This window comes from Bifidobacterium sp. UMB1197 (assembly GCF_030217745.1).
Taxonomy (GTDB): Bacteria; Actinomycetota; Actinomycetes; order Actinomycetales; family Bifidobacteriaceae; genus Bifidobacterium; species Bifidobacterium vaginale_B.
This window is the reverse complement of record NZ_JASOOL010000001.1, coordinates 1-115,343: the sequence shown is the minus strand read 5'-3', so window position 1 is coordinate 115,343 and position 115,343 is coordinate 1. Positions and strand designations below refer to the sequence as shown.

The following is a 115,343-nucleotide window of genomic DNA, read 5'->3' as shown; positions in this document are numbered from 1 at the left end:
TGCGCTGAACAATGAGGAGGAATAGGAGCATATGGCTGAAAATCAGACCACAGCACCTCCAGAAGATGCAAAGGAAGACGACCCAACGGCTGGTCGCGTAACCCGTGTTCAGGGTTCCGTGATTGACGTTGAGTTCCCAGTTGGCTATCTTCCAGATATTTACAATGCTCTCAAGGTGGATATCAACACCGTTGGAAACACGGAGGGAGATACCGTCCACGAGATTACTCTGGAAGTTGAGCAGCACCTTGGGGATTCAACCGTGCGAGCAGTGGCGCTTAAGCCTACGGACGGTTTGGTTCGTGGCGCTTTAGTTAGAGACACTGGCGGTCCAATTTCGGTACCTGTTGGAGATGTTACTAAAGGTCACGTTTTTGACGTTACCGGCAATATTTTAAACGCCAAACCAGGTGAGCATATTGAGGTGACTGAGCGCTGGCCAATCCACCGCAATCCACCTGCTTTCGATCAGCTTGAGTCTAAGACTCAGATGTTTGAAACGGGCATTAAGGTTATCGATTTGCTTACCCCTTATGTTCAGGGCGGAAAGATTGGTCTGTTCGGCGGCGCAGGCGTTGGTAAAACCGTGTTGATTCAGGAAATGATTCAGCGCGTTGCACAGAACCACGGTGGTGTGTCTGTGTTTGCTGGCGTTGGCGAACGTACCCGTGAAGGTAACGATTTGATTGGCGAAATGGCAGAAGCTGGCGTTTTGGAGAAGACGGCGCTTGTCTTTGGCCAGATGGATGAGCCTCCTGGGACTCGTCTTCGTGTGCCTCTTACCGCTTTGACTATGGCTGAGTACTTCCGCGATGTGCAGAATCAAGATGTGTTGCTGTTTATAGACAACATCTTCCGCTTTACTCAGGCTGGTTCCGAGGTTTCTACGTTGCTTGGTCGTATGCCTTCTGCAGTTGGTTATCAGCCAAACTTGGCAGATGAGATGGGTGCGTTGCAGGAGCGAATCACTTCTACTCGCGGCCATTCCATTACCTCGCTTCAGGCTATTTACGTGCCTGCAGATGATTACACCGACCCTGCGCCTGCAACAACATTTACGCATTTGGATGCAACTACCGAGCTTTCGCGTGACATTGCAGCTAAGGGTATTTACCCAGCTGTGGATCCTTTGGCTTCTACTTCTAGAATTTTGGATCCTCGTTATGTTGGCCAGGCTCACTACGATTGCGCTAATCGCGTAAAGGCCATTTTGCAGCGTAATAAGGAGCTTCAAGATATCATCGCTTTGATTGGTATTGATGAGCTTGGTGAAGAAGATAAGACCACTGTGAGCCGCGCTCGTAAGATTGAGCAGTTCCTTGGTCAGAACTTCTACGTGGCAGAAAAGTTTACTGGTCGTCCAGGTTCGTATGTTCCAGCTGATGAGACGATTGAGGCGTTTACGCGCATTTGCGATGGCGTTTACGACGAGATCCCTGAGCAGGCGTTCTCTGGCATTGGTGGCATTGACGATCTTGAGCGTCGTTGGCACGATATGCAGCAAGAGTTTGGTGCGTGATTATGGCAGAAAAGCAAGTGAAAACGCTGCACGTTAGCGTGGTTGCAGCCAGGCATCCTGTTTGGGAAGGTGCTGCTAAGTTTGTTGTTATTCCTTCTGTGAATGGCACAATGGGCGTGCTTCCTGGGCATGAGGCTGTGCTTGCGTTGATTGATCACGGATTTGTAAAGGTTGACGATTTGCAAGGCGTTCGTCACGTTTTTAAGGTGACTGATGGCTTCTATTCCGTTGACAACGATCACATTACGATTGCTGTTGAGCACAGTTGCAACGTTGATAAAGACGGCAACGTGCTGCCTAACGCAAAGGTAATTTAGGGCTGATTCTTATGGTTTTGTAAGCCTAAGCTTAATCGGCTTGTATATTGCAGGAGTTTGCGATTATTTATCGCAGCTCCTGCTTTTGTTTTATCTGTGTTTTGTTTATGTCTTATTTTTGTTTAATTGGTCTGTTTTATCTGTTATGGAAAGGTTATAACAATACGTTACGGGGGTAGGGTATCTGTATACTTTGTAATGATTTAATTTAAGCCTAAATTGAATCACTTATTGTGCTGTTTTTAGCAAATAGGCTCTTCGCACGATGATTCGTGATGAGAGGAAAGGAAAAGTATGTTAAGTAAAAAAGCAGTCGCCACTTTTGCGGCGATGGCAACTTTTGTTTCGGGAATTGCGTTTGCCATGCCAGCGTTGGCTAGTAGTGAGACTCCAGTTCAAACGAATAGCGGTGGAGCACCTGCTAAACTCTCCCCTCTAGAGGCACTTAAAAAACGCGTAAAAAACTCTGGTATTCTTAACGGCGAAATTGATGAGCTTGTAAAATATCTCGACAATAACGCTTCGAAAGTTACTGGTTATGGTAGCCAGAATGATGCTGTTCTTAAATACGTAAACGACAAGATTGTTAAATATCGTGCTATGCATCTTGACGTTATTGGTTTGCATGATCTTGCTAATGAGCTGCGTAAAGCAGGAGACTTTAAGTCGGCGAATAAGATTTTCTACGGTGATGATACTACCAAAACTGAACTTGCAAAAAAGCGCAATGAGGCTCAAAGTGCATACGTTAAAGGCAAAGCTGCTTTAGTTAAAAAAGCTAAAGAAGCTGGGCTTGATTCTCTTGCTAAGAAGATTGAAGAGTCTAATTATAATACCTTGCATTATCTCAATTCCATGTTTAAATATGAAGATCGAATAAATAAGGAAGCTTTGGCTAAGCAGGCGCAAGAAAAGGAAGCTTTGGCCAAGCAGGCGCAAGAAAAGGAAGCTTTGGCCAAGCAGGCAGAAGCAAAAGGACTACGTTTTACCGCTAAAATAATTCGCGATTCTAAGAAGTCTAATTTGAATCTTTTAAAGAATCTTCTTGCAGAAGCGGAAAAGATTAAGAAGAGTGAGTCTGAAAAGGCTCAGACCCCAGAAGTTCCTGGTGCTGCCCGCCAAGATTCGCCAGAAGTGTCTCCAGAAGCATCTCCAGAAGCATTGCCAGAAGATAAGTCTGTAGAAGCTCCAGAAGCTCCAGAAGCTCCAGACGCTCCTGCTGTTCCTTCTGTTCCTGGTGCTGCTGCTAAGTCTGAGTCCGCCAAGTCTGAGTCTGCTGCAAAGCCATCTCAAGCTAAAGCTGTGGTTCCTTCGGCTCCTGCTAGCGTTGATCAGCTTAAGCCAGAATTAAAGGGCATGCTAACGGTTGGTTCCAACAACATTGCTGTTGCAGGTTCTGCGAACAAGGTTTCTGTGAACGTTAACAACAAGGCGTTCCTTAATCGCTTGCGTAGCGAGGGTTCTGCGAAGGCTTACGCGTTCATTTATTCCACTCCTAAGCTTTTGCGCGGCGTGGATGGCAGTGATTTTGTGACTGTTAAGCTTGGCCCTGATGGCGTTCCTTATTTTGATGCGCAATTCCCTGCTGGCTATTCTGGCAAGCATACTGTTGTGCTTGTGGATGAGCAGGGTAATCAGCTTGGTTGGACGGATATTACTGTTGAAAACAATACAGCTGGCCAGGGTGATGGTAAGGGTGTTTTGCCTGCTACTGGTGTTGGTGGCGCATTTGTGGCTTTGGCTGCTTTGATGTTTGCTGCTTCTGGTGCATTGTTGCGTAAGGTGCGTAGCTAAGTTTTGCTTGCTACGTGTTAGCGCTAGTGTTTTAGGGCTTTCGTTTGTGTTCGCTTGCGTTCACTCTCGAAGGCCCTTTTGTATTCTGCTTGCTGCGTTCTGGAATTTGACTTAGTTTGCGTTAAGTAGCCATTGCGCTATGTCTATTACGCGTATTCCTTCAATGTCGTAGGAATCGTGGCGAGTGTTTGCAAGTAGGATTTTAGTGTAAGCGTCTTTTATTGCTTTTAGCGGCGAAAGTTCGCGTTCCAATGTTGCATCGTCGCTAATATTGTCTGAAACTTGAATATAAAGTTTTTCACTCGCTTTTATTGCCACAAAATCTACTTCTTTTTGGTAAAGTTTACCAACATAAATCGTGTAGCCTCTACGCATAAGCTCAAGTGCCACAATATTCTCGTACGCTCTACCGTAATCCATGTTGCGTGTTCCTAGAATTGCGTAGCGTAGCGCGGTGTCTGCTAAATAGTATTTTTCGTTTGTTTCTAAATATTTTTTACCGCGAATATCGTAACGTTTTACTTTATAAAACATGAATGCATTGCATAAATATTTTAGATAATTGCCAACTGTTATGTGCGTTGTTTCAATATGATTTTTCTTAAGTATTGAGCTTATATTGTTTGCGGTTGTTAGATTTGCAATATTATCCATTAAAAATTCGCATATTGAGTCAAGAAGTGACACTTCCGATATTGCGTATTTATCTACTAAATCGCGTTTAACAAGAGTTGTATACACGTTTTTTATGTACGCTTGCGCATCGTCTTGATTGGCATAAACGTATGAGCCTGCAAGCCCGCCCTGTTGTAAATACTTTTGCAAAGCATCGTTAAAGTTGCTTGTTATTTCAAAGTATTCGCAATATTCCGCAAAACTAAACGGGAATACTGGTATTTCAATAAATCTTCCACTAAACAGTGTTGCAAGATCCGAGCTAAGTAAGAATGCATTGGATCCCGTTAAGTAAATATCGTATTTATTGCTATTGTGAAGGCTGTTAATCGCAAGCTCAAATTTTGGGCATAATTGCACTTCGTCAATCATAAGAACGTTGTACGCTTCGGGCATGTAACGGCTTTCAACGTATTCAAAAAGGCTTTTGTAATTTTTTAGATTTTCGTAATTTAGGTTATTGAAGTCAATGCTGATTATGTTAAGTTCTTGGTTGTTTGAGTTATCTTGTTGTTGTAGCTTGTTTGGCTGCTGTGCATGTTTGGCTGATGCGTAAAGTTTGCTATTTTGATCGCTATAAGTGTTTTCTAAATATTTGCTATAAGCTCGCAACAACTCTGATTTTCCACTGCGTCGAATACCAGTAATGATTTTTATATCTGGAGTGCCTTTAAGTCGCTTTAGGCGATTTAAGTAATCTGTTCTCTCAATGAGTTTCATTGCAATCACCTTTTGTATTCAAAATCGTAGTATTTTTCACTTTTGAAAGCAAACACGTATTTCTACTTTCAAAACTTTAATTTTATTTTACTTTTGAAAGTATTATATCATTTTCACTTTCAAAACTGTAATATTTTTTCACTTTTGAAAGTGGATTGTCTTGTGTAAAATCCGAAGTTTAGGTTATTTATGCCGAAACGAGTTGCTGTATGTTGCCGATGCTGGATTCGTCAAATCGCAAAATATGATGCAACAAAAATGTGTTGTAAGCAGAATATGCAGTAATCAAAAATGCATTGCGCATAAATGCATTGCGAATAGTAAAATAGTGTGTAGTTATTTTTGATTTGAGAGAGGGTGTTGGCAGGGAGTAGAAATGATTGATAAAGAAACGCAACGTAAACGTCAAGAAAATTTGGGTCTTGCAATAGCTTCAGGCAGACTTGAAGGCAATTCACCTTCAAAAGAGTTTCTTTATGACGCAAATCAATATGCTAAAGGTTTTATAACCAGTGACGAATTTGTTGCTAGAATGCGTTCTAGATATGGTGTAACGGATTAGGTTATTGGGTTGTGTGCGCCGTGGAAACAGTTTTTGATCCGTATCTTATTCCTCACACAAGGGTATTAAAGAACAAGTCTAATATAGATAATCAGATCGAATTAGATAAATATGAGAACGATGCTGTTCTTACAAGATGCTCTATTTTGTACGAAAACTTGCCACATGCAGAAGGAACTGTTAAGCAATTGCAGTGGATTCATCATTATCTTTTTCAAGATGTTTACGATTGGGCTGGTCAGATTCGCACTATTGACATGTCTAAAGGCGGCGGCGAGCCGTTTCATCCGCTTGAATACATGGGCGTTGGAATTCACTACTGTGAGCAAACGCTTAAAAATGATAATTTATTGCAGGGCTTATCTATTGATGAGTTTATTAGTAAGCTAAGCGTAAATTACAATAATTTTAATGTTTTGCATCCATTTCGTGAGGGTAATGGTAGAACGCAGCGCGTTTTTTGGGATATAGTTGCGCGAGATGCTGGGTACCATTTTGATTGGGGATTAATAACGCAGCGCATTAACGATAAGGCTTCAATCCAGGCTAAAGATGCTAACGATACGAAGCTTCTTGAGGATATGTTCCGCATTATTACAAAGCCTTTGCAAGTTGATCTTTTGGCTCAGCAGCAGTTTGCGCATCTTGTTGAAGAAGAATACGAATACGAGCCGAATGTGGCTAGTGTTTTGCAAGATAAGGATTACGCGGCGTATAAAATGCGTTACGGCATGGCTTGAATTTAGATTGAATTTAGCGCTTGAGCATACTAGCACTGGTGGCTTGATTATTTTTTGATACATATTTTCTTTTGCAAATCTTTACTTTTATGTGCGTCAAATCGCAATTATCTTTACTTTTTATGTTGATTATGGGAAATCAAGGAATTGTTTGACGGCAGTTATCGCATAGTGGGTTATTCATACAAATGAAGAATAATCTACATTCGATATGCTACGAGCCTTACTGCTATAAGGGTTATGAGCTGATTTTTTACACACTTTTTGTCCAGGTGGCGAATGTGCAGAAAACAGATTCGATTACCGTAAAACGCTTGTATTGCAATACGTGAGACATGATTTTTTACACACTTTTTGGCCTATAACCCAAAAATTTTCAAATTTGCGAAGTGGGATTTGCTTAGTTTTAAAGCGCGTAAATCGTGTTACGCCGAAACGAGCGGCGTTATGTTGCCAATGCTGGATTCGTCAAATCGCAAAATGTCGTAGTCGCGTTGAAGGTTGAGCCAAAAATCTGGAGTTGTTCTAAAAGCTTTAGATAGCTTGTACGCCATTGCTACGCTGATTGCACGTTTACCGCTGAGAATCTCTCCAATAGCTGTTTGCGATGTGCCAATAGTGTGAGCAAGCTTGTATGAGCTTATTTTAAGAGGTTCCATAAATTCTTCGCGCAAGATTTCGCCTGGAGTGCTCAAATAGTTATCTGTGGTAGTCGTCGAAGTAGACATCGTAAGCTTCTTTCGTATTATCGTTCCATTTGAAAATTAGTCTGTACTGTTTATTTACTCTTATGCTCCAATATCCAAGTAAATTGCCTTTGAGTGGCTCAAGCTGATTGCCTGGCGGCGCTTTAAGATCTTGCAAACTGTGTGCAGCCTTTAGTATTTGTAGCTTTCTCTTTAGGATTTTTTCTAATCCTGTGGGGTAACCTTTGGGGTATGCTCCGCCGTATAGGTAATCATTAAGTTCCTTTTCTCTTGTTTCCATAAAACTATGCTAATGCATTGCGTTACTAACGTCAAGCGTTAGTGTTGTTTGTGTTAAAGTGGCGTTATGTTGCCGATGCTGGATTCGTCAAATCGCAATTATCTTTACTTTTTATGTTGATTATGGGAAAATAAGTAAAGATTTTAGTGTGTGAGTATATAAATTCGCAATAATTCATCTCAATAAAGCAAGGCAGCAGAAGAAAGAGAAGCGTTAAAAATGTATGATTACACGGGATTGAACAACATGCTACAAGAAAAAGGCGTTAAAAAATCGCAGTTAGCAGCCGAGTTGCATATTTCTTCTCGTACGATTGCAAAAATCTCAAAAGGTGAAAAACTATCAAACTTAGTAATCGCAAAAATCAGCAACTATTTACAATGTAAGCCGAGTGAATTGTATTGCTTAATCTCAGGTAATGCTATTTTGCAAAGGCTTAGGGAAGAAAAAGCGCATCGTATTCCAGGCGGAATTTATCACGAGCTTCAAATTCGCATGACGTACAACTCGAATCATATTGAAGGAAGCCAGCTAAGTGAAGATCAAACTAGGCGAATTTTTGAAACTAACACTATTGGTACCGAAGAAAATATGTACGGCGATAGTGCGAACAAAAGTGAAAACAAAGGTACAGTTGTTGGTGCAAATGCTAGTACAGCTATTAGGGTTGATGACATTGTTGAAACAGTGAATCATTTTCGTGCGATTGATTACTGCATTGATGTTGCTGAGGAGTCTCTTAGCGAAGACATGATTAAGCATTTACATTTGCTGCTTAAACGCGGAACAAGTGACGAGCTTCTACCTTGGTTTAGTGTGGGAGATTACAAGTTGCGCGCGAATGTTGTGGGCGGTGTGCAAACTTGCGAGCCTAAAAAAGTGCATGAGGAGATTAGCAAGTTGCTGGCAGAATACCTTGCTAAAACTGATTTGCAGCTAGAAGATATAGTTGATTTTCATTACAGGTTTGAGCAAATGCATCCATTTCAGGATGGTAATGGCAGGGTTGGGCGTTTGATTGCTTTTAAGGAATGTTTAAAGCATAATATTGTGCCGTTTATTATTGAGGATCGAAAGAAATATTACTATTATCGCGGTCTCAAAGAATACAGCAATGAGCGAGGATTCTTAGTTGAAACTTGCTGTGACGGTCAAGATACGTTCCGCGCGTTGTTAAAGCTTTTTGGGTTGTGACACGTTCTGTTTATTATGTTTTGCGGCTTGTGTGAATATTGGTTCACTTCGCAAAATTAAAAAATTTTCAAATTTGCGAAGTGGGATTTGCTCTATTTTAGTTATAATAGAAACATCGGGAGGTGTGCTATGAAGCTAATTGACAGGGATTTTTACTTAAATAGGCTGCAGGAACTTAAAGATGTGCCAGATATAAAGGTCATTACGGGAATTCGTCGAAGCGGTAAATCTAAACTGTTAGATGCTTTTAGTTCACGTATTCAACAAGATGCTAATGCGAATGTAATTCGAATAAATCTAAATCAAAAAAAGTATCAAAAACTTTTAGAAGAAGATGCTTTATATAATTACATTGAAGAACATTGTGTGGATGGTAAATCGAATTATCTTTTTGTAGACGAGATTCAACTTTGCAATGGCTTCGAACGTGTGATTAATAGTATTCATGATGAAGAATTATGCGACATATATGTTACTGGTTCTAACGCTTTTTTGCTTTCAAGTGATCTTGCTACGTTGTTTGGCGGTAGAGTGTTTGAAATTAGCATGTACCCATTTTCTTTTGCTGAATTTTGTAAATATTATTCAAAAACAGATAATGATGAAAGTTATATTGATAAGAGTGATATAGATAAGTATTTCGATGAATACTATGTACGTGGTGGAATGCCTGGATCTTATTTGTATAGAAAAGATTATGATGCGCGAAAGTATGTTGAAGGAATATATCGCACAACTATAGTGAAAGATATTGTACAAAAATATGGCATAGAAAACGAAGATTTACTTGTTATGATTGCGAATTTCCTTATGGACAATGTTGGTAATTGTACTTCGATTCGCAATGTTGCTTCTGCGTTAACATCAAAAACTTATAAAACTAATGACAAAACAGTTGGTGCTCATATTAGTTATTTATGTAAATCATTCATGTTCTACCCAATACAACGTTATGATATTAAAGGCAAGAAGTATCTTGAGTCAGATAAAAAGTATTATCTCGCTGATTTATCATTTAGGTTTTCGGAATTAGGTACTAGATATTCTGATGTTGGTCACTTGTATGAGAATCTGGTGGCTATTGAACTTTTAAGACGCGGATATGAAGTGTATGTTGGCAAGCTTTACACTAAGGAAATCGATTTTGTTGCAAAGAAGGACGGTAAGCTAACTTATATTCAAGTTTCTGACGATATTTCGCGCGAGGAGACTTTTGAACGAGAAATTAGTCCACTGTTATCTATAAAAGACGCTTACCCAAAGATGATTATTGCTCGTACTCGTCATGATGAGATGGAACAAGACGGTGTAAGAATAGTTGATATAGCGCGATGGCTATATGGGCGATGATTAGGATTGAATGCGCTTAATAAGGGTATTTTGTTTTTCTACTATTCTTCTCTTTCGCATATGGTTTAGCTTATTGATTGTGAAGGTTTACTTCGCAAAATTAAAAAATTTTCAAATTTGCGAAGTGAGATTTGATTGGTTTTGCGAAGTGTGATTTGCTCGGCATTAAAGCGCGTAAATCATGTTACGCTGAAACGAGTGGCGTTATGTTGCCGGCACTACTGATGCTTCTATAGTGCTGTTTTGCGAAAATGTCGGTATAGATGAGTATTTTTTGTGCGTTATGCCTTCATTTTGGCAAAATGTAGGTATAGAATATATTTTTACGTTAGCTATGCAATCATTTTGTGATAAATGCGTTATTTGCGTATAAGCAAAAATATCGCAAGCAAAATATTGCAAGACATTACTACAAAATCCTTAATAACGTAAACGCAATAACGTAAACGGAGTCGCATTATGGATTACAAAACAATACGCACAATAGTTGCAATGTCTAAAAGTAATGCAAAACCTTGTGATATTGCGGAAGAAGAATATCGATTGCGCATTGATAATCCTGCAACCTATCGTTCCGGAATCGTATTTGATGCGCATGAAATTTTTGCAACGTGCGTAACGGATCTTGTAACGCACATGAATGATATTGCGAATGCTGAAAAAACAGTTGAAAAAGCGTGGAACGAGTTACCACGGTTTGCTCAGCGCGAGTATTTAATGCAACTTATTGCAAAAGAAGTGCAAAATACCAACATTATTGAAGGCGTTCATAGTACTAGAAAAGAGCTTTCCAAAGCTCTTGATGCTGCAAACGAGCAGAATAAGCATACGCGTTTTAGTGAATTTACTAAGCTTTTTCTTGAGCTTGTAGATTCCGACGAGAATGTCACTTCGATTCCGCAAACTTTGCAAGATATACGAAAAATCTACGATCGAATTATGCAAGGCGAATTAGCGGCAAAAGACATTCCGGATGGAGAAATCTTTAGAAGTGGAAAAGTAAGTATTCGTGATGCTGCGGATAATGCAGTGCACGATGGCGATGCAACGGAAGCAGAAATTCAAGATCATTTAACGCAGATGTTGAGTTTGATGAATAGCAACGAAGTTCCAACGCTTATTAAGGCGTGCATGTGCCACTATGCTTTTGAGAGCGTGCACCCGTTTTACGATGGAAACGGCAGAACTGGGCGGTTTTTGCTTGCTTTGCAATTACACGAGCAGCTTTCGATGCCAACAATTTTGAGCTTAAGCTCTATAATTTATGCAGAAAAATCTGGATATTATGCTGCCTTTTCCAAATCGCAAGAACTGTTTAATTGCAATGATTTAACTATGTTTTGCTGCACAATGTTGGAATATGTTGAAAAAGCACAGAGCGAAGTATTAAACAATATTAGTGTGCAGTTAAAACAGATTGTTTACTGCTTGAATAAGATATTCGAGTTTTCCAAAAAAACAGCGATTTCTAAAGTGCAGCACGAAGTTCTTTCTATTTTGTTGCAAAATAAGCTTTTTTCGTATAATCCAACTCCAATGACTCGCAAGCAACTAAGCGAATACGTTGGTAATGCAATTGGTGAGCAGGTTGGTGAGAGAAAGATTGTGAGCGCGCTTAACGGTTTGATTGAGCTTGGAATGGTTGATTCTATTGGTGAGCGCCCTCTTCGGTATGAGCTTTCTAAAAAAGCGAATGAAATGTTTGCGTGAGGAAAGCGATGTTTAGAAACGTTGTGGCGATTGAGCATGCGCTTGGCACTGGGATTATTATCTCTAGCAGCGTGCCGATTTCGCAGCGCGTGCAGAAGCGGATTCGCGATTTTGTTGAAGAGTATGAATCGGTGCTTTCTAGGTTTCGTGCAGATTCGCTAGTTTCGCGCATGGCTTGTGCTTCTGCTGGCGGCGATTTTGAGTTTCCAACGTGGGCTGGGCCGCTTTTTGCGCTCTATAGCGAGTTTTACGCTGCTACTCACGGAGCTTTCGACGCTTGTATTGGTGCGGATCTGCTTGCGCTTGGCTACAACAATTCTGTGAAATTCGTTCCGGAATCTACTGTTAGCGCGAGTGAGAATAGTGGCAGTGTCAGTGGCGGCTGGGCTAATTATCGCCGTGCTTTGCCAGTTACGTGGGCAGATATTTCGCAAGATGGCGGCAGCACAACGCTCCACACAAATCAGCCAGTGCAGCTTGATTTTGGTGCAGCTGGAAAGGGCTATTTTGCAGATCTTGTAACACAGATTATTAAAGAGGAGCTTAGCGGCGATTTGCCTTCGGATTGTGATTCGCCTGCGGATTTTGATTTTTTGGTTAACGCTGGCGGAGATATGCGCGCTTGTTTTAGCGAAGAGAATAATCAAATAAAAGTGGCTCTGGAAAATCCGTTTGACACGACTCAAGCAGTTGCAGTGGCATCAATCGCAAGCGGAGCGTTGTGTGCTTCGTCTGCTGCAAGAAGGCGTTGGAAAGTAAAAAATGCAAGTGGCTTTGAGTCTAATTTAATTGCGACTCATTTGATTAATGCGCTTGACGGCATTCCTGCTTGCGATTTATGCGCAAGCTGGGCGTATGTGCCTAGCAAAACTTGCGATTTTCCAACAGCTTATGCCGATGCGCTCGCAACTGCGTTGTTTGTATCGAAAGAAAGCGATTTGCAAAAAATCCTGCAAACTACCAGTGCTGAGTTTGCTGTAATGCTGCCGAATAAAACACTTCGCAAAACGGCCGCCTTCCCAGCGCACTTTTTGCTGACTAATACCCAATAATGACTATGCGAGCTATCTTGCTTGCAAGAATCGAAGCTAGGCTAAGCAATACGGTAGCGTTGCTGCTGATTGTGCGCGTTTACAGTAGAATATTAAAGAACGCTTATTTAATTATTGCGTAATATTGCGTAATATTGCGCTTATTTAATTAGCTCATATATTGCGCATGCGCTTGCGCGAATTGCACGAATAGGGAGCAGTAAAATGGACACTCGCAAAGAAGAAGAACGCGCGGAATTGCATCGCACGATTTGGAAGATTGCCGACGATTTGCGAGGTTCCGTTGATGGTTGGGATTTTAAAGCATACGTATTGTGCACTATGTTTTATCGCTATATTTCCGAGAATTTATGCGATTATATTAATAAAAACGAGCACGAATCTAAAGACGGCGATCCAAACTTTGATTATGCGAAAATAAGCAATGAAGATGCCGAGCCTCTTCGCAGTGAGATGATTAGTGAAAAAGGCTTCTTTATACTTCCTAGCGAACTGTTTTGCAATGTGCTTAAGAATGCTCCTCAAGATAGTAATTTAAACGAAACATTGAGCCGCGTGTTCCGCAATATTGAAGCTTCTTCTCAAGGAACTGATTCGTCTGGCGATTTTAAGGGATTATTCTCTGATTATGATGTGAATAACATTAAGCTTGCAGACACTGTTGAAGGCCGCAATAAGCGTTTTGTTAAGTTATTACAAGTGATTAGTGAGATGAGGCTTGGCAGTGTAAGCAACAATGTGATTGAGGCTTTTGGTGATGCTTACGAATATTTGATGGGCTTGTATGCTTCTAACGCTGGCAAGTCTGGCGGCGAATACTTTACGCCTGCAGAAGTCTCAATGTTGCTCACGCGCCTTGGAACAGTTGGAAAATCAAGCATTTCAGACGTATACGACCCAGCATGCGGATCCGGGTCGCTTCTTCTAAAAGCCAAAAAAGTACTCGGCATTGAAAACATTAACGGTAGTTTCTACGGTCAAGAAAAGAACGTTACTAGCTACAACTTGTGCCGCATGAACATGTTTTTGCACGATGTGAATTTTAAGAAGTTTGAGATTACGTGCGGCGATACTCTTATAAAACCGATAATCAAGGATAATAAAAAGTTTGAGCTAGTGGTTTCTAATCCGCCTTATTCCACAAGTTGGGAGGGGGATTCTAATCCGTGTATGATTAATGATCCTCGTTTTGCTCCAGCTGGCGTGCTTGCTCCAAAAAGCAAGGCAGATATGGCGTTTGTTTTGCACTGCTTGGCGTATTTGTCAGAAAATGGTGCTGCTGCAATTGTTTGCTTCCCAGGAATTATGTACCGAGGCGGAGCTGAGCAAAAAATTCGCCAATATTTAATTGAGCATAATGCTGTTGATTGCGTGATTCAACTTCCGAGCAACTTGTTCTTTGGCACTTCGATTGCTACGTGCATTATGGTTTTGCGCAAAAACAAGCGGAATGATACTTCTGTACTGTTTGTTGATGCTAGCCGAGAGTTTGTAAAGTCAACGAATAGTAACAAGCTTTCGGACGGGAACATTGAGCAGATTGTTAAGTGGTACACTTCTAGGCAAGATGTGGAGCATATTGCGCACGTGGCATCTTTGGAAGAAGTGGAATCCAATAAATACAATCTTTCCGTTTCTACGTACGTTGAAGCGGAAGATACTCGCGAAAAGATTGATATCGTAAAGCTAAATGCTGAAATCAAGGAAATAGTTGCCCGTGAAGAAATCTTAAGAAAAGCAATTGATGAGATTATTGCAGAAATTGAGGTGCAGTAATGAGTAGGTTAGATGAACTGATTCAGAAATTGTGTCCGAATGGGGTGGAATACAAAACTATAGGTACTATTTGTGAAACATTAAAAAAAGCCACTTTGAAGAAGGGCGAACTAAAATCCGAAGGATACCCAGTCATAAATTCGGGACGTACATTATACGGTTATTACGATAAATATAATAATGAAGGCCCTGCTTTTACTGTGGCTGCACGTGGGGAATATGCAGCTTTTGTCAATTATTTTGACAAAAGGTTTTGGGCTGGAGGATTGTGTTACCCATATAAGTCAAAATATGAGAGTAAAACCTCGACAAAATTCATATACTATAGTTTAAAAAATATTCAGCAGAGAATCAGGGATGGAATAGTAGCTGAAGGCAGTATTCCTGCACTAAATAAAAGTGATTTCGAGAATATCAAGCTACCCGTCCCTCCTCTGGAGGTACAACGTGAAATTGTCCGCATATTGGATAATTTCACAGAGCTTACAGCAGAGCTTACAGAGAATCTTACAGCAGAGCTTACAGATCGTAAAAAGCAATACGAATATTACCGCGATACTTTGCTTACATTTGACGACAACAATCCTCTTCACTCGCTTATCTCACACTACTGCCCGAATGGTGTGGAGTATAAGAAGATTGGTGATATTGCTACGGATGTATTCAGAGGTTATGGAATTAAAAAAGATCAGGTGACTTCTACTGGAATACCGTGCGTTAGATATGGGGAAATTTATACTAAATATAATTTATGGTTTGATTCTTGCTTTTCTCATACAGATGAATCTTTAATTACAAATAAAAAGTATTTTGAACATGGGGATATTCTATTTGCAATTACTGGTGAGAGTGTTGAAGACATTGCTAAATCATGCGCTTATGTTGGTAATGAAAAATGTTTAGCTGGCGGAGATATTGTTGTCGTAAAACATAATCAAAATCCTAAGTATTTGAGCTATGCATTATCAACTACTGATGCTCGTTTGCAAAAAAGTTCTGGAAAAGTTAAAAGCAAGGTCGTTCATGCTAGCACAGAATCAATTAAAGGAATAATTCTTCCCGTTCCGCCTCTAGAAGTACAGAATCAAATCGTACAAATTCTGGATCGCTTTGACGCATTGTGCAATGATTTAACTCAAGGCTTGCCTGCAGAAATCGAAGCTAGACGCAAGCAATACGAGTATTATCGCAATCTTCTTCTAGCCTTCAAGCGTGCGTAATGTAGTTATGCACAATTTATGTCAAGCAAACTATAAAAGCGTATTTAGTATTACAATTTACATAAAGTTACATTTCTAGTGAGACTCGCCGAAGCGATTGAGGAGGTAAGAAATGTCTGCTAAACTCAACAGTAATAGCAGCCCCCTAAGCCTACTAACAGTGCTCAAACCTGGGGGTTCTTCTTTGCCTCTTACCCAAATTGTGAAAAAGATATGATGTGAGTAAGAAGGAAGCAAAATGAAAATCGTGTTAGAGAATCAAGATAGCACTGTAATGTCTACGTTTGCGCCAAGTGTGCGCAACGACAGCAGCTATCAAAGCGAAGCACAACTCGAAGAAGAGTTCATTAACATTTTGCAATCCCAAGGCTACGAGTACGCTCATATTCACAGCGAGAAAGATCTTATAGCAAACCTTCGCGTGCAAATCGAAAAGCTCAACGATTACCATTTTTCAAATGATGAGTGGGAAAGATTTTTCAAAGAAAATATTGCAAACAGCACTGACGATATAGTTAAGAAAACAGATACTATTCAGCGAGATAACGTTAAAATACTCAAAAAAGATGACGGCACAGATAAGAACATTACTATTATTGACAAAGAAAATATTCACAAGAATATTGTGCAAGTAATCAACCAGTATGCTGTTAACGCAAACGATAATGCAAACAATAATTATGCAAATGGCCCTGCGCGTAGTAATCGTTACGATGTGACTGTTCTAGTAAACGGCTTGCCAATGGTTCATATTGAGCTAAAGCGCAGAGGTGTGCCTATTAGAGAAGCGTTCAATCAGATTAACCGTTATGCTCGGGACTCATTTTGGGCTGGAAGCGGACTATTTGGATACGTGCAAATTTTTGTAATCTCAAACGGCACTGAGACAAAGTATTACTCCAACTCAACTCGCAATAATGCTTACAACGAGCAGAAAAGTAAAGGATCTAGCAACACAACAACAAGTAACAGTTTTGAATTTACAAACTATTGGTCCGATGCTCAAAACACTATAATCTCCGACTTATGCGATTTTGCTAAAACATTCTTTGCAAAGCACGTGATTCTTAACATTCTTACAAAATATTGTGTTTTTAATGCAGAAGATTGCTTGATGGTTATGCGTCCATACCAGATTACTGCAGCAGAAAACATAGTGAATCGCGTAAAATACATGTTTGCTAATGCGAGCAAAGCGCCAGCATCAGAGCGTCAAAAGGGTGGTTATGTTTGGCATACTACTGGATCTGGCAAAACGCTAACCAGCTTCAAAACATCGCAGCTAGTAAAAGCTTTGAAAGACGCAGAAGGCAATAATCTTGTTGACAAAGTTTTGTTTGTTGTAGACCGTAAAGATCTTGACTATCAAACAATGAGAGAATACGACAGGTTTGAAAAAGGAGCCGCAAATAGTAACACTTCAACATCTGTGCTTACAAAACAGCTAGAAGACAATACGGAAGAATGCAGGCTTATTATAACCACTATTCAAAAGCTTAGTAGATTTATAAGCAGCAACCCGAGTCATGAAATTTACAAAAAGCGCATAGTGTTTATTTTTGACGAATGCCACAGAAGCCAGTTTGGAGGCATGCATGCAGATATTGTAAAACACTTTAAAAATGCTCTGCTTTTTGGGTTTACTGGCACGCCAATTTTTGAAGCGAACGCTGCTGGCTCCGACGCTACGCATCTTTCTACAACCGAGCAAACTTTCGGGCCTTGCTTGCACACGTATACAATCATTAACGCGATTAACGATAAAAACGTGTTGCCATTCCGCGTGGAATACGTTGCTACTGTAAAAACATCGAGCGAGCTGGAAAAAGCAACCGACGAATTGGTTAAAGATATTAATCGACCCGATGTAATTAGGCACAAAGATCGCGTGCATAATGTTGTTCAATACATTATTGAGCATTTTACTCAAAAAACGTATAGAAATGAGAAAACTTACAAGTACAAGCGCATTCTTAACGTTAAAGAACTTGCTGCAGATAAGCACAATACTTTAGAGGCTAAAAAATCTTCTGAAGCAGTTGACGTAAACGGCTTTAATTCAATCTTTGCTGTTGCAGACATTCCTCTTGCAAAATTGTATTACAACGAGTTCAAAAAACAACAGCAAAATCTGCCTCCAAGAGAACGCTTAAAAGTAGCAACTATTTTCAGCTATGCAGTAAACGAGGGTGAGTCAGATTCTTCGGAGTACGCCAACGGCATGGGTGCTCTTGGAGAAGAAAATTCCGAAAGCACGGCAAATCTAGATGCAAATTCGCAAGAATTCTTGGAAAGCGCAATAAAAGACTATAACGAAATGTTTAATACTGCGTATGATGCGTCAAATAACAAATTCCAAAACTATTACAAAGACGTTTCAATTCGCATGAAGAATAAGGAAATTGACGTTTTGATTGTAGTCAACATGTTCCTAACTGGCTTTGATGCAACAACTTTGAACACGCTTTGGGTAGATAAAAATCTTCGCATGCATGGGCTTATTCAAGCGTTTTCGCGCACAAATCGAATCTTGAACTCCGTTAAAACATTCGGAAACATTGTGTGCTTTAGGGATTTGAGCTATCAAGTTGACAAAGCGGTAGCTCTTTTTGGAGATAAAGATGCGCAAGGTATTGTGCTTTGCCCTACGTTTGAGCAGATTTTTAACGGTTACGTTGACGCTAAAGGAATTGAGCGCTGTGGATACAGTGATTTAGTAAATGAGCTTATGGAAAAGTATCCGCTGCAAGGATTGAACATTGTTGGAGAAGAGAATCAGAAAAAGTTTATATCGCTTTTTAGCAATATTTTGCGCTTGCGTAACATGCTGAAAGCTTTCGATCAATTTGAAGGCAACGAAATAATCAAAGAGCGCGATATGCAAGATTACTTGGGGCATTACCAAGATTTGCATGAAGAATGGAAGCGCAAAGAGCAAAAAGGCGATATTGCAAACATTACGGACGATGTTGTGTTTGAGATGGAGCTTGTGCGCCAAGTAGAAGTAAATATTGACTACATTTTGATGTTAGTAGAACATTACCATAGCAAGCATTGTAAAGATAAAAATGTTCTTGCTTCTATTAAGGTGGCGATTGACGCTAGCCCGCAGTTGCGTAGTAAAAAGAAGCTTATTGAAGGGTTTATTGCGCAGCTTAACGAGAATGAGCTTGAGAAGCTTGTGAATTATGGTGATACAACTACTGTTTACGATTCGAACGGCAACAAGGTGAGTATTGTTGATTGCTGGAGCGAGTATGTTGAGCAAAAGTATAATCATGATTTGGCGCAACTTGTGCAAAGCGAAGGATTAAACGATTCTTTGACTCGCAAGTTTATGGAGAAATCTTTTAGCGCTGGCGAAGTAAGTGAGCTTGGTACAGACATTAATGATTTAATGCCTAGAATGAGCAGATTTGGCTCTGCAGCTAAGGCGCGCGCTGAAAAGAAAAGTCGCATTGTGGAAAGCATGAGAAAACTGTTTGATGAGTTTGTTGGACTTGTTGGTTTTTCTCAATATGATTCCCAGTACGAAAGATAATTCTCATTATCAATATCATTTTTGTAATATTTGCGAGTTTTTTGCGCTGAACTATATCAATCTACCTGATATATCGATATTATGTTGATGGGGTTACTTGCGAGGTGACTTTAAATAGAACAAAACGGAACAAAGTCCAAATAAAACGGAACAAGCCGCGATAAAGTCGCCAAAAAATTTAAACGATTAAAACTAAAAATAAAACTAAAACTAAAAAATAGGACGAAAACAGAAGAAGTTGGGTGCGCTCAATGGGGATTAGAGCCAAAGGAGATATGGAGACATTATGCACGCGTGTGCAAAAGCGCGCCAAAAAACGTCGCGCTTAGTAGCGCTTTTAGCATCAGTATGCGTTTTTGTATGCTGCGCAACGGGTTTTGCAGGGCTTGCAGGGCTCGCTGGTTTTGCTGGTCTAATCGCAGCTCCAACGCCTGCTTATGCTACGGATGCCAATAAAACATACAACACTTGGTCGGAAGTTTCGTCAGCTGTTGCAAGTCAGCTAGAACAAGGCAAAAGCGAGTATGCAAACGCAAATATGGCAGGAGCAGCAACCAGGTTTCAAGCCGCATACAACTCTGTCTATGTAGCTTCAAACATGATTACTGTTGTGCGAGATACTATTGGCCAGAATAAAGTTCAATCGCAGCAAGATCAGTTCCAACAATTACAAACGCTGGTCTATCAGCAAAATCAGGCCGCGCAAATTAGCGAAGTCGTATCTGCTCTAGAAGAAGACGTTGCGCAAACTGCGGCTCAGCTAGACGCAAACGCAAATCTAGATAAGCCAAATGTTTATGCATCCAAATTGCGCGCGCAAATCGCAAAAGAACGCAAAAAGCTCGATGCTGCAAAAAAGAAGAATCTTGGGCGAAACGGCAGAACTTGGAGCCAAGTAGCGCGAGAAATGAACGTTATACTCGATAAGTCTGCATCAACGTACAAAGCAGCAAAAGCAAATAAGCAAGAAGTTGCCAAAGCCGTTGATTTAGTAAACGAAGCCTACTATCAGTATTACGAAAAGCTCGGCTTTGAAAAGAACGTTATGAACGCAATAAGCGGAAGCCGAGTAAGCACTGTTGAATATCAATTCAAAGAGTGCAGGCAGGCTATGAACAATGGCAAATCATTTGCGCAAACAAAAAAGCTGTTTACAGATCTTAAGTCAATGCTTATTGAAGATGCATCCAAGCTAGACGGCGGAGCGGCGGCTAATGCCAATGTGTTTATGCAATTTATAACAAGCTCTTTTGGCCAGGCTTTTATAATCTTGTTGCGCGAAGGGTTGGAAGCTCTGCTGGTTGTGGCTGCAATAATCGCGTATCTTATTAAATCTGGGCACAAGCACATGGTTAAGTACATTTACATGGGTCTTGTTGCTGGAATTGCGGCGTCGCTTGTTGTTGCTGCGCTATTTGGATTGTTGTTCAATGGCTCTGGACCGCAGCAAGAGATTACGGAAGGCGTTGTGGCGCTGTTTGCAATGCTCATGCTGCTTTATACAAGCAATTGGATGATTTCAAGGTCTTCCGTGCAAGCGTGGAATGCGTATATTCGCAATCAAACAACGGCAGCTGTTTCTAAAGGCAGCCTGATTTCTCTAGCGTTGCTGAGCTTCCTAGCTGTGTTTAGAGAAGGCGCAGAAACTGTGATTTTCTACCAGGCGATTTTTGCCGTTTCAAGCGGAGCTGACTCCATGATTTGGGGCGGATTTGCAGCAGCGGCCGCCGTGCTGGTTGTAATCTTCTTGCTGATCCGCTTTGCGTCTGTTCGCATACCAATTCGCCCGTTCTTTGCAGGAACCAGTGCGCTTATGTGCATTTTAGTGGTGATTTTTGCTGGCGGAGGTGTGCATGCGCTTATAGAGGGCGATGCGCTCGCTGGCGCGTATATTCAAGGCTTGCCAACTAACGATTGGCTTGGATTCTATCCGTACGTTGAAACGATTGCGGCGCAAGTCGTAGCTGCAATCGTAGTTGTGGCACTGCTGTGCGCGAGTTTTGTGCGCGCGCGAAAGCACAAAGCAACCGTTAGCAACAGTTAGCAACAGTTAACGGATAAGTCAAAACTAAAAATCAAAACTAAAAATCAAGCAATAATAAACAATAACTAATAGAAAAGGTTAGATATGAAGAATAAAAAGATGATGGCAATTGCAGCCTTAGCGCTTGCAGGAATGCTAACACTCACTGGCTGTGGCGCAAACGGAAACGCAGCAAAGTCTGCTGCTAAGCCACAATCATCTGAGCAGAAGGCCGACGATAAGGGTGGAGACAAGGGCTTTGAAGAGGTTCCAGTTGGACCTCACCAAGACCAGAACATTGGCCCGCTTACGATTGGCGCTGTGTACTTCCAGCCAGTCGACATGGTTCCAGCAGGCATGGGCTTAAAGGCAAGCGAGGCAAGCTTCCACCTTGAGGCAGATATTCACGCAAACAAGAAAGGTACACAGCTTGGCTACGGCAAGGGTGAGTTTATTCCAGATTTGACTGTGAATTATCAAATTGTTGATAAGGCGAGCGGTGAAGCCGTTGTAAAGGGTACGTTTATGCAAATGAACGCTTCCGACGGCCCACACTACGGCGCAAATGTTAAGCTCGATAAGGCTGGAAACTACAAGTTAGTGCTTTCGGTTGAATCGCCAGAAAAGAAGGGTTGGATGCTTCACGTAGATCCTGCTACGGGTGTGGATGGCCGATTCTGGACTGAGCCAATTACCGCCACCTTTGACGATTGGAAGTACACTCCACGTCAGTGGTAGTTTGCCAGTGGTAGTTTTTACGAATAAAAACAACAAATAAATAATGCATAATGCATAAATAATGCATAATGCATAAATAAAAAACAAAAATCATGTAAACAGCAAAGGAGGGAACATGCTCAGGATGTTCGTTACAGTACTTCCAGGGCTGCTCCCTCTTGCGCTGCTTACAATGGGATTAAGCGCAACGCTAAGCGTTGGCGAGGGGCGAGATAAACCAATCAGTTCCCGCTGGCGATTTTTTGGCTTGATTTTTGGAACAGTTGCGGCTCTTGTTTTTGCATTTTTGCGCGCAAGCGTGGTGATTAATCAGCGCAATTTTGTGAATCTTCCAGCGCTTTGCATTGCTGTTCCGCTAGATGTTGCAACAATCGCTTGTATTGCAGTATCTGGAAAAACTGTTGCAAAATGGCGCAAAAATCCGCTGCTCTTGCACATAAGCAATGCAATTGGCGCGCTCTGCCTAGCGTTTACAGTGTTTTACGCGCTCCCAGACGTGATTTTGCAGCTTACGATTTTCGTTGACTCCAGCACGCCTCCGTTTACTTCTAGTATGCTTCTTCGCGCTCTAGGATTTATTCTTGGCGCGGCTGCTGCGATTTGCATAAGTCTTATGGTGCGCTCTTTGCGCACAACCGCGAGTATTGGCGCCTTTAAAATCGCAATTATTCTAAGCTTAATAATTTTGCTAATTCAGCATTTAACGTCTTTGCTGCAAATTATGCAAGGAAGTATTTTGCTGTATATAGACGATTTTTCGTTTAGCATTCTTGTTTGGCTTATAAACAATGCTCCGCTTATAATAATCGCCCAAATATGTGTTTTTTTGATTCCAGCTGTATCTTCTATAATCCGCGGTGCTAGAACAAAAGTTGTGGGAGAAAATCCTGCACAAATCCGCGCAAAGCGAGCGTTTAAGCGCAAGTCTAGAAGGTCCGCGCTCGCGGCGCTAATGGCTGCAATCGTAGTAATACTTACGCTTACCGCTGGCGTGTCTCTTATGAATATTAAGCCAACGCTTACGCCTCCAGAACCGTACGAGTTGCATGATGGCGTAGCAACAATCAACTTTGTGCAAATTAGCGATGGCCACTTGCATAGATTCCAATACAAAGCTAAAGATGGCACTATTATGCGCTTTATAATCATCAAGAAAAATGGTGGAGCGTATGGTGTGGGCTTGGATGCTTGCGAAAATTGTGGCGATGCAGGCTACTACGAAAAAGACGGCAAGATAATCTGCAGAAAATGCGATGTTGCAATAAATTTGGCGACTATTGGATTTAAGGGCGGATGCAACCCGATTCCATTCCCGTACAAGGCTGGTGGCGGCAAAATTACCATTCACACAGCCGATTTAGACGTGCTTAGCTCGCACTTTAAGTAGAGGTGCCTGCAAATGTTTATGATTCGAATGGTTGCGCGCTCCCTTGCTAGGCAGATTAAAAAGCGAGTTCTTATAGCTGTTGTTGTGTGCTTGAGTGCGTGTGTAAGCGTTGCAATGCTTAGCGTTGTGTACGACGTTGGAGACAAAATTAACGCGGAGCTTAGCTCTTACGGATCCAATATTATTGTTCAGCCTAAGTCGAATGCCGTTGTAAACGACTTGTATGCGTCTCGCACAAAGTCAGCTTATAGTAACTCGCAAACTTCGCAAACTTCGCAATCTTCGCAAACTTTGGCGGATGCGGAAAGCGAAGAATCTACCGCTTTTTTGAAGGAATCGGATGCTGCAAAAATCAAAATGATTTTTTGGGCGTTTAATATAACGAATTTTGCGCCAAAACTAACGATTTACGCAAATCTTAAAGCAAATTCTTCTGCCGAATCTGCTAAATCCGCCAATTCTGCTAAATCCACTAATTCAGTAGTCCCGATTGTTGGCACGTGGTTTAATCGCAAGCTTGCGCTCGCTTCTGGAGAAACAACAGTTGTTGGCGTGCAAGGAATGCGGTCTTGGTGGAAGATGCTTGAAGGCAGATTCCCGCGCGATTTTAAGCACGAAGCCGCTGTTGGCACAAATCTTGCTAAAAGTCATAATCTAAAAGTTGGTCAGCTAATAAAACTAACTCGTTCTGGCAGGCAAATCTTACTTAAAATTGTTGGCATCTACGATTCTGGAGATAGCGACAATAACGCGATTTACGCGGATTCCAGCCAGGCACAGCATCTTGCAAATAAGCCAAATATGGTTGAGGCGATTGAAGTTAAAGCATTGACTACGCCAGAAAACGATTTAGCTCGTAAAGCGGCGAAGAATCCAGCGGCTCTTAGCCAAGAAGAGTGGGAGACGTGGTATTGCACAGCATACCCAAGCTCGATTACTTACCAAATTGAAGAAGTGATTCCAGGAGCTGTTGCAAAGCAAGTGCGGCAAGTTTCGGCTATGCAAGGCAGTGTACTTAACAAGACGCGTGCTGTGATGGTACTTATGACGGCGCTTAGCTTGATTGCGGCGGCTGTTGCGGTTGCAAATCTTATGGCGGCTGCGATTTCGGAGCGCTCGGGGGAGCTTGCGCTGCTTAAGGCGCTGGGTGCGCGCGATGGCGCTGTTGCGCGGCTAATGCTTATGGAAACAGCGGTTATTGCGTGCGTTGGTGCGTTTATTGGCATGATTGCAGGCTTTGGAGTTGCGCAAGTGATTGGATTTGGCGTATTTGGTTCCGCGATTTCGCTTCGACCAATGGTGTTTGTGCTGGTGTTTGTGCTTCTTGCGATTACTGTTCTTGCTGCCGCTGGCTCTTCTATTCGCTCTATTTTGCATGTGCGTCCTGCGGAGGTGCTTCATGGGCGTTAAATCTGGTTCGGGTATGACTTCTAATAGCGCAATGTTTGCGACTATGCTTTTTGGCGCTGTTTTTCGCCGAAAGTCGCGTGCGCTTATGGCAGTAGTTGCCACTCTTGTTGGTGCCGCTACGCTGTTTTGCTTGGCTGCAATTTGCATTGTTGTTCCTCAACAAATGAGTGACGAAATGCGCACGTACGGGGCGAATATTATTGTGACGCCGCTTGCAGGCGAGTGGAAAAATGGCATTGATCGCGCAATGGTTTTGCACACTAACGACATGGTTCTTGCAAAAGGTGCTATGCGATCTGCTACCTACCGTTACGAAAATGTGCGCATTAATACGGCTCCGTATGTGCTCGCTGGAGTGGATGTTTCCGCTGTTAAGTCGCTTAATAAGCATTGGAACGTGGATGGCGCCTGGCCTAGCAGTGGTAACGTTATGGTTGGGCGAGATGTTGCTTCGGCTATGGGATTGAAGATTGGTTCGCGCATTGCAATCGCGTATCGCGCTGGCGATAATTCCCCAGATTCGCACAAGCCCGCGCAAAAATCGCAAGGTAATCAAGCAGAAAATCAAGCAGATAAATCTTCCTCAAAAAAGCTTGTTGAAGGCAGAGTTTCCACAGATATTATGGATACTCACGGCACAACTTTCCGCGTTTGCGGCATTTTAGATACGGGAGACGCCGAAGATTCCATGCTTTACGCAACTAACGCGGATTTGCGTGCGCTTACAGGCGTTAAGCGCGGTGCGGACGTGATTGCTTACTCATCTTCTGCGCCGAACGTAGATGCTGTTGTGCGCAGCATTAACGATATGACTTCTATGCGTGTTCGCGCGCAACAAGTTACTAAAGTTACGGCGGCAGATACTGGCATTATTGCTATGCTTCGCAGCCTATTTTGGATTGTTTCGCTGGTTGTTCTTGCGTTGATGATGGTTGGCGTAAGCACTACGATTTCTTCGATTGTGCAGCAGCGCCGAAATGAGATTGGCTTGCGCAAAGCTTTGGGTGCAAGCGCTAAGAGCATTGGCATTGAGTTCACTGCGGAATCTGGGCTTTATGGCTTTATTGGCGGAATCGCTGGTACAGCAGTAGGGTATGGATTTGCGCGATTGCTTGCGTCAATGGTGTTTGCGCGAGATTTGAGCGTGAATTGGTGGCTGGTGGCGTTTTCTATTGTGTTTAGCGTTGCAGCGTCTTGCGTTGCTGCGTTGCCGCCTGTTTTGCGAGCCTCAAAAATCGACCCTGCGATTGTGCTTCGAGAAGAATAGCTTTTATAGTGTTTTTAGAATGTTTTTAGAATGTTTAGTTAAGGATTTTTAAGGATTTAATATGACAGAGAATGTAGAAAATAGGCAGGAAAATACAGATTCCAAGCCAGAAATGCTGTTGACTTTGGACCATGTTTCCAAGATTTACGGTTCTCTTCGCGCTGTTGACGATTTGTCGCTTACTGTGCCGCAAGGCGAGTGGCTTTCGATTGTTGGCTCGAGCGGCTCTGGCAAAACTACGCTAATGAACATTATTGGGTGCATGGATTCGCCGTCTAAAGGCTCCGTTGCTTTGCAAGGCCGCAAACTCGAGGATTTGAACGCGGGCCAGCTTGCAGACGTTCGCAAAAACGTAATCGGTCTTGTGTTTCAAAAGTTTTATCTTGTGCCGCATTTAACAGCCGTAGAAAACGTGATGGTTGCGCAATATTATCATTCAGTTGTAGATGAATCGCAAGCAATGGAAGCCTTGGAACGCGTGGGATTAAAGGACCGCGCACATCATTTACCGAGCCAGCTTTCTGGCGGTGAGCAGCAGCGTGTGTGCGTTGCGCGTGCTCTTATTAACTGCCCGAAGTTGCTTCTTGCGGATGAGCCGACTGGTAATTTGGACGAAAAGAATGAGCAGATTGTACTCGACTTGTTTAAGCAGCTTCATTCCCAGGGCACTACGATTATTGTTGTAACGCACGATTCTTTGGTAGCTCAATGCGCGGATCGTGAAATTATGCTCAACCACGGTGTGCTTGTTGGGGAGCGTTGGAATAATGAGGATGCGCGCAAAGCGTACGAGGCGATTGGTGGCAAGCCTGCGTTTACGAGTGCGCATGTTGATGAAAGCGTTGCGCAATCTTTGCAAAATCATGAGCCTACTAAGTCGCCTAAATTAGCGAATTTAGATGATTAGTTTTTAGATGATTAGTTGCGTATAGTTTTAATTTAAGATTTAAAGGCGATGATTTTATGGTTTCAGATAATATGTTTCACAATGTTTCACGCTGCAATAATTTGCGTGATGATTTGAAGTCTAAAAAAATTGCAAAAACGGTTGCTGCGATTGCGGTTTTGGCTAGCTCAAGTGCGTTTCTTGCATCTTGCGGCGAGCCGAGTGCTGTGCCGATGAATGATGAGTTTGCTGGTAATTCTGGTCAAAGCGAAAACGATAGTGGCAATGCTTCGAAGTCTTACGATTCTGGCGCGCAACAATCGCATGCTTCAGCGCAAAGTGAGGATTCACAAAATCAGCAAAATCAGCAAAATTCGCCTAAAACAGACACTGGCAATTACAAAGATGGCGATTACAAAATCAAAGCTACATATGGGCCAGTTGCAGAAGATAGCATTGACGTGAATTTAAGCGTTGCAAATGGCAATGTGAGCAGTGTTGAAATCACGCCTCACCCGTTTACGCCAATCTCCAAAAAACACATGAGCGCTTTCAGCGAGGCTATCCCAGGAAAAATCGTTGGAAAACCGCTAAAAGATTTGCATATTTCGGTTGTTGCTGGAGCAAGTTGGACTAGTGATGCCTTCAACAAAGCGCTTGATGTTGCTCGCCAAGAGGCTTCAATCGCATCCGCGCAATAATCTTAACTACCTTAATCTTTGACTTCAAGAATAGTGCCTTCGTCGCGAATCATCGCTGCTGCCATAGCTCCAGTTGCTGCCATAAATGGAATAATCGCATTTCTGTATTCGTTCATGAACTGTGCAAAATCATGATTCCAAGATATAAGCGCAACGTACAAAAGAAGGAATTCGATTGCTGTAAATATTGCCCACTTAAGAATCCAAATAAGCGTTTTTTTAATAAGTTTTATAGAGTCCTTGCTCATGAGTTGCCTTCTTTCTAATTTGCTGTTTTGTTTGTGAGCATTGTAGCTAATTCATGTACATTGCTTATCGTTCGTATGCATTTTGTATTTCTAGTATAAATGCTGCAAGTCTTCGAGAAATACTATGTACTCAGAACTTAGTACTCAAGATTGCACGGAAAATGTTTGTAATTAGACTTAAAGCAACGCACAAATATGTTGCGCAAATACGTTACAGATACAAGGAGATGCAAACATGAACAGCGCAAATATGGGTAGTGTAAGCATGAGTGATTTTGGCATAAACTCTTGGCAGCCAAAAGATAACGTAAACAAAATAGGAAAAGTTTGCGAAAATAGCATTAATCAAATTCAAAAGCAGGAAGATAACCTTGCGGAAAATAGTAGCGAAGAGCTTTCACAATATGAAATTGATGAATTAGCTAAGCAATTAGAAGAATTCTTTACAAAATATATTGTGCTAGAAAATGGCTCTTTTGTTGTAAAAGAGGATGCTATTATTGCAGACGGCTATGGCGATTACATAGAATATTTTCGCAATGCTGCAAAAGGATTAAATCTTTCAATGGAAGATCAACAATAAGCTTAGATCCTTAAAAGCTTAAATCCTTAAAGTCTAAATCCTTAAAAATCGCTTTCATCAATAGGGTGACCTTGTGGGCGCTTTATTACTCGCCACAGAATCACCAATGTTACAACGCCATTTGCAATTCCATAGTAATAAATCCAAGGAACGTGAATAAGCCCACAAATAAAGCATGTAATAATATTTATTAAATTATTTAGATAATTGCTACATATTTGCTTATTTTGTGATTCGACTTTTTTGCGCTCTTGCTCAAGAGTAATTATGTAATCTTTGTTGCTTTCTATATTCTCAACATCATTACTTGTTCTGTTAGCGCCTGCGCCATCAATCTTAGATATATTATTTGCGATATACGCATTTTTTTCTTTAATAACGATTTTTCGCAAGAAAAAATATGCATAAGAATACAATGCAACAGAAAGAAGTCCTGGAACAAGCCACAAAACGAAGAAGCCAAAGCTACGCATAAAAGCAGCTGTTGAGGCAAGTGCCACCGCAGCTACCTCTGCGGAGTGCAATACTACTAATCGTTTTGTCATATAATCCTGCTGCAATCATTATTAAAGATGAATTTTCAGCGCAACCAAAAGCTGCATATTGTTACTTATTATAATCACATATGATTTACGCGCAGTACTTGTAATCATTTATTACTACACAATTTGCCCTACTTTGCGCGCGTTTATAAAGTAGAATATAAGAAAAGTAGCGTGTGATTGCAAGAAAGCCATTATGCCAAAAACGTATGCAATAGTAGATAACGACCCACTAGTTTTAGCGGTTATGCGAAACGTACTCAGCAAGCTTTTGCCAAGCGAGTACGTGTGCAAATGGTGCGTAAAATCAGGCGTGCAAGCTTTGAAATATTGCCAAGTAGCAAAAACTACTCCAGATTATATTCTGATAGATATGTCAATGAAAGACATGTCTGGAGTAGACGTAATACGCGCAATTCGCGAGAAAAACAACAGCATTATTTTAATTGGTATGACTTCTTACGATTGTAGATCCTACGCTTCGATGGTTTCGCAAGTTGGCGGGCAAGCGATGGTTGCTAAAGACAATTTCAAAGGACTAGCAGAAGCTTTGCAATATTGTAATAATCAGCAGGTGTATGGCTGCCGTTGTGTTAAAGATGTTGTTTACGATTTTGCTACACCGCAAGAATCTTTTATTAGGCTTTCTAAAGCAAGATCGCGCAGCGTTTTGCCGCCTCAAGAACTAAAAATTATGGATCTGCTCGCTAAAGGTTACACAACGAATCAGATTGCGTCTCAACTTGGTCTTATGCCAAACACTATTAACACGCATATTCATAGAATTTACAAAAAATTGCATGTTTCTAATCGCGTGCAAGCAATATCCGCATTTGCTGCAATGCAAAATCGTGAGCAAAATAGCAATATGCAATATTTTAATGATTCGCTGCAAAATCATCAGAATCTTTTGCAAGAAACGGATAGCGCATGTTAATGAAAACATTTTCGCGCGTTATTGAGTTGGTTAAAAGCTGGAAAATTCAGCGAACTTTATTCATAATATTGGCGATTCTTGTAGTGTCAATGGATGTGCAATCTTGCAATACAGCTGGTTTGTGGCATAACCCGCAGCAATCTGTGTGCCAATACGTTTGGATGTTTGCAATATTTCTTTTGATTGCTTTTCCTCGTCAAATATCCCTCGTAACTCCGATTTTGTATTGCGTAACGTTAGCAGTACCAGGTGTAAATGCAACTTGCTTTCTTTTTTCATTGATCGCTAGCATGTTTGTTGCAGGCTTTTACGATTCGTGGAAGTATTTGCTTTGTGCGTACATAGTTTCGCTGAATATTATGTATTTTGCAAAAATGGCGTACATTCCGCTTACTTTCCCTTGTTTTATTCTTATTTCCATGATTTGCGGTTACGCTTTGCGCAAGTATTTGAACATGTTGGAGGAAAATAATCGCGCAAAAATGGATATTGTGCGCAGTGAGTTCCAGTCTTATATTGCGTCTGTTGCATTGCAATTGCATGACGATGTGAACAATGAGATTACGGATATTACATTGCTTGCGACTGATGCTTTGTATGCCGAGAAAAGTGATCATACAAAAGAGTCGCTAGAGCAGATTGTTGAGCATTCTCGTAATGCTCTTTCTAAAACGCGACTTGTTATTAATCTACTTGAGCAAGCTGAGCATAAGTATGATGATTCTTTAGATTCAAATATTGCTAGTATTGCTGGCACGCAGTTTATTTATGGTTCTAATGGTAATAATTGCATGACTTTGGCTGATTTTCTATGCAATATTTGCGCGCGCTTACAGTCTGAACGTAAGATTTGTGAGCAGCTTGGGTATTATGGCTCTATAACAGTAAATGATGAAAGTTCGGGAAGTAACGATTTTACTGCATCTGCAACTGTTAGTACTGAAAAGGCTCAATGTGCTATTCGCATGTGCAGCGAGTTGCTTACTAATATTCGTAAGCATTGCAATACTAGCGTTGATTTTTCTATGAATGTTACGGTTGATGAGCGCGAATGCAGAATAATGTGTATGAATTCGATTTCAATGTTGAACAAGTTTGGCGAAAGGCTTGTTTTTGGTAAAGGACTACTGTTCCACAAAAAATCCGTGGAACGCTTAGGCGGATCTTTAAGCGCGCAAAAAGATGATGACACTTGGCTGGTCAATGTTGTTGTTCCGTTAAACTAACATCACTCAAATCGCGCATTATCGTGGCAGTTTTTGCTAGCTAGAATAAGTCGTCGTGAGATCCTAAGCGTAGGAATATGATGCAATCTTCTTTAACTTGATACAACAGTAGAACATCTGCAGACACATGCAATTCATGCACGCCTTTGTATGAGCCTTTAAGAATATGATCTCTATAAGTTGCAAGCTCGCGAGAGTCTGCACCATTGCAAATAAGTCTCACAATATTGATTACCTGTTCAATATCGTAATGCTTCTGCTTATATTTCTTAACATCTCGCAGATAGATTGGACTATAAAATGGCGGTTTAGGCATTGCGCATCAGCTCAGCAAAATCGTCTACAGTGCCTGGAGCTATTGGTTTTTCTTTCATAGCTTCATCAATAGAGTGCTCATATGGAGAACTTTCAAGTGAAAATGGGAAACGTTGCGTATTTACAATCTGATACAAAAATAGGTTGACTGCTGAACTCATATCAAGACCATAATGTTCAAGAACTTGCGATGCGCTATCTCGTATTTCTGGATTAACTCTTACACTTAATCTGCTTGTTTTGGCTGTTTTTGTAGAAGTCATGTTGTTTCCTTTAAGCTTAAAATCATAAATTTGTTATTCATGCTTTGCTTTATTGTAGCAGACATGTAGCACCCAACGTAATGCCAAAGTAGCACCATTGTGCACACAATTATTACTAAATCGTGCGTTATCGTGGCAAAAATTGCAAAATTAGCAAAAACTGCCACGATAACGTGTGTAACATAGCAACGAAACACCATTCTGCATTGCAGATTAACTTCTTATTTGCGTTTGCTACGCAAAGGTTCGTCCAAATACTCGATTGAAATAGATCCAAGTACTCGATTAAAGCGCAAGAAAGCATAATAATTTATTCTTGCACAATGGCTATTTCTCTACATGAAGCGGAACGTGTACATTAATAATCCACGAATCTCCATCTTCAATAACTTTAAAAGTTCCGCCAACTCGTTCCGCAAGCATCTTATGGAAACGCAGTCCATATCCTAATTGCAAGTTAGCAAGAATACCGCGTTGCGCACTATTTATACACGTAATATGACATTCATTGTCATTAAGCATTACATTCATAGCGTATTCTTTAGGCTTTGCAGCATGCTTTTTTACGTTCGCAAGCAGTTCTCGGCAAATATATTCAATTTGAGCACATTCTTCAAAAGGCAAATGCGCGGATCTCGAATCTTCAGCAGCTAAATCACTACTAAAGTCAATGGAACCAATATAGCCAAGCTTTTCAAATGACTTTTGTTCACAGTCAAATAGAGCGCGTAAGCCTGTGCAAAAATCTTTATAACATGTAGTCGATTGCATAACATCACTAGTGCTTGCAGTTGTAGCATTGTCAAGAAGAGAAATGATATTGCGTGCTTTATGAATAGTTGTAGTAGCACATTGAAGAATCTCTCGCGAATTTTCGTGCTCTTGGTCATGAGTTGTTTGAGGTTCAATAGATTGTTGGGCCATCATCATAATGCTGGAAAGCTCATTAGTTACTTCATCGTGCATGCGAATTGCTGCAATAGTGGCATATTTTTGAAAAACGTTGTAACGCTGTGCAAATAACTGTTCCTGTTGCTGGCGAATAGTAGAAATATAGTATTTTACGATTGCGCTAGAAATAAGAGTGATAAGAAGCCACCACGCCAACACATAAGCGTTTTGAAAATCGCATATAACAAAGAACCATAAAGATACTCCGCAAGAAGAAAGCACGGTGTACCAAGGTTGAGTAATTACAGCAATTGCCAAACAAATCAATATGGTAAGCATCATAGATGAATAATTGATATTTGGCGCAACAATTACCAACGGCATCCAAATGAGCACAATAAAAGATGCCTTACGCGGCCATATTGCAATGCATAAGCAGATTACAATCCATACTATTTCAACCGTAATTGCATGCCAATTAGAGTAGTAATGAAGATTATTATAGGAACAAATTTCAAGAATCAAAGTACAACTTATGATTGCACCAATTCCAATTTTCTGCCAGGCATCATGCGGCAAAAAATTGATCATACGCGTTAATAATTTCATAACTACCTACTTTTACACGTTAATTTCTTACACGTTATATGTCATGCGAGTATTTTGCGAGCGCAGCGAGCGCCTGCATGCGACTTTTAACTTGAAGTTTTCCATAAATACGCCGTAAATGCGTGTTGACTGTTGAAACTTTCACATTAAGCTGATCTGCAATCTCTTTCGTAGAAAATCCCTGCTTGCACAAGCGCATAATTTCCGATTCTTGAGGAGACAAAACTGAAGTCTTCGGAAGTTGAGAAATCATATTGAATGATTCTTGCGGAGTGTGAAAATAGTCAATATATTGTGGCAATTCTGGGCAACCGTAGCTTGTTGCGCGCGATTGGATAGCTGCAACTACATCTGCTAAATTGTCTTTATGCACTAGCGCTTGACCACCCGACTTAGCAACTTGCAATACGTATTCATCCAGCATGTAGGAAGTAATGCCAATTAAAACAATATTGCTATTGCGCTCGCGAATTGCCTTAATTACATCAACACCACTCATTTCTCTCATTGACATATCTACTAAAAGTATGTCAGGAGTATTTTCTGTAACGCAACGATGAATAGCTTGTTTTGCAGAAGAACACATCCATGCACAAACAAAGTTTTCAGGCAAACGACTTTTTAGAAGAAGTTGCAGGTACCGCAATACAAGCGTGTCATTATCAACAATTGCATAAGTAGTGTTCATACAATATATGGTATCTTGTTTTGGAATCCACTTATCAAGAGATGTGCGATTGTACTGTTTTTCTCAAATTATCAAGATTGTACACATTAAAGTGCCATACGCTAGCACTTTCCGTTGGCACACTCCATTCTTCGGTTTTACCATTGGCGGTAAAGCGGATTATTTGAGTTGTTGGCTTATTTATAACTTCAAAATTAGTGAGTTGATTCCACGCAATGCGACGAAGATACTTATCGTCTAATTTAGCTAGATTACCCGAGCCTAAAATGACATTCGGATTAATAACAATAAACTCATTATTAGTGGCAGCGACAATACGTGTAGCAGTACCTTCCATGGCGTACCACAGCGTGTTGAAGACAAACAATTTTAGTAAATCTTTCCACCAAGGGTTGTACTTCATAGTAAGCACATATGTTTTACCAACTGAAAGATTATGCGCTTTAAAGTACTTAACAATATCCTCTTCTCGTATACCGCGCAAAGGATTAGTCATAATAAGCACCTCCTCGTGATTCTTGTTTTGTAAATTATCAACATACTAGCGTGCAGATTTTATCTACACAAATAGGCGTACCTATTTTTAACGATAGTGCTTTTAGAAAACTTTTAGAAAGCTTTTACTATTGGCAGTTTGTATGTTTCCAACAATCAATATTTAAGAATATTTCCGTTTTGGAACTATTTTTAAATATCCGCGTACTTACCGAGTTATCGTGGCAGTTTTTGCTAGATTTGCAATTTTTGCCACGATAACACACAGATTATTTATTCTAGTTTTCTAAAAAATCTGCTTATTTTTAATAAAATCTGCAATATTTACGTGCTTAACGCCGTTACGTTTTTGTATAAGTGAATCCATGGTCATAACATATTTTTCATAATTATCATGAATAGCTTCTAAAGCCCTATACTCGCGGTCTTCTGTTTCTCGACTCAACAAAATCGTATAAGCTACTTGCGCGTAAGCATAATCCATATCTGCATTGCGCAGAATGAAATCACACTCCAACTTTCCAATACGCCCAACGCTTACAGAGTATCCAAAGCTTTTAGCATATAAGTACACAATATTTTCCAAAGTAGGACCATAGTTTATGCGATTATCCGTATTGAGAGCGTAATAAAAACTTAAATCTGCTAAGTAATACTTCTTTTCCCCCGAAAGAGCACGCTTTGATTTCATGTCGAAACGTGGGCATTCATAAATGATTTTCGCATCTAAAAGAACACGAATATATCTTGCTAAAGTAGTACGACTTATAGCTAATCCATTCTTCTTTAAAGATTCGCACAAGCTATTGATGCTAGTTGTAGCGCCAAAATTGTTAATAATATAGTTACGTACAGCTTCAAACGCTTGCGTATCTTTAATTTTTACTCGAGTTTTAATATCTTTATCAAAAATTTCTTTAATAACATTACTTACATACGTTCGTTTGTCACTCATATTATCTATGGCAATAGTACGAGGGAAACCACCTTCGAGAATATAATTATTAAGCTCTTTACTAATGTCGGAATCTACTGGTTGATCATAGAATTTTTTGAAATCTTCATATTCATCAAAAGTTAGCGGAAACATCTCAAATTCAAGATATCTTCCAGTTAATTTTGTTGCTAATTCGCCACTTAACAAGTAGGAATTGGATCCCGTTATAAAAATAGAATATTCGCCTTCTTCTCGAAAGTCGTTTACTACTTCTTCAAATCCTTTAACATTTTGTATTTCATCTAAAAACACGTATTTTAAGCCGCTAGCATTAGTAAGTTTTTCTATAAGAGAGTCAAGCTGATCGGCTGTTTTTACGTTTCTATATTCACGCTTATCAAGATTTATATAAATAATATTAGATTCTGCAACTGGATTACTTCGTTCTTTAAGCTCATCAATAATTGTGCGCATAAGACTTGATTTACCACATCTGCGAATGCCAGTAATCACTTTTATAAGATCGCTATCATCGTAGAACGCGCGAATTTTGCTAAGATACTTTTCGCGGCGATACAGTTTTTCTTGATTCACGGTCATAGCAAAATCCTTTTACAAGAGCCAAACGCCTTTTTGCATTGGCATATTAGTCATATTATACCGCAAAAAACCGAGTTATCGTGGCAAAAATTGCAAATCTAGCAAAATCTGCCACGATAACGTGCGATTGCGTTGAGCATATTGCAAAATAATATAATTTAGATTATTATAATTATGATTATAATAATCGCGATTATATTAACTAAAGCGTATATTCGGCAGCAATAAGATGCGCTGAAAAATATTGCAATTATTGGCGTAGCGGCAGGTGGAATATGGTTTTTGTTGGCAGACAAGACGAGTTACAAGTATTGGAAAAACTGTATGAAAACAGCAAACACTCGTTCCAGATGGCAATAGTTTATGGCCGAAGACGAATAGGAAAAACTTCGCTTATTTCACAATTCTGTAAAAATAAGCACGCAATACTTTTTACTGCTCGCGAGCAAACTAATATCGAGAATTTGCGTGATTTTTCGCGCGTTGTGTACGACTTCTTCAATCTACCGTCAACTACAGGATCGTTTAATAATTGGAACGACGCTCTCGCTTTTGTTGCGCAACAATCTAACGCCGTAGATCAAAGCGCTTCTCAATCTCCACTTATTCTAGTTTTCGACGAATTTCCGTACGCAGCCCAAGCAGATAAGTCTTTAACGTCAACATTCCAAGTCGCAATAGATCATAAGTTTAAGAACACGAACATGACTCTTATTTTGTGCGGCAGTAACGAAGGATTCATGGAAAGTGAAGTGCTTGGCAAAAAGAGTCCACTTTACGGAAGACGTACCGCGCAGATTCGCCTGCGACCATTTAATCTTTTTGAAGCATCTGAGCTTATGCCAAATAATTCTACTTGGGAAGATAAAATCAACTATTTTGCATCCCTTGGAGGAACACCATACTATATAGAGCAGTTAGATAATAAGTCTTCGTTTGCGGAAAATCTTGAGCAATTATGCTTTAACATATCGGGAATTTTGTACGCTGAGCCAGACATGCTCATGCGCCAGGAATTGCGCGATCCTTCAACATACAATAGTGTGCTAAATGCTCTTGCTACGGGATGCAATACTCCGACTTTAATATCGGATCGCATTGGATTGCCAGCTACATCAGTGAACGTGTATTTGAAAACACTAGAAGGACTTGGATTAATTGAAAGAAATATTCCATTTGGCATGAATCCACTTCATTGCAAAAAAGGATTATGGCAGATTTGTGACCCATTCTTTGCGTATTGGTATAGGTTTGTAGCACCGAATAAAGGATTGATCGAACGCGGACTTTCACACGCTGCCGCAAGTAGTGTTCTCGGCGGTGATCATGAAGTGTTTAGTACTTTTGTAGGTCAACAGTTTGAGAAAATGTGCGAACAGTGGATTGTGCACCAATGCAAAGTTGGAGGAATGGACTTTTTACCAACTAAGTTAGGTAAATGGTGGGGTTCTGATCCTATTGCTCGTGAGCAAACCGATATTGATATTGTTGCAGAAGACGATATTAACAAGCAGCTTCTTATTGCAGAATGTAAGTGGCGTAATAATCTTAACGAAGCCGAAGCGGTGAGCAAGTTGTTGCAGCGCGCAACTTTAGTTGAGAATGCAAAAAATAGCGATTATAAGAAAATATTTATGTTGTTTACAAAACATCCAACTTCTTACAATCCTCGTCATGCTAAAACAAGCATCAACTTTGTTGACGCACAAACAATGTTTTTTAACTGATTACGAAACAATAGTTACGACCATATCGCGCAGCCGAAATCGCGCGTTATCGTGGCAGATTTTGCTAATTTTGCAATTTTTGCCACGATAACTCTTATAAAATAGCAACGAAACAGCATTCTGCATCGCAGATTAACTTCTTATTTGCGTTTGCTGTGCAAAGCTTCGTCCAAATACTCGATTAAAACGCATCCTTAACATTTCTTGTTGACGCAACAAACAAGTAGATCTATCATGTTGGTGGGAGGCACATTGCCCCCCCCCCGACAAATAAGTTGGAGGTTTACGATGAAGAAAATTTCACGTATTGCATCGACAGTAGTACTAGCAGTTTCCATGGCATTGGTGCCATGTGCTACTGCATATTGGGATTGCAAATAATCTGTATGTATGAATAACTTATCATAGGGGATGCGATGTCTCGATTGTTGCGTTCATTGTCATGCGCACTTGTTCTTCTGCTTGCATTATTTGCATCGCTGTTAGGTTTGACAAAAATGAACGACTCCTTGGGTGATTGTATTGCTATATATCCACAAACGAGTCGCCTTTTTTCATTACGCGGTGTGACAGAAGACAAAGCTGATCAAATTTATGCATTACTCAAGAAGACTGTTGCTCAGCATAATGCTTTTGTGGTTCGTAATGATATGCGCTTGGCAGCGAGTGACGCCGGTGTAGATGGTTTTGAGCTTGGCATATTTGGCAATCCGCGGGGTAAAGATGATTTGCTTACTTTGTCATATCTCGGAACGCCGATTCTGACATCGCATGCCTTTACGCAATTATTGCACAGCGAAAGTAACAAAACGCTTGGACTTGATATGGCAAAAGCAGATATGCTTGCTGATCTGCCCACTATTTCCATTGAGGGTTCGCGTTTAGTTGTTCGTCAATTAGATGCCCTCGTCGACAATAGTAAAACAAAGCTTGGTGATTACAGGATTGTGGGACTTTCCAATCGAGACTACCATGCATTAGTTACTCAAGCTGCTCGCATCGCTGGTACAACCTACCAAGATTTTCAACGTGGAAAATCTGGAATAGCACGATCCAATAGTTTTAATCAACTTACTTTTATTATTGTCTGCATTGTAACAGTGTTGCTTCTTGGCATTACGATAATCGCTGATGGGTATCTTTCGTATAGAACATTGGGAAGCTACTTGTTGCTGGGTTGGTCGCGTTCATCGTTTGCTTTGCGTCATCTTATGCCGATACTTGTTTCAGAGCTCGCCGTATATCCTCTTGTTTGTATCGTGATGAGTTTATTTACTCACGGATTTATATGGAATATTCAATTGTTAATGCAGGCGCTGATTATAGCGTTGCCAGTTATTGCAGTTGTGTTGCTTCTCAGTGCATTAGTTATTTTGATGATTATTTCTGTGAAACCAGTAAATGCAATTCGTAATCGTATCACCAAACGTGGTATGCTTATTGCTCTTGCACTCGTTTATGCTATTGCATCAACATGTGTATTAGAAGGTGTGCATAGCATAGATGGGCCAATAGGCGAGTTGACGAAAAGTGTGGAAGTTGCTCGTATGTGGCATCCTGTATTAAACCAGAGAATTATGTATCACCACCTCGTAGGGCAAGATGGTGCTTCGGTATCTGGTCAATCGACGCAGTATGCCAAAGATGCTTTTGCATGGTATCGATCCATTGAGGATAAGCCAGGAGTAAGGCTTATTTACACAAGTTTCTTTGATGCGGATATACTACAAGATTGGCGCAATGGTAGCGTATATAAGCATGTGCCTTCTAAGCCATTCTGGTCGTTTGTGGCGTCGCCTAAGTACTTGCAAGATCAAGGGTTTACTGTAGATAGCGATGTCAAAAACCTTGCTCGTCAGGGTGTGCGCATTTACTTCATTCCCGACACGTATAATCCTCAAGAGCAGACTTCGATGAGGCGGTGGCTTCAAGAGTCAGACAACTTAACGTCTACTGATGTTTCGACCAAGTTTACTGCGCATCCACAATTCGCATTCCGCACGTATCATCCTTCTCGTGAGTGGTTTAACTGGTCTACGGATATTCATCATAAGGTTATGGTAAAAGATCCTATTATTTTTTATGCGACGAGCGATAATTTGAATGCGTCTGAAAGCGAATCATTACTTGCTGGCGGCCTTGACAATAGCTACATTAAATTGAATGATCAAGCAGCAGCTCGATATCTGAGCGACGCTTATACTGCACGGTATCATCTTGATGATAATCATCTTCAATTCTTACAAGTAGGAGAATGCATTGCAGGCTACCAAAAGACGATTATGCAGACGTTGCAATTGTTTGGTAGCGTAATTCTGCTTATTACCCTGCTTATGTTGATATTGCTTATAGCGATTATTGCTATGTTCGCAGCATGCTATCAAGAAAGTATTGCAGTGAAACGATTGCTTGGTTTTTCGCTATTACGCATATTTTCTATGCCATTCTTGCTTGTGGGAATCGTTCAAGGAGTACTTTTTGTTATTGCTTCGATTGAACGGACTCGTTCTGGCATGATATATGTGCTGATTTCGGCAATTATTGAACTCATATTATTAACGATACAAACATATTATTTGAGTAATAAACACATTACTTCTATGGTAAAGGAGTAGTTGATAATGCAAAACAATGGTATTGAACCTTTAATAAGTGTACGCAATCTTTATAAATCATATGGGAATCGACCGGTTTTACATAATCTTAGTTTTAGTGTGCAACAAGGAGAATCGTTAGCAATCATGGGGGCTTCCGGCTCTGGAAAATCCACTATTCTAAACATTCTCGGCATGCTTGAAACCTATGATAAAGGTGAAATAAAGATTGCTGGCAAAGAACTTCCAGCTATTAATTCTGTTGCCGCTACTAAGTTACGTCGTTATCATATTAGCTATTTATTTCAATCGTTTGCATTGCTCAATAATCGAACTGTATTTGATAATTTGTGGATTGCAATGGCATATAATAAAGAGTCAAAGTCTGTTAAACACCAAATGATTGATGCAGTTCTTGCTGAACTCAATATTGAGTATGCTAAAAATGACCGCATTGCTGTGCTTTCTGGTGGCGAACAGCAGCGAGTTGCGATTGCTCGTGCAATGCTGAAACCTGGCTCGTTGATTTTAGCAGATGAGCCGACTGGTTCACTTGATAGAGATCTCGCTGATAAAGTGTTTGCGCAATTGCAAGCGATGAATAAAGAATATAACAAGACATTGCTTGTAGTGACACATGATCCTTTGATTGCTCAGCGATGTGACCGTGTGTTGCATATTGAGGCGCTAGCTCGGTAGTCGCATTGCTTCTCTTCTCTTCGTTAAATTTCGGGTTATCGTGACAAAAATTGCAAATCTAGCAAAAACTGCCACGATAACTCAGTAAGTACGCGGATATTTAAAAATAGTTCCAAAACGGAAATATTCTTAAATAATTAAATAAAAAAGGTTGCTTATGAAAGTACATAAGCAACCTAATTAATTAGTAAAGCGACTAGCGACTAGTGACTAGCGACTAGCGACTAGTGACTAGCGACTAGCGACTAGTGACTAGAAGTCCCAATCATCGTCGTCGGTTTCAACAGACTTGCCCATAATGTAGCTGGAACCAGAGCCAGAGAAGAAATCGTGATTTTCGTCGGCTGCAGGAGAAAGAGCCGCAAGAATCTCAGGGCTTACGTGAGTTTCTTCTTCGCTGTACTTAGCAGGGTAGCCAAGGTTCATCAAAGCCTTGTTAGCGTTGTAACGTACGAAGTCAAAAACGTCATCGTGGAAGTCAAATCCTTCATAAATCTGACCAGAATACTCAACTTCCAAATCATACAAAGTATCAAGCAAGTTCATAGTGAACTTTTCAAGATTCTTCTTATCGTTCTCGCTTCTAAGCTCCAAACCGCGCTGGAACTTGTAGCCAGAATAGTAGCCGTGAATTGCCTTATCTCGCAAAATCAAGCGAATCATATCGGCAGTGTTCATCATCTTGCCGCGAGAAGCAAAGTAAAGTGGCAAATAGAAACCCGCGTAAAGAAGAAGCGAAGAAAGCATAGTTGCAGCAATCTTGCGCTTAAGTGGATCTTCGCTCTCATACTCGCAAAGCACGGTGGTAACGCGCTGCTGCAAAACGTCGTTTCCAACAGCCCAACGGTAAGCCTCATCAATTTCTTCGCTAGAGCAAAGAGTGGAGAAAATAGAGGAGTAGGAGCGAGCGTGAATCGACTGCATAAAAGCAATATTCGTGTAAATAGCCTGCTCGTGCTCCGTGCGCGCGTGCTCAATCTGGCAAAGCTCGCCAATAGTTGCTTGGCTGGTATCGAGTAAAGTTAAGCCAGTGAAAACGTGAGTAGTTGTCTTGCGTTCAAGATCGGTGAGAGAACGCCAAGAAGGAATATCGTTGCTCAGCGGCACCTTTTCTGGAAGCCAGAAGTTAGCAATAAGACGATTCCAAACGTCCAAATCCTTGTCGTCAACAATATTGTTCCAATTAACTGGGCGCACACGCGAACCGTGATGGTAGCGGTATTGAGCTGGTGTGATGGAAGCTACCATCATAGAGTCATCTGCGATTACGCGATTTGTGCCGAAAGGATTATCGAGGCTACTGCGCAGTGCTGTTGGGTCGAGTTCTGTCATAATTACTCCTGATTCTGTGTTTACGTTTTATAAAATTTTTAAGTTTTTGATTTAATTTGCGAAAGATTTACAACCATAAGGTTTACAGCGTGCAGCTTACGCAACCCTCGATTTCTGTACCTTCCAAAGCCTTCTGGCGAATACGAATGTAGTAAAGAGTCTTAATGCCCTTACGCCATGCGTAAATCTGAGCCTTGTTCAAATCGCGAGTAGTCGTAGTGTCTGGGAAGAACAAAGTAAGAGACAATCCCTGATCCACATGCTGAGTTGCCTCCGCATAAGTGTCAATAATTGCCTTCCAACCAACTTCGTATGCATCCTTAAAGTACTGCATATTGTCATTCGTCATGTATGCAGCAGGGTAGTAGACGCGACCAACTTTGCCCTCTTTGCGAATCTCAATGCGAGAAGCAATCGGGTGAATCGAACTCGTGGAATGGTTGATGTAAGAGATTGAGCCAGTTGGAGGAACAGCTTGCAAATACTCGTTGTAAATTCCATCGCGCAAAATCTCGTCGCGCAGTTGCTCCCAGTCGCTAACGGTTGGAATTGCAACGTTAAAACGAGCAAACAAATCGCGAACCTTTTGAGTGCGAGGTTCAAGCGAGCGGCTGCCATCAGTGTACTTATCGAAGTAGTTGCCTTTTCCTGCAGGCTTAGCGTAAGCGCTAGTCTTAAAGCTTGCAAAAGCGTGGCCGCGCTCTACAGCCAAAGCGTGAGAAGCCTTATAAGCATGGTAAGCAACAGTCATAAAGTACATGTCTGTAAAGTCAAGAGCTTCCTCGCTTCCGTATTGCATGTGCTCGCGAGCAAGGAAACCGTGCAAATTCATTTGGCCCAAGCCAATAGCGTGGCCTTCTGCGTTTCCGCGACGAATCGAAGGCACAGAATCAATCGAAGTGTGCTCCGAAACAGAAGTGAGTGCGCGCACAGCCAAATCAACGCTTGTACCCAAGTTTCCATCCATTGCCTTGGCAATATTAAGCGAGCCAAGATTGCAAGAAATATCGCGACCAACGTGGCTGTAAGATAAGTCGGCGTTATATGTGCTTGCTTCTTGAGTTTGCAAAATCTCGGAGCACAAGTTGCTCATAGTAATGCGACCCTCAATAGGATTTGTGCGATTTACAGTATCTTCAAACAAAATGTAAGGGTAGCCAGACTCAAACTGAATCTCCGCAAGCGTCATAAAGAATTCGCGAGCATCAATATACTTCTTGTGAATACGAGGGTTTGCAACCATCTCATCGTAGTGCTCGGTAACGGAGATGTCTGCAAAAGGCTTTCCGTACTCGCGCTCAACGTCGTAAGGGCTAAACAAAGCCATCTTTTCCTTACGCTTAGCAAGCTCAAAAGTAATATCTGGAATCACAACACCCAAAGAAAGCGACTTAATACGAATCTTCTCGTCCGCGTTCTCGCGCTTAGTATCAAGGAAACGCATAATATCTGGGTGGTGAGCGCTAATATACACAGCACCAGCGCCCTGACGAGCGCCAAGCTGATTAGCATAAGAGAATGAATCTTCCAAAAGCTTCATAACAGGCACAACGCCGCTTGACTGATTCTCGATGCGCTTAATTGGAGCGCCAAGCTCGCGCAAATTTGTAAGTAGCAGAGCAACGCCGCCGCCGCGCTTAGAAAGCTGCAAAGCGGAATTAATTCCGCGTGCAATAGACTCCATATTGTCTTCCAAACGCACGAGGAAGCAGCTCACAGCCTCGCCGCGCTGAGCTTTACCAAGATTTAAGAACGTTGGAGTGGCTGGCTGGAATCGGCCTGCAAGCATCTCGTCCAAATAATTGAGCGCTGCTTTTTCGTCTCCGTCTGCGAGTTCTAGTGCCACGGCAGCTGCGCGCTGAGCGAAGTTTTCCAAATACTGCTTGCCGTCAAAAGTCTTTAAAGCGTAAGAAGTGTAGAACTTAAAAGCACCCAAGAATGTGCCAAAAGTGTGGTGTGCAGACTCCGCATGCTCGTAGAATTTATCGAGAAACTCGCTGCTGTATTTGTGGAAAACGTTGCCGTTGTAGTAGTAATTGTTAATCAAATAATTCAAGCGCTCGCGAGTAGAAGCAAATTTCATGCTGTGTTCTTGCACGTAACCCGAAACGTAAAGCTTTTCTGCTTCCCTGTCTTTATCAAACTGAATGCCCTTTTCTGGGTCAAAAAGACCGAGCATAGCGTTAAGAACGTGGTAGTCGCGGCTGTTGCGAATGCGCTCTGCTGTGCTGCTAGCAGCTGTGTTTGCAGTTTCGCTGGCATCAGTGTGATCAAGATTAAGCGAAGTGGATTCACTCATCGGATCCGTGCTGTTCATTTGATTAATTCCTTTCTTTGGGCGTTATTTTGCTTTCAAACGCTGATTGTTTTTGATTGTTTTGCTTATTTAATTTCTTCTGTTTCTTTTAATTGCCGTAAAAATCTTGGTATTCCCTGCGCTACTTTTTCTATATCTTCTTGAGTTCCCGTAAGTTCAAACGAGTACATATTTGGGATTGCGCACTTGCCTGCGATTTGACCGCCTGCAGCGCAATATGCGTCTCCAAAATTCGTGTTTCCAGAAGATATTACGCCGCGAATAAACGAACGATTTTCGCGATTATTTAGGAATTTTCGCACCTGCATTGGTATTGCTTTAGAAATATTTCCGCCGCCGTAAGTTGGCACAATCAAAACGTATGGCTCGCGAACGTGCAATTCTGGCTCTTTTGGTCGAAGCGGTATGCGATACACGTTTACGTTATTGCTTGGAAAATCGCAATTTTTTACGAATCGTAGTGTGTTTTCGGAGACGGAAGAAAAATAGACTACAGCTCCGATTGATTCGCCTTGTGCGCGCGCTTCTGGCTCGCTTGGTTGTGACATATTTTCTTGATCACACATTTTTATGCTTCTTAATTGTTTTGATTTTTGATTGTTGATTGCTTTAATCGTTTTGATTGTTGTCTTCTAGTTGGCTTGCGATTTGTGCAATCAAATCTGGGCGATACCCGCTCCACGACGAGTTTGGCGTAATCACCACTGGCGCTTGGCGGTAGCCTGCTGCGCGTAATTGGTCTAGCGTAGAAGGGCTTTGAGTTAAGTCTACTGTTTCAAAATTCACGCCAAGCTTTGTAAATTGACGCTTTGTGGCATCGCATTGTGGGCAATGCGGCTTGGTGAAAACTGTAATAGTCATGGTTCTTCTCCCTTCGTTGTGTGTATTGTGCGTATTTAACGCTTTTTCTTTATGATTATTTAAGTTTGTGCTTTTGGGCACGATTTAACAGTCTACTACCACTTAACACTATTTGTAGTGGCGTGTTGTATGGATAATCCCTATATTTAGTGTGTCCAAATTTTGGCTATCACGCGTGTCTATAAGATTTAAGCGGTCTTTATGCTTTCTAAATAGCGACTAATAAAAGTAAAAATGTAATCTTTATCACAAAATTGCCATTAATGCGCGAGATATGCAGTACGCCTTGTGATCGTGACAAAAACGCTTGTGCATATAAAACGATAAACTTAAAAAAGTGTGTTTTTGTTAGTCAAATGGTAAAAATAAAAGCAAAACAATAAGACGGTTAAAACAACAAACGGTACAAATATTAAAAGATAGAGGTATAAAATGGCGGAAACTCAAGCTAGAGCAAATATTGGCGTTGTTGGCTTGGCTGCAATGGGGTCTAACTTAGCGCGAAATCTTGCGCATCACGGAAATACTGTTGCTGTTTACAATCGTCATTATTCGCGCACAGAAACGCTGATGAATCAGCATGGCAGCGAAGGCGAGTTTGTGCCATCAAAAACCGTTGAAGAGTTTGTGGCTTCGCTTAAGCGCCCACGCACTGCAATCATTATGGTAAAAGCTGGTGCTCCTACGGATGCTGTAATTGAAGAGCTTGCAAACGCTATGGAGCCAGGCGACATTATTGTTGACGGCGGAAACTCCTACTTTGAAGATACGATTCGCCGAGAGAAAAACATTCGCGCGCGTGGTCTTCACTACGTTGGTTGCGGTGTTTCTGGCGGAGAAGAAGGTGCGCTTCGCGGTCCTTCGATGATGCCAGGCGGTACGGAAGAATCTTGGAAGACGCTCGGCCCTATCTTAAAGTCGATTGCGGCTGTTGCAGAAGGCGAGCCTTGCGTAACGCATATTGGCACCGACGGCGCTGGTCACTTTGTAAAGATGGTTCACAACGGCATTGAGTACTCGGACATGCAGCTTATTGCCGAAAGCTACGATTTAATGCTTCGCGGCTTGGGCATGAAGTCCGAAGACATTGCAAACGTGTTTAGCGAGTGGAATAAGGGCGAGCTTGATTCTTATTTGATTGAGATTACGGCGGATGTGCTTCGCCAGAAAGACGCTAAGACTGGTAAGCCTTTGGTAGAGATGATGGTGGATCACGCTGGCATGAAGGGTACGGGTACTTGGACTGTACAATCTGCGCTTTCGCTTGGAATCCCTGTAACTGGTATTGCAGAAGCTGTGTTTGCTCGCGGACTTTCTAGCCAGATTGCTTTGCGAGAAGCTGCTGAAAACCAGGGTTTGACTGGGCCAGATATGCATTTTGATTTTAGCGATTCTGAGCGTAAGGCGTTTATTGAGGATATTCGCCAAGCTTTGTACGCTTCTAAGATTGTTTCTTACGCTCAGGGCTTCGATGAGATTGCGGCTGCTGCGATTGAGCATGATTGGAAGATTGACCAGGCTGCTGTTGCTCGCATTTGGCGAGGCGGATGCATTATTCGCGCGCAATTCTTAAACCGCGTTTCCGAGGCGTTTGAATCTGGGCAGGCAAGTGTTTCCTTGATTTTTGCGCCGTACTTTAAAGACGCTATTGAAAAGTCGCAAGCTGCTTGGCGCCGTGTTATTGCGCGCGCAGTGGAGCATGGTGTGCCTGTTCCAGCATTCTCCAGCTTGCTTGCATACTACGATGGCTTGCGATCCAAGCGTTTGCCAGCTTCGCTTATTCAAGCTCAGCGCGATTTCTTCGGCGCGCACACCTACGGTCGCATTGACGAGTCGGGCGTATTTCACACTTTGTGGGCAGAACCTAATCGCCCAGAAGTAAAGCAAGATTAAATCAAATAATCTAAAAATAATCTAAAAATAATTATTTCGTAAGCGTCGCATGTGTAAGTTCTGCATGCGACGCTTTGTTTTTACAATACAGAAGCCATGTAGTACGGTAAGTAAAGCAGTTTACCTTCGCGCTTAATTTCTCCATGGTGAAGCACGATTCCTTCGCTGCTGGTTTTACTAAAAGCTTCCATAAAGTTTGTTATTGACTTCACACTTTTACTACTACCAGATTTCACTTCTACTGGAATAATCTTGTTGCTTTTGCGCAAGAGAAAATCTATTTCCATTACTGTCTTTTTGGTATCGATACTTGTTTTTTTGTAAAAATACGCGTTGTGTCCATTTGCTTTTAGACACTGTGAGACAATATTTTCTATTATCATTCCTTCATTAACATGTAGTTTGTCTAGCAGAATTGCCTTATAAAGTTCATTTTCTAAGTAAGGTCTATCTTTGTATGCTAATGAAGTTAACAGTCCTGTATCCATCATGTAGCATTTGAAGGAAGGGTTGATAGTAGATAGATTCAAAGCTACACTTGGGTCTTCAACGCTGTTTGCAATATTTATTATCATTGCTTCTTCTAGCCAACGTATTGGATCCCTATATTCTTTAATACGCGCGTTGGAATCTACGTGGGATAGCACGTAACGCTTGTCGTGTTTGGAAAGCTCTGCAGGAACTCTATCGAAAAAATTAGTTACGTAAGTAGGGTTCTCTTCTTCCTGATCTTGCATATCTTGCTTATAAAGATTGATTATTTGCTGTTTAGCAAAATCAACCTTCGCAAAATCTTTTGTATCAACGTATGCTTGAACAGCTTGTGGCATTCCACCAACCAGCATGTATTCTCTGAAAGACTTCATTATGCTCTGGTGCATACTGCCCATAGGTTTGAGTGATTCAAAGTGACCTTTAATAGTAGGGAAAATCAGGTTGTTATCGTTCGCTGATAAGTATTCTTCATAATCAAGTGGCAGTACTTCTAATGTGTACTCTTCTGAAGGTATGAGAATATCCTTGCTTTTCTTTGTAATAGAAGCAAGCGATCCTGTTTCAATGTAATCGTAACGACCATCTTCAAGTAGAGTTTTTATTGCTTGCCGTGCTTGTGGGAATAATTGTATTTCATCAAGTATTATAAGAGATTCACTATTATAAAGTCTGGTATTGTAAGCTAACTGTATTGTGTTAAATAGAGTATCTAAATCTCTTAGACTGTTTATAAAAAGTTGCTTAATATCTTCTTCGGCTTGATCGAAACGAATAAGAATATAAGACTTATACTCTTCTTTGCCAAGTTTTTCAGCTAACGTTGTTTTACCGACTCGTCTTGCTCCCTTAAGAAAAAGCGCATAATTTGGTGCATATTCATGCTTCCATTTCAGCATTTCTTTATATATTTTTCTATCAAACATGTGGTTTTGCGCTCTTTCTTAGATTGTAAATTTGTGTTTGATTTGTTCAAGTGTTACCGAATGCAGTTTTCCCTGTAATTTCAACGGTTTTATAAAGATTTTCGCAAATGCGCCATGTTTTGTCAAGCAGATTTTCGCAAATGCGCCATGTTTTTAGGGGCTGTTTTTCGCAAATGCGCCATGTTTTGTCAAGCAGATTTTCGCAAATGCGCCACTCGACTATGTTGATTTAATTTTTAGTTGATTGAATATTATGCAGATTACTGAATTGCAGCTTGCAAGGTTTCGGCGGTAGTTAGCCATGCAATTTCGTCGGTGCCATTGGCAAAAGACGCAGGATAGTCTGGATTATTGTCTGCCGAAAGCGCGTCCATTAAAGCTTTTCCTTTTTGCTCGCCAGCCGTTAAGAACCAAGTTCGGCGGCTATGAGCCAGCACGGGTGCGCTAAGCGTTAATCGCATTGGCGGCTGCTTAGGGGAGTGATTCACGCCTAAAACTATGCGATCTCGATTATGAATTTGCGGCAATCCTGGGAAAAGCGAGGCCATATGCGCGTCTGGGCCCATGCCAAGAATTGCCAAATCAAACACCGGCTCTGGCCCAAGCAGTCCTATAATCTCTTCTTCGTAATCGCGTGCTGCTGCGTCTAAAATCGCATTATTTTCAGCATCGCTAGCATTCGCCACTTCTTGCGCATTGCGATCGTCTGCAGGCATTTCGTGAATATGAGACTCCTGCAAAACTTTGTTATCGCTAAGCATGTTAAGAAGCAACTCGCGAGCCTTGCGCGCATTACGGTCTTCGCTGTTATAAGCTACAAAACGCTCATCTGCCCACCAAATATGCACATTAGACCAGTCGATTGCTGGAAGTAACGGGTTGCTAGCTAACATTTGAAACATGCGAATTGAATCTGTTCCACCTGTTAGCAAAAGATGGAATGGCTTATTAAGATTTTCAACATTGTTTTGCCATTGCATAATCAAAGTCACAAGTTTTTGCGCAGCAACAGCAGCTAGAATATCTTGATTATTGTAGCCGTACACTGTTGCGTTATGCGCAAATCTAAAATCTTTAGCCATAATGAATCCTTTTATTATTTTTACACGTGTATTAAAGTTCGTTATTCTGCAAGTTCGTTATTCTGCATTGCGCAACAATTTTCGTTAATAAGCTGCGCGTAAATCTCGTCTGGGTCAATTCGGCGCAATTCTTCACTTAAACAGTCTTGTAAAGAACGAATCGGCATAGAAATAGGCTGAGCTGCTTGCCCTGGAAGACTTATTATTGCTTGGCTGCTGCCAGAAGGACGAGTTAAAGAAAGCTCGCCGTCTTGCCGCTTAAGACTTACCTCCGTAATTGCATGCGCTTTAGAATCTTCAACAATTTCCACAGGAACATTAAGCGAGATTTTTAGCCATTGTGCAAGCAAATGTAGTGGAACGTAGTGCTTGGCTCCGCTAACTTTAACGCTAAGAATTGGTAAGTGCGGCGGCTGGTCGAGCATAGAGGCGAGCATTGCACGCCAAGACGTAATGCGAGTCCAAGAAAGATCAACGTCTTTAGAAGACCAATTTTTGCGCAGATTTTGTACGGTTTCAAGAGTGTTGCTGGCTCGCTGAGCGTCTGTGATTCTGCTGCTTGCCATAGCTCCAAGCAAGTCCTTAGCAGGATTTTCGGGCGCGTTTGTAGGCCACCATGCAACAATCGGAGCATCTGGCACAAGAAGCGGAATAACAAGCGTATCTGGGTGGCGAACAAGGTCATTATGCGGATAGAGAATAATGATTTCGCCTGCGCCCGCATCTGCTCCAAATCGCACTTGAGCGTCTAAGTTTGGTGTTTCTTCTTCTTGATTTGCTTGATTTGCTTGATTGTCTTGATTTTGATTATGCAAATTTGCACTAGCGCTTTGCCAATCGCGAACAATCGCAATAACTCTGCAAGGATGCTCGCGACTAGCCGCGTTTGCTGCATTCAGCGCGTTTTCAAGCTCTTTAAGAGTGGTATCAATAAGAAGAGTGAGCACGCGGCCAGTGGCGGATTCTCCTCGTTCTTCGTGAAGCTCGTCGATTTTTGCGGATATTTTAGACGTGTTTGTGTTAGGAAGATTAATAATCATGGCAACCTCCAATGGCGATTATCGCGAGCAAGCATGGCGTCAGCTTCCGCTGGTCCCCACGTTCCAGCGCGATACGGTTGCGGACGCGTGTTAAGAGAAGCCCAAAAATCTTCAATCGGATCCAAAATTTTCCAGCTTAAATCAACCTCTTGCGTTGTTGGGAAAAGCGGAGGTTCGCCAAGCAAAACGTCTAGAATAAGGCGTTCGTAAGCTTCTGGAGAGTTTTCTGTAAAAGACCTTCCGTAGCTAAAGTCCATGGAAACATCGCGAACTTCCATAGACGTTCCGCCTGGCACTTTTGCGCCAAATCGCATTGTTACACCCTCGTCTGGCTGAACGCGAATCACAATTGCATTGTTTCCAAGTTCGCGCACAGCAGTAGTCTCAAAAGGCAAGTGTGGAGCGCGCTTAAAAATCACGGCAATCTCTGTAACTCGCTTACCTAAGCGTTTGCCAGTTCTCAAGTAGAATGGCACTCCAGCCCAGCGGCGAGTGTCTACATCTAATCGCACAGCAGCATACGTTTCTGTATTGCTATCTGGGCTAATTCCTTGCTCTTGCAAATATCCAACGGCTTTGTATGACCCTTGCCAGCCTTCTGCATACTGGCCTCTGGCAGTGTTTGCAGCTAAATCTTTAGGCAAGCGTATAGCAGACAAGACCTTAGTTTTTTCCGCTGTTAAATCGCCAGCGCTAAAGCTTACAGGCTCTTCCATAGCGGTAAGTGCCATTAGCTGCAACAAGTGGTTTTGAATAACATCTCGCGCAGCGCCAATGCCATCGTAATATCCAGCTCTGCCGCCTATGCCAATATCTTCTGCCATGGTGATTTGCACGTGGTCAACATAATTAGCATTCCAGATTGGCTCATACATTGCGTTTGCAAAGCGCAAGGCGAGCAGATTTTGCACAGTTTCTTTGCCTAAATAGTGGTCTATGCGGAACACGGAATTTGGGTCAAAAACCTCGGAAACTACGCGATCCAGTTCTTGCGCGCTAGCTAAATCGTGGCCAAACGGTTTTTCGATTATTACTCGTCTCCATGCGTTTTCGGATGAGTGCGAAAGCCCAGATGCGGCCAATTGTTGCGCTACAACAGGGAAGCTGGATGGTGGAACAGACATGTAGAACGCATGATTTCCGCGAGTTCCGCGATCTCGGTCTAGCTCGCTTACCGTTTTGCTTAAGCGCTCAAACGCGCTTGCATCGTCGAATGTTCCGCGAACAAAACGTATGCCTTTTGCAAGATTAATCCATGTGGATTCGCAAAATGGCGTACGGCAATGCTGCTGAATGTTTTCTCTAACAAAGTTTACAAAATGCTCATCGGTCCAGTCTCGTCTAGCGAAGCCAGTAAGACCAAATCCAGGCGGCAAAAGTCCGCGATTTGCTAAATCGTATACAGCTGGCATTAGCTTTTTTCGCGCTAAATCGCCCGTGATTCCAAATATAACAAGGCTGCACGGGCCTGCGATTTTGGCTAGTCGCAAGTCGCGTGGGTCTCGCAGTGGATTCTTCCATCCCGCGAGCGAATCGCCCTTATTGCTTTGGGAAAATGGGGTTATTAACTCACTCATATGTACCATCGTAATATTTTGGCGTGATTTGGGCGGTTTGCGCTTTGCCTTTTGCAGGTTATCCGCCGCACACGGCTAGTCGTATCATTCGTGCGTATTGAGGGCCACCAATAGGTGTTAGGTGTATTCCGTCGTCTGTTAGAAACTCGCTATGGCCTGCGCTTAGGCCGTTCCAGTCGATTATTCCAACGTTTTTGCGCTTTGCTGCGAATGCGCGCAATTTTGCGTTTGTTTCGTCTTGCCAAGGTTGAGGCACGCGAGTTGTTACAAAATACACTGGTTTTCCGCCAGTAATATTTACCATGTTTTGTAAAACTGAATCGTCTCTAGGCGGCCCGTTGGTTCCAAGTTCGTAGATTACAACGCTTCCAGGGTGTTTTTCGGCTATGTCTTTTTGGTAGTCTTCGGCTCCGTGGAAAATCTGCCTACTAACTTTTCCGTCAATCCAAGCGTTTGGCAAAGCCTTTAAAAGGTACGGCTTTGCGCCTTCGGTTACGGAGTCTCCAACCATTGTTATGTCTGCCGTGCAAACGTCTTGTTTTGAGTTGATTTTCCAAGCTTTTGTGTTTATATTTGCTGGCACTTTTTCTGCGATTGGGTTTAGAACCCTATGAGCGCTTGGCTTTGTAGGAAGCGTTTGTTTTGTTATGTTTTGACGCCTTCCGCCTATTTTTCTTTTTGGCTTTCTTTTTGGCTTTTGGCTTTCTTTTTGGTTTGGCTTTTGGCTCGGTTTTGACTTTGGTTGTGTTATCTCTTTATTTTGCTTTCCATTTTTAGCATGAGTTTTAACGTCTTGTTCTTGACTTGTTAATTCTGGCCTTAATTGTATTGACCTTTCTTGCGCAATGCTGCTCCAATTTAGTGGAGCTGCGATTAGCGCTATGCAGGCCGCTGCGCACACAGTAGTCGCAAGCCTTCGTAGAACAAATGGTAGCTTAATGTTTTTGCTTTTAACGTTTAAAGTGTCAAACGAAAGATCAATGTTCTTTGCTTCTTGCGATTCTTCTTGCGATGCGTCTTGCGCCTCTTCTTGAGTACTGTCTTTCTTTGCGCTAATGCTAAAAGTCATATGCTTGCTGGCAAATGGCATCTCAAAAATTCTGTAAAATACTTCGGCTACAGCAACAACTACCACGCATTGCAAAATCTGCTCAAATAGCGTTATGTGAGTAGTTCTTGTTGCTGGGTTTAATACTTCGAGTATTGGAAAATGAACAAGATAAATCGCAAAAGCCCTTGTTCCTAAATAACTTAGAGGAGCTATGCCAAGTATACGCGCGCAAATGTTGTTTTTTTGCATGCAAGCGTGCATTAAGATTGCGCAAACTACAGCAAAAATCGCGTAACCGCCGTAAACAATCCATGTTTTTGACCCGTCTTGTTTAGTGAAGCAGAATAAAATAAACGCTAACGCAATTAACCCTATAGCAGACTCTAAAATCGGCTGTCTGCCTTGGATTTTGCCCTCTTGTGCTTTGTTATCTTGGTTCTCAATCTGTGTTTTTTTGCTTTTGCTTCCAACAATGTATTGCCATGCGTCTGCAATAATTTTTATAACGGATTTTCCGCTAAACCACGTGCAGTACATTGCTAGAAGCGCGCCGATTATAAATTCTCCAGCGCGTGTGTCTAAAGCATAATACACGCGAGCAATGGTTTGCCCTTCTCCGTAAAGAATTGTGATTGCAATATTTGCAATAGTGGACGCAATCGCAAGCATTGCTGTAGCGAACATTCGCGCAAACTTAGATTTAAAGATTTTAAGAATTACGCCTAGAATAATCGGCCAGCAAACAAATATTTGCATAATAAGGCCCAAATACCACAAATGCTTAATAGGGGAAGGCAGCCCCGACTGTTCAAAGTACGAAACTTTTCGCAGAATATACGCCATGTTGCTGCTAAATGTGGATCCAGTTAGTGCGTCTGATTGCAGTTTTGTTAAAAGACTTGGCGAAAGCAACCACATAAGTGGGGCGCTTAGTGCAATAATGCCTAGCGTAGAAGGCCATATTCGTTTTATGCGTTTAAGCAGGTACTTAAAGTAGATAATAAGTTTTGATTTTTTCTTCTGACTTTCTTGGTTACCATCTAAATGTGAATTTTTATTGTTATTCTCGCTGAACATTTTTAGCAAAGATACAGTGCTAAAGTATCCCGCCATAACAAGAAACATTGTTACGCCCAAAAATCCACCGTTGAATACGATTGGGCGCAAGTGGAACGCTACAATCCCAATAATAGCAATCGCGCGCATGCCGTCTATTGCAGCGTTGCGTTTGGTTGCAGCGTTTGCCGCGTTGTTCAATTCTGCCATCTTGCCTACAACTTAATACGTGTTTGTTGTTTTTGTGTTTAGTTTTGTGTTCAGTTTTACAAGTGTTTATGTTCGATTTTTTCCATTAGTATCGCTCCAAAACGTAGTCATATTATCTACGTATTAAGACACTCAATATGCTTATAGCGTGTCTTAGATTTCCCTTGATTTTTCGCGTATTTTTGTGTGATTTGCACGATTTTTTTAATGTAAATCAAAATATTTTTCAAATGTTTTACTATTTTTATTAATATTTTTTCTTTTGTGTTTTTCTGCATGGTTGCTTGCTGCTTTTTACGATGGCATTTTATGTTGAATTTTATGTGTAGTTTTATATGGCGTTTTATATGCTCTTTGCTGCGCGCTAAAGTTAGACTGAACAGTCTAAGTTAGATGTATAAACGTTAGATTGATAAACAAGTGTTTAAATGCGTTTAGCATTAGGTTTAAGAATGCATTTAAGCATTAAGTTTTACGTTAAGGAGTAAAAATGGCAGAAACATTTAACGTTGTGGTAGAGATTCCACGCGGCTCTAAGAACAAGTACGAAGTAGATCACGAGACTGGTCGCGTATTTTTGGATCGTACCTTGTTTACCGCAATGGGTTACCCAGATGATTATGGCTACATTGATGGCACTTTGGGCGAAGACGGCGATCCACTCGACGCTCTTGTTATGATTCCAAATTCTGTGTTCCCAGGCTGTGTTGTTGAATGCCGCGCTGTTGGCTTGTATCACATGGTTGATGAAGCTGGTGGAGATGACAAGGTTTTGTGCGTGCCAGCAGACGTTCGCTTTGATGACATTAAGGATATTGACAATGTTAGCGAATATCACAAGGCAGAAATCAAGCACTTCTTTGAGCAGTACAAGGCTTTGGAGCCAGGTAAGGAAGTTCTTCCTGGTGATTTCTGGGCTGGCGCTGAGCAGGCAGAAAAGGAAATCGTTGCAGCTCGCAAGCGTTTGGAAGAAAGCGAAAAGTAGTTTTTGCGATTAATCGCAAGCTTCCAATCGTTTTAACAACGTGTTTATTAGTGTCTAACGCATTTTATGTGTTAGACACTTTTTTAATATGTAATTCTTAAAATCGCGTTTACGCTACAAGCAGCATTGCTAATCCAGCTCCGTAAACAACCATTCCGCCCATCATAACTGGAATCAAAGCTGTTCCAATCTGCGGGAAAATCATTCCAGAGTTGTATTTTGCATCTTTAACCCAAAGGTGTGAAAGACCTGCAAGTATAATCACGGCAAATAGACCAATCACGCCCACCAATACGCCGAGCTCTAATATGCGTACAGAAAAAGTGAAGCGAATAATCGAAGGCAAGAAAAGCCAACCAGGCAATGCGGCGCATGCAATGCTTGCAGTAAGGCAATGAGATAGGTTTCGCACAAGATTGGATCGATTTTCTCTAAACATCTGTCTTGCAAAACTAATAAATGTTGCCGCAACAAGAATTAGCGCAAAGTTTACTGCCCATCGTTCGTATGGCCTAATTGCTGCAACAAACTTATGAATGCTAACTTCTGATTCTCCGTCGATTACGCTGCTTGGAAGCCATCCTTTTAAAGCCAGAGTTGCACACCACATAGATGCCAGGCCTGCAAGAAAAGGAATCGCTTTGTCTGCTGTGGAGCCTTGCAAAGGCCAAAAAGTTATTAAAGCAAGAAGAATAAGAACACAAACAGTTAAAACGGCTTTTGCTGTTGCAAATGGAAGCGCGGCTGCTGCCACTAAAAGAGCCAGGGCAATAAATTGAGTTACAACAATAGTAATGTGATTATGCATTGCGTTGCGCTGAATATTGTTGATGCTCATTTTGCGCTCCTATCGCGTTTATACTGTGATTTACCCCATTTTATATGCAAGCGTACACTTGCGCTTTTTTGATTCTTCTTAAGCATGGATTACAATTTTCTTTTAACAGCTTGATTTTGAATTTTCATTCAATTCTATGCGCTACGGAGGTGTCAGTATGACGGATATTACATTGATGACCTCTTGCCCTGCGCCTGCAAAAGTTTTGCCATCGCTAACGCTGCTTTCTCATCGCGTACGCGTGCTTGCAATGGAACCATCTAGCATGCTTAAAATGCCAGAAAACACCATTCTTCTTATTGATGCTAGAGAAGACTTATCTTTAGCAAAATCCCTATGTTCTCTTGTGCGCGCGTCTAATTTAACAATGTCTATTATTCTAATCCTTACAGAGGGCGGCTTTACTGTTGTAAACCCATCTTGGGGTGTTAGCGATGTTATGTTAACAACTGCTTCTCCTGCCGAAGTAGAAGGTAGACTGCGATTGGCCGCCAAAAAATCTGTTTCTACCGATTCTTCTTCTAGCTCTACTGTTGCCGATTCCACAAGCGTTGAGGTTAACAGCAACGGTCAAATGTGTTCTGGAGACTTGGTTGTAGACACGCAAAGTTACACAGTTAGCTTGCATGGAAAGCCTATTGATTTAGCGTATAAGGAGTTTGAACTACTAAAGTATTTTGTTCAGCATCCTCGTCGCGTTTTTACGCGTGCGCATTTGCTTCAAGAGGTTTGGGGCTACGATTACTACGGCGGAACTCGTACGGTTGACGTTCATATTCGTAGGCTTCGCGCAAAGTTGGGCGTTGAATACGAGCATGTTATTGGAACGGTTAGAAACGTTGGATATCGTTTTGATCCACTAGAGGCTCAAGTTGACGAAGTGGAAAATGACGATTACGCAGAAAACAGTAATCACGCGGAGGCTGGCGATTCGCGTGCCGAGGCTCCAAGCATCTCCAACGATTTAGACTAGGCTTATATTGGCTAAGATAGATAAAACAAACAAAACAAACAAAATAAATAAAATGCACGAAGAATATAGGATTTTGTGCCAAGAAATCCCAAATCCAAAGTGTGCATTAAATTTTACTAATCCGTTTGAGCTTTTAATCGCCACTGTTCTTAGCGCGCAAACAACCGATAAACGCGTAAACGTAGTGACCAGCGAGCTTTTTAAGGCCTATCCAACACCTGGCGATTTAGCCAAAGCGCAAATATTTAAAGTTCAAGAAATAATTCATTCGCTTGGATTTTATAGAGTAAAATCGCAGCATATTATTGAGCTTTCTCAAAAACTTGTTAAAGATTTTAATGGCGTTGTTCCAAACAATATGGCCGACCTTACAAAGCTTCCTGGCGTTGGTAGAAAAACTGCGAACGTTGTTTTAGGAAATGCTTTTAAGATTCCAGGATTTCCCGTAGACACTCACGTTATGCGAGTTACAGCAAGGCTTGGCTGGGTGAGTTATTCTAGCGCTAAGGCTAAAGATGCAGCGAAAATCGAGCGAGAAGTCACGGCTTGTTTTGCGCCAGAAGAATGGACGAATCTTTCTCATCGCCTTATTTTGCACGGAAGAATGTTTTGTACGGCTAGGAATCCTCGTTGTGCTGATTGCCCACTTAGGTTTTTGTGTGCCTCGGTGCGATTGTAGAGTGGCTTTACGCAAGGATTAATGGCCTCTAAATAAACTCTTTTAGAATATTCTTAGAATATTTTTAGACTATTTTGTGCATAAATTCGGTAAGCAAATTCAAGCTATGATATAAACTTTTAAGCATGTCTGAATTTGGAAGATACTCATCTGCTTCGCATGTGCGCAGTGCAAAATATGCGCATGGGCATAGAAGAGGGGCTAAACCCTGGGTTGTGTTTATTGTTTTAATCGGCATTCTATCTGCTGCAATTTGGGCTGGATGGCGATTTGTAGATGGAAGATCTTTAAGGTCTTTAATGCCAACAAACATTTTCCCAGCATCAAATTCAACTTTAACAATCGGATTACGCACAGCTCCAGCATCATTAGACATTAGAACAGATGATAGTGATTCCCTGCAGCAGGCGCTTTTAGAGAACGTTTACGAAACACTTGTAAAACGAGACGAAAACAATGCGTTGCATCCAGGGCTTGCGCAATCGTGGAGCGTTTCTGCCGACGGATTAAACTACAAGTTTAGGTTGCGTGGCGGAATCAAATTTGCTAATGGCGACCCAATGGATTCAAGCTCTGTCCTTAAATCGCTTCAGCAGGGCATTACAAAAGGATATCCTGGCTACGAAAAGCTAACAAATATTACAAGCGTATCTAATTCTGGCCCGAGCGTTTTAAATATTGCACTAAAAACTCCAGACCCACTTTTGCCAAGGAGATTAGCTGGCAGAGCTGGAATTGTTTACAACACAAACATTTTTGTTAACTACGCTTCCGACGCTATTGGAACTGGCCCATTTACCGCAAAGGGTTACAACAAAGGCGGTGATCTTGTTCTTGTTCGAAACAACAAATATTGGGCAGGGCCTTCTGGTTGCGAAAGCATAACTCTTAAGTATTTTAACGACGACACATCTTTGGCAAATGCTGTTAAAGATGGCAGCGTGCAAATGGCAATTCCACTAGACGGAAATGAAAACAAGCGCATGGCTGCAATGCCAAACACTAAGCTTGTTGAAGGCAAAAGCACAAGATTAAGAATGTTTGCTTTTAACACGGGAATGTCATCTATGTTCTGCGATCAACAAATTCGTAGAGCTGCAAGGCACGTAATTGAGCCTAATGTTATTCTTGCTTCCGATCCTTTTGGAGGCCAGCTTGTTGGCGGGCCAATCGACCCTATGTCTCCTGGGTATGAAGATTTTAGTAACACATATCCTCATGATGTTAAAAAAGCCTATGGTATGTACCACTACTTTGCTGCAGGATATTTGCGCGGAATCACAATGCTTGTTCCAACTGGAATGGCTAGCGTTTGCGATCAAATGGCAAAAAACCTAAGCTATGCAGGTGGATTCCCAGTAAAGCTAGAAGAATTAGACCAGAGCGTAATCGATCAGCGAATTCGCGAAGGTAACTACGATTTAGCTCTTACTTGGACTAATCACACTCTTGACTCTGGAATGTATGCGGACACTAAGTCCAACTATTTGTTCCAAGACCATGAGTCGCAAAAGTATTTTGCAGACGCAATGAAGTCTACAAGCCCGCAAGAGTACGAAGCAAACATTAAAAAGTATGCTAAGGAATTGTGCGATTACGCCGTTTCTGGGTGGCTGTACGCAAGAAATAGCGTTGTTGTTGCTAAGAATAATGTGAGCGGATACCCTACAAACATGACCGACCAGCTACTTCCTTTGCACGACGTGACTGTTAAGTAGTGCTGGCTTGTGCTGTATTAGTGGGTTGGCATAGTGCCGTGTTACACTGCGATGTCTCGCTAAGTTTCTAATATTCAGTTCATGAGTGAACAGGATAATACAGTAAAACACGCACATTTAACACCATTGCCTAATAAGGTTGGTGTTGATGGTCTTGAAGACAAATGGCGTAGCAATTGGGACGAAGCTAAGACTTACGCGTTCCACAATTCTCGCGACCGCAAGGCCGTGTATTCAATCGATACACCACCTCCAACAGTTAGTGGCCACTTGCACGTTGGCCACGTATTTTCTTATACGCATACAGATGTGATTGCACGATATAAGCGCATGAAAGGCTTTGACGTGTTCTACCCAATGGGTTGGGACGATAACGGCTTGCCAACAGAGCGCCGCGTACAAAACTATTACGGCGTGCGAGTAGACACTTCGCTTAAGTATGACCCTGATTTTAAGCCGCCATTTGAAGGCACAGAAGGCAAGAAGATTGAAGCAAAAGATCAGGTTCCTGTAAGCCGCCAGAACTTTATCGAGCTTTGCGAGCGCCTAACTTCCCAAGATGAGAAGCTTTTTGAAGCTTTGTGGCGTAGGCTTGGTCTTTCTGTTGATTGGTCGCAGACCTACCACACGATTGGTGAGCAGCCTCGCCGAGTTGCGCAAAAAGCATTCCTTCGTAATCTTGCTCGCGGAGAAGCCTATCAAAAGGATGCTCCAGGCTTGTGGGATGTTACTTTCCAGACTGCTGTTGCTCAGGCAGAGCTTGAAGCGCGCGAATACCCTGGTTTTTATCATAAGATTGCGTTCCGTTTTGAAGATGGCACGCCAATCTACATTGAAACTACGCGACCAGAATTGCTTGCAGCTTGCACATCTTTGATTGCGCACCCAGACGATGAGCGTTACAAGAAGTATTTTGGCAAGGAAGTTTACTCGCCGCTGTTTAAGGTGAAGGTACCAATTTTGGCTCATCCTGCCGCGCAAATGGACAAGGGTGCTGGCATTGCAATGTGCTGCACTTTTGGTGACGTAACCGACGTTGAGTGGTGGCGCGACTTGAGTTTGCCAACTCGACCAATTATTCAGCGTAACGGCCGCATTGTTATGACTACTCCTGATTGGATTACGGACGAGTCTGGCCGCGAAATGTTTGAGAAAATTGCTGGCAAAACCACGTTCTCTGCTCGCAAGGAAGTTGTTGAAGCCTTGCAAGCTGCTGGAGATATGGATGGCGAACCAAAGCCAACAAAGCGTATGACGAACTTCTACGAAAAGGGCGATAAGCCTTTGGAAATCGTCACTTCTCGCCAGTGGTACTTAAAGAACGGCGGCACGGACGAAAAGCTGAACGCTGAGCTTATTGAGCGCGGCAAGGAACTTAACTTCCACCCAGACTTTATGCGCGTGCGCTACGAGAATTGGGTTCACGGCTTGAATGGCGACTGGCTTATTTCTCGCCAGCGCTTCTTTGGTGTTCCATTCCCACTTTGGTACCCAGTAAACGAAAATGGTGAAGTGGATTATGAGCATCCTTTGACGCCTAGCGAAGACCGTTTGCCAATCGACCCAACTATTGACGTTCCAGAAGGATTTGATGAATCGCAGCGAGACCAGCCAAATGGTTTTACTGCTGAGCAAGACATTATGGACACTTGGGCTACATCTTCCTTAACTCCACAAATTGTGACTCGTTGGGAAGAGCCAGGCGAAGAAAATCAAGCTTTGTTTAAGGCCACTTTCCCAATGGATTTGCGCCCACAAGGCCAGGATATTATTCGTACTTGGCTGTTTAGTACGGTTGACCGCGCGCATCTTGAAAACGGCTGCTTACCTTGGAAGCACGCTGCGCTTTCTGGATGGATCTTGGACCCAGACCACAAGAAGATGTCTAAATCTAAGGGCAACGTGGTTGTGCCAAACAAGCCAATTGAAGAGTTTGGTGCGGATGCTGTGCGCTACTGGGCAACTTCTGCAAAACTTGGCTTGGATGCAACTTACGACGAAGGCCAAATGAAGATTGGGCGTCGCCTTGCGATTAAGCTTTTGAATGCAACGAAGTTTGCGCTCGCAATCGGCCGTGAAGATGAGGAACATCAGGTTCTTGAGCCTGCTAGCGCAGACTGGAATTTTGCAGACGTTACGGAAGTTTTGGATCGCTCTGTTATGGCAAAGCTCGCATCCGTTATTCGTACCGCAACTGATGCGCTTGAATCTTACGAGCATTCCAAGGCTTTGGAAGCAATCGAAACCTTCTTCTGGGAGTTCTGTGACGATTACATTGAGCTTGCTAAGAATCGTGCTTACGGTACTGCAGAATCCACTGGACGCACTCCAAGCGAAGCTGCTGTAAAGTCTGCTCGCACAACTCTTGGTCTTGCGCTCGACGCTTTGGCTCGCTTGCTTGCTCCTTACTTGCCTTACGCTACGGAAGAAGTATGGAGCTGGATGCACGAAGGCGAAGGCTCTGTGCATCGCGCTAGCTGGCCATGCGCTAAGGCGTATGAGGCTGCTGCAAACGGCGTTTCTGCAGACACTTTGGCTTACGCGGGTGAGGCTTTGGCTACTTTGCGAAAGATTAAGTCTGAAGCAAAAGTTTCTATGAAGACTCCTATTTTGCAAGTGACTTTGAACGTAGCAGAAAATGCTTATAAGGCTGTTGAGGAGACTTTGGATGACGTTGCCGAAGCGGGACGCGTTACTGGAGAAGTGAAGCTTAACGCTGTTAAGGCTGCAGATGATGGCGATTCTTCTGAATCTGAATCTGCGGAATCTGATGCAACTAACGTAAACGTTTCTGTTGCTCAAAGCGAACTCGGCGAAGCTCCTGCAAAAAAGAAGTAGTTTGCAAGTAATCGAAAATAATTAATCGCAAAACAAAATGCGCTGGAAGTCAATCTTCGACTCCAGCGCTTTTTGTGTATTTAATCGCGAAGCATCGTCACTTGCTATAAATTCTGCTGCGATGATCAATATCTACAACAAAAACGGTCAGTACATTATTTTCAATTGCACAAATTATTCTATAATCCCTTACTCTATATCTCCAAAACCCCGAATAGTTGCCAGTTAGCGCTTTGCCTCTGACTCGAGGATTGTCGAGATTGCTAATTTCGCGAAGTTCCTTAACGATTTGCTTAGCGATTGTTTTGTCAATTTTCCCTAGCTGTTTTTCAGCCCTTTTAGATAAATTAATCTTCCAAGTCAAGGCGCTTCACCACGTCGTCGAGCGGAGATGTTTCTAATTCTCCACGTTTGTATGCTTCAATATCTGCCATTAGTCCATATTCATGTTCAAGTTCATCGATTTGAGCTTCTAGCGCTTGATTCATGTAAAATGAACGAGTGCGGTGAGTGGTTTTAGCGAGCTGATCATAACGATCTAAAACGTTAGACGGTACTCTTAATCCTGTAATTGTTGCAGCCATTTCTAATCTCCATTGTAAAACATGTAAAACATATATTACCTTATATGCAGAATAACGCAATCCAATACGTTATAATCGCGAAGCATCGCGCGGTAACGCTAGACTGTAAACCATGAATCCAGAAAGCTTAAGTGAATTAATTGAAAAAATTGCTAAAGATTTAGTAGCAAGCGGTAAAGCCGGCAGTCTAACAGAAGATTTGATTCCTGCTGCCGAAAAACTTGCAGTTATGAGGCCAAAAGATCGCGCACACGGCGATTGGGCTACAAACGTTGCTATGCAACTCGCTAAAAAAGCAGGTATGAAGCCTCACGATTTAGCTGAACTTTTTGCCGAGCGTTTGCAAGAAGCAGAAGGTATTGCGCGCGTAGAAGTGGCAGGCCCTGGCTTTATTAACATAACGCTTGATTCTGCTTCTGCAGCGGCTGTTGTTGACGAGGTCTTAAATCAGGGTGCTGATTTTGGCAAGAATACGCATTTGAGTGGCAAAACTTTAAATCTTGAGTTTGTTTCCGCAAATCCAACTGGCCCAATCCACATTGGTGGCACGCGCTGGGCAGCAGTTGGCGATTCTATGGCTCGAGTTTTGCAGGCAAATGGCGCAAAAGTTGTGCGCGAATACTACTTCAACGATCACGGCGAGCAAATCAACCGTTTTGCAAAGTCTTTAGTTGCTGCAGCTCATGGCGAAGAAGCGCCTGCAGACGGCTACAAAGGCGCGTATATTAACGAAATTGCGGACGCTGTTATAAAAGAAGCGAATGCGGACGGTGTTGACGTTCTTTCTTTGCCGCGAATCGATCTTGGAAAAGATGAAGAAGGCTTGCCACTTGGCGAAGGCGATTCCGAGCAGCGCGAAGAATTCCGCAAGCGCGCAGTTCCAATGATGTTTGCAGAAATTCGTAAGTCAATGCGCGATTTTCGCGTTAGCTTTGATGTGTGGTTCCACGAAAACAGCTTGTACGAAGATGGCGAAGTTGAGCGTGCTATTGCAGACTTGCGTGAACGTGGAGATATTTTCGAAAAAGACGGCGCAACTTGGTTTGAGTCCACTAAGCACGGCGACGATAAGGATCGCGTAATTATTAAGTCCGACGGTAATTACGCCTATTTTGCTGCCGATATTGCGTACTATCGCAATAAGCGTCATCGCGAACAGAATCCTGCAGACGTAGCAATCTACATGCTTGGCGCGGATCATCACGGCTATATTGGCCGAATGATGGCAATGTGCGCGGCTTTTGGAGACAAGCCAGGCGAAAACATGCAGATTCTTATTGGTCAGCTTGTAAACGTTATGAAAGATGGCAAGCCAGTTCGCATGAGCAAGCGCGCTGGAAACGTTATTACTATTGACGATTTAGTTGATGCAATTGGCGTTGATGCTTCTCGCTACTCGCTTGCGCGCACCGACTACAACACAAGCGTTGACATTGATTTGGATTTGCTTGCTTCTCACAGCAACGATAATCCTGTGTACTATGTGCAATATGCTCACGCGCGTAGCTGCAATGTGGCTCGCAATGCTGCAGACGCTGGAATTACACAAGATGGCGCTGATTTAAGCTTGCTTAATACCGAGGCAGATGGCGAAGTGTTGGCTGCTTTGGCGCAATGGCCTGCAGCTTTGGCACAAGCTGGCGATTTGCGCGCTCCACACAGAGTTGCGCATTATCTTGAGGATTTGGCTGCAAGCTACCACAAGTGGTACAACCTTGAGCGCGTAGTGCCAATGGAGTTAAGCGACCCAGAAAATCGCTTGCCAGAAGCAGAGCGTGAGGCGACTCGCATTGCAAAGTGCCCAGAGCCAGCACGCGCTGCAGCTCGACTTAAGCTTAACGCGGCTGTGCGCACGGTAATCGCCTCTGGACTTGATTTGCTAGGCGTTAGTGCGCCAGAAAAAATGTAGTTTTTGCTATTATTGCGCATTTGCTTTTTATTTAGGACGTTAGTTTTTACGCTAGCGTCCTTTTATTTTTGCAAAAAGACACGCGCGGATTATAAATTTTTCCGATTAAGTACATGCGATTTATTAATATACCCCCTAATATTATTTTTCGGTTTCAGTTTTGTTATTAAATGCGTTAAATAATATGCTTAAACAATTTTTCACCATATAGGAGGTGTAGCATGAGCGTCACAACACAAAGTGTCAGCACAGACAGTGCCCCGAAAAAAAGGAACTTGACAATTATTGAGTCCGCATACGTGGCGGTCATGTTGTTTGGCATGTTCTTTGGCGCTGGAAACCTTATTTTCCCAGTATTCCTTGGTGCTAACGCAGGAAACAATTCTGCGCCTGCAGCATTAGGCTTTATTGTTACTGGCGTTGGTTTGCCATTGTTAGGTGTTACTGCTCTTGCAATGAGCCGCGCAAATGGTCTTTTTGAGCTTTCAAGCAAAGCTAGCAAAAAATACGGCATGTTCTTCACTTGTGTGCTGTATTTAACAATCGGCCCGTTCTTTGCAATTCCGCGCTGTGCAACAACTTCATACACTGTTGGATTGGAGCGAATTATTCCGCAAGACGGAAACGGACAACTGTACTTGTTCTTGTTCTCTGTAGTGTTCTTTGCGCTCGCGTTCTTCTTTGCTATGAAACCAAGCGGCATACTTACATGGGTTGGTAAAGTTCTTACGCCAATCTTCCTTGTGTTCCTAGCGGTTTTGGTATTTACTGCACTATTTTCTCCTATAAGCGGCGCTTCTTCGGATGCTGCTCCTATAGGAAATTATGTTAATAAGTCATTCTTTACAGGATTCTTAGATGGCTACAACACAATGGATGCTTTAGCTAGCTTGGCATTTGGAATTGTGGTTGTTAGCACCATTCGTCAGTTTGGCGTAAAAGACCCTAAAGATGTGGCAGTAAATACTGCTCGCTCTGGATTCTTTAGCTGCTTGCTTATGGCAGTGATTTACGTTGCGATTGTTGTTGTTGGTGTGCGTAGCCGCGCGCTATTCCCACCTGCGGAAAATGGTGGCGTAACTTTGGCGCAAGTTGCACGTTATCACCTTGGAAACGTTGGCCTATTTGTACTTGCTGCAACTGTAACTCTTGCATGCTTAAAGACTGCGGTTGGCTTAATCGTAAGCTGCTCGGAAACCTTCTCTAAGCTATTCCCTAAGGGTCCTAGCTACAGAGTTTGGTCTGTATTGATTACGCTTGTTTCGTTTGGTCTTGCAAACTTTGGTTTGAGCGCAATCATTGAATACGCGGTTCCAGTATTAATGTTCTTGTATCCGCTTTCAATCGTACTGATTCTTTTGGCTTTGTGCGGTCGACTTTTTGGAAATTCCAAAGTCGTGTACGCTTGGACGCTTGGTTTTACTGGTGTTGCAGCTGTATTTGACTTTTTGAATAGTTTGCCAACAGCTTTGCGCAATGCATTGCATATAAACGATATGTTGATTGTTGCTCAAAACTGGTTGCCGTTCTCGGAATTTGGCATGGCTTGGGTTTGCCCTGCAGTTGTTGGATTTGTTGTTGGCTATGTTCGCATGGTTCTATGCGACAACAAAGGTATGGAAGAGGTGGCTCGTGCAGCTTCTGGCCCAGATCTTGAAGGTAGCGTTGCTAGTAGCGATGACTATTCTTCAAACAGCTCTGAGTTTGACGAGCCTAATTTTGGCAATCAATCCTAGTGACTAATTCACAACTAGTTGTATAGATAGTTGCAATAATAATAATCGCCATATTACTGCTCGTATGAGCTGGATATGGCGATTTTTGTAATTTGCGATTCTCGAGTTGAAACTTGCGATTAGAAGTTGGCTGCCTAGAGCTTCTACCAAAGTTTAAAATTAAAAAAATGAATAGTTGGCGTGCTGTTTAGAGCATTTATTACGAAAATAAATGTTATAAACAGTGCATCAATAAAGGAGGAACTCATATGTCCAAAGCAAAAAAAGAGATAATTGAAGCAAAGGGATTTGCTATTCAGATTTATACTGAAGATTTTAAAAATGACTATATAAGTCTTACGGATATTGCTAGGTATAAAAATGTGCATGAACCTAAAGACGTTGTTAAAAATTGGCTAAGAGTAAGAGACACAATTGAATTCATTGGTCTCTGGGAAACTATTCACAATCCTAATTTTAAAGGGGTCGAATTCGACTCCTTTAGAAAGGAAGCGGGAACAAATGCGTTTACCTTATCTCCTCAAAGATGGATTGAAAAGACAAACGCAATAGGTATTGTTTCTAAATCTGGGCGAGGAGGAGGAACATTTGCTCATAGCGATATAGCAATGGAATTTGCCTCATGGATTTCACCAGAATTTAAGCTGTATATTATTCAAGACTACAAAAGACTTAAGTCGGATGAAAATTCTAAGCTATCATTAGGTTGGAATCTTAATCGAGAAATTTCAAAGATTAACTACAAAATTCATACGGACGCAATTAAAGAGTATCTATTAAAAGATCTTACCAACGAACAGTTGTCTTACAAGTATGCAAGTGAAGCAGATATGCTAAATGTAGCCTTGTTTAACAAAAGAGCTAAACAGTGGCGTGAAGAAAATCCAGATCTAAAAGGTAATATGAGAGATTATGCAAGTTTGAATGAGTTGTTGGTGCTTGCAAATATGGAAAGCTATAATGCAGTTCTTATTGGTAAAGGTGTGGACCAAAAAGAAAGAATGATTGAACTTAGAAAGCTTGCCAGAACACAATTAATGTCACTGCAAAAACTTGGTGATAGTGGCATTAAAAAATTGGAAGGAAGCATCAAGTAATTTTTGCCTATTGCACTGATTTAATAAAAGTTGTAAATACGCATTTATTTTAAAAGGACGCATTAAAATCTTCGCTGAAGGATGCTAAAACACTATAAATAGATTTAATAAAAATGCGTATTTACAACATTTGAATAAATTTGAATTTGTACAAATGACAAATTTGCTGAGGAACTTTTACAGATAGCACTTAATTATTCAGATAAGGTTAAAGTTTCAGGATTCCTATAAATATTTTCAGAGTTTAGAGAAATAGTTTCAGAATTCAAGGGCAAGGTTTCATTATATCCAACACGTAATGAAGCTATAATAAATAATCGCCATATTACTGCTCGTATGAGCTGGATATGGCGATTTTTGTATAAAACTTATTTCTGCTTTGATGGATAGTAAGAATCCAAGAGACTATTGGTATCGTGTAAAAAAGCGCATGAGTGAGGAAGAAAAAAGTGAGTTGTCGACATTTTGTCGACGACTCAAACTTGCATCGTCGGACGGGAAAAAATATGAGACAGACACTGCTGACATGCAAGGAATTTTGCGCATTATTCAATCAATACCATCTCCTAAAGCTGAACCATTCAAAATGTGGTTAGCAACGGTTGGCAAAGAGACTGAATGATTTAGGTGATTAAAGCAAAAGCCTACCGCGCTTGTTTGCGGTAGGCTTTTGTTTAGGTTTTTGATGTGATTATTTACGATTTGCTACGTGCGGCTTACGATTCTCGACTTGCGATTTGCAATTAGAAGTTAGCTGCCTACGTGGGGACGAATTGTCCCCTGGTGTTTATTGGTGATAGCTTGCATGGTTTGAGGTTGCTTGAGAAAACGCATGCAGAAAAGATTGATGTGATTTAAATAGACTGGTAAACAACGAATATAGAATAAATAAAGGCTAGTCAACATGGAATTTATCTTGTATAATCAGTGCGTTAAAAAGTTATGCATAAAAGGTTGACAAGCCGTGAAAAGACTGACAAAATCCTCGACAGACAGACAGACAGACAGACAGACAGACAGACAGACAGACAGACAGACAGACAGACAGACAGACAGACAGACAGCATAATTCTGTCTCTTTTCACATAGAATTTTTTAATAGGCAGGAATGCATACCTGGTGGGTAGGTATGTGTTTCTGCCTATTTTTATGCGATTTTTCAAAACATTAATATAAGTAATTTAAACATGTGAAGAAATGTAAGAATAATAAATGGAGTTGAAATGAAAATTAGAATGAAAGGAATAATGGGATTATTCCTTGCTCTAGCAGTGAGTATAGGTTGCCTGTCTTTAAATCCAATAGCTAGCTATGCAAATGACGCGGGCACTACTTTTAATATCAATGATAGTAGTGTAAATATAACACAAAGCGGTACTTATACGATTAAGGGAACGGGTCATGCAACGTCAAATACGATTAGTGTGACAGGAAGTAATATCAAGGCTAAGATTATCCTAAAAAATGTAAACATTGATGTATCTAATCAGGATGAACAACAGGCTTTTCTTGCAAAAAATAATGATCAATCTAATGTTCATTTAACGATAATACTAGAAGGAACAAATTCGTTGAAGTCAGGTGACCATCGGGCTGGGTTAACATGGAACAATTCTGATAATAATTCAACGTTAGAAATCGAGGGGGATGGTTCTCTAACCGCAACAGGCGGGTGGTCAGGAGCAGGCATTGGCGGTGGTTATGGTGGTTCAAGTGAAAACATCAAAATCACTGGTGGAACCGTAACTGCAACAGGCGGAACTTTTGGTGCTGGCATTGGTGGTGGTGGAGGGGATTCAGGGAAAAACATCAAAATCACTGGTGGAACCGTAACCGCAACAGGCGGGTGGGCAGGAGCAGGCATTGGCGGTGGTGATGCTGATTCAGGAAGAAACATTACAATCACTGGTGGAACCGTCAAGGCAAGCAGTATCAGTGTAACGCCGACCGATGGCAAGGGTAATAACGTCTATCTTTTTAAACTGAAAAATCAGGACGGTGTGAATGAGGTAACTGTGGACAGTGGCACAGGAAATGCAAAAACATTCACAAGAGCAGGCAATCATCCTGGCGGAGATACCGCATTTTATCTGTATCTGACAGGAAAAGACCATGACCTTGATACTTCTAAAAAGAAATATAAGGCAGAATGGAATAATACTACGAATACATTTACTACTAAATTTGACCCGAATGATGTAAAAAGTATGACGGTAACAACACAGCCTTCAAAGTTGAGTTACACGGAGGATGACCCACTAGATTTATCTGGGCTTGTTGTCACGTTAACTGATGATCAGGGCAAAACAAAGGAAGTGAAACCTACTGACTTTACGGCTAATAATATCAATGCAGATCCTGAGAATGGAGCAGTATTAAAGCTAGGCCATAATGAAAAGCCTGTTACCTTAAAGAGAGGAAACTTGACTGCAACTACAGATGCGTTACAGGTGAAGCAGAGAGTGTTTGACCCAACTCGTGTAACGTCTAGGACAATCACACACCAGCCTAAGTTGAGTTATACGGAGGGAGAGAGGCTAGATTTAACGGGGCTTGTTGTAACGTTAACAGATTATCAAGGCTTAAGAAAAGAGGTGCCATTTGCGCAATTTGAAAGATATGGAATCAATGCATATCCTGCAGATAAAACATTTTTAAAAGTAGCAGACCACAATGGGAAACCTGTTAAATTAGTAATTTATAGGCCTGGAACGGGGATTCAAAGCTGGTCGGCACAAGCAGGCGTATTAAAGGTAAAAAATAAGTTTGACCCAACTCATGTAACGTCTATGACAGTCAAACACCGGCCTAGTAAGTTGAGTTATACGGAGGGAGAAAACCTAGATTTAACTGGGCTTGTTGTAACGTTAAAGGATGCTAAGGAGGCGACGAAAGACGTGACTCCTGCAGAATTTGAAGCGAATGGCATCAAGGCAACTCCTGAGAATGGTGCAAAACTAGCATTAACTGATAATACGAAGAAAGTTAAATTAACTAAAGATGGTGTGCCATCTGTTGAAACTGAAAAGCTGACGGTGAATAAGCTTAACCCAACGTCTATGAGTGTGACGAGCCAGCCTAATAAGTTGAGTTACACTGAGGGTGAAAACTTGGCTTTAGATGGTCTTGTTGTAACGTTAAAGGATGATAATGGCGTGACGAAGACCGTGGAGCCTAAAGACTTTGAAGCTAATGGGATTAAGGCAACTCCTGAAAATGGTGCAAAACTAGAGTTAACTGATGGTGGAAAGCCTGTTAAGTTAACGAGAGGAAACTTGACTGCAGATACAAGTGCTTTGAAGGTAGCGAAGTTGAACCCAACATCTATGACGGTAACAAGCCAGCCTTCAAAGTTGAATTATACGGAGGGAGAGAAACTAGATTTAACTGGTCTTGTTGTAACGTTGACAGATGATAATGGCAAAACAAAGGAAGTGAAACCTGCTGACTTTACGGCTAATAACATCAAGGCAACTCCTGAAAATGGAACAGAACTGAAGGTAGCAGACCATAATGGAAAGCCTGTTACCTTAACAAGAGGAAACTTGACTGCAACTACAGGTGCGTTACAGGTGAAGGCGAGGGTGTTTGACCCAAGTGCTGGTGCTGGTTCTAGTACTGGTATGAACGATGATGCGCCTGCTACTTTGGATAATGGCGAGTTGAATATTCAGATTGATAGTGCTGAAAGTGATTATAAGCCTGGCTATGCTGGAGATGGAGCTGGTAACGCAAACGCTGGTAACGCTGGTAACGCAAACGCTGGCTCAGCTCCAGAAGTTAAGCAGTCGGATGCGGCCGTTAAGCAGTCGGCGGATACATTAGCTTTGGCGCAGGCTCAGGTGGATGCTGCTACACGCAGACTTGCAGATGCTCGTAAGTCGCAGTCTGAGGCACCGGCTCCTAAGTCGCAGCATGAAGCACCAGCTCCTAAGCCGCAGCGTGAAAAGCGTATTGGTATGATTCCTAAGAAAGGCGAATCAGCATCATTTGCAGGCTTGATTGCATTGTATGCAGGCTTGATTGCAGTGCTTGGATTCTCGATTGCGGGACTTGCATTTTTTGTAAGAAGAAAATGATGGAAGAAAACATCAAGTAATTTTTGCTGATTGCACTAACATCTATTGGGTATAGCAAAAGCCTACCGTTTGTTTGCGGTAGGCTTTTTGGTTAGGGTTTTGACGCGATTTTATGCGATTCGCGACTAGAAGTTAGTTGCCTCATGGGGACAAATTGTCCCCAGCTCGTAGGTTTGCGATTAGAAGTTGCCGCCGTTCCAACCCCAGTCCGTGGTTGCTGTGTAGCGAATGTAAGTGCGATCCTGTGGCACTCCAAGTTCGCTCTGCAAAGCTGCCATAATCTGCTCAGTCAATTTTTCCCAAGCAGACCCTGGCACGCTAGAACCAAAAACGTTCACTTCAACGTAGGCTGCAGGCTTGGAATTGTCTCCCGCAAAATAAATCGGCATATTGTCTTCAAATGGGCACATAAGCCAATGCTCGCTTTTGCCTGGAACCGCGCTAATCGCCTTGCCGTACGCTGCTTTTAAGGCATCGCGCTGAGCAGGTGTTGTGCTTACAGAAACGTGAGTGTGAATAACTGGCATAATCGCTCCTTTGCTAATTTTTATAAATTTGCTAAGTTCTATAAACTTGTGTTACGCAATAATTATAGTAAATTGTTAGCCTCCGCGTGTTTAATTGAATGTATGAAAAAACTTATTGAACAGGTTGTTAAATTTGGAATTGTAGGAATTATTGCGCTTATTATTGACGTGGCGCTGTTGAATCTACTGCTTCTTGTGCATCTTAATAACGTTGTTGCTGGAACAATATCTTTTATAATCTCGCTTATTTTTAACTACATTGCCAGCATGAAGTATGTGTTTAAGCATCGCGAAGACATGGCTCGCTGGATGGAGTTGCTGATTTTTGTTATTTCTGCGGTTATTGGTTTGCTTATTAACGATGCGATTATTTGGCTTAGCACGCTTGGGATGGCGCAAACTTTGCGCGGTACGGCGATTTACATGCTTCGCACAAACATAGGCAAGTTGATTGCCACTGTTGTTGTAGCTATATGGAATTTTGTTATTAGAAAGTGGCTTTTAGACGATACAAAGTCGCAAAAACCTGATTATGATGCCGCTAAAGATAACAGCTTTGCGCATAAGTTGGGCGAGTGGTCTTTAAATCACGCTCCAAAAGGCTGGAAGTAAGCTGGAAGTAGGTTTAGGGAAGATATGCCAGCTACGACTATTCATTTTGTGCGCCACGGAGAAGTGGAAAATCCGAATCACGTGCTTTACGAGCGTCTTCCAGGATTTCACTTATCTAATCGTGGCTTAAAAATGGCAAGTGCCACGGCACAATACATTGCAACTGTTCCACAAATGCGCACAATTAGTGCGATTTACTCGTCTCCTTTGGAGCGCACACAAGAAACTGCGCAGCAAATCGCAAATGCTTTGCAAATTGGCTCGATTATTTTAGACAATCGTTTAATCGAAGCGGAAAACAATTTTCGAGGGAAAAGAATCGGCTACGGCGAAGGCGCGTTGTGGAAAAACAACAATTGGAAGCTTGTGTCTAACTTGTGGAAGCCAAGTTGGGGAGAATCCTACAAGAGTATTGCTGCGCGCGTTGGCGATTTTGCGTGCGAGCAAGTGAAAAATCACCCAGGAGAGCAGATTATTGCCGTAACTCATGAATCGCCAATATGGTCTTATAGACACTTGCTAGAAACGGGTCACGCGGAGCATAATATGCTGCTTAGAAAAACAGCTTTGGCGTCGATTACGTCGATTACCTACGATTGCGAAAACATGAATGTGCTTTCCATCACATATGTGGATCCTGCGGCGCGTGTGCAGTAGAACGTGTGGAATAATAGGTAATAGATTATTTAAGATGTGGGCGAATCGCAAATGCGATTAACTAATAGACCTTGCGTTTGCGCTAACTCATTGCAAAGGAGCGTTCATGAGTGATTCTGTGGAAAAGCTGGATTCAAAAACCTTGAGTCTGCTTGAGTCTGCTGCAAAGACGGCCGTGGATTTAACAAAATTGTGGCCTTTAAAAGAAGCGCGACATTTAGATAATGATGCAAAATATTCGGAAAACCTTGAAGTTAGGGTTATTCATTCGATTGCCAGAATTCTTACGAATCTTGATGTTACTATTCCAGACGCAGAGTTTGTGTACGAAGGCGCGGACGAAATTCCGGGCCGCCCGCAAGAGATAGTTGACGCACTTTTGGCAGCAGCAAATGCCTACGACGATATGGATTTATGCTACGATCCAAACTATAGCGAGGCTCAAGAGGCGCTAGAAAACAACACGAATGATGTTAGCGCTATTCTTAGCAAACTTGAGACCAATGCTTATAAAGATGTTAATGCAATAAATAGCGCTGCAGATGCTTTGGGAGTTGCTGGAAATTGGAGCGTTGAAAGCTTGCAGAATGCGTTTAGTTGCGCAAAGAAAGAGTGTAATTTTTACGATTTACATCTTGTAGAAACGCAAAAAATTACGGCAATACTGTTTATTCTTAAAAGTCTTATTGAAAAAACTGGCGATATTTGCGAGACGTTGCCTATATTCTTGTACATAAACGAAGTGTGCGAGTTTGCTGGAGTTCCGCGAATGATGTTTAAAGACACTCAGTGGCGTGCGCTTGTAGATTGTGCAAAAAGTGGCGATGATGGCGCAAATGGCATGAGCGCACTGGTTGAATTTGCGTCTCCATTACTTGAGCGCGAGTGGGCAAAGCATAGGGAAGACGTTCTTTGGGATCCAGAAGAGGCTAAAAAACTTGCAAAAGAAGAAGACGACCGCAAGTCACGCGAAGCGTTGGCTGCTAAGTTTGCGCATGTGGAGGGGAATAAGGAATCAACTCAAGCGCTTGACTAGATAGGCACGTCCGTAACGCGCGGCACAATGGAACCTATGACTGATACAGAGGAAACTCAAATCGCTGCTAACGATGCAGCAAAATCCACTAAGCCGCAAATGCCAGAGCATGTTCGCGTGCGTTTTTGCCCTTCTCCAACTGGCACGCCTCACGTTGGCATGGTTCGTACTGCGCTATTTAATTGGGCGGAAGCGCGCCACACTCATGGCAAGTTGCTATTCCGCATTGAAGACACGGATAACGAGCGAGATAGCGAGGAAAGCTATCAGCAGATTATTGAGGCTCTTCGTTGGCTAAATATTGATTGGGACGAGGGCATTGATGTTGGCGGAGAAAATGGCCCTTACCGCCAGTCTCAGCGTATGGAGATTTATAAGGATGTAGCGCAAAAGCTTTTTGAAGCAGGATATGCTTACGAATCCTTCTCTACTCCAGAAGAGATTAAAGAGCGCAATATTGCTGCAGGTCGACCAGCTGAGTTTGGCTACGATGGATACGATCGCAACCTTACTGAGGAGCAGAAGCAAGCTTTCCGCGAGGAGGGCAGAAAGCCTGCACTTCGCTTAAAGATGCCAAATGAAGACATTACTTTTAACGATTTGATTCGTGGAGAAATCACTTTTAAAGCTGGATCTGTTCCAGATTATGTGATTGTGCGCCCGAATGGTGATCCACTTTACACGCTTACAAATCCTGTTGATGATGCATTGATGGATGTAAACGTTGTTTTGCGCGGTGAGGATATTCTTAGCTCTACACCTCGTCAGATTGTGCTTTACCGTTATCTTATGGAAATGGGTATTGCTAAAGAAACGCCACTTTACGGCCATATGCCTTATGTTATGGGCGAAGGTAAGAAGAAGCTTTCTAAGAGAGACCCTGAGTCCAACTTGTTCTTGCATAGAGATAACGGCTTTATTCCAGAAGGCTTGCTTAACTACTTGGCTTTGCTTGGCTGGTCGATTGCGCCTGATCGCGATGTGTTCTCTATGGACGAGATGATTGAAAAGTTTGATGTGCGAGACGTTAAGGCAAATCCTGCGCACTTTGACTTAGATAAGGCAATCTCCATTAATGCGGAGCATATTCGTATGCTTGATCCGCAAGACTTCTTGAATCGCTCTGTGCCTTACTTGCATAAGGATGGCGTTGTGAGCGCAGAAAGCTGGGATGCTTTGACTAGTCGCGAGCGCGAGGTGCTCACCGCTGCAGCTCCGCTTGTTCAGCCTCGCGTGCGCTTGCTTGGCGAGGTTGCTGGAATGGTTTCTAGCTTGTTAAGCGATGCAGCCTACATTGAGCCAGATGACGATGCGCGTAAGCAGCTTAAGGAATCTGCAGGTGAGGTGCTTGACGCTGCGATTGCTGCTTTAAAGAACGTTGAGGCTTCTGATTGGCATACGGATTCTTTGCACGAGCTTTTGAACAAGAAGCTTGTTGAAGAGGCCGGTTACAAGCCACGATTGGCGTTTGGCCCTGTGCGCGTGGCTCTTTCTGGACGCCGCGTTTCGCCGCCACTTTTTGAGTCAATGGAAATTATTGGCAAAGATGTGACTTTGGCGCGTTTGGCTGGTTTGCGCGAAAACCTGTAAAAGTGTAATCAAACTTAACGCGATTAATGCCCTCGCTTCTTGTGCTTTTGCACTTGGGTGAGGGCATTTTTGCATTTGATTTGTATTTGATTTGTATCTGCTGCGACACGCCGCGGTTGCATGTATTTGCGTTATGTTGTAAAGTCGACATTTGTTGCGTCAAGAGGCGTAGCAGATATAAATGAAGCCCCCGTCGTCTAGCGGCCTAGGACTACGCCCTCTCACGGCGCCAACACCGGTTCAAATCCGGTCGGGGGTACAAAGACGGAACGGTTCCAAGAGCCGCGACGCCTGCCAATTGGGGTATGGTGTAATTGGCAACACAGGTGATTCTGGTTCATCCATTCTTGGTTCGAGTCCAGGTACCCCAGCGAATAGCTCTCGTAGGACGAGGGCTTTTTCTTTTTCAACTTCCACGAATGAATCTCACTCAAATCTCACTCGAATCTTACGTGCCTCTTGTGCAAATCTCGTGCAAAACAAAAACCCCGAGCGGTTAGCTCGGGGTTAGAAAGAAGAGAAGAAGAGAGGTTCAGTTATTGGTGTAAATCGCTGCCTATTGCGATTTATTAGCTTTATGGTTTATATATAATCACCCTTTTCTTAAGGCAAATAGGTTATTGCCTTAAAGTTATCTTAAAATATTGTAAAAAATCGCCGTTTTTCCGCGTTTTGTTGATACGCCCGATGCTGTGCCGTATGCTTGAACTATGTTAGAAATTGCAGAATCTGATAAAAACGACTCTAAGATTTTGAAAAGTAGTCTAAACGGGCAAGAGTCTTCTCAAAATGCTAAGTCGTCAAGTTTTGCTAAGTCATCTAACGCATCTAAGTCATCTAATGCATCGGATTTGCCAAAGTTGCCAATGTCTGTTTCTGCAAGATTAGGTAAGTTGCAATTTCATCTTTCGGGAAAATTCCGTGTTTTACAGTTTGCGGATGTTCAAGATGCGCCAAAAATCAGTAAAGACACCATTAAGCTTATAGAGTCTGCATGCGATGCAGTTAAGCCAGATATTGTGATTTTTAGCGGAAATCAGATTGCTGGGTATGCTAAAGATTTTGCAAACACTTTTGTGCGTAGGCGCTGGGATGAGTCGCAAGATAACCGTGGAGTAGACGCTCGCAAGTCGCGTGAAAACGCTTTGCAAGATACGCGCAAAAAAGTCTTAGAGCATATTAAGCGCATGGTAAAGCCTTTAGAAGATCGATCAATTCCATGGGCATTAACGTACGGGAATCACGATTTTCAGTGCGGATTAAGCAACGCGGAGCTGGATTCTTTGTATCAAGAGTTTTCGGGCTGCTTGAATCGCCAGCAAACCGATGGGGAATTTTCTAGCGCATCTGCAATGTCTCTTCCAAAAAGCATTTTGCCAAAGCAAATCATATTTCCTTGCCAAGCGGGAACTTTTGCTCTGCCTGTTATGGATGTAAATCAAGAAAAAGTCGTATTTTCTATTGTTCTTGTAGACTCTGGCGACTACGAAAAGCGTGGTGGCTACGGAAGTCCTTCCAGCAAGGCACTTGACTTTTTAGCGGATTTGCCAAGCTTTTTGCCACCAAAATTCTGCGTTTTTCAGCATTTTCCGCTTCCGCAATACTACGATTTGCTGCGCGAAGTTTCTAAGGATTGCGCTGCTAAAGAACACGCAATCGAAGGATATAGGCGTTTTGCTGGAAAATATTACGCTTTAGACGATAATCGCGTTTTGCCAGATGGATATCTTGGAGAAGGCGTGAGCTGCCCAGACCAAGATAGTGGTGAATATAATATTTTGCAAAAGATTGGGGCCTTTGCTTTTTGCGCGGGGCACGATCACAGAAACGCGTTTGCGGGCAGGTGCGAGGATTCTGGCATACTTCTAATGGCCACTGCAACGTGCGGATTTGGGTCTTACGGGCCAGTGGCGTCTAAATGCGGCGCAAGGCTTCTTGAGTTTGACATTCGTCACCCTTATGAGCCTAGAACACAGATGCTAGAATTTGGCGATTTGGTTGGAAAAGCCTCATCTAAAAAGGCATACACGTATGGTTTAAACGCAGATTGCAGTCACGATTTGCCAGAAGTTGACTTATTGCAAAAGCCTTCACTTTTTGCAAGGATTTTAAGAAGATGGCGGTCTTTAGCTGCAAAGTAACGCGTGATTATGTAGCATTGGCGCAAATCTGAGCGCGATTGGCACGCATGTAGGTATTATAGTTATTAGTTTTAGTTGCAAACGAAAGAGGTAAATGTGTCTGCGCAAAACACGGCTGAACAGAACGAAAGTGGCGTTGGGGCTGCAGACGTTTTGCATGTAGAAGGTGGTAAGCCGCTTAACGGAACTATTAAAGTTCGTGGCGCAAAAAACTTTGTTAGCAAGGCAATGGTTGCCGCGCTCTTAGCTCCTGGAAAATCCGTGTTAAAGAATGTTCCAGAAATTAGGGATGTTCATGTTGTTTCGGATTTGCTTCGGTTGCATGGCGTAGATGTAAGCGTTGATGGCGCTGCAGGCGTTGTTAGCATTGACGCAAGCAAGGTTCAACTTGCAGACGTTGCAGACGTAGACACGCTATCGGGGTCTTCTCGTATTCCAATTCTGTTTTCTGGCCCGCTTCTTCATAGGCTTGGTGAGGCTTTTATTCCAGCGCTTGGTGGGTGCAATATTGGTGGGCGCCCTATAGATTTTCATCTTGAAACCTTGCGCAAGCTTGGCGCAAATGTAAATAAAGACCACGAAGATGGTATTCACATTACTGCTCCAAACGGCTTGCATGGCACCAAAATCCACCTTCCGTACCCTTCGGTTGGCGCTACGGAGCAGACGCTTCTTGCTGCCGTTCTTGCAGATGGCAAAACGGAGCTTTCGGGTGCTGCAATCGAGCCAGAGATTATGGATTTGGTGGCCGTTTTGCAAAAAATGGGCGCAATCATCTCTGTAGATGTTGATCGCACTTTTAGAATCGAAGGCGTAGATAAGCTTCAAGGCTACAACCACACTGCTTTAACCGATAGGATTGAGGCAGCATCTTGGGCTTCGGCGGCGCTTGCCACTCATGGAGATGTGTTTATTAAGGGCGCAACCCAGCCAGAGATGATGACATTCTTAAACGTTTTCCGCAAGGTTGGCGGCCAGTTTGACGTTGCAGATAACGGTATTCGATTCTGGCATCCAGGCGGAGATTTGCATCCAGTTGCTATTGAAACCGACGTTCATCCTGGTTTTATGACAGATTGGCAGCAGCCGCTTGTTGTTGCTTTAACGCAGGCTAAGGGCTTGAGCATTGTGCATGAAACGGTGTACGAGAATCGTTTTGGCTTTACAAAGCCTCTTGTGCAAATGGGTGCAATGATTCAGCTATATCGCGAGTGCCTAGGCTCTCTTCCATGCCGATTCCAGCAGCGCAATTACAAGCATTCTGCTGTTATTTTTGGGCCAACTCCTCTTACTGGTCAAGATATTGATGTTCCAGATTTGCGAGGCGGTTTTAGCCATCTTATTGCTGCTCTTACAGCTAAGGGGCCGTCTAACGTTAAGGGCATTTCGCTTATTGACCGCGGTTATGCAGATTTTAGAGGCAAGCTCACTGCTCTTGGTGCAGACATTGACTAGCAATGTGGATAACTTTTCCCTTATTTTTCTAGGGCTTTAATGGCTTTGGTACACATTTTCCTCTAAGTCTTTTCTTTGCATAAATTAGTGCATAGAGTTTAGCGCACAGGATTATTGTCGACGTGATTTTATGAAAGTGCGGAAAATATGGTTTGTGTGGGTGGAAAATATCAGCTGCTGGGAAAACTCGGTTCTGGCGGAACTTCTAGCGTGTATCTTGCTGTAGACACTGTTTTACACAAGCAGTGGGCTGTTAAAGAGACGTCTGCTGAGCATTTAGATAGCGATAAAAATGACTTGATTTTGCAGTCGCTTCGAGCGGAAGTGGAGGTTTTAAACCACTGCAATCATCCTTGTATTCCTAGAATCGTTGATTTTTTTAAAGAAAACGGCAGAGCATACGCTGTTCGCGATTATGTTGAAGGCTGTTCTTTAAAAACAATTATTGAGCAAAGTGGCGTTATTAGTCCTAGCCAAGTGTGCGTTTTAGGAATTAAGCTATGCGATTTATTGCAATACCTTCACTCGTTAAAGCCAGCTGTTATTTATTGCGATTTAAAACCTTCTAACGTTATGGTTTCTGGCGATTCCAGCGTGCATTTAATTGATTTTGGCTCCGCACTAGAACTTAAAAACGAAGATGGTGTTTTAGTGCAGCCAAGCCGATTTAAGCAAGATGCGCGTTTTGCAACGCAGGGATTTGCGGCTCCTGAGTTATTTGAGCAGGGCGCTAAAATCGGAGTTTTTACAGACGTTTATGCGCTTGGAGCAACGTTGTTTTATGCGCTTACGGGTAGGTGTTATTTAGAAGGATTTAAAGATTTAGGCCAAGCGCGTTTAGGCCAATCGCGTTTAGGACAATCGCATCCGCTTACTAACTTCGATTTAACTAAGAGTGATTCTGCTAGTGGCGTTAATGCTGTTTTGATGCGCGCTTTGGCAAATAATCCAAAGGATCGGTACGAAGATTGCGCGGAGTTTGCGCAAGCGTTAAAAGATTGTTTAGAAGATTTAGAGTTTGGCGTAAAAATCGAGTCAAATACGGAAGAGTCGGGGCTGGTTTTGCGCAAAAGAGGGCGTGCAAAAGGCGGTAAACAAAATGTTGGCAAAAGACATAAGAAAAATGGTGTGCAAAGTGGAAAGAAAAATATTGTTAAGATTGTTTGCTGCGCATTAATGGCACTTATTGGGTGTGTTGTGTTTGTATTTGCTTGCAAATCCGTAATAACAGTTAAAAGTAAGCAAACGCAAAGCCAGAAGAGTGCGTATGTAAAAAATGGCAATATCGCTGCAAAAAACAAGAACGCGTCTGCAACAACAAGTAGAGCGCAAGAATATAAGCAATACATGGTTAAAGCTGCAAAGTCAACAGATTCTAAACAGGTTGTTGAATACGTTGATAAGGCTATGGCTTTGCAAATCAAACTTTTTAATGCAAATGTTCAGCCTATATCTATTCAGCCAGCGCTGCGACTTTTAGTAAACCAGATTGAAGATTTTAGGTGGAACGCAAGCGAAAGAGAAGATTTTACGGCGTTTGTTGATAAGTACAAGTCAACGCTTAAAAAATCCGAAGACTGGTATGAGCTGTGCCTGTCTGTAGGCAAAGCGTATTGGTATTATGCGGCTAAAGACGAAGAAGCGCCAATAAATGCAAACAGAAAAGAGCGCATAGAGCAATCTGCTAAGTGGTTTGCAGAGGCGCTAAAAGGAGTTAAATCAAAGGATTATGAATCTGCGTTAATGTATTCTACGCTTGGCAGCGGTTACTTGGATTTTGCAAATTATACGCAAGGAAAAGAAAAGCCCAAGGCGCGAGAGTACGCTGCAAAATTGCGCACTTTTATTGAAAACGCAAAGAAAAACGAAAATGAGATTGTAAAAATCGATGCAAGCGAGATTGCGTTTGAGTCGCTAAATAAGTGGAGCGCTCAGTTTAAGGCAGATGGTGTAAATCAAGATATTGTTGAAAAGATTTTTGACGATGCGTTGGATTTGGCGCGGTCTTTAAAGTCGCAAAATAAGAACGTTGATGGCAGAGTTAAGCAGATAATAGGCCAGGCGGATTCGCTAATCGACTCTGTTGAAAACACATTCGATAACAGCGGTGCCTAGGATTTAATGACTTCACCAAGCGAGGTAGAGAAAAGAAAAAGCCCACTGCGGTGGAATGAATGCAGTGGGCTTAGTGGAGCTAATGGTAATCGAAACCACGACCTCTTCGATGCGAACGAAGCGCTCTACCAACTGAGCTATAGCCCCAATGTTTTACACAACTCTGCACACTGTACTACAAAATGTGTAAAAGTACAACGCTAGCAGCGTGGGAGTGTTGTAAAACGTTGCTAATCCTTTGGTCAATCCTGCTGCGATTTGCCTTCCAAGCGCTTTTTAGCTTTGTTGGCAGAGTGAGCTTTGTAAAGTCCAATAAAAGTTGGAACAAGAGAAATCAGCAAAATCGCAACTATAACAAGCTCAAAATTCTTTTGAACAAAAGGAATGTTTCCAAAGAAGTATCCGAGAAGAGTAAAAAGCGACGACCAGACTACTCCGCCAAGAATAGAAAACGGCGTAAAACGAGTCCAGCGCATGCCAGAAATGCCCGAAATAAACGGCATAAATGTGCGGATAAACGGGAAGAATCTGCCTAAGAATACGGCGATTGGCCCCCACTTATCTATCATCTTTTCTGTTTTAGCAATGCGCTCAGGTGTTAGGGCTTTAACTTTGCCAGATTCAACGATTCGTCTGCCAAAAAAGTGGCCAATAAAGTAGTTGCATTGGTCGCCAATAATAGGCGCAAGCCAAACAACGGCGAGCAAAATCGCAAGTGGAAGCGAGCTTTTACCCGTTGTGGAATCTGGGGCTGCAAAGAATCCAGCTGCAAAAAGCAAGGAGTCGCCAGGTAAGAATGGGAAGAACACAACACCAGTTTCAATAAAGATGATTAGAAAGATTAGTCCTAGTGCTGGGGCGGTTCCCATAGCAATCCAGCCAGCTATAGCAGAGCGTGGATCTTTAAGAAGGTTAAGAATAAAGTGAATAAAACCCATGTACGTACCTAAATCTATTTGTGATTGCGCATTTTGCTACAATCGCGTGGAGTAACCATTATATTGCACACTTTAGATAGGGGAATGTGCCTGGTAAGGTATTCATTAAGTGTTTAGCGCGTTAAAGGAGAGTGCAAGAGATGGATCAGCGTAAAGCAAACGCAAATGCTAACGCAGATAAAACCCTTGAATCACCTAGCGAATTGGAGTCGGAGCTATCTATAGCCGATATTTCCAAACGCCACTCAAATCCTAAACGTTGGGTGTTGTATTTTGCGATTCTTCTTGTAGCGATTGTTGTTCCATACTGGGTGGGTAGAACTTTGGCGGTTCAACACACGGCTTGGGTTGTTAAGAATTTTTCTGGCCTATCTGCTCAAGGTGTTGTGTTTATTGCTTGGGTTACAACTGTTGCAACAGCTACGGCTTTAGCAATGGCACTAATTGAGTCCAGCAAATGGTTGTGGCGCTTTTTGTTTGTTGTTTTTCTAACGATTGAACAGTTTATTAGCGGGTTATGCCTGCTTCGCTTAAGCTTTTGGTATTCAACGTACGTGGTTTATGGTGCTTTTAGTGGACTTGCAAATGCTGCAAATCTTGGAATAATCTCTGCTGGATTTGGTGTTGCCATTTATGCGATTCTGTTTGTTGGATTGCTTGTAGTAGTTCCTAAAAAGTCGCGATTAAACGTTTTGACTCGCAGTTGGGCTTCGTTCATAATGTTTTACGCTATTGAAGTTCTGGCGATTCTTGTGGTGATTTTTGGCGGATTTATAACGGCTATGTAGCCTTTATAAGCTTGTTTGGGCATAGTTGTAACATTGAAACTCGGCGTGTAACGCCCGCGGATTTGCAAGCGCTGCATTAAAGGATGCGGCACCGCGCAGTAATTATATAAGGAGGACGCCGTGGCATTAACGGCTGAAGATAAGAAGAACATTATCAACGAATACGCAACGCACGAGGGTGACACGGGTTCCCCAGAGGTTCAGGTTGCTTTGCTCAGCAAGCGCATCTCCGACCTTACCGATCACTTGAAGGAGCACAAGCATGATCACCACTCTCGTCGTGGTATGATGCTCATGATTGGTGATCGTCGCCGTCTTCTTGATTACTTGAAGCGCGTAGACATCAACCGCTATCGTTCTTTGATTGATCGACTCGGATTGCGTCGATAAGTCTTTTTGCCCGGGCATAAGCTCGGGCTTTTGTATTTATGCGGTTGTGTTTATGCATACTATTTATTAAGTCCTAGTTTATTTAGCGGGTTTGAAGTAGAATTAAAAAGCTTGATTAAATGGCTGATTAAATAGATGAATTTAAGATTTAAAGTGATTTTAGATTAGTGATTTAAAGCGATTTTAGATTGAAGATTTAAGCGATTTAGTTTTAGTGAATTCTTAAGTTTGTAGGATTTATAACTGAAGAATAAAACATAATTGAATATGGATGATTGAAGTAACCGAAACAAAAAACTACGAAATGTTGGTTATGCATTTTGCAAAGATTCGCGCGGATGTTAGGTAAAGGTAACAAAAAAGCGGGTCTGCCAATGACGACGCATGTTGGTTGATTAGGTAAGTTAGAAAAGGAGGAACCCGTGGAGGGTCCCGAAATTAAGGCTGTAGAAGCCGTTATTGATAATGGTTCATTTGGAAAGCGCACGCTGCGTTTTGAAACAGGTCGCCTCGCTCAGCAGGCTGACGGTGCTGTTGCCGCATACTTGGATGACGATTCCATGATTTTGTCGACGACGACTGCAGGGTCTAGTCCAAAAGAAAACTACGATTTCTTCCCGTTGACTGTGGATGTGGAAGAAAAAATGTACGCTGCTGGTAAGATTCCAGGATCTTTCTTCCGCAGGGAAGGCCGCCCATCAAATGAGGCAACGCTTGCGTGCCGTATTATTGACCGCCCGTTGCGTCCACTTTTCCCACACACTTTGCGTAACGAAGTGCAGGTTGTAGAGACGATTTTGGCGATTAATCCAGATGACGCCTACGATGTTATTGCTTTAAACGCTGCATCTGCATCTACTATGATTTCTGGTCTTCCATTTGAAGGCCCAGTTTCTGGCGTTCGTTTGGCTTTGATTGATGGCCAGTGGGTTGCATTCCCTCGTTGGAGCGAACGCGAACGCGCTGTGTTTGAAATTGTTGTGGCTGGTCGCGTTATTGAAAATGGCGACGTTGCTATTGCAATGATTGAAGCAGGCGCTGGAAAGAATGCTTGGAATTTGATTTACAACGAAGGTCAAATCAAGCCAGATGAGGAAGTTGTAGCTGGAGGCTTAGAAGCCGCAAAGCCGTTTATTAAGGTTATTTGCGAAGCGCAAAATGAGTTGAAGCGCATTGCGTCTAAGGAAACCAAGGAATTCCAGCTGTTCCCAGAGTACACGGATGAGCTTTATGCAAGAATCGATGAGATTGCTCATGCAGATTTGAACGAAGCTCTTTCGATTGCAGAAAAGCTTCCACGCCAAGACCGCATTGCGGAAATTAAGGAAGGCGTGCGCGAGGCGATTGCGCAAGAGTTTACCGATATGGACGATGAAGAAAAAGAAAAGGAGCTTGGTAACGCCTTTAAGGAGTTGCAGCGCCAGATTGTTCGTCGTCGTATTTTGACGGAAGATTACCGCATTGATGGCCGTGGCTTGCGCGATATTCGTACGCTTAGTGCCGAAGTAGATATTGTTCCACGCGTTCACGGTTCTGCGCTCTTCCAGCGCGGCGAAACCCAGATTTTGGGCGTAACCACTTTGAACATGCTTAAGATGGAGCAGCAGGTGGATGCGCTTTCTGGCCCACAGACCAAGCGCTACATGCACAACTACGAGATGCCTCCATACTCCACTGGCGAAACGGGCAGAGTTGGATCCCCTAAGCGTCGCGAGATTGGCCATGGTGCTTTGGCAGAGAAGGCTTTGGTGCCAGTTTTGCCAAGTCGCGAAGAGTTCCCATATGCTATTCGTCAGGTATCGGAAGCTATTGGTTCCAATGGTTCTACGTCTATGGGATCTGTGTGCGCTTCTACGCTTTCCCTGCTTGCTGCTGGCGTGCCTTTAAAGGCTCCAGTTGCCGGTATTGCTATGGGCTTGGTTTCGGGAGACGTTGATGGCAAGCACATCTTTAAGACTTTAACCGATATTCTTGGCGCAGAAGATGCGTTTGGAGATATGGACTTTAAGGTTGCTGGTACATCTGAATTCATCACCGCTTTGCAGCTTGATACAAAGCTTGATGGCATTCCAGCAGACATTTTGGCTGCCGCTTTGCAGCAGGCTCACGAGGCTCGCACTACTATTCTTGAAGTGATTAACGAGTGCATCGACTGCCCAGCAGAGATGAGCCCATTTGCTCCACGCATTATTACAACTACGATTCCTGTAGATAAGATTGGCGAAGTGATTGGCCCTAAGGGCAAGATGATTAACCAGATTCAAGAAGAAACTGGTGCCGAGATTGCTATTGAAGACGATGGTACCGTTTACATTTCTTCCGAAGGTGGCGAAGCTGCCGAGAAGGCTAAGGAAATCATTGATTCCATTGCAAATCCACGTATTCCAAAGGCTGGAGAAACCTTTACGGGCAAGGTTGTTAAAACAACAAGCTTTGGTGCGTTTGTTAATTTGACGCCTGGAAGCGACGGCTTGTTGCATATTTCTCAGATTCGTAACCTTGCTAACGGTGAGCGCATTGACACCGTTGAAGATGTGCTTAAAGAGGGAGATACCGTAGAAGTAATCGTGCAAAGCGTAGATGAGCGCGGCAAGATTTCTTTGGCAATCCCAGGTTTTGAAAATCAAGAGTCTTCGGCGCCAGCACCTCGCGAAAATCGCGGACGCGGGCCACGCGAAGATAGGGATGATAGGGATGATCGCAGAAGCGACCGTAGGCGTGCTCCTCGTGAAGATAGGGAAGATCGCGAAGATAGAGACGATCGCCCTCGCCGCCGCAGTGTTCGCGACGACCGCGATTCGCGCTACGACGACAGGGATAATCGTTCTGATCGTTCTGATCGTTCCAGCCGCTACGATGACCGCTCTTCTAGAAGAGATGATCGCAGAAGTGATCGCTACGATAACAACGATTATGAAGACCGTCCACGTAGGCGTGCTCCTCGCGACGACCGCGATTCGCGCTATGACGACAGAGGCGATAATACGAGCGAACGTTCCGACCGCTCCGACGATCGCGCAGAACGCCCTCGCCGCAGCTCGGATCGCCGAGTGAGCGACCGCAACCTGCGCTACGCTGCAGATGACGACCACTACGATGAGTACCGCGCTGCACGCGAGGAGCGCGCAGAACGCCCTCGCCGCAGAATCCGCCGCGATTTTGACCCATTTGACGAGGATTAATTTAAATAGGTTAATCGCAAGTCAAATGCAAGCGAGTAATCGCTTAACGTAATCGCTTAACGTAATTGCGTAATCATATAAAATAAAAGATCTAAATGCCTTCAAGTTGCTTTTGCGCTTGGGGGCATTTTGAAACAGTTTTTAAAACACTTGAACAGGAGCAAAAATGGCCATGAATCGCACTCTAGGATCGTTTAATACCACGGCTATTGGCTTTGGCGAGATGCCTCTAACGATTGAAAACAATCTTGGGCACAGTATGGGCATTGAAACAATCCACGCAGCTTTAAACGCGGGTTGTACGCATATAGATACGGCGTGGGCGTATTACTGTTCGGGTGGCGAGGAGCAAACTGGCGAAAAGCTTGTGCGCGAGGCGTTGGAAAGCTGGAATGGAGACAAATCTTCAATTCTTGTTGCAACAAAAGTCGGTCACTTCCGCAACTTTACAGACGGAAAGCCAACGTGGGGTAAAGATGGAAAGCCAGAGCATTTGATTGCTCACGCTAAAGAGTCGGCAATGGCTCTTGGAGTAGACACTATTGATTTGCTTTACTTCCACAGGCCAGATCCGCAAGTTCCATACAACGAGTCGATTGAGGCAATGCAACAGTTGCTCGATGAGGGTGTTGCGCGCGAAATCGGCATTTCTAACGCGTCTGTTGAGCAAATTGACATTGCGCGCAAGATTTTAGGAAGCAAGTTAGTGGCTGTGCAAAATCAGTATTCGCCAGTGCATTTAGAAAACGAAGACACGTTGCAATATTGCAAGAAGCTTGGAATTGCGTTTGTTTGCTGGAGTCCACTTGGTGGATTCCGTCACCCGTACGATGAGCATCTTTTTGATCCGTTCCGTAAAGTGGCAAATGATCACAAAGTTAGCTATCAGCAGGTTGTTTTGGCTTGGGAACTTGCCAAGGGCAGCAACGTTTTTGTTATTCCAGGAGCGCATAGGCCAGCAACGATTTTAGACAGCTTAAAGGCTGCAGATTTGCAATTAAGCGACGAAGAATTAGCTTATTTAGGCTAGTTGATTTGGATTAGTCTGTTGCATTAATGCATTAAATGGTACAAAAATGGTACAAAACGAAAGCGAATAATATGCAAGAAACTAGCGTAGCAGGAATGCCACTTGCGCACGAAGATGAAGACGGCCTGCCAATTCCAGTAACAATTCCAGTGCCATTAGGCTCGCGCGCGCACGCCGTTTTTACAACGCGTTTGGGCGGAATTTCCGAAGGCGCGTTTGCTTCGCTTAACTTAGGCGGCAAGGCTGGAGACGACTTTAAATCCGTGTTTAGCAATCGTTGCGCTTTGCAACGCGCGCTTAAAGCCGACTTGTGCCTTGTTAGCCAAGTTCACGGCAATAGCGTATTTGATGCAGACGAAATAGTTGATTCGTGGGATACGTCGTATGGCTTTGATGCCACAGGTTTTGCGGATTCTCAATTGCAAATTGAAGCAGATGCGCAAGTTTCAACTGCTTGTTCGCTTGCTTTAGGAATGTTTGCTGCCGACTGCTTGCCAGTTTTGCTTGCAGATAGCGAGTCGGGAGTAGTTGCTGCAGCGCATTGCGGCCGCAAAGGCTTAATGGCTGGAGTGCTTGATTCGGTTATTGAAGCAATGTGCAAAAAGGGCGCTAATCGTTCTAGCATAACTGCTGTTTTGGGGCCATGCATTTGTGGCGATTGCTACGAAGTTGGAGAAGAAATAGCGTGCGACTTTGAGCGGCGCTACCCGCAGACTGCAACGCGTACGCGATTTGGCGGCGTTGGAATTGATATTGCGCAAGCTGCTCGCATTGATTTAGCGCTGGCAGGAGTTGCAAACGTTGTGGAGGCTTTGCCGCGCGTTACTGCCGCCACGCAATATTTGGCTAAAGACGAGGAATTGCAAACTATTTGTAAGGTAGATGGCGAAGGCGAAGCGCTGGAAAATCGCCTGCAGGCGTTGCAAAACCCAATGTGTACGCTGGAAAATCCACTCTGGTATTCACACAGGCGCGCGGGTCTTGCAGGAAAATCGCACGAAGGCAGAATGTTAGCGTTAGTTATAAAAGACAAGTAGAGCTACGAATGGAAGCATTATGACGAAAATTAACGTAGTGATTTCTGGATTTGGACCATACGAGGATTTAAGCATAAACCCATCGTATGAGGTTCCGCTAGCTCTTGAGCACGCCAAAAATGGCGACTTAGAGTCGGATTTTGGCCTTCCAGAAGACGTTGAAATCAAAGTAAAATCTGTAATGTTGCCAATCAGCTTTGCAAACGCTTGGCCGCAGCTTCTAGATACGATTAATGCGCAAGACGCGGATATTGTGATTGCAACGGGCGTAAAACATGCGGCTCGCGGAGTGCAGCTAGAACGATGCGCCACAAACATTATGGATGCAAACAAGCCAGACGTGGATAATCGCACGCCGCAAAGCGTACAAATCGTTGAAAATGGTCCTGCTGCGTATTGGACGAGGCTGCCGCTAAGAATGATTTTAAATGATTTTGCTCACAGCGGGATTGCGTCTACGCTAAGTTCGGATGCAGGCACGTATGTTTGCAATTCGTTGTTTTACAGGCTTCTGGATTGGGCGTCGAATAACTCCCAAAAGCGCATAATTGCTGGGTTTGTAAGTTTTCCGCCAGTGGTTGCTCTACATGATGCACGCCACGGGCTGCCATTGGATGCGCAAATCAAAGCTGGTAAAAGCATAATTTGCGAAGCCGTAAAGTACTATATGAAGCCTTCGTCCTTAAGCATATTGCTAGAATAGTTTGCTCGACACGCCCGAGTGTTTTAGCGACTAAAGTGATAGCGTTATTGCTGATGGAGTGTGCACGATAGTAGAGTCGTGCGGGGGTTTGTGAAAGGAATAAACATGGTGCCAGATCGTTTCCCAACTGCTTTGCGCGGGTACGACAAAGATAAAGTCAACGAAGCCTTTACTAACTATGAACGAACAATATCTCGCCTGCGCGAACAGGTGCGTTCTAGTGATGAATCAATTTTGCAATTGCAGGCACAATTGCAAGAAGAAAAAAATAATGTAAAACGCGCAAAAAGCGGTAATACTTTTGCATCTTTGGGTGCAAATGCGCAACAATTACTGGCGTCTGCAGAGCAAACGAGTGCGCAGCTAATTGAGCGTGCAAAGCAAGACGCTGCGTCGATTAAAAAAACGGCTCAGGCTCAGGCTGGAACTTTGCTGAACAATGCGAAGTTAGATGCGGAGCATTTGCTGCAAGAAGCGCAAACCAAGGCAGATACGCTGCTTTCTACGGCAAGCAATAAGGCAAATCAGATGACAAGCGCTGCAAAAGAGGATTCGGAGCGTTTGCGCGAAACAACGGGTAAAGATGTTGCGGCGCAAAAAGATGCTGCAGCGCTAGAAATCAACAATGCGCGCGAAGAGCATGCAAAGAAGATGGCTTCCGAAAAGTCTGAACAAGAGCGAGCAATCGCACAGTTAAAGGCGGATGCGGCGCAAAAAATTGCGGAGCAGAGATCGGCTGCAAACGCGGAAATTGCCCATGCTAAAGCAGAAACGAATGATCAGATTGAATCAGCTTTGGCAGAGGCGAATAAGAAGCTTGCAGATATGCAAGAGCGCGCAACAAAGATGATGGCGGATGCTCAGCGTAAGGCTGGAGAAATCACGGATGCGGCTGCGGCAAAGGCTCAAGAGATTGCGGACGAAGCGCAAATTGAGCGCACGCGCACGCTAAGCCAGGTTAGTGCAGAAGTTGAGCAAATTAGAAACGACATTGCGGCTCAGCAAGAAGAGGCCACAAAAAAGGTGAACGAGCTTATTTCTGGGCTAAAAGAGCGCGAGCGTGCTGCGCAAGAAGAGGCGGATGCGCTTGTTGCGCGAGCCAAGACGGTGCATCAAGATGCGGATGATTATGCGGCTCAGGCGCATAAGGATGCGGATGCTCAGGCGGCGCAAATTGTTCGCAAAGCAATGCAAGATGCAACGGCTCAGGTGGAGGAGCGCAGGGCGGCGGCTCAGCAGGAGCTTGATGGCATGACGGCGCGCTTAACGCAGCTTCAGCATAGGGAGGCGCAAATCACGCAGCGCGTTACCGAGCTTAGGTCTCTGTTTGCAAATGCATTCTCGGGGTTTGACTTTGGAGATGCTGCTGGAGTGCAAGGGGGGTCTGGCGATTCTAGTGATTCTGCAGATGATGATGCTTCGGAGCATAGAGATGTTGATGCTCAAAAGCAAGCTAGAAAAGACGCTCAGGCTCAAGTTGAAGAGGCGATTGCGCAGGAGTCGTGAGCTGTACTGCGTGATTTGTGATTTGGCTGCGTGATTTGTGCTGCGTGAGATTGCGCGGAAGAATCGCAAGCAGCCGCAAGATTTGCGAAAAAAGCTAAAATAAACTATAAAAAATAAACATAAAATAATAAAAAACAAGAAAGGTTATACAGTGACTGAAATCTCTGAATTAAGTGCCGAAGCTTTGCAAGGTTTGCGCGATGATTTTGACGCAAATCCATTGAATCGTTTGGCAATGAACGGCGTTACGGCTGCTGGAATAAACAAGGTGGCGCTCAATTACGACCGCGCACGCCTGCTGCAGCGCCGATTCTCAACGGTTGTGGATAATGGCGACGCAAGGCATCAGGATCATTCTGGTCGCTGCTGGCTATTTAGCTCTTTGAATGTTGCGCGATTTGTGGCTAAAAAATCGCTTAAAGTTAAGGATTTTGAGTTTTCGCAAAATTACGCAATGTACTTCGACAAGCTTGAGCGAATCAACTACTTCTTAAAGGATGTTGCGGCTCTTATTCGCTCTGGTGAGCCTTCTGATTCTCGTTTGTTGCAGCATTTGCTTAGTGATGTTATGGGCGACGGCGGCCAGTGGACTATGGCTATGAACATCTATAAGAAGTATGGTGCTGTTCCAAAGGATTTGTACCCAGAAACCGAGTCTTCTAAAGACACTGGCGATATGAATACTCAGCTTAAAAAGCTTTTGCATACAGCTGTGGCTCATATGTATGCCAACGCTGCCGATATTGACAATATTGTTGACACCACTATGGCTGCGGGGCATAGGATTCTTACAATCCACCTGGGTGAGCCACCAAAGAGCTTCGATTGGGAGTGGACGGACGAGGACGGAAAGTTCCATCGCGATGGCGAGATTACGCCAGTTGAGTTTTGGAATAAGTACGTTACGGCTGGGCTTGAAGACTACGTTTGCTTGGTAGACGACCCGCGCGCGGAGCATCCAAAGGGCAAGAAGATTGCCATTGAGCATTTGGGCAATGTGGCTGGCGGAGATGCAACCGAGTATTTGAACGTGCCAAACCAGTTTATGAAGGATTGTGTGCGTAAGATTCTTGTTGAGCAGGGTATTCCAGTTTGGTTTGGTGCCGATTGCCACCCTATGATGGATCGCGATAATGGCGCTTGGGCTACGGATTTGTTTGAGTATGATCGCGTTTACGGCGTTGATTTTGATCTAAACAAGGAGCAGCGCGTGCGTTTTGCTGATTCGGCTATGAATCACGCTATGGCGTTTGCTGGAGTTGATGTTGCGGATGACGGCACGACTACTCGCCGTTGGCGCGTGGAGAACTCTTGGGGCGCGGATATTGCGGACAAGGGTTACTTTACGATGAGCGATGATTGGTTCACTGAGTACGTGTACGAGGTGGCGGTACCTAAGGCGCTTTTGCCAGAGGAATATAAGAAAGCACTGGAAGAACCAGCAATTGTTTTGCCGGCGTGGGACCCAATGGGCGCATTAGCTTAGCTTGAAATCACTAGGATTTCAAGCTACTCTAATGCGCCCGAGCTTGCTCAAAGTTGAAAGTCCAGTGGACTTTCAACGCAAGCGAGGCCTGCTGCGTCTCGATTGACGCAGCAGGTGCCACACCAAGTAAGGAAAGCACGCTACGCTTCTCAAGCGAAAAGGTAGGTCAGAGCGACTACATAAACTTGTAGTGCTTTTGTAATTGCGTCAAACGCTCTAACATCAAGCGCTGCTTATTTTATAGGATGGTGACAAATGGAATCTACGCCTGATCAACGCATTTCAAGCGCAGTCAAGAAGGCTCTTGAAAACGGCATGAATCCGCTTGATTCGTCTAAATTCCAGCGCTGGGAAGACCAGGTTGGCGTAGATCGCATAATCAACCGCCGCGTGTTGGAGCTGGAACCTCTTCCAACTCCTGCACAGGTTCTTGGCGAGTTGCCACTTTCGCCGTATGCGCAAGACATTGTTGCCGAGTCGCGCGATGAGATTCGCCAATGCCTTAACGGAGATGACGATCGCTTGCTTGTAATCGTTGGGCCTTGCTCGGTTCACGACCCCGCTGCGGCTCTTGACTACGCAGCTCGCTTGGCTGATTTGCGCGCAAAGCTCGAAGGCGAGCTTTTGATTGTTATGCGTGTTTACTTTGAAAAACCGCGCACAACAGTTGGCTGGAAGGGCTTAATTAACGACCCAGATATTGACGGCACGAACGATATTCACAAAGGTTTGCTTTTGGCGCGTCGAACGCTTCTTGGCGTGTTAGACGCTGGCCTGGCTGCAGCAACCGAGTTTTTGGAGCCGACTAGCCCTCAGTTTATTGCGGATGCGGTTAGCTGGGGGGCGATTGGCGCGCGCAACACGGAATCGCAGATTCATCGCCAGCTTGCTAGCGGTCTTTCTATGCCAGTCGGATTTAAGAACGCCACAGATGGTTCTGTTACGGTTGCCGTCAATGGCTGCTTGGCGGCTAGTCAGCATCACACTTTCTTTGGAATTGACCATCTTGGGCGTGCGTGCGCTGTGCAAACGCTTGGAAACCCTGATTGTCATGTTGTTTTGCGCGGCTCTAGCAAGGGGCCAAACTACGATGCGGCTTCTGTTGCGGCGGCTGTTGCGGCGGTTCGTTTAAGGCTTGGCACAAACTGCATGGCGTCTAATGGCGTTGTAATCGATTGCTCGCACGGGAATTCTGGCAAAGATGAGAATCGTCAGATTCAAGTTGTACAAGATATTGCGGATCGATTTGCGCACGGAGAAAATGGCATTAAAGGCGTTATGATGGAGAGCTTCTTGCAAGGCGGAAACCAAGATTCTGCGCCTTTGAGCGAACTTGAGTACGGAAAGTCGATTACGGATCGATGCATTTCTTGGGAAGATACCGAGCGATTGCTTAACACGCTTGCGCAGTCTGTTTCTTCTCGCCGACTTAAGTCTTGATTTTCCCGAGAATGTTGGGCGGCTTCCTATTTGGTGTGTAGGAGGGCTGGGTGTTTCTACGCTCGCGCGTTACAGCGCGCTCACTACTTCGCCGCGCAGAAGCAATGCTTCTGCTTTGAGCGGCTCAGCGAATCGAGGTGACTTCTCGCGCATTATGCAGCTCGAAGTCGTCGATTCGCATTACAATAAATCCTCAAATAGTCAGCATTTTTGAACAAAGGAGTGCAAAATGTGTGGATCACCAGCCCCCGAGTACAACAGTCTTCCTAAAGATAAAGATGGCGTTTTAAGCCGCGCTCTGCCAATTGTGCGATACGCGATTTTTGCGCTTTTGCTTGCTGGCGCATTTCTTCTTGCGTTTGCCTGGTATCGTGGCACTCACAGCAAAGGCTACACAGTTGTTACCTGTTCTGCACTATGGTTTAGCGTTATTGTTCCGTTTATTACGCTGATTGTACTTTGCGTTTTTGTGCGCGGATGGCGTCTTGTTGTTGGCTCTATAATTTGCGTTTTGCTAATAGCGTCTTTCTTTGGATTTATTGCGCTTCAAAATCAAATCATGGACTTTTTGAATGTTCCCGCCACAAATCCTTGGTTTGAATTTACGTGCAACGCTTTGCTAAAAATTGCAACCGCATCTTTTGTTATTATGTGTTGTGTAAGCGTATTTTTGATTAGACGCAATGTAACATACGAGATTAAAGGATGATTTGACGAATGCCTAAGTTTACAAAAATCGCCATTGTTGGCGCTATGGAAGAAGAAGTTGCACACATTGCCGCTTCTCTTAGCAATGTTAAGCATAATAAAGCCGCCAGCTTAGACGTATCTTGTGGCATGCTTGAATGCGAAGATGGCGGAAAAATCGAAGTTGCCGCTACTGTTGGTGGAATGGGCTTAGTAAATGCCGCCGCAACTGTGCAGTATTTAATTGATGCGTACAAGCCTCAGGCTGTAATCTTTTCGGGAATTGCGGGAAGTCTCAATAAAAATTTGCATACGAATGATGTTGTTCTTGGAAAAACATTGAGATATTTAGACACCGACATGCGCATGATTAATCAGTGGAAGCCGTTTACAAACGAATACCATTCAGACGAGTATCTTCTTAAAACTGCAGACAGCGTTTTAACAAAGATGGGCATTAACCACATTTTGGGAACAATCGCATCTGGTGGATATTTTGTAGACACGCCCGAAAAAGTGGCGGAAGTTATTGAGGCGACTCAAGCGGATGCTGTAGAAATGGAAGGCGCTGCGATTCTTCACGTGGCTGCAAGAAACGACGTTCCAGCGTTAGTTGTGCGCGCAATGAGCGACAATGCAGACACAAAATACGAGGAGTTCCACACTTTCGACATATCCGAATACGCGGATACGGCTGCAAAAATGACGGTAAATATTGTTAGGAATTTGTAGAATTCAACACGCCGATGTGGTCGCCGACGCGCAGCATCGCTAAACAAAAAGCGAGTAGTGCTAAATGCCGCCATTTTTTGAGTGCAATCAGATTTTGGCGGCAAGGTTTTTACCCACCTCTTATGATTGGCATCGTTAATAGAAGAAAAAGGTAATAAGAAATAAAAGATGCCAGTTTTAAACATTAGTTTAAATAGTTTAAGAGGAAAATTTGCGGTAGGTTATACGAGAAACGTAGATTGGCTGGCATGATGGCAATTCTTCTTGAAAGGAATGAAGAATATGCGTAAAAATGCAGTAAATAATGCAGTAAAGAATAATGCAGTAGAAAATCAATCAATCAAATTGAACATAAAGTGGAACATGCGCGCGATTGCAGCAGGATTGTTAGCGTCCGCAACTTTAGTGAGCTTTGCAGCTTGCGGAGATAATGTTCCTGCAAGTAGTTCGCAATCATCCGCAAATACTGGCGCAAAAATCGTAGGAAATTTCCAAGGCTCGGGTGCGTCTTCCCAGCAGGTTGCTGTAGAAGCGTGGGTTGCAGGATTTCAATCCAAAAATTCTGGCGCTAAAATCGCCTATAATCCAACTGGCTCGGGTGCAGGAGTTACAACGTTTATGACTGGAGCTACAGCGTGGGCTGGATCCGATAAATCGCTAAGCGACGACGAGTTAGAAAAGTCAAAGTCGGTTTGCGCAAATGGCACTACAGCTTTTGACGTTCCAGTATACGTTTCTCCAATCGCAGTAATCTTTAATCTAAAAGGCGTTTCGGATGCTGGAAAACACATAAATATGGACGCTTCTACAATCGCAAAAATCTTCGACGGCAAGATTACGCGTTGGAATGACGATGCGATTAAATCGCAAAATCCAAAGCTAAAGCTACCAGATAAGGCGATTACAGTTGTTCACAGGTCCGATAAATCTGGTACAACGCAAAACTTCTTAAGCTACATAAAAGACGTTGCGCCAAACGATTGGACCTACGATCTTAGCGAAAATTGGCCAAATAGCGTGGGCCAGGGCGCAAAAGGCACATCTGGCGTTGTTTCCACAATCCGCATGGCAGACGGAGCGATTGGATACGCGGACTTTTCGCAAGTTGGAAAGCTTGGAACTGTGGCAATAAAAGTGGGAGATTCTTACAACGAGATTAGCCCAGAAGGCGGCTCTATAACAGTTAATGATTCAAAGATTGACGAAGATGCGGCCGCAAAAGCAAAGCACCGCGTTGTTGTTAAAATAAACCACAAAACGGAAGAAAAAGGCGCTTACCCAATTGTGCTAGTTTCTTACGATATTGTGTGCGGTGCTTACAAAGATGCTGCAACTGCACGATTTGCAAAGTCTTGGCTTAGCTACGTTACTAGCAAAGAAGGCCAGGCTGCGGCTCAAGATGCTGCTGGAACCGCGCCTTTGCCAGAAAAGCTTATGGGCAGGATTAACAAGTCGGTTCAGTCTATAGGCAAGTAAAAATAGCATTTTGCTAAGGTTTTAGAGTAGTTAATAGAGTAGTCAATATATTGCTACTGATAGCATTTATATAATGACTACAAAAGGAGCATGAGTGAGTTCTAAACAAAGAACTGAAATCAGTAAAGATGCGCACAAAAGTGGCCATTTTGCAGGTGGTTTTGCAGGTGGTTTTGCCGACCGCTTGTTCAAAAACGTAGCTCTTGCTTGCGGATTGCTGATTTTAATGGTGCTTACAGCTGTGGCACTGTTCTTGCTGTTTCAAGCGTGGCCTATTATAGGCGCAAACAAAAGCCAAGTAAGTCAAGTATTTTTAGACTTTACTGGCGGCAAAGCGCACGATTTTCTAGGCTACGTAGCGCCGATGGTTTTTGGCACCGTTCTTATGTCTGCACTCGCTCTGCTCTTTGCATTTTTTGTTTCGATTGGAATCGCGCTGTTTATAAGCCACTATGCTCCGCCAAAAATAGTGCCGCTTTTAAGTGGCGTTGTTGATTTGCTTGCTGCGATTCCGTCCGTAATCTATGGTCTTTGGGGCGGATTGGTGTTGGTGCCATCCATATACCCGTTCTGGAAGTTTATTTCGCACATTTTTGGCTGGATTCCGCTTTTTGCGGGTCCTGCGGCAAGTCCTTCGCGTAGTGCTGCAACCGTTAGTATTGTTCTGGCAGTTATGATTTTGCCGATTATAACCTCTATGGCGCGAGATATTTTCCAGCAAGCTCCACAATTGCAACAAGAAGGCGCGCTCGCGCTTGGTGCCACAAAGTGGGAGATGATAAAGCTAGCGGTTTTGCCGTTTGCAAAGTCGGGAATTGTTTCCGCGTCTATGCTTGGTCTTGGTCGTGCTTTGGGCGAGACAATGGCAGTTCTTATGATTTTGTCTCCAGGATTCACCTTTAAATTCAACATTTTGCAAGCTTCACAAAACCAAACGATTGCAGCAAATATAGCAGCGCAATACCCAGAAGCAAACGGATTGGGTGTTAGTGCGCTTATTGCTACAGGTTTGGTGCTGTTTGTTATTTCATTCGCTGTAAACCTTATTGCTCGCAAAATCACGGGAAAGGCGAGTGCATGATGCAAAATTCGGAATCTTTGCAAGTTGGCTCTGTTGGGGTTGACCAGGCTGTTGGCTCTTCTGAAGCCAGCCTCGAATCTCCAAAAATCGACTTTAACAAGTTCCGCCCAACGCGCTCTAGAATCGCAAGTCGTAAGCGAAAAGACGCGTTTATGCGCGTTCTAATCTTTTTGTCTTTTATAATTGCGCTAATTCCGCTACTTTCTTTGCTTTTTACCACTATTGTAAACGGCATTAAGCGTCTAAACCTTGATTTTCTAACGCATAATATGACTTATGTTGTTGGAGGCGCAGCCACTGGCACAGGCGGTTACGGTGGTATTTTGCACGCCATTATTGGAACTTTGGAGATTACTCTTGGCGCAATGGCAATTTCGATTCCGATTGGAATTATGTGCTCCGTGTATTTGATTGAGTACGCGCGAGGAAGTCGCTTAGCTAGGGTGATTAATCTTGTTGTAGACGTTATGAGCGGAATTCCTTCGATTGTGGCTGGCTTGTTTGCGTTTTCTAGCTTTACGATTTTTGTAGGCCCTGGAACAATCAATGGTTTTGAAGGGTCGGTTGCGCTTTCGCTGCTTATGCTGCCAACTGTTGTTAAATCGTGTCAAGAAATGTTAAAAATTGTGCCGAACGATTTGCGTGAAGCGGCTCTGGCTCTAGGCGTTACAAAACAGCGCATGATTACAAAAATCGTGTTGCGCACCGCGTTGCCTGGCATTGTTTCTGGCTGTATTCTTGCGGTTGCGCGCGTGGTTGGAGAGACGGCTCCGCTTTTAATGGCAGCTGGGTTTATTGCATCCACGAATTTCAATCTTTTTGACGGGCAAATGACCACTTTGCCAGTGTACGTTTACCAGGAGTATTCCAAGCTTTCGGCAAATTGCCCAGCTAACGCGCCTGCTTCGTGTGTTACTACGATTCCAATGGAGCGCGCGTGGGCGGCGGCTTTGGCGCTGATTGTGATTGTTTTGCTGCTGAATATTGTTGGGCGAGTTGTGGCTCGAGTGTTTTCAGTAAAGGCAAAATAGAGCGAAGTTAAGCGAAACAAAGCGAAGTAAATCAAGGTAAATCAAGGTAAGCGAAGGATTTTAGAAAGTGAGGCGCAAATGGGTCAGCGCATTGATGTTAAGAATTTGAACATTTACTATGGCGATTTTCTAGCAGTAGAAGACGTTAACATAAACATTGAGCCAAACAAGGTTACGGCTTTTATCGGGCCTTCGGGATGTGGAAAATCAACGGTTTTGCGCACTTTAGACCGCATGCACGAGATTACTCCAGGCGCTCGCGTGGAAGGTCAGGTGTTGCTTGAAGGCCGCGATTTGTACGGCAAAGACGTGGATCCTGTGGCCGTTCGCCGAGATGTTGGAATGGTGTTTCAGCGCCCAAATCCTTTTCCAACAATGTCTATTCGAGAAAACGTTCTTGCAGGTGTGCGCTTAAACAATCGCAAGATTTCTAAGCAAGATGCCGACGACTTAGTTGAGTGGGCTTTGCGTGGCGCGAATTTGTGGAACGAGGTTAAAGATAGACTCGATAAGCCAGGAATCGGGCTTTCTGGCGGCCAGCAGCAACGACTTTGCATTGCGCGAGCCGTGGCTGTGCATCCGCAAGTGCTGCTTATGGACGAGCCTTGCTCTGCTCTAGACCCAATTTCTACGCTTGCTGTGGAAGATTTGATTAACGAGCTTAAGCGCGATTACACGATTGTGATTGTAACGCACAACATGCAGCAGGCCGCGCGCGTGGCCGATTACACTGCGTTCTTTAACCTTAAGGCGGTTGGAAAACCAGGGCATCTTGAGTACTTTGCAGACACCACCACTATGTTCAACAATCCGCGCAATGCGGAGGCGGAACGCTACATTTCTGGCCGATTTGGGTGATTTTGCCGCGATTTTTGGGCGATTACTGTGTGATTTTTGCATAATTTTTGCGCTATTTTTGCGTGATTTTTCTTTGGTCAGCACGTGCGCGTAAGGTCGAACCTGTTCGGTTGTTCAAAGTTCTACAAGTTGTTTCTAATTCTCGCGAGTTTTCTAGAGTGTTCGTTCTTCTTGTGTGCTTTGCGCGCTGAGCGAGTCGCAGTAACCTCTGCGTGAATGCCCAAATGTAATTGCGTCCGCGATTGCTCAAGTGCTCTCGCCACGCTTTTTATGGTCTTTTGCGCTGTAAAACCAAGGAACCGAGTTTATGGAAAAGTTCTTCCATCTCAAAGAAAACGGCACGAATGTATCAACGGAGATCACTGCAGGTCTCACTACATTCTTTGCAATGTCGTACATTATTGTTGTAAACCCAATGATTTTAAGCCAAACTGGCATGCCTAAGGGTGGCGTTTTCCTCGCTACAATCATTGCAGCAATCATTGGCACGCTTGTTATGGGCTTGTTTGCTAACGTGCCTTACGCTCAAGCTGCTGGCATGGGTCTTAACGCATTCTTTACTTACACAGTGTGCTTTGGCCTTCATTTTACGTGGCAAGAAGCCATGTGCATGGTGTTCTTGTGCGGTTTGATTAACATCATTATTACCGTTACCAAGATTCGTAAAATGATTATTCGTGCCATCCCAACTTCGCTGCAACAAGCGATTGGTGGTGGCATTGGTTTATTCGTTGCATACGTTGGTATTATGAGCGTTGGCTTAATCACTTTTACTTCTAAAGATCCTGCCGCCGCCGCTAAGAGTAAGCCAACCGCTGCTATTCCAGGCCTTGCTGTTATTAACAATCCTATTTTGTGGCTATTCCTTATTGGACTTGTTTTGGCTATTGTTCTTACCGTTCTTAAGGTTCGCGCAAGCCTGCTTATTACGATTATTGCAACCTCTTTGGTTGGTATTCCGCTTGGATTGACTTCGCTGAATAACGCCGTTTCTGTTACAGACGCTTTTGCTCAGCTTCCAACCACCTTTGGTGCTATTTTTGGTCCGCAAGGTTTCCCTGCGCTCTTCTCTAATCCAGCACGCATTCCGCTTGTTTTGGTAACTATTTTCGCCTTCTCTATGTCGGATACTTTCGACACTTTGGGAACGTTTATTGGTACCGGCCGCCGAACTGGCATCTTCTCGGAGGAAGATGAGAAGGCTTTGGAAAACGGCTCTGGCTTTAGCTCCAAGATGGATCGCGCACTGTTTGCTGATTCGATTGCAACCTCGGTTGGCGCAATCTGCGGTACTTCTAACACCACTACTTACGTTGAGTCTGCTGCTGGTATTGGTGCTGGTGGCCGCACTGGTTTGACTTCTGTAGTTGTTTCCGTGTGCTTTGCGCTTTCGATTGTTCTTGCGCCATTTGCCAGCGCTGTTCCTGCGGCTGCCACGGCTGGCGTGCTTGTAGTTGTAGGCTGCATGATGGCAAGCTCGTTAAAGGAGATTGCTTGGGACGATATTTCCGAAGCTATTCCTGCGTTCTTTGCCGCCGTGTTTATGGCGTTCTCTTACTCGATTTCTTACGGCATTGCCGCTGGATTCATCATGTACTGCTTAGTTATGACTTGCAAGAAGCGTGCTAAAGACGTTCATCCAATGCTTTGGATTGTTTCGATCTTGTTCATTCTTGACTTTGTTGCTAACGCAGTTTTGTAAAGAATTTATAAGACATTGATAAGGTATTGACATTGTCGCGTGTGGGTATTAAACTTGCCCAACGTAAACCACAGACCGTTGGTGGAGTCGCAAGATTCCTGAAAATGATGTGTCATGCCAGCACAGGTTGAGCAGTGATGGTTGCATTTATTTGCGATTTATCACAAACTTTTTAACACTATGTGTTTCTTATTGCTCTGCCGTGCGCAGGCTTTCGATATATTATTTCCATTCCAGCGGCCAATTTAGGAAGGAACGCCATGAAGAGGCCCGAAAAGGAAGCGGTAGTTGCAGAGCTTACGGATTTGTTCCGTAACGCCGACGCTGTCTACCTTACCGAGTACCGCGGGCTTACAGTTCCGCAGATTTCTTCTCTGCGCGAAAAGCTAGGCCGCGATACTTCCTACTCTGTGGCTAAGAATACGCTTGCTCGCATTGCCGCTAAGGAAGCGGGCATTGAAGGTCTTGATGAGCTTCTTGCTGGCCCAACTGCAATCACCTTTGTAAAGGGCGATTTCATTGAGGCTGCTAAGACCTTGCGTGATTTTGCCAAAGAGAATAAGACCCTCGTCATTAAGGGCGGTTTCGCAGATGGAACCGTTTACGATGCCGAAGGCGCCAAGCAGCTGGCAGACCTCAAGTCTCGCCCAGAATTGCTTTCCGAGATGGCTGGCGCGCTCAAGGGCACCATGTCCAAGGCCGCCTACCTGTTCAACGCTTTGCCAACCAAGGCAGTGCGTACTATCGACGCTTTGCGCGAGAAGCAGGAAAAGGCCGCTTGATTCCCTTGCAGCTTGCTGCATGAGACCAAAAAATAATAAAAATGTTATGGCTCTAAGGCACAAGGTGTGTCTGGCCAAGTAAGAAAGGAAGCCATTATGGCTAAGCTCACTAGCGAAGAGCTTCTTGAAGCTTTCGGTGAAATGACCCTCGTCGAGCTTTCTGAGTTCGTCAAGGCCTTTGAAGAGAAGTTCGATGTTGAGGCTGCTGCTCCTGTAGCTGCTGTTGCTGCTGCTCCAGCCGCTGCTGCTGGCGCTGCTGAGGAAGAGAAGGACGAGTTTGACGTTGTCCTCGCTTCTGCAGGTGATCAGAAGGTTGCCGTCATCAAGGCTGTTAAGGCTTTGACTGGCCTCGGCTTGAAGGAAGCTAAGGACATTGTTGACAATGCTCCAAAGCCAGTCCTCGAGAAGGCTAAGAAGGAAGATGCCGACAAGGCTAAGGCTGCTCTTGAAGAAGCCGGCGCAACCGTTGAACTTAAGTAGTTCTAGGCTCTTTTGTTAACTTTGTTAACGCATGCGTCTGGTTGCTAGCGTGATTTGCTAGTGCATTAGTCGCAAGCGTGAATCGAAGGCGGCAAGGTTTTTGTGATTATCACGAATTCCTTGCCGCTTTTGCTTATCTGCAACATAGAATCTACTTTCCCGTGTTTGTTCCCTTTTGCCCGTGTTTGTTCCCAAAATCGACCAAAACGTAAACAAACGTGGGTGAAAATAAACAAACGTGGGGAAGTGTGCCCGGGTTTGTTCCCAAAATCGGCCAAAACGTAAACAAACGTGGGGGAAAAGAAACAAACGTGGGGAAGTGTGCCCGTGTTTGTTCCCAAAATCGGCCAAAACGTAAACAAACGCGGGAAAAAAGAAACAAACGTGGGCGCGACGACCTGCCTGAGCGCTTAGAGCGTAGTGCGCGAACGACTTTCCCGCATTTGTTTCCAAAATCGTCGCGGCAAAGTGGCATAATAGGAAGGCTTGTGACTGGAGGAGTAATCCGCTAGCACAGCACAGCAATATAAGTTGCGGGAGGATCCTTAAAACGGCTTAATATCAACGTTTTTAAGGCGCCGATTTAACCGCTTCAAAAGAAAGAAGAACCATATTATGGCTCCAAAAAAGAAAGTCTCTGCGCTTATTAAGCTCGAGATTCAGGCTGGTAAAGCAAATCCAGCCCCACCACTGGGTCCTGCATTAGGCTCCCACGGCGTAAACATCATGGACTTCTGCAAGGCCTATAACGACCAGACGAAGGACAAGATGGGTCAGATCGTTCCAGTAGAGATTACTGTTTACGAAGATCGTTCCTTCACATTCATTCTTAAGACCCCACCAGCCGCTGCTTTGTTGCTTAAGGCTGCTGGCATTCCAAAGGGCACCGAGAACCCATTGACCCACAAGGTTGGTTCTGTAACCAAGGCTCAGGTGCGCGAAATCGCCGAAATCAAGATGCCAGATCTTTCTGCACGAGATGTTGAAGCTGGTATGAAGATTATCGCGGGCACTGCTCGCTCGATGGGTATTACCGTTACCGACTGAAAGTGAGTGGAAAAAATGGTGAAGCGTTCTAAGAAGTATCGTGAAGCGGCCGAGAAGATTGACCGTAACAACCTTTACACCCCAGCTGAGGCTATTGCTTTGATTAAGAGCATGCCAAAGTACGCTTTTGACGAGTCCGTTGAGGCTGTTATGCGCCTTAATGTGGATCCTCGCAAGGCCGATCAGTTGGTTCGTGGCGTTGTAAACTTGCCTAATGGTACTGGTAAAACCGCTAAGGTTTTGGTGTTTGCTCGTGGCCCAAAGGCTACTGAGGCTCAAGAAGCTGGCGCAGACATTGTTGGCGATGACGAGCTTATCGAGAAGGTTGCCGGTGGCTTCCTTGACTTCGATGCCGTTGTTGCAACCCCAGACATGATGGGCAAGGTTGGTCGCCTTGGTCGTGTGCTTGGTCCTCGTAGCTTGATGCCAAATCCTAAGACTGGCACCGTTACAATGGATGTTGCAAAGGCTGTTGCCGATATTAAGGGCGGTAAGATTGAGTTCCGCGTTGATCGTCAGGGCAATCTTTCCTTCCTCTTTGGCAAGCTTTCCTTCGACGAGAAGGCTCTTGAAGAGAACTTCAAGGCTGTTGCCGATGAGATTCGCCGCTTGAAGCCTACTACCATTAAGGGTCGTTACATTACTAAGGTAACGATTACCTCTACAATGGCTCCTGGCGTTCCAGTGGATATTGCAAGCATTGCTGCGTGATTTTAGCAAGCATAGCTGAGTAATTTTATTAGCGCTGAAAATAGTGTGTTCTTTTATAGATTGCACCATTTTCGGCGCTTTTATTTTTATATTCTTTTCAAACAGCGTCGCCAAGTGCGGTAGAGATTCGAGATTTTTCGCCCTGAATGAGATGAACCTCAGCACCGAAGGTGGTGACTCGCCGAGAGAGCAAGAAAAATCGAGAATCTCGGTGATTAAAGCTACGAAAAAGTTCTAGATATCCAGAAGGTTTGATGTATTTCTCTACGAGCAATAAAAGAGGAGCGTAGCGACGGGACTTGCGAGGAGAGAAATACTCAAACCTCGCGCAATACCAAGTAAGGAAAGCAATTATGTAAGTATTTGCTGAGTGTATTGCATGGCGCGCCGAAAATCTCAACAAAATACGTCAATGTTTTAGAGCGCAGAATCGCGGATGCGCCCGATTGTAATCGCAGTTTGCAAAACGTATGCTTCACGCGGGTCAGTGGCATCCCAGCCTGTTGTTTGCGCCACTTTGCGCAAGCGGTATCGTATTGTGTTTGGATGCACGTTAAGATTGTGCGAAGTTTGATCCAGCGCGCCGCCAAATCGCAAGAAAGCGTCGACTGTTTGCAAAGTCGGGTCGTCTGGGTTGTACGGCGCCAAGCTTTGATACACCTTAGTGTACAAGGTTTCTACGGCGGTTTCGTCGCCTATAAGCGCGCGCTCTGGAAGAACGTCGTCGCATCGTATTATTTGCGGCAAATGTGTTACAGACGGCGCAACGGCAAGCGCTGCAAGTGTTGCCGTGATTTCTTTGCATATTTTTTGCGCGCCAACCACCACACCGCTTATGCAAACAGGCCTTCCCGACTTTGCAAACACTTCGCACATCTTGTTTAGGGCTGTTGTGTTTGGATTTTCTTTTAGCGCAAGAATGATTATGTGCGAAGGCGCCGCATCTTTGCATTTGCTCGCGTCGACGCTTTCCCCCGATTTGCCGCCGATTTTCCACGTTTTTGCACGCGCGCTAATGGCGTCTAGCTGCACGCGGTCAACTATTGCATCGTATGCGCCGCATACGCCAAGTTGCGTCCAGATTGCGCGTCTTAAAGAGTCCGTATTGTTTTGCGCCGCATGCGCGCCCGCGTTTTGCGGTGTGGGATTTGGGTTGTCGTCATTTGCGTTCGATTCCGTTTTATACGTTCCCGCAATCGCCACAAATCGCGTATTTTCTTGCCATTGCAAGAGGTGCATTAGCGCGCTTACGCGACTATCTGCAATGCCGTTCATAAGGCATGTTGCGATTAGCGTGTGCAATCGCAAGCGTGTTGCCGCGTCAAAAACTTTGCCGTCTCGAATGTCAAAAATCCCAAGTGCATCTTCGCTTTTTGGAGCGCATGGCATTGGTGTAAAGCTTGGGGTAAAGCCTTGTGTAAAGCCTTGTGTAAAGCCTTGTGCGCTAGATTCTTCAGCAGATTCGCATGCTTCACCGCGTGTGCTATCTGGCTTTACGCCTGTAAGAATTGTAAGAAAGTCAGTGTTTTCGTCCATTCACTCCCTCAATCCTTGTGCGTATTCTTGTGCGAGTCCTCATGCGCATTATCATGCGTCAAATCGCAAACCATTTTATCACTTTGGCGGCATGTGTTACGGCATGTGCTACTGCATGAGTTACGGCATGTGTTATAAGCGCTATCCCTTACAAACATTAGAAGCGTAAAGAAGAACACAAACGTAATCGGCAGCATGTGTCGCTCAAAATTGTTTGCAGGCGCCAGCACCATTACGCCCATCAAAAGCGCAAGCGGCGCGTGCAAAACCAGCGTTTTCCACCTGCGCAGCACTATCTCGGCAACGCCAATCAGCAATGTTGCAACAACATACAGGTTTCCGTGAATAATCCACCCAAGAATCGGCGTATCGCTCCACGATTCCGCGCTGCTCGATACGGTGCTGCGCCAGTCGGGCAGCCAGTAGCGAATCCACTCAGAATTCTTTATATTCTCGGTGTTTACATAGTATTCGGGGCCAACATAAGGCACGTCTAGAATGTCAAAGTAGCCGTACGACTTTGCTAGCAGCGCGTCCGTTGCCACAATCGGGCTGTGTGTAATCATAAGCAACCATGCGTGGTTAAGCTTTTTCATGTCATCTTTTGTAATATAGCGCCAGCGGTAGCTCACTTTTTTAGACTGCAATCCCGAAGATTTTACAGGATCCGCGTCTTGCTGATTATAGGCTTCGGCAGCTTGACTAAGATTGAAAATTGGCGATATTGCGCGCTTTGCTGCATGCGGTATGCTTTTTGGATCTAGCTTTGCGATTCTGGCGATTTGCTGAATCTGTATTCCGCGGCTTTCGATTGGGTCGCCATTTATAATCGCGCCGCTAGAAATGGCAAGCACAATTGCGCCGTGTATAAAAACGGTTGGAAGAAGAATGCACAAAACCCAGATTTTCCAACGTTTTCTGCTAGATATAATCAGCAATACAAATTGAATCGCAAGAATGTACCACGCGTATTTTGCGGCAATCAGCATAATGCACACGCTGATTATTAATTCGACGATTGTGTGTACGGCTGGCTTTTGCTTGAATTCCAGGCAATTAAGCTCGTACATTATGCCAAACCACCACGCAAATGCAAACGCAAACAGCGGCGATTTTGTAAGCGAAATTGTTGAAAACACTACGAGTGGGCTAAATAAAAATGTGATTATTACGGCGGCGCGCAGGGCGATTGGTGTTGGTGTTGGTGCTGTTGCACATGGCGCGCATCCAGCTTGCGATTCGCTTGTTTTAGCATTAGCCCACGGCGTGTTTAAGAATCGGTTTGCGGTTGCAGTGCAACAAAATGCCGCCAGCACAAATTGCATAACGGCAAGCAACACGATTCCTGCGTCGTTCGACTCTGTAAAATAGCGCGATATTGCGGCTGTGGCACCGTAAATAAGCGTTAAAACAATGTTGTGTTGGTCGCTTAAGTACGTTGGTTTTGCGGGCCAAAGGTAGTGCGCCGTAGGGTAAATGTCTGCTGGAACAAAGCTAAAGAAGCCAATGTATGGCTGTTTTAAGCCAGTTACTTGATTCCACGCCCAGCTGTATTCGCGGATTTGCGAGCAAATGTCGGCTCCGTATGCGGCGAGCAGCGTTATGGGCGCCCACAGCCAGCCGATAATCAGCGTTAGAAAAATGTTTCGTTTGCGGCAGGTTGAGTGGTAAAAACACCACTTTAGGGCGCGTTTTGCGTTAAAAAATGCGGCGCGGAGGGTTGTGGCGATTTTTGTTTGTGATTGTTGTGATTGCTGCGTTTGACGCGTTTGGGATTCTGCTTGCAATGATTTTGCGCGCATAAACCTTACGATTTTTGGCATAACTCCGTTTTTGCCAAAATAAATAAGAACCCTCAAAATTGCGTAATATGCGCAAAATGCGATTACAAAAATCAGTGCATTTAACCAGTTAAAATCTGTTAAAGATCCTTGTGCGCGGTAGATTACACCCAGGCTCGTGCAGGTTGCAAGAAAAACGCATGTAAAAACGATTAGCGAGTTTGCGGCGATTTTGCTTGCCGCGTTTATGCTCGTTTTAATGCGTTTCATGTTTCACCTATATACTCTATACATCTGTGTTTTTCTTGCACTCTAATTATACCCGCTATAAAATCGCTCGCGAGCTTCCCGAAAATGTTGTTCAACACGGCAAAATCAACAACATTCTCGGGAAAAACTTACCGAGAATGTAGCTCAAAATGGCAAAATTAACAACAAAATCGGGAAAAACTTACCGAGAATGTAGCTCTAGACGGCGTGTTGAACGCGAATTGGTGTTGAAATTTCACAGGGGGGGGGGGTATATTATTAACGGCTCATAATAAGCATCATCTGTAGCAGCTCTGCAGATGCTATTTATTTATAAATTTTGCACTTGTTTGCAATCTTAGTAAATACTCAGGGAAGGAGATGTGCCAATGAGTGATTTACATCGCGGTAGCCGTTTCCTTCGATTATTGCGCTCAATTTGCGCTAAAACAGCTTGTGTGCGTCGCGCGATTGTTGCGCTTTTTGTTGCCGTTGCTACTATTCTTGCCACTTTTATGATTATGCCATCCGCCTCTATGGGCGCTAGCTCGCAAAATGAATCTAATCAGGAGCGAACTCAAGCCGAAAAGCCTGAGAATAAGACTGCAGCGGATGTTAATACAGCTGAAAACAAAGCTGATGCAAAAGGCGGGGCTTCTGCAAGCGGAGAAAATGGTGAGTCTAAATCTGCAGACCTAAGAGCTGTGGAGTCTGTAAATCCGCAACCTTCTACCAATCCAGACGACTCTAATGCAGATCACGCACAAAACGTTGATTCAGAGAAAAAGCAAGGCGCTGCCAAGGAAGACGCAAATAAGAACCCAAATAAAGATGCTAAAAAAGACGCTGCTGAACGCGCCAAAAAAGAAGAATCTGCAAAGGAATCTCGTCTCCAAGAGCGTTCTGTAAAAGAAGAGAATCGCGCTGCCAATGGCGGTGTTGAGCTTCCAAAAGAGTGCAAAGATGCTGACATAACAGAACTCGCAAAATGCTATGTAGCAGAGTATTTTTATACTATTAAAAGGAAAAAAAAGGTTGCAATTAAAAAATCTATTACAATAAAAGACATAGGTGAATCTCATACTATAACGCCAGTGTTTCGTCGTGTTAAGAAAATTAATAATAAGGGTATTCCGACAATAGACGAAAAAACAGACGCATCTAGTAGTGTTAAAGGCCTTATTGAAAGTTTTTCTTTAGAGAGACTTTCAACTGTAAGTACTGCACTTGAGTCAAATGTAGAAAATAATGATTTTGTTAAAGTAAATCCTACTTCTGGCGAAATTAAAATACATGCTAATAAATGGTTGAATAATGGCAGTTATTATGTGTTTATAAAGGTAAAATATAAAGACAATTCTACTCTTACTCATTCGCAATGGTGCACTAATAGCTGTGATTCTTCATATAATAAATATTCACGCTTTAGTATACAGATTATATACAAAAATCCTACGAATGATGTTTTATCGTTAAAGGTTTATAATCACCAGGACTCTAAAGATCGTGCTGAAGTTAAAGATAACGGTATTGCCGCTACTGTTGAATCGGATGATAAAGGAAACTTTAGCCCAATAACTCCGATTTTTATTGACACTACATCTTCTAAGAGGCCAAATCTTATTTATCATCGCATGATTTGCCATAAAGAGGGTAGTAGTGATTATTACCTTAATTCAATTAATGGCTTAACTCTTAGTGCTAGTGCTAGTTCAACTGGTCAAACTACACAAAAGCAGTGGAAGCATGTTCCAGGAGTTCGCCCAGCTAACGATACACTTAGCGAGTCTAGTGGCAACTTATATGAAAGTGATGATATTATCGAGCGCTCGCAAAGCTGGATTGCAGGCACGCCTAAAGAGGCTGGAACTTTTATATGCAAAGTTCTTGCGCTTAAGGGTGTTAGTGTATCAGTTACAAGTGATAAACTTAGATCTCACACATTTGTTCAAGTATTTGATAGCAAAATTAACGATAATAAAAGTACACTTAAACAGGATCTTTTTGATGATAATGTAAAAGTGGAAAAGATATTCAGTGCGTATGCTCCGCAACCTAATTCCGCTGACGCTCCGCCTTATAACCCGTATGGCATTTTTGAATCGGGTACATATGAAAGAGGGAAAGTCTGGGACGTTAAGACCATTAAGATTGATGTTAAGTCGAATAAACAGGATCAGCCTATAGTTGGGGAAAATGATCTTAAGCTGAAGGTGTATCCGTTTAAGAACAATGATGCTGGCTCTGGTGGCGCTTCTGCGGCGTTGGGTGATGGCGGCACTGTTTCTGTTATGAAGGGAATGGAGCTTAAGCCGTTTATTGAAGCTACGTCTGAGGCGGATTCAACAAAACAAATTACACTTAGAATGTTGTGCGCAAAGGGCGAGAAGCCGAAAGAAAGTAGCGCAGACGCAAGCACTGCAGGTGGCGCAAGTAGTGCAGGTGGCGCAAGCACTGCAGGTGGCGAAGACACTACTGGCAGCGAAGGCAACGCAGGCACTACAGCTAACAATCGTCTTGCGTATAACAATTGGCAATCGCCAGAAAATCTTGGCTTTGATTTCCCAGATGATAATAGTCAAGAAACATGTAAATCAGAAGAAGGCAAGAAGGCTTGCCAGCCTGATTGGGCTGCCGCTAAGTTTGCGGCTACTGCCAACGCCAGCGCTACATTTAAGCCAACGGAAACGGGCGATTACAAGTGCGTTGTGTATGCGCTTAAAGATGCGGCGCTTGCTAAGTTCAAAGCAGAAGTAGCTAAAAACGACGTAACGCCAGACACATTATCCGCCGCCTTTGCATCTGCGAAGCTAACAGCCAACAAAGACTATGCGCAGTTGGCTATTAACATTCACGTGCCAAAAAAATTTGAATTGCCAGACACGGGCGGGCAGAATTGGAACTTGCAGCTGGGCGCTATAGCTGCCGTTATGGTGAGCGTGCTCGCTGCTGGATTTGTTATAAGTCAAAGTGAAGCATGCAGAAAGCTGCTTTACGAAAGGCGGCGATGCTAATGTGAAAGCTGCCTACGTAATAAAGTTGTGCGCGCGTATTAGTGCAGTGCGCGTAGCAAAAATAAAAACATAATTAGATTAACTAAACCAAGATATTTCCAGAAGATATTCCAGGTAGTCAAAAAAACAAAACAAACACACAAACACAAACAAGTATCGAGTAAGTACGTAAACAAGTGCTCAATCGGTACGCAAACACACAAAACACAAACTAAAAACACAAAGTAACTTATCTCAAACAGCTCTTAGGAGCATCGAGTAAAGGAGAAAAGATGAATAAATTAACAAAAAAGTGCGTGGCGGCGATTGCGTCGCTCGCGATGGCTGGCACGCTGTGCGTTGCTGGCGCCGTCACCATGGCCAGCGTTGCGTGGGGTATGCCTCGTCCTCCTGTGCGCCAAGACTCTGTTTCTCAGGAGCCTTGGGGTCAACACGTTCCAACAGGGCCATACAGCATAACAATCGTAAATTGCGATGCAAAGGTGGATACTAGCGCAACTGGCAGCACCACTTCCCAATGCGACGCTAATCACAAGCCTCTTGACGGTGCGGTATTTAAGCTTACGCCAATCAAGAAGATTGGTAAGACTGATCTTACGGCGGCTGATGCTTTTAAGAAAAAAGAAACTTGGGCCGCAATTGCTACCACAATCGATGCTTTGAATCGTGGCAAAGAGGATGAAGCAAAGATTGAGCTTGATGATGCTCAAGCTAATATAAAAACTGCAACGGTTACCAACGGCGAAGCTAAGTTTGAGCAAGTTCCACTCGGCTTCTACAAGGTTGAAGAAACCAAGATGCCTACTGGCAACTACGGCGCAAATGACACGACTGTGTTCTACATGACTTTGCCGCAGATTGAGCGCAAGCCAAAGACAGAAGGCTCCACTGAAATCGTTACAAACTACAACTACAAACCTGTTGTAAAGATTAAGAACAAAGATCTTTCTAGCTCAATCACAAAGGTATTCAGCACCGAAAAGGGCAGCAACGCCGTTTCGGTTAAGGATGCTTTTGACTACGTAATTACTTCGGAAGTGAATCATCCTGCTGGAACTTTGGATGCAGATAGCATTCAAGACTACATGGTATTCGATGACGCTCCAGGTGATGCGTTTGAAAATATTACGGACGCTGCTGTTAAGTCTGTGACTGTTGATGGACTTGATAACGCTCTTGAAAAGGGTACTGATAAAGATTACACCGTTGAAATAAAGCAGAACGCTACTACACAGGCTATTAAAGAGAATGGCGACGACAAGAATCTCGCAGCACAACATACGCGTATCTTAGTTAAGTTCAAGGAGGCTGGCTTGACTAAGATTGCTAATGCTTTGAACAAGGCACAGGCTGGAACTGAGCCTAAGGTTCACGTTACAGTTTCGCTCAAGTTAAGTGAAGCATATAAGGGTACTACTGGTAACAAGAACGAGATTAAGAACAAGTCTGGCTTCTTTAAGTCTCATCCATCTAACACCATTAAGGATCCAACCCCAATCATTCCTGATGGAGGCGTTTCGGATGTTAAGCTTGGCTTACTTCAGGTAAAGAAGTACGATAAGAAGACTCCTACCAACACGCTTTCTGGCGCTGAGTTCAAGATTTTCAACTCGGTAGATAAGGCAGAAGCTTGCAAAGCTGCTTTGCTTACCCGCACTGATGGTAATATTCCTACTGAGTGCTCTGATAGCAATGCTTCCAAGAACTTCACTGGAACCACAAACGGTCAAGGTAAGTTTGAGAACGACCAAAAGGTTGTAGCTGGCAGAACGGTTTACCTCGTTGAGGTTAAGGCTCCTACTGATTACGCTTTAGCTAATGAGGTTAGGGGTGTAACCGTTGAAGAAGGCAAAACAACAACAGTTGACTTCCCTAATACCAAGATTAGCGACCTCAACATTGAAACATGGTTCAATCTTCCTGCAACTGGTGCTGCTGGCGTGATTCTGTTTGCGCTTGCTGGCATTGTGTTGATTGCGGCTAGCGTGTTCCTTTACATGCGCAATCGCAAGGAAGAGGAGCAGGCAAAAGCCTGATGTGCGTAGATAACCAGCGTTGATTAAACGCTGGTTTAGCGTTCAAAAGATTTAGGCACTTTGTACCAGAAGACACGCCGCAGCGTTTGAAACAAAATGCATTGAGCATTTTGTTTCTACGCTGGCGTGTCCTGGTACAAAGTGCTCTAATCTTTTTGCACTACATTCTCGGGAAAAATTTCCCGAAAATGTTGTTCAAAATGGCAAAATCAGCTACAAAATCGGGAAAATCTGCACTAAAACATTGGAGGAGGAATGAAGGCTAAGAAAAAGAAAAGCCCTTTGCGCCGCGCGCTAGAGCCAGTGGTCTTGGCAGTCGCCGCAATCCTATGCTTCACGTACCCAGTGGCGTCAACGCTGTGGAATAATCACGCGTCTAAGCAGCTCTCTGCCATTTACGATAAGCTTAGCCGCGAGCAGCCTAAAGATGCGCGCGCAATTAACTTAGACAAGGCGCGCAAGTATAACGCGCATCGTAGCGCGATTTTTACGGCGGATCCTTATAACGGCACGGATGATTTTAAAAAAACGCCTGAGTATAAAAAGTACGATAGCGTGCTGGATGAGCCAATGGGGATTATGGGAATCGTGAAGATCCCGAAGATTGGCGTTAAGCTGCCGATTTATCACGGCAGTTCGCAAGATGTTTTAGCGTATGGTGCGGGTCACCTGTATGGCACGGATTTGCCAGTTGGCGGCAAAAACAGGCATTCAGTTATTACGGCGCACACGGGTTTGCCGCATGCCACTATGTTTGACGACTTAATCTACCTTAAAAAAGGCGATTTTTTCTATTTGGATATTCAAGGCGAGACCTTACGATACAAGGTGTTTCGTATTAGCGTTGTGGAGCCAAACAACATAAGCTTGTTGCAGCGCGAGAAGGGGCGTGATTTGGTGACTTTGCTCACTTGCACGCCGTACGGTGTGAACTCGCAAAGGCTGCTGGTAACGGGGTATCGCGTGCTGCCCGATCTTGTTAAGGCGCCAGACGATAAGCTGCAGTGGCCGCTTTGGATGACGCTGTTTGTTATTGCGCTTGTTGGGTGCGCGGTGATTCTTGCGACTATGGTTGTGGCGGATGTTAAAAGAAAGCGCGGAAAGCTTGATTTGCGCGCTAAGCATTTGTCGATTCTTGCTTAAATCTGCTTTATTTTCCCGATTTTGTTGTTGATTTTGCTGATTTGAGCTACATTCTCGGGAAAATCTTCCGCATTTTGTACCATATTTGACCCAAATCACGTACAAAAAGCGGAAATAGTCGACGCATTTTGTACCATATTTGGCCTAAATCACGTACAAAGTCGGGAA

Annotated in this window: 94 protein-coding genes and 3 tRNA genes (1 of these 97 running past the window's edge); 69 read left to right on the top strand and 28 right to left on the bottom strand. The window is 43.4% G+C overall.

Annotated features, from left to right (window positions below; genetic code table 11):
* From QP420_RS00485 to QP420_RS00470, 4 genes are all read left to right on the top strand, one after another.
* Nucleotides 1–25 carry the 3' portion of a F0F1 ATP synthase subunit gamma gene (locus QP420_RS00485; RefSeq protein WP_060787080.1) on the top strand. Its footprint begins 980 nt before the window's first position, so the window shows 25 of its 1,005 coding nt (coding positions 981–1,005); its start codon lies beyond the left edge, outside the window; the stop codon is at nucleotides 23–25.
* A gap of 6 nt (nucleotides 26–31) precedes the next feature.
* Complete coding sequence (gene atpD, locus QP420_RS00480; RefSeq protein WP_060787081.1) at nucleotides 32–1,519, top strand: F0F1 ATP synthase subunit beta; 1,488 nt, start codon at nucleotides 32–34, stop codon at nucleotides 1,517–1,519.
* Between the two features lie 2 nt (nucleotides 1,520–1,521).
* On the top strand, nucleotides 1,522–1,836 hold the full coding sequence (locus tag QP420_RS00475; protein ID WP_060787082.1) for a F0F1 ATP synthase subunit epsilon: 315 nt from the start codon (nucleotides 1,522–1,524) through the stop codon (nucleotides 1,834–1,836).
* A gap of 294 nt (nucleotides 1,837–2,130) precedes the next feature.
* Nucleotides 2,131–3,630, top strand: coding sequence for an SPOR domain-containing protein (locus QP420_RS00470; protein WP_481616279.1), 1,500 nt, complete (start codon nucleotides 2,131–2,133; stop codon nucleotides 3,628–3,630).
* A gap of 111 nt (nucleotides 3,631–3,741) precedes the next feature.
* On the opposite strand, the gene QP420_RS00465 is transcribed toward QP420_RS00470, so the two are convergent.
* Nucleotides 3,742–5,025, bottom strand: coding sequence for an ATP-binding protein (locus tag QP420_RS00465; protein WP_481616278.1), 1,284 nt, complete (start codon nucleotides 5,023–5,025; stop codon nucleotides 3,742–3,744).
* A 376-nt stretch (nucleotides 5,026–5,401) separates the two neighbouring features.
* Here QP420_RS00465 and QP420_RS00460 point away from each other — a divergent pair, with 376 nt between their 5' ends.
* Nucleotides 5,402–5,587, top strand: coding sequence for an antitoxin VbhA family protein (locus tag QP420_RS00460; protein ID WP_481616277.1), 186 nt, complete (start codon nucleotides 5,402–5,404; stop codon nucleotides 5,585–5,587).
* 20 nt (nucleotides 5,588–5,607) lie between these two features.
* Nucleotides 5,608–6,327, top strand: coding sequence for a Fic/DOC family protein (locus tag QP420_RS00455; RefSeq protein WP_481616276.1), 720 nt, complete (start codon nucleotides 5,608–5,610; stop codon nucleotides 6,325–6,327).
* 425 nt (nucleotides 6,328–6,752) lie between these two features.
* Here the strand turns inward: QP420_RS00455 and QP420_RS00450 are convergent, their stop codons facing one another.
* Together QP420_RS00450 and QP420_RS00445 are read right to left on the bottom strand one after the other, a co-directional pair.
* Nucleotides 6,753–7,055, bottom strand: a complete 303-nt coding sequence (locus tag QP420_RS00450) for a HigA family addiction module antitoxin (RefSeq protein WP_415695481.1) — start codon at nucleotides 7,053–7,055, stop codon at nucleotides 6,753–6,755.
* On the bottom strand, nucleotides 7,027–7,314 hold the full coding sequence (locus tag QP420_RS00445) for a type II toxin-antitoxin system RelE/ParE family toxin (protein WP_415695482.1): 288 nt from the start codon (nucleotides 7,312–7,314) through the stop codon (nucleotides 7,027–7,029). The genes QP420_RS00450 and QP420_RS00445 overlap by 29 nt, the downstream gene beginning before the upstream one ends.
* Nucleotides 7,315–7,533: 219 nt before the next feature.
* Here QP420_RS00445 and QP420_RS00440 point away from each other — a divergent pair, with 219 nt between their 5' ends.
* The 14 genes from QP420_RS00440 to QP420_RS00375 all read left to right on the top strand — a co-directional run bounded on the left by QP420_RS00440 (nucleotide 7,534) and on the right by QP420_RS00375 (nucleotide 27,569).
* On the top strand, nucleotides 7,534–8,508 hold the full coding sequence (locus tag QP420_RS00440) for a Fic family protein (RefSeq protein WP_481616275.1): 975 nt from the start codon (nucleotides 7,534–7,536) through the stop codon (nucleotides 8,506–8,508).
* A gap of 129 nt (nucleotides 8,509–8,637) precedes the next feature.
* Complete coding sequence (locus QP420_RS00435; RefSeq protein WP_481616274.1) at nucleotides 8,638–9,858, top strand: ATP-binding protein; 1,221 nt, start codon at nucleotides 8,638–8,640, stop codon at nucleotides 9,856–9,858.
* A gap of 459 nt (nucleotides 9,859–10,317) precedes the next feature.
* Nucleotides 10,318–11,568, top strand: a complete 1,251-nt coding sequence (locus tag QP420_RS00430) for a Fic family protein (RefSeq protein WP_481616273.1) — start codon at nucleotides 10,318–10,320, stop codon at nucleotides 11,566–11,568.
* 23 nt (nucleotides 11,569–11,591) lie between these two features.
* Nucleotides 11,592–12,620, top strand: coding sequence for an FAD:protein FMN transferase (locus QP420_RS00425; protein ID WP_481616345.1), 1,029 nt, complete (start codon nucleotides 11,592–11,594; stop codon nucleotides 12,618–12,620).
* Between the two features lie 204 nt (nucleotides 12,621–12,824).
* On the top strand, nucleotides 12,825–14,396 hold the full coding sequence (locus QP420_RS00420) for a type I restriction-modification system subunit M (RefSeq protein WP_481616272.1): 1,572 nt from the start codon (nucleotides 12,825–12,827) through the stop codon (nucleotides 14,394–14,396).
* Entirely contained in the window at nucleotides 14,396–15,616 is a 1,221-nt protein-coding gene (locus QP420_RS00415) for a restriction endonuclease subunit S (protein WP_481616271.1), read from the top strand. The genes QP420_RS00420 and QP420_RS00415 overlap by 1 nt, the downstream gene beginning before the upstream one ends.
* A 238-nt stretch (nucleotides 15,617–15,854) precedes the next feature.
* The gene (locus QP420_RS00410) at nucleotides 15,855–19,157 is read left to right on the top strand and encodes a type I restriction endonuclease subunit R (protein WP_481616270.1); all 3,303 of its coding nucleotides are present in this window, start codon (nucleotides 15,855–15,857) and stop codon (nucleotides 19,155–19,157) included.
* A 286-nt stretch (nucleotides 19,158–19,443) separates the two neighbouring features.
* Nucleotides 19,444–21,201 carry an FTR1 family iron permease gene (locus QP420_RS00405; RefSeq protein ID WP_481616269.1) on the top strand — a complete coding sequence of 586 codons (1,758 nt, stop codon included), beginning with the start codon at nucleotides 19,444–19,446 and terminating at the stop codon, nucleotides 21,199–21,201.
* Between the two features lie 84 nt (nucleotides 21,202–21,285).
* Complete coding sequence (locus QP420_RS00400) at nucleotides 21,286–21,918, top strand: iron transporter (protein WP_060787087.1); 633 nt, start codon at nucleotides 21,286–21,288, stop codon at nucleotides 21,916–21,918.
* A gap of 115 nt (nucleotides 21,919–22,033) precedes the next feature.
* The gene (locus tag QP420_RS00395) at nucleotides 22,034–23,305 is read left to right on the top strand and encodes a DUF2318 domain-containing protein (protein WP_060787088.1); all 1,272 of its coding nucleotides are present in this window, start codon (nucleotides 22,034–22,036) and stop codon (nucleotides 23,303–23,305) included.
* Between the two features lie 12 nt (nucleotides 23,306–23,317).
* Nucleotides 23,318–24,715 (top strand): ABC transporter permease, encoded by a 1,398-nt coding sequence (locus QP420_RS00390; RefSeq protein ID WP_481616268.1) that lies wholly within the window; start codon nucleotides 23,318–23,320, stop codon nucleotides 24,713–24,715.
* Complete coding sequence (locus tag QP420_RS00385; protein ID WP_481616267.1) at nucleotides 24,705–25,982, top strand: ABC transporter permease; 1,278 nt, start codon at nucleotides 24,705–24,707, stop codon at nucleotides 25,980–25,982. Before QP420_RS00390 ends, QP420_RS00385 begins: the two co-directional genes overlap by 11 nt.
* Nucleotides 25,983–26,043: 61 nt before the next feature.
* Nucleotides 26,044–26,889 (top strand): ABC transporter ATP-binding protein, encoded by an 846-nt coding sequence (locus QP420_RS00380; protein ID WP_205727580.1) that lies wholly within the window; start codon nucleotides 26,044–26,046, stop codon nucleotides 26,887–26,889.
* Between the two features lie 56 nt (nucleotides 26,890–26,945).
* Nucleotides 26,946–27,569 carry an FMN-binding protein gene (locus tag QP420_RS00375; RefSeq protein ID WP_481616266.1) on the top strand — a complete coding sequence of 208 codons (624 nt, stop codon included), beginning with the start codon at nucleotides 26,946–26,948 and terminating at the stop codon, nucleotides 27,567–27,569.
* A gap of 11 nt (nucleotides 27,570–27,580) precedes the next feature.
* Here QP420_RS00375 and QP420_RS00370 read toward each other — a convergent pair whose 3' ends face one another.
* Nucleotides 27,581–27,817 (bottom strand): hypothetical protein, encoded by a 237-nt coding sequence (locus QP420_RS00370; RefSeq protein ID WP_032813307.1) that lies wholly within the window; start codon nucleotides 27,815–27,817, stop codon nucleotides 27,581–27,583.
* A gap of 235 nt (nucleotides 27,818–28,052) precedes the next feature.
* On the opposite strand from QP420_RS00370, the gene QP420_RS00365 reads away from it, so the two are divergent.
* Entirely contained in the window at nucleotides 28,053–28,400 is a 348-nt protein-coding gene (locus tag QP420_RS00365; RefSeq protein ID WP_410310058.1) for a hypothetical protein, read from the top strand.
* A 41-nt stretch (nucleotides 28,401–28,441) separates the two neighbouring features.
* Here QP420_RS00365 and QP420_RS00360 read toward each other — a convergent pair whose 3' ends face one another.
* Complete coding sequence (locus tag QP420_RS00360; protein ID WP_060787093.1) at nucleotides 28,442–28,945, bottom strand: hypothetical protein; 504 nt, start codon at nucleotides 28,943–28,945, stop codon at nucleotides 28,442–28,444.
* A 193-nt stretch (nucleotides 28,946–29,138) separates the two neighbouring features.
* Here QP420_RS00360 and QP420_RS00355 point away from each other — a divergent pair, with 193 nt between their 5' ends.
* Both QP420_RS00355 and QP420_RS00350 read left to right on the top strand, forming a co-directional pair.
* Nucleotides 29,139–29,879: a LuxR C-terminal-related transcriptional regulator gene (locus QP420_RS00355; protein ID WP_481616265.1), complete on the top strand. Its 741-nt coding sequence runs from the start codon at nucleotides 29,139–29,141 to the stop codon at nucleotides 29,877–29,879.
* Nucleotides 29,873–31,105, top strand: coding sequence for a histidine kinase (locus QP420_RS00350; protein ID WP_481616264.1), 1,233 nt, complete (start codon nucleotides 29,873–29,875; stop codon nucleotides 31,103–31,105). The genes QP420_RS00355 and QP420_RS00350 overlap by 7 nt, the downstream gene beginning before the upstream one ends.
* 40 nt (nucleotides 31,106–31,145) lie before the next feature.
* Here QP420_RS00350 and QP420_RS00345 read toward each other — a convergent pair whose 3' ends face one another.
* The 6 genes from QP420_RS00345 to QP420_RS00320 form a co-directional block, all read right to left on the bottom strand.
* On the bottom strand, nucleotides 31,146–31,421 hold the full coding sequence (locus QP420_RS00345) for a type II toxin-antitoxin system RelE/ParE family toxin (RefSeq protein ID WP_012913985.1): 276 nt from the start codon (nucleotides 31,419–31,421) through the stop codon (nucleotides 31,146–31,148).
* The gene (locus QP420_RS00340; protein ID WP_481616263.1) at nucleotides 31,414–31,683 is read right to left on the bottom strand and encodes a type II toxin-antitoxin system RelB/DinJ family antitoxin; all 270 of its coding nucleotides are present in this window, start codon (nucleotides 31,681–31,683) and stop codon (nucleotides 31,414–31,416) included. The genes QP420_RS00345 and QP420_RS00340 overlap by 8 nt, the downstream gene beginning before the upstream one ends.
* 327 nt (nucleotides 31,684–32,010) lie before the next feature.
* Nucleotides 32,011–33,183 (bottom strand): sensor histidine kinase, encoded by a 1,173-nt coding sequence (locus QP420_RS00335; protein WP_481616262.1) that lies wholly within the window; start codon nucleotides 33,181–33,183, stop codon nucleotides 32,011–32,013.
* Nucleotides 33,184–33,217: 34 nt separating this feature from the next.
* A complete protein-coding gene (locus QP420_RS00330; RefSeq protein ID WP_415688875.1) occupies nucleotides 33,218–33,871 on the bottom strand; it encodes a transcriptional regulator in 654 nt (217 codons plus the stop codon).
* 34 nt (nucleotides 33,872–33,905) lie between these two features.
* On the bottom strand, nucleotides 33,906–34,367 hold the full coding sequence (locus tag QP420_RS00325; RefSeq protein WP_415688876.1) for a hypothetical protein: 462 nt from the start codon (nucleotides 34,365–34,367) through the stop codon (nucleotides 33,906–33,908).
* A gap of 285 nt (nucleotides 34,368–34,652) precedes the next feature.
* On the bottom strand, nucleotides 34,653–35,903 hold the full coding sequence (locus tag QP420_RS00320) for an ATP-binding protein (RefSeq protein WP_481616261.1): 1,251 nt from the start codon (nucleotides 35,901–35,903) through the stop codon (nucleotides 34,653–34,655).
* Between the two features lie 275 nt (nucleotides 35,904–36,178).
* On the opposite strand from QP420_RS00320, the gene QP420_RS00315 reads away from it, so the two are divergent.
* From QP420_RS00315 to QP420_RS00305, 3 genes are all read left to right on the top strand, one after another.
* Nucleotides 36,179–37,630, top strand: coding sequence for an ATP-binding protein (locus QP420_RS00315; RefSeq protein ID WP_481616260.1), 1,452 nt, complete (start codon nucleotides 36,179–36,181; stop codon nucleotides 37,628–37,630).
* Between the two features lie 416 nt (nucleotides 37,631–38,046).
* Nucleotides 38,047–40,245, top strand: coding sequence for a hypothetical protein (locus tag QP420_RS00310; protein ID WP_481616259.1), 2,199 nt, complete (start codon nucleotides 38,047–38,049; stop codon nucleotides 40,243–40,245).
* 6 nt (nucleotides 40,246–40,251) lie between these two features.
* Nucleotides 40,252–40,923: an ABC transporter ATP-binding protein gene (locus tag QP420_RS00305; protein ID WP_415695509.1), complete on the top strand. Its 672-nt coding sequence runs from the start codon at nucleotides 40,252–40,254 to the stop codon at nucleotides 40,921–40,923.
* A 252-nt stretch (nucleotides 40,924–41,175) separates the two neighbouring features.
* On the opposite strand, the gene nrdF is transcribed toward QP420_RS00305, so the two are convergent.
* The 4 genes from nrdF to QP420_RS00285 all read right to left on the bottom strand — a co-directional run bounded on the left by nrdF (nucleotide 41,176) and on the right by QP420_RS00285 (nucleotide 45,433).
* Nucleotides 41,176–42,255, bottom strand: coding sequence for a class 1b ribonucleoside-diphosphate reductase subunit beta (gene nrdF / locus QP420_RS00300; RefSeq protein ID WP_481616258.1), 1,080 nt, complete (start codon nucleotides 42,253–42,255; stop codon nucleotides 41,176–41,178).
* Between the two features lie 82 nt (nucleotides 42,256–42,337).
* Nucleotides 42,338–44,572 (bottom strand): class 1b ribonucleoside-diphosphate reductase subunit alpha, encoded by a 2,235-nt coding sequence (gene nrdE, locus QP420_RS00295; protein ID WP_481616257.1) that lies wholly within the window; start codon nucleotides 44,570–44,572, stop codon nucleotides 42,338–42,340.
* A gap of 65 nt (nucleotides 44,573–44,637) precedes the next feature.
* Entirely contained in the window at nucleotides 44,638–45,138 is a 501-nt protein-coding gene (gene nrdI / locus QP420_RS00290) for a class Ib ribonucleoside-diphosphate reductase assembly flavoprotein NrdI (protein WP_415688881.1), read from the bottom strand.
* A gap of 43 nt (nucleotides 45,139–45,181) precedes the next feature.
* On the bottom strand, nucleotides 45,182–45,433 hold the full coding sequence (locus QP420_RS00285; protein WP_016635882.1) for a glutaredoxin family protein: 252 nt from the start codon (nucleotides 45,431–45,433) through the stop codon (nucleotides 45,182–45,184).
* A gap of 432 nt (nucleotides 45,434–45,865) precedes the next feature.
* Between QP420_RS00285 and gndA the strand changes: the two genes are divergently transcribed.
* On the top strand, nucleotides 45,866–47,326 hold the full coding sequence (gene gndA, locus QP420_RS00280) for an NADP-dependent phosphogluconate dehydrogenase (RefSeq protein ID WP_481616256.1): 1,461 nt from the start codon (nucleotides 45,866–45,868) through the stop codon (nucleotides 47,324–47,326).
* 80 nt (nucleotides 47,327–47,406) lie between these two features.
* Here gndA and QP420_RS00275 read toward each other — a convergent pair whose 3' ends face one another.
* The 5 genes from QP420_RS00275 to QP420_RS00255 form a co-directional block, all read right to left on the bottom strand.
* The gene (locus QP420_RS00275; RefSeq protein WP_415695514.1) at nucleotides 47,407–48,744 is read right to left on the bottom strand and encodes an ATP-binding protein; all 1,338 of its coding nucleotides are present in this window, start codon (nucleotides 48,742–48,744) and stop codon (nucleotides 47,407–47,409) included.
* 260 nt (nucleotides 48,745–49,004) lie between these two features.
* Nucleotides 49,005–49,826 (bottom strand): 6-phosphogluconolactonase, encoded by an 822-nt coding sequence (pgl, locus tag QP420_RS00270; RefSeq protein WP_481616255.1) that lies wholly within the window; start codon nucleotides 49,824–49,826, stop codon nucleotides 49,005–49,007.
* A 41-nt stretch (nucleotides 49,827–49,867) separates the two neighbouring features.
* Nucleotides 49,868–50,866: a glucose-6-phosphate dehydrogenase assembly protein OpcA gene (locus QP420_RS00265; protein ID WP_060787104.1), complete on the bottom strand. Its 999-nt coding sequence runs from the start codon at nucleotides 50,864–50,866 to the stop codon at nucleotides 49,868–49,870.
* Nucleotides 50,863–52,443 carry a glucose-6-phosphate dehydrogenase gene (gene zwf, locus QP420_RS00260; protein ID WP_415688884.1) on the bottom strand — a complete coding sequence of 527 codons (1,581 nt, stop codon included), beginning with the start codon at nucleotides 52,441–52,443 and terminating at the stop codon, nucleotides 50,863–50,865. The genes QP420_RS00265 and zwf overlap by 4 nt, the downstream gene beginning before the upstream one ends.
* 58 nt (nucleotides 52,444–52,501) lie before the next feature.
* Nucleotides 52,502–54,760: an acyltransferase family protein gene (locus tag QP420_RS00255; protein WP_481616254.1), complete on the bottom strand. Its 2,259-nt coding sequence runs from the start codon at nucleotides 54,758–54,760 to the stop codon at nucleotides 52,502–52,504.
* Between the two features lie 490 nt (nucleotides 54,761–55,250).
* Between QP420_RS00255 and QP420_RS00250 the strand changes: the two genes are divergently transcribed.
* Nucleotides 55,251–55,745 (top strand): inorganic diphosphatase, encoded by a 495-nt coding sequence (locus tag QP420_RS00250; RefSeq protein ID WP_464405966.1) that lies wholly within the window; start codon nucleotides 55,251–55,253, stop codon nucleotides 55,743–55,745.
* A gap of 109 nt (nucleotides 55,746–55,854) precedes the next feature.
* On the opposite strand, the gene QP420_RS00245 is transcribed toward QP420_RS00250, so the two are convergent.
* Complete coding sequence (locus QP420_RS00245; RefSeq protein WP_060787108.1) at nucleotides 55,855–56,583, bottom strand: hypothetical protein; 729 nt, start codon at nucleotides 56,581–56,583, stop codon at nucleotides 55,855–55,857.
* Between the two features lie 157 nt (nucleotides 56,584–56,740).
* Here QP420_RS00245 and QP420_RS00240 point away from each other — a divergent pair, with 157 nt between their 5' ends.
* The 4 genes from QP420_RS00240 (at nucleotide 56,741) to valS (ending at nucleotide 62,791) form a co-directional block, all read left to right on the top strand.
* A complete protein-coding gene (locus QP420_RS00240) occupies nucleotides 56,741–57,556 on the top strand; it encodes a winged helix-turn-helix domain-containing protein (RefSeq protein WP_060787109.1) in 816 nt (271 codons plus the stop codon).
* A 52-nt stretch (nucleotides 57,557–57,608) separates the two neighbouring features.
* Nucleotides 57,609–58,235, top strand: coding sequence for an endonuclease III (gene nth / locus QP420_RS00235; RefSeq protein ID WP_481616253.1), 627 nt, complete (start codon nucleotides 57,609–57,611; stop codon nucleotides 58,233–58,235).
* A 125-nt stretch (nucleotides 58,236–58,360) separates the two neighbouring features.
* Nucleotides 58,361–59,953: an ABC transporter substrate-binding protein gene (locus tag QP420_RS00230; RefSeq protein ID WP_060787110.1), complete on the top strand. Its 1,593-nt coding sequence runs from the start codon at nucleotides 58,361–58,363 to the stop codon at nucleotides 59,951–59,953.
* Nucleotides 59,954–60,034: 81 nt separating this feature from the next.
* Nucleotides 60,035–62,791 (top strand): valine--tRNA ligase, encoded by a 2,757-nt coding sequence (gene valS, locus QP420_RS00225; protein WP_481616252.1) that lies wholly within the window; start codon nucleotides 60,035–60,037, stop codon nucleotides 62,789–62,791.
* A gap of 97 nt (nucleotides 62,792–62,888) precedes the next feature.
* Here the strand turns inward: valS and QP420_RS00220 are convergent, their stop codons facing one another.
* Nucleotides 62,889–63,155, bottom strand: coding sequence for a type II toxin-antitoxin system RelE family toxin (locus QP420_RS00220; RefSeq protein WP_415688889.1), 267 nt, complete (start codon nucleotides 63,153–63,155; stop codon nucleotides 62,889–62,891).
* On the bottom strand, nucleotides 63,139–63,375 hold the full coding sequence (gene relB, locus QP420_RS00215; RefSeq protein WP_115794039.1) for a type II toxin-antitoxin system RelB family antitoxin: 237 nt from the start codon (nucleotides 63,373–63,375) through the stop codon (nucleotides 63,139–63,141). The genes QP420_RS00220 and relB overlap by 17 nt, the downstream gene beginning before the upstream one ends.
* Before the next feature lie 112 nt (nucleotides 63,376–63,487).
* On the opposite strand from relB, the gene argS reads away from it, so the two are divergent.
* The 5 genes from argS (at nucleotide 63,488) to QP420_RS00190 (ending at nucleotide 72,196) form a co-directional block, all read left to right on the top strand.
* The gene (gene argS / locus QP420_RS00210) at nucleotides 63,488–65,284 is read left to right on the top strand and encodes an arginine--tRNA ligase (RefSeq protein ID WP_481616251.1); all 1,797 of its coding nucleotides are present in this window, start codon (nucleotides 63,488–63,490) and stop codon (nucleotides 65,282–65,284) included.
* 221 nt (nucleotides 65,285–65,505) lie between these two features.
* A complete protein-coding gene (gene brnQ, locus QP420_RS00205; protein WP_481616250.1) occupies nucleotides 65,506–67,020 on the top strand; it encodes a branched-chain amino acid transport system II carrier protein in 1,515 nt (504 codons plus the stop codon).
* Nucleotides 67,021–67,268: 248 nt separating this feature from the next.
* A complete protein-coding gene (locus QP420_RS00200; RefSeq protein WP_481616249.1) occupies nucleotides 67,269–68,117 on the top strand; it encodes a KilA-N domain-containing protein in 849 nt (282 codons plus the stop codon).
* Nucleotides 68,118–68,478: 361 nt separating this feature from the next.
* On the top strand, nucleotides 68,479–68,739 hold the full coding sequence (locus QP420_RS00195; protein WP_481616344.1) for a BRO family protein: 261 nt from the start codon (nucleotides 68,479–68,481) through the stop codon (nucleotides 68,737–68,739).
* Nucleotides 68,740–69,340: 601 nt separating this feature from the next.
* A complete protein-coding gene (locus QP420_RS00190; protein ID WP_481616248.1) occupies nucleotides 69,341–72,196 on the top strand; it encodes a bacterial Ig-like domain-containing protein in 2,856 nt (951 codons plus the stop codon).
* 179 nt (nucleotides 72,197–72,375) lie between these two features.
* Here the strand turns inward: QP420_RS00190 and QP420_RS00185 are convergent, their stop codons facing one another.
* Nucleotides 72,376–72,723: a phenylpyruvate tautomerase MIF-related protein gene (locus tag QP420_RS00185; protein ID WP_415695602.1), complete on the bottom strand. Its 348-nt coding sequence runs from the start codon at nucleotides 72,721–72,723 to the stop codon at nucleotides 72,376–72,378.
* Between the two features lie 102 nt (nucleotides 72,724–72,825).
* Between QP420_RS00185 and QP420_RS00180 the strand changes: the two genes are divergently transcribed.
* From QP420_RS00180 to QP420_RS00140, 9 genes are all read left to right on the top strand, one after another.
* Nucleotides 72,826–73,335 (top strand): GtrA family protein, encoded by a 510-nt coding sequence (locus tag QP420_RS00180; protein ID WP_415688896.1) that lies wholly within the window; start codon nucleotides 72,826–72,828, stop codon nucleotides 73,333–73,335.
* 24 nt (nucleotides 73,336–73,359) lie between these two features.
* Nucleotides 73,360–73,992, top strand: a complete 633-nt coding sequence (locus QP420_RS00175) for a histidine phosphatase family protein (protein WP_481616247.1) — start codon at nucleotides 73,360–73,362, stop codon at nucleotides 73,990–73,992.
* A 106-nt stretch (nucleotides 73,993–74,098) separates the two neighbouring features.
* Nucleotides 74,099–75,028 carry a hypothetical protein gene (locus tag QP420_RS00170; protein ID WP_481616246.1) on the top strand — a complete coding sequence of 310 codons (930 nt, stop codon included), beginning with the start codon at nucleotides 74,099–74,101 and terminating at the stop codon, nucleotides 75,026–75,028.
* Nucleotides 75,029–75,055: 27 nt separating this feature from the next.
* Nucleotides 75,056–76,618: a glutamate--tRNA ligase gene (gene gltX / locus QP420_RS00165; RefSeq protein WP_481616245.1), complete on the top strand. Its 1,563-nt coding sequence runs from the start codon at nucleotides 75,056–75,058 to the stop codon at nucleotides 76,616–76,618.
* A 186-nt stretch (nucleotides 76,619–76,804) separates the two neighbouring features.
* Nucleotides 76,805–76,877 (top strand) — tRNA-Glu (locus QP420_RS00160).
* A gap of 40 nt (nucleotides 76,878–76,917) precedes the next feature.
* Nucleotides 76,918–76,989: transfer RNA gene (locus tag QP420_RS00155), tRNA-Gln, on the top strand.
* A 339-nt stretch (nucleotides 76,990–77,328) separates the two neighbouring features.
* A complete protein-coding gene (locus QP420_RS00150) occupies nucleotides 77,329–78,759 on the top strand; it encodes a metallophosphoesterase (protein WP_481616244.1) in 1,431 nt (476 codons plus the stop codon).
* 96 nt (nucleotides 78,760–78,855) lie between these two features.
* Nucleotides 78,856–80,214 carry a UDP-N-acetylglucosamine 1-carboxyvinyltransferase gene (gene murA, locus QP420_RS00145; RefSeq protein WP_060787120.1) on the top strand — a complete coding sequence of 453 codons (1,359 nt, stop codon included), beginning with the start codon at nucleotides 78,856–78,858 and terminating at the stop codon, nucleotides 80,212–80,214.
* Nucleotides 80,215–80,361: 147 nt separating this feature from the next.
* Nucleotides 80,362–82,329, top strand: a complete 1,968-nt coding sequence (locus tag QP420_RS00140; RefSeq protein ID WP_481616243.1) for a serine/threonine protein kinase — start codon at nucleotides 80,362–80,364, stop codon at nucleotides 82,327–82,329.
* A 74-nt stretch (nucleotides 82,330–82,403) separates the two neighbouring features.
* On the opposite strand, the gene QP420_RS00135 is transcribed toward QP420_RS00140, so the two are convergent.
* Nucleotides 82,404–82,476 (bottom strand) — tRNA-Ala (locus QP420_RS00135).
* 95 nt (nucleotides 82,477–82,571) lie between these two features.
* On the bottom strand, nucleotides 82,572–83,267 hold the full coding sequence (locus tag QP420_RS00130; protein WP_060787122.1) for a DedA family protein: 696 nt from the start codon (nucleotides 83,265–83,267) through the stop codon (nucleotides 82,572–82,574).
* A 140-nt stretch (nucleotides 83,268–83,407) separates the two neighbouring features.
* On the opposite strand from QP420_RS00130, the gene QP420_RS00125 reads away from it, so the two are divergent.
* From QP420_RS00125 to rplA, 20 genes are all read left to right on the top strand, one after another.
* Nucleotides 83,408–84,055, top strand: coding sequence for a hypothetical protein (locus QP420_RS00125; RefSeq protein WP_060787123.1), 648 nt, complete (start codon nucleotides 83,408–83,410; stop codon nucleotides 84,053–84,055).
* Nucleotides 84,056–84,175: 120 nt separating this feature from the next.
* Nucleotides 84,176–84,445, top strand: a complete 270-nt coding sequence (gene rpsO / locus QP420_RS00120) for a 30S ribosomal protein S15 (protein WP_004131651.1) — start codon at nucleotides 84,176–84,178, stop codon at nucleotides 84,443–84,445.
* A 422-nt stretch (nucleotides 84,446–84,867) separates the two neighbouring features.
* Complete coding sequence (locus tag QP420_RS00115) at nucleotides 84,868–87,627, top strand: polyribonucleotide nucleotidyltransferase (protein ID WP_481616242.1); 2,760 nt, start codon at nucleotides 84,868–84,870, stop codon at nucleotides 87,625–87,627.
* Nucleotides 87,628–87,793: 166 nt separating this feature from the next.
* Nucleotides 87,794–88,657 carry an aldo/keto reductase gene (locus tag QP420_RS00110; protein WP_415688915.1) on the top strand — a complete coding sequence of 288 codons (864 nt, stop codon included), beginning with the start codon at nucleotides 87,794–87,796 and terminating at the stop codon, nucleotides 88,655–88,657.
* 71 nt (nucleotides 88,658–88,728) lie between these two features.
* Nucleotides 88,729–89,694: a purine nucleoside phosphorylase YfiH/LACC1 family protein gene (locus QP420_RS00105; protein ID WP_415695615.1), complete on the top strand. Its 966-nt coding sequence runs from the start codon at nucleotides 88,729–88,731 to the stop codon at nucleotides 89,692–89,694.
* Between the two features lie 19 nt (nucleotides 89,695–89,713).
* Complete coding sequence (locus tag QP420_RS00100; protein WP_060787208.1) at nucleotides 89,714–90,397, top strand: pyroglutamyl-peptidase I; 684 nt, start codon at nucleotides 89,714–89,716, stop codon at nucleotides 90,395–90,397.
* Between the two features lie 105 nt (nucleotides 90,398–90,502).
* The gene (locus QP420_RS00095) at nucleotides 90,503–91,903 is read left to right on the top strand and encodes a coiled-coil domain-containing protein (protein ID WP_060787207.1); all 1,401 of its coding nucleotides are present in this window, start codon (nucleotides 90,503–90,505) and stop codon (nucleotides 91,901–91,903) included.
* A 151-nt stretch (nucleotides 91,904–92,054) separates the two neighbouring features.
* On the top strand, nucleotides 92,055–93,389 hold the full coding sequence (locus QP420_RS00090; RefSeq protein WP_060787206.1) for a C1 family peptidase: 1,335 nt from the start codon (nucleotides 92,055–92,057) through the stop codon (nucleotides 93,387–93,389).
* 255 nt (nucleotides 93,390–93,644) lie between these two features.
* Nucleotides 93,645–94,829, top strand: coding sequence for a 3-deoxy-7-phosphoheptulonate synthase (locus QP420_RS00085; RefSeq protein WP_060787205.1), 1,185 nt, complete (start codon nucleotides 93,645–93,647; stop codon nucleotides 94,827–94,829).
* A gap of 229 nt (nucleotides 94,830–95,058) precedes the next feature.
* The gene (locus QP420_RS00080; protein WP_060787204.1) at nucleotides 95,059–95,538 is read left to right on the top strand and encodes a hypothetical protein; all 480 of its coding nucleotides are present in this window, start codon (nucleotides 95,059–95,061) and stop codon (nucleotides 95,536–95,538) included.
* 8 nt (nucleotides 95,539–95,546) lie between these two features.
* Entirely contained in the window at nucleotides 95,547–96,248 is a 702-nt protein-coding gene (gene mtnN, locus QP420_RS00075) for a 5'-methylthioadenosine/S-adenosylhomocysteine nucleosidase (protein WP_060787203.1), read from the top strand.
* A 273-nt stretch (nucleotides 96,249–96,521) separates the two neighbouring features.
* Nucleotides 96,522–97,724 (top strand): phosphate ABC transporter substrate-binding protein PstS, encoded by a 1,203-nt coding sequence (gene pstS, locus QP420_RS00070; RefSeq protein WP_481616241.1) that lies wholly within the window; start codon nucleotides 96,522–96,524, stop codon nucleotides 97,722–97,724.
* Nucleotides 97,725–97,842: 118 nt separating this feature from the next.
* Complete coding sequence (gene pstC / locus QP420_RS00065; protein ID WP_464405479.1) at nucleotides 97,843–98,805, top strand: phosphate ABC transporter permease subunit PstC; 963 nt, start codon at nucleotides 97,843–97,845, stop codon at nucleotides 98,803–98,805.
* Nucleotides 98,802–99,836, top strand: a complete 1,035-nt coding sequence (gene pstA / locus QP420_RS00060) for a phosphate ABC transporter permease PstA (protein WP_060787201.1) — start codon at nucleotides 98,802–98,804, stop codon at nucleotides 99,834–99,836. Before pstC ends, pstA begins: the two co-directional genes overlap by 4 nt.
* A 78-nt stretch (nucleotides 99,837–99,914) precedes the next feature.
* Nucleotides 99,915–100,694: a phosphate ABC transporter ATP-binding protein PstB gene (gene pstB, locus QP420_RS00055; RefSeq protein ID WP_060787200.1), complete on the top strand. Its 780-nt coding sequence runs from the start codon at nucleotides 99,915–99,917 to the stop codon at nucleotides 100,692–100,694.
* Nucleotides 100,695–101,001: 307 nt separating this feature from the next.
* Complete coding sequence (locus QP420_RS00050) at nucleotides 101,002–102,396, top strand: NCS2 family permease (RefSeq protein ID WP_060787199.1); 1,395 nt, start codon at nucleotides 101,002–101,004, stop codon at nucleotides 102,394–102,396.
* 260 nt (nucleotides 102,397–102,656) lie between these two features.
* On the top strand, nucleotides 102,657–103,178 hold the full coding sequence (gene rplJ / locus QP420_RS00045; protein ID WP_004112001.1) for a 50S ribosomal protein L10: 522 nt from the start codon (nucleotides 102,657–102,659) through the stop codon (nucleotides 103,176–103,178).
* A 96-nt stretch (nucleotides 103,179–103,274) separates the two neighbouring features.
* Nucleotides 103,275–103,658 carry a 50S ribosomal protein L7/L12 gene (rplL, locus tag QP420_RS00040; RefSeq protein ID WP_415688929.1) on the top strand — a complete coding sequence of 128 codons (384 nt, stop codon included), beginning with the start codon at nucleotides 103,275–103,277 and terminating at the stop codon, nucleotides 103,656–103,658.
* 615 nt (nucleotides 103,659–104,273) lie between these two features.
* A complete protein-coding gene (gene rplK, locus QP420_RS00035) occupies nucleotides 104,274–104,705 on the top strand; it encodes a 50S ribosomal protein L11 (protein ID WP_004112010.1) in 432 nt (143 codons plus the stop codon).
* Between the two features lie 15 nt (nucleotides 104,706–104,720).
* Entirely contained in the window at nucleotides 104,721–105,416 is a 696-nt protein-coding gene (rplA, locus tag QP420_RS00030) for a 50S ribosomal protein L1 (RefSeq protein WP_060787198.1), read from the top strand.
* A 417-nt stretch (nucleotides 105,417–105,833) separates the two neighbouring features.
* Here the strand turns inward: rplA and QP420_RS00025 are convergent, their stop codons facing one another.
* Nucleotides 105,834–106,952: a helix-turn-helix domain-containing protein gene (locus QP420_RS00025; protein ID WP_481616240.1), complete on the bottom strand. Its 1,119-nt coding sequence runs from the start codon at nucleotides 106,950–106,952 to the stop codon at nucleotides 105,834–105,836.
* An 8-nt stretch (nucleotides 106,953–106,960) separates the two neighbouring features.
* Nucleotides 106,961–109,003, bottom strand: coding sequence for a DUF6020 family protein (locus tag QP420_RS00020; protein ID WP_481616239.1), 2,043 nt, complete (start codon nucleotides 109,001–109,003; stop codon nucleotides 106,961–106,963).
* A gap of 368 nt (nucleotides 109,004–109,371) precedes the next feature.
* On the opposite strand from QP420_RS00020, the gene QP420_RS00015 reads away from it, so the two are divergent.
* From QP420_RS00015 to QP420_RS00005, 3 genes are all read left to right on the top strand, one after another.
* Nucleotides 109,372–111,996 carry a hypothetical protein gene (locus tag QP420_RS00015; RefSeq protein WP_481616238.1) on the top strand — a complete coding sequence of 875 codons (2,625 nt, stop codon included), beginning with the start codon at nucleotides 109,372–109,374 and terminating at the stop codon, nucleotides 111,994–111,996.
* Between the two features lie 272 nt (nucleotides 111,997–112,268).
* Nucleotides 112,269–114,032: a SpaH/EbpB family LPXTG-anchored major pilin gene (locus tag QP420_RS00010; RefSeq protein WP_481616237.1), complete on the top strand. Its 1,764-nt coding sequence runs from the start codon at nucleotides 112,269–112,271 to the stop codon at nucleotides 114,030–114,032.
* Between the two features lie 255 nt (nucleotides 114,033–114,287).
* Nucleotides 114,288–115,175, top strand: a complete 888-nt coding sequence (locus QP420_RS00005; RefSeq protein WP_481616236.1) for a class C sortase — start codon at nucleotides 114,288–114,290, stop codon at nucleotides 115,173–115,175.
* The last annotated feature ends 168 nt before the right edge of the window (nucleotides 115,176–115,343 follow it).

What these genes read in the sequence shown, in the direction of transcription:
- atpD (WP_060787081.1), top strand. Translation starts at nt 32, where the DNA reads ATGGCTGAAAATCAGACCACAGCACCTCCAGAAGATGCAAAGGAAGAC.
- QP420_RS00475 (WP_060787082.1), top strand. Translation starts at nt 1,522, where the DNA reads ATGGCAGAAAAGCAAGTGAAAACGCTGCACGTTAGCGTGGTTGCAGCC.
- QP420_RS00470 (WP_481616279.1), top strand. Translation starts at nt 2,131, where the DNA reads ATGTTAAGTAAAAAAGCAGTCGCCACTTTTGCGGCGATGGCAACTTTT.
- QP420_RS00465 (WP_481616278.1), bottom strand. Translation starts at nt 5,025, where the DNA reads ATGAAACTCATTGAGAGAACAGATTACTTAAATCGCCTAAAGCGACTT.
- QP420_RS00460 (WP_481616277.1), top strand. Translation starts at nt 5,402, where the DNA reads ATGATTGATAAAGAAACGCAACGTAAACGTCAAGAAAATTTGGGTCTT.
- QP420_RS00450 (WP_415695481.1), bottom strand. Translation starts at nt 7,055, where the DNA reads ATGTCTACTTCGACGACTACCACAGATAACTATTTGAGCACTCCAGGC.
- QP420_RS00445 (WP_415695482.1), bottom strand. Translation starts at nt 7,314, where the DNA reads ATGGAAACAAGAGAAAAGGAACTTAATGATTACCTATACGGCGGAGCA.
- QP420_RS00440 (WP_481616275.1), top strand. Translation starts at nt 7,534, where the DNA reads ATGTATGATTACACGGGATTGAACAACATGCTACAAGAAAAAGGCGTT.
- QP420_RS00435 (WP_481616274.1), top strand. Translation starts at nt 8,638, where the DNA reads ATGAAGCTAATTGACAGGGATTTTTACTTAAATAGGCTGCAGGAACTT.
- QP420_RS00430 (WP_481616273.1), top strand. Translation starts at nt 10,318, where the DNA reads ATGGATTACAAAACAATACGCACAATAGTTGCAATGTCTAAAAGTAAT.
- QP420_RS00420 (WP_481616272.1), top strand. Translation starts at nt 12,825, where the DNA reads ATGGACACTCGCAAAGAAGAAGAACGCGCGGAATTGCATCGCACGATT.
- QP420_RS00415 (WP_481616271.1), top strand. Translation starts at nt 14,396, where the DNA reads ATGAGTAGGTTAGATGAACTGATTCAGAAATTGTGTCCGAATGGGGTG.
- QP420_RS00410 (WP_481616270.1), top strand. Translation starts at nt 15,855, where the DNA reads ATGAAAATCGTGTTAGAGAATCAAGATAGCACTGTAATGTCTACGTTT.
- QP420_RS00405 (WP_481616269.1), top strand. Translation starts at nt 19,444, where the DNA reads ATGCACGCGTGTGCAAAAGCGCGCCAAAAAACGTCGCGCTTAGTAGCG.
- QP420_RS00400 (WP_060787087.1), top strand. Translation starts at nt 21,286, where the DNA reads ATGAAGAATAAAAAGATGATGGCAATTGCAGCCTTAGCGCTTGCAGGA.
- QP420_RS00395 (WP_060787088.1), top strand. Translation starts at nt 22,034, where the DNA reads ATGCTCAGGATGTTCGTTACAGTACTTCCAGGGCTGCTCCCTCTTGCG.
- QP420_RS00390 (WP_481616268.1), top strand. Translation starts at nt 23,318, where the DNA reads ATGTTTATGATTCGAATGGTTGCGCGCTCCCTTGCTAGGCAGATTAAA.
- QP420_RS00385 (WP_481616267.1), top strand. Translation starts at nt 24,705, where the DNA reads ATGGGCGTTAAATCTGGTTCGGGTATGACTTCTAATAGCGCAATGTTT.
- QP420_RS00380 (WP_205727580.1), top strand. Translation starts at nt 26,044, where the DNA reads ATGACAGAGAATGTAGAAAATAGGCAGGAAAATACAGATTCCAAGCCA.
- QP420_RS00375 (WP_481616266.1), top strand. Translation starts at nt 26,946, where the DNA reads ATGGTTTCAGATAATATGTTTCACAATGTTTCACGCTGCAATAATTTG.
- QP420_RS00370 (WP_032813307.1), bottom strand. Translation starts at nt 27,817, where the DNA reads ATGAGCAAGGACTCTATAAAACTTATTAAAAAAACGCTTATTTGGATT.
- QP420_RS00365 (WP_410310058.1), top strand. Translation starts at nt 28,053, where the DNA reads ATGAACAGCGCAAATATGGGTAGTGTAAGCATGAGTGATTTTGGCATA.
- QP420_RS00360 (WP_060787093.1), bottom strand. Translation starts at nt 28,945, where the DNA reads ATGACAAAACGATTAGTAGTATTGCACTCCGCAGAGGTAGCTGCGGTG.
- QP420_RS00355 (WP_481616265.1), top strand. Translation starts at nt 29,139, where the DNA reads ATGCCAAAAACGTATGCAATAGTAGATAACGACCCACTAGTTTTAGCG.
- QP420_RS00350 (WP_481616264.1), top strand. Translation starts at nt 29,873, where the DNA reads ATGTTAATGAAAACATTTTCGCGCGTTATTGAGTTGGTTAAAAGCTGG.
- QP420_RS00345 (WP_012913985.1), bottom strand. Translation starts at nt 31,421, where the DNA reads ATGCCTAAACCGCCATTTTATAGTCCAATCTATCTGCGAGATGTTAAG.
- QP420_RS00340 (WP_481616263.1), bottom strand. Translation starts at nt 31,683, where the DNA reads ATGACTTCTACAAAAACAGCCAAAACAAGCAGATTAAGTGTAAGAGTT.
- QP420_RS00335 (WP_481616262.1), bottom strand. Translation starts at nt 33,183, where the DNA reads ATGAAATTATTAACGCGTATGATCAATTTTTTGCCGCATGATGCCTGG.
- QP420_RS00330 (WP_415688875.1), bottom strand. Translation starts at nt 33,871, where the DNA reads ATGAACACTACTTATGCAATTGTTGATAATGACACGCTTGTATTGCGG.
- QP420_RS00325 (WP_415688876.1), bottom strand. Translation starts at nt 34,367, where the DNA reads ATGACTAATCCTTTGCGCGGTATACGAGAAGAGGATATTGTTAAGTAC.
- QP420_RS00320 (WP_481616261.1), bottom strand. Translation starts at nt 35,903, where the DNA reads ATGACCGTGAATCAAGAAAAACTGTATCGCCGCGAAAAGTATCTTAGC.
- QP420_RS00315 (WP_481616260.1), top strand. Translation starts at nt 36,179, where the DNA reads ATGGTTTTTGTTGGCAGACAAGACGAGTTACAAGTATTGGAAAAACTG.
- QP420_RS00310 (WP_481616259.1), top strand. Translation starts at nt 38,047, where the DNA reads ATGTCTCGATTGTTGCGTTCATTGTCATGCGCACTTGTTCTTCTGCTT.
- QP420_RS00305 (WP_415695509.1), top strand. Translation starts at nt 40,252, where the DNA reads ATGCAAAACAATGGTATTGAACCTTTAATAAGTGTACGCAATCTTTAT.
- nrdF (WP_481616258.1), bottom strand. Translation starts at nt 42,255, where the DNA reads ATGACAGAACTCGACCCAACAGCACTGCGCAGTAGCCTCGATAATCCT.
- nrdE (WP_481616257.1), bottom strand. Translation starts at nt 44,572, where the DNA reads ATGAACAGCACGGATCCGATGAGTGAATCCACTTCGCTTAATCTTGAT.
- nrdI (WP_415688881.1), bottom strand. Translation starts at nt 45,138, where the DNA reads ATGTGTGATCAAGAAAATATGTCACAACCAAGCGAGCCAGAAGCGCGC.
- QP420_RS00285 (WP_016635882.1), bottom strand. Translation starts at nt 45,433, where the DNA reads ATGACTATTACAGTTTTCACCAAGCCGCATTGCCCACAATGCGATGCC.
- gndA (WP_481616256.1), top strand. Translation starts at nt 45,866, where the DNA reads ATGGCGGAAACTCAAGCTAGAGCAAATATTGGCGTTGTTGGCTTGGCT.
- QP420_RS00275 (WP_415695514.1), bottom strand. Translation starts at nt 48,744, where the DNA reads ATGTTTGATAGAAAAATATATAAAGAAATGCTGAAATGGAAGCATGAA.
- pgl (WP_481616255.1), bottom strand. Translation starts at nt 49,826, where the DNA reads ATGGCTAAAGATTTTAGATTTGCGCATAACGCAACAGTGTACGGCTAC.
- QP420_RS00265 (WP_060787104.1), bottom strand. Translation starts at nt 50,866, where the DNA reads ATGATTATTAATCTTCCTAACACAAACACGTCTAAAATATCCGCAAAA.
- zwf (WP_415688884.1), bottom strand. Translation starts at nt 52,443, where the DNA reads ATGAGTGAGTTAATAACCCCATTTTCCCAAAGCAATAAGGGCGATTCG.
- QP420_RS00255 (WP_481616254.1), bottom strand. Translation starts at nt 54,760, where the DNA reads ATGGCAGAATTGAACAACGCGGCAAACGCTGCAACCAAACGCAACGCT.
- QP420_RS00250 (WP_464405966.1), top strand. Translation starts at nt 55,251, where the DNA reads ATGGCAGAAACATTTAACGTTGTGGTAGAGATTCCACGCGGCTCTAAG.
- QP420_RS00245 (WP_060787108.1), bottom strand. Translation starts at nt 56,583, where the DNA reads ATGAGCATCAACAATATTCAGCGCAACGCAATGCATAATCACATTACT.
- QP420_RS00240 (WP_060787109.1), top strand. Translation starts at nt 56,741, where the DNA reads ATGACGGATATTACATTGATGACCTCTTGCCCTGCGCCTGCAAAAGTT.
- nth (WP_481616253.1), top strand. Translation starts at nt 57,609, where the DNA reads ATGCACGAAGAATATAGGATTTTGTGCCAAGAAATCCCAAATCCAAAG.
- QP420_RS00230 (WP_060787110.1), top strand. Translation starts at nt 58,361, where the DNA reads ATGTCTGAATTTGGAAGATACTCATCTGCTTCGCATGTGCGCAGTGCA.
- valS (WP_481616252.1), top strand. Translation starts at nt 60,035, where the DNA reads ATGAGTGAACAGGATAATACAGTAAAACACGCACATTTAACACCATTG.
- relB (WP_115794039.1), bottom strand. Translation starts at nt 63,375, where the DNA reads ATGGCTGCAACAATTACAGGATTAAGAGTACCGTCTAACGTTTTAGAT.
- argS (WP_481616251.1), top strand. Translation starts at nt 63,488, where the DNA reads ATGAATCCAGAAAGCTTAAGTGAATTAATTGAAAAAATTGCTAAAGAT.
- brnQ (WP_481616250.1), top strand. Translation starts at nt 65,506, where the DNA reads ATGAGCGTCACAACACAAAGTGTCAGCACAGACAGTGCCCCGAAAAAA.
- QP420_RS00200 (WP_481616249.1), top strand. Translation starts at nt 67,269, where the DNA reads ATGTCCAAAGCAAAAAAAGAGATAATTGAAGCAAAGGGATTTGCTATT.
- QP420_RS00190 (WP_481616248.1), top strand. Translation starts at nt 69,341, where the DNA reads ATGAAAATTAGAATGAAAGGAATAATGGGATTATTCCTTGCTCTAGCA.
- QP420_RS00185 (WP_415695602.1), bottom strand. Translation starts at nt 72,723, where the DNA reads ATGCCAGTTATTCACACTCACGTTTCTGTAAGCACAACACCTGCTCAG.
- QP420_RS00180 (WP_415688896.1), top strand. Translation starts at nt 72,826, where the DNA reads ATGAAAAAACTTATTGAACAGGTTGTTAAATTTGGAATTGTAGGAATT.
- QP420_RS00175 (WP_481616247.1), top strand. Translation starts at nt 73,360, where the DNA reads ATGCCAGCTACGACTATTCATTTTGTGCGCCACGGAGAAGTGGAAAAT.
- QP420_RS00170 (WP_481616246.1), top strand. Translation starts at nt 74,099, where the DNA reads ATGAGTGATTCTGTGGAAAAGCTGGATTCAAAAACCTTGAGTCTGCTT.
- gltX (WP_481616245.1), top strand. Translation starts at nt 75,056, where the DNA reads ATGGAACCTATGACTGATACAGAGGAAACTCAAATCGCTGCTAACGAT.
- QP420_RS00150 (WP_481616244.1), top strand. Translation starts at nt 77,329, where the DNA reads ATGTTAGAAATTGCAGAATCTGATAAAAACGACTCTAAGATTTTGAAA.
- QP420_RS00140 (WP_481616243.1), top strand. Translation starts at nt 80,362, where the DNA reads ATGGTTTGTGTGGGTGGAAAATATCAGCTGCTGGGAAAACTCGGTTCT.
- QP420_RS00130 (WP_060787122.1), bottom strand. Translation starts at nt 83,267, where the DNA reads ATGGGTTTTATTCACTTTATTCTTAACCTTCTTAAAGATCCACGCTCT.
- QP420_RS00125 (WP_060787123.1), top strand. Translation starts at nt 83,408, where the DNA reads ATGGATCAGCGTAAAGCAAACGCAAATGCTAACGCAGATAAAACCCTT.
- QP420_RS00110 (WP_415688915.1), top strand. Translation starts at nt 87,794, where the DNA reads ATGGCCATGAATCGCACTCTAGGATCGTTTAATACCACGGCTATTGGC.
- QP420_RS00105 (WP_415695615.1), top strand. Translation starts at nt 88,729, where the DNA reads ATGCAAGAAACTAGCGTAGCAGGAATGCCACTTGCGCACGAAGATGAA.
- QP420_RS00100 (WP_060787208.1), top strand. Translation starts at nt 89,714, where the DNA reads ATGACGAAAATTAACGTAGTGATTTCTGGATTTGGACCATACGAGGAT.
- QP420_RS00095 (WP_060787207.1), top strand. Translation starts at nt 90,503, where the DNA reads ATGGTGCCAGATCGTTTCCCAACTGCTTTGCGCGGGTACGACAAAGAT.
- QP420_RS00085 (WP_060787205.1), top strand. Translation starts at nt 93,645, where the DNA reads ATGGAATCTACGCCTGATCAACGCATTTCAAGCGCAGTCAAGAAGGCT.
- QP420_RS00080 (WP_060787204.1), top strand. Translation starts at nt 95,059, where the DNA reads ATGTGTGGATCACCAGCCCCCGAGTACAACAGTCTTCCTAAAGATAAA.
- mtnN (WP_060787203.1), top strand. Translation starts at nt 95,547, where the DNA reads ATGCCTAAGTTTACAAAAATCGCCATTGTTGGCGCTATGGAAGAAGAA.
- pstS (WP_481616241.1), top strand. Translation starts at nt 96,522, where the DNA reads ATGAAGAATATGCGTAAAAATGCAGTAAATAATGCAGTAAAGAATAAT.
- pstA (WP_060787201.1), top strand. Translation starts at nt 98,802, where the DNA reads ATGATGCAAAATTCGGAATCTTTGCAAGTTGGCTCTGTTGGGGTTGAC.
- pstB (WP_060787200.1), top strand. Translation starts at nt 99,915, where the DNA reads ATGGGTCAGCGCATTGATGTTAAGAATTTGAACATTTACTATGGCGAT.
- QP420_RS00050 (WP_060787199.1), top strand. Translation starts at nt 101,002, where the DNA reads ATGGAAAAGTTCTTCCATCTCAAAGAAAACGGCACGAATGTATCAACG.
- rplJ (WP_004112001.1), top strand. Translation starts at nt 102,657, where the DNA reads ATGAAGAGGCCCGAAAAGGAAGCGGTAGTTGCAGAGCTTACGGATTTG.
- rplL (WP_415688929.1), top strand. Translation starts at nt 103,275, where the DNA reads ATGGCTAAGCTCACTAGCGAAGAGCTTCTTGAAGCTTTCGGTGAAATG.
- rplK (WP_004112010.1), top strand. Translation starts at nt 104,274, where the DNA reads ATGGCTCCAAAAAAGAAAGTCTCTGCGCTTATTAAGCTCGAGATTCAG.
- rplA (WP_060787198.1), top strand. Translation starts at nt 104,721, where the DNA reads ATGGTGAAGCGTTCTAAGAAGTATCGTGAAGCGGCCGAGAAGATTGAC.
- QP420_RS00025 (WP_481616240.1), bottom strand. Translation starts at nt 106,952, where the DNA reads ATGGACGAAAACACTGACTTTCTTACAATTCTTACAGGCGTAAAGCCA.
- QP420_RS00020 (WP_481616239.1), bottom strand. Translation starts at nt 109,003, where the DNA reads ATGAAACGCATTAAAACGAGCATAAACGCGGCAAGCAAAATCGCCGCA.
- QP420_RS00015 (WP_481616238.1), top strand. Translation starts at nt 109,372, where the DNA reads ATGAGTGATTTACATCGCGGTAGCCGTTTCCTTCGATTATTGCGCTCA.
- QP420_RS00010 (WP_481616237.1), top strand. Translation starts at nt 112,269, where the DNA reads ATGAATAAATTAACAAAAAAGTGCGTGGCGGCGATTGCGTCGCTCGCG.
- QP420_RS00005 (WP_481616236.1), top strand. Translation starts at nt 114,288, where the DNA reads ATGAAGGCTAAGAAAAAGAAAAGCCCTTTGCGCCGCGCGCTAGAGCCA.